The 111,173-nt window shown below is 67.5% G+C and carries 114 protein-coding genes, 1 tRNA gene and 1 pseudogene (1 of these 116 only partly in view); 52 read left to right on the forward strand and 64 right to left on the reverse strand.

Annotated elements, in window-relative coordinates; all coding sequences use genetic code 11:
* On the reverse strand, positions 1-456 hold the 5' portion of the coding sequence (locus E6N53_RS00290; protein ID WP_142855978.1) for a DoxX family protein. 78 nt of this gene lie to the left of the window's left edge; only the first 456 of its 534 coding nucleotides appear in the window; the start codon lies at positions 454-456; the stop codon falls past the left edge of the window.
* A gap of 306 nt (positions 457-762) precedes the next feature.
* On the opposite strand from E6N53_RS00290, the gene E6N53_RS00295 reads away from it, so the two are divergent.
* Entirely contained in the window at positions 763-1,545 is a 783-nt protein-coding gene (locus E6N53_RS00295) for a DUF7388 family protein (RefSeq protein ID WP_142855980.1), read from the forward strand.
* Between the two features lie 100 nt (positions 1,546-1,645).
* Here the strand turns inward: E6N53_RS00295 and E6N53_RS00300 are convergent, their stop codons facing one another.
* Positions 1,646-2,080, reverse strand: a complete 435-nt coding sequence (locus E6N53_RS00300; protein WP_136588471.1) for an Hsp20 family protein — start codon at positions 2,078-2,080, stop codon at positions 1,646-1,648.
* A gap of 79 nt (positions 2,081-2,159) precedes the next feature.
* Positions 2,160-2,318, reverse strand: a complete 159-nt coding sequence (locus E6N53_RS20880) for a DUF7559 family protein (RefSeq protein ID WP_201740091.1) — start codon at positions 2,316-2,318, stop codon at positions 2,160-2,162.
* Between the two features lie 136 nt (positions 2,319-2,454).
* Here E6N53_RS20880 and E6N53_RS00305 point away from each other — a divergent pair, with 136 nt between their 5' ends.
* Both E6N53_RS00305 and E6N53_RS00310 read left to right on the forward strand, forming a co-directional pair.
* Positions 2,455-3,333, forward strand: a complete 879-nt coding sequence (locus tag E6N53_RS00305; protein WP_142855982.1) for a DUF429 domain-containing protein — start codon at positions 2,455-2,457, stop codon at positions 3,331-3,333.
* A gap of 108 nt (positions 3,334-3,441) precedes the next feature.
* Positions 3,442-5,193: a radical SAM protein gene (locus tag E6N53_RS00310; protein ID WP_142855984.1), complete on the forward strand. Its 1,752-nt coding sequence runs from the start codon at positions 3,442-3,444 to the stop codon at positions 5,191-5,193.
* Between the two features lie 57 nt (positions 5,194-5,250).
* On the opposite strand, the gene E6N53_RS00315 is transcribed toward E6N53_RS00310, so the two are convergent.
* The 4 genes from E6N53_RS00315 to E6N53_RS00330 all read right to left on the reverse strand — a co-directional run bounded on the left by E6N53_RS00315 (position 5,251) and on the right by E6N53_RS00330 (position 7,661).
* Positions 5,251-5,649, reverse strand: a complete 399-nt coding sequence (locus E6N53_RS00315; RefSeq protein WP_136588474.1) for a TRAM domain-containing protein — start codon at positions 5,647-5,649, stop codon at positions 5,251-5,253.
* Positions 5,650-5,766: 117 nt separating this feature from the next.
* Complete coding sequence (locus E6N53_RS00320; protein WP_142855987.1) at positions 5,767-6,504, reverse strand: YkgJ family cysteine cluster protein; 738 nt, start codon at positions 6,502-6,504, stop codon at positions 5,767-5,769.
* A gap of 23 nt (positions 6,505-6,527) precedes the next feature.
* The gene (locus E6N53_RS00325; protein WP_142855989.1) at positions 6,528-7,334 is read right to left on the reverse strand and encodes an MBL fold metallo-hydrolase; all 807 of its coding nucleotides are present in this window, start codon (positions 7,332-7,334) and stop codon (positions 6,528-6,530) included.
* Positions 7,335-7,388: 54 nt separating this feature from the next.
* A complete protein-coding gene (locus E6N53_RS00330) occupies positions 7,389-7,661 on the reverse strand; it encodes a MarR family transcriptional regulator (RefSeq protein ID WP_136588478.1) in 273 nt (90 codons plus the stop codon).
* A 234-nt stretch (positions 7,662-7,895) separates the two neighbouring features.
* Between E6N53_RS00330 and E6N53_RS00335 the strand changes: the two genes are divergently transcribed.
* On the forward strand, positions 7,896-8,645 hold the full coding sequence (locus E6N53_RS00335) for a class I SAM-dependent methyltransferase (RefSeq protein ID WP_136588479.1): 750 nt from the start codon (positions 7,896-7,898) through the stop codon (positions 8,643-8,645).
* Positions 8,646-8,691: 46 nt separating this feature from the next.
* A complete protein-coding gene (locus E6N53_RS00340; protein WP_142855991.1) occupies positions 8,692-9,612 on the forward strand; it encodes a glycosyltransferase family 2 protein in 921 nt (306 codons plus the stop codon).
* 7 nt (positions 9,613-9,619) lie between these two features.
* Here E6N53_RS00340 and E6N53_RS00345 read toward each other — a convergent pair whose 3' ends face one another.
* Positions 9,620-10,444, reverse strand: coding sequence for an amidohydrolase family protein (locus E6N53_RS00345; RefSeq protein WP_142855993.1), 825 nt, complete (start codon positions 10,442-10,444; stop codon positions 9,620-9,622).
* Between the two features lie 188 nt (positions 10,445-10,632).
* Between E6N53_RS00345 and thsA the strand changes: the two genes are divergently transcribed.
* Both thsA and E6N53_RS00355 read left to right on the forward strand, forming a co-directional pair.
* Complete coding sequence (gene thsA / locus E6N53_RS00350) at positions 10,633-12,210, forward strand: thermosome subunit alpha (RefSeq protein WP_142857212.1); 1,578 nt, start codon at positions 10,633-10,635, stop codon at positions 12,208-12,210.
* 174 nt (positions 12,211-12,384) lie between these two features.
* A complete protein-coding gene (locus E6N53_RS00355; protein WP_201741048.1) occupies positions 12,385-12,705 on the forward strand; it encodes a hypothetical protein in 321 nt (106 codons plus the stop codon).
* A gap of 132 nt (positions 12,706-12,837) precedes the next feature.
* On the opposite strand, the gene E6N53_RS00360 is transcribed toward E6N53_RS00355, so the two are convergent.
* From E6N53_RS00360 to E6N53_RS00375, 4 genes are all read right to left on the reverse strand, one after another.
* Positions 12,838-13,446, reverse strand: coding sequence for a LysE family transporter (locus tag E6N53_RS00360; RefSeq protein WP_142855997.1), 609 nt, complete (start codon positions 13,444-13,446; stop codon positions 12,838-12,840).
* A 203-nt stretch (positions 13,447-13,649) separates the two neighbouring features.
* Positions 13,650-14,264, reverse strand: a complete 615-nt coding sequence (locus tag E6N53_RS00365; protein ID WP_142855999.1) for a trimeric intracellular cation channel family protein — start codon at positions 14,262-14,264, stop codon at positions 13,650-13,652.
* Positions 14,261-15,037 carry an SAM hydrolase/SAM-dependent halogenase family protein gene (locus tag E6N53_RS00370; RefSeq protein WP_142856001.1) on the reverse strand — a complete coding sequence of 259 codons (777 nt, stop codon included), beginning with the start codon at positions 15,035-15,037 and terminating at the stop codon, positions 14,261-14,263. The genes E6N53_RS00365 and E6N53_RS00370 overlap by 4 nt, the downstream gene beginning before the upstream one ends.
* A 1-nt stretch (position 15,038) precedes the next feature.
* Positions 15,039-15,578 (reverse strand): nicotinamide-nucleotide adenylyltransferase, encoded by a 540-nt coding sequence (locus E6N53_RS00375; RefSeq protein ID WP_136602063.1) that lies wholly within the window; start codon positions 15,576-15,578, stop codon positions 15,039-15,041.
* Between the two features lie 166 nt (positions 15,579-15,744).
* Between E6N53_RS00375 and lonB the strand changes: the two genes are divergently transcribed.
* Both lonB and E6N53_RS00385 read left to right on the forward strand, forming a co-directional pair.
* On the forward strand, positions 15,745-17,898 hold the full coding sequence (gene lonB, locus E6N53_RS00380) for an ATP-dependent protease LonB (RefSeq protein ID WP_142856003.1): 2,154 nt from the start codon (positions 15,745-15,747) through the stop codon (positions 17,896-17,898).
* A complete protein-coding gene (locus E6N53_RS00385; RefSeq protein ID WP_142856005.1) occupies positions 17,899-18,720 on the forward strand; it encodes a CPBP family intramembrane glutamic endopeptidase in 822 nt (273 codons plus the stop codon).
* Positions 18,721-18,832: 112 nt separating this feature from the next.
* Here E6N53_RS00385 and E6N53_RS00390 read toward each other — a convergent pair whose 3' ends face one another.
* Positions 18,833-19,294 carry a methylated-DNA--[protein]-cysteine S-methyltransferase gene (locus E6N53_RS00390; protein ID WP_142856007.1) on the reverse strand — a complete coding sequence of 154 codons (462 nt, stop codon included), beginning with the start codon at positions 19,292-19,294 and terminating at the stop codon, positions 18,833-18,835.
* 122 nt (positions 19,295-19,416) lie between these two features.
* On the opposite strand from E6N53_RS00390, the gene trpC reads away from it, so the two are divergent.
* The 6 genes from trpC to E6N53_RS00420 all read left to right on the forward strand — a co-directional run bounded on the left by trpC (position 19,417) and on the right by E6N53_RS00420 (position 25,313).
* Positions 19,417-20,220 (forward strand): indole-3-glycerol phosphate synthase, encoded by an 804-nt coding sequence (gene trpC / locus E6N53_RS00395; RefSeq protein ID WP_142856009.1) that lies wholly within the window; start codon positions 19,417-19,419, stop codon positions 20,218-20,220.
* Positions 20,217-21,461 (forward strand): tryptophan synthase subunit beta, encoded by a 1,245-nt coding sequence (gene trpB / locus E6N53_RS00400; protein ID WP_136588494.1) that lies wholly within the window; start codon positions 20,217-20,219, stop codon positions 21,459-21,461. The genes trpC and trpB overlap by 4 nt, the downstream gene beginning before the upstream one ends.
* Positions 21,461-22,360 carry a tryptophan synthase subunit alpha gene (gene trpA / locus E6N53_RS00405; protein WP_142856011.1) on the forward strand — a complete coding sequence of 300 codons (900 nt, stop codon included), beginning with the start codon at positions 21,461-21,463 and terminating at the stop codon, positions 22,358-22,360. The genes trpB and trpA overlap by 1 nt, the downstream gene beginning before the upstream one ends.
* 33 nt (positions 22,361-22,393) lie before the next feature.
* Positions 22,394-23,212 carry a 2-amino-3,7-dideoxy-D-threo-hept-6-ulosonate synthase gene (locus E6N53_RS00410; protein ID WP_136602070.1) on the forward strand — a complete coding sequence of 273 codons (819 nt, stop codon included), beginning with the start codon at positions 22,394-22,396 and terminating at the stop codon, positions 23,210-23,212.
* A gap of 63 nt (positions 23,213-23,275) precedes the next feature.
* Entirely contained in the window at positions 23,276-24,061 is a 786-nt protein-coding gene (locus E6N53_RS00415) for an SDR family NAD(P)-dependent oxidoreductase (protein ID WP_142856013.1), read from the forward strand.
* Positions 24,062-24,125: 64 nt separating this feature from the next.
* Positions 24,126-25,313, forward strand: coding sequence for a 3-dehydroquinate synthase II (locus E6N53_RS00420; protein ID WP_136588498.1), 1,188 nt, complete (start codon positions 24,126-24,128; stop codon positions 25,311-25,313).
* 14 nt (positions 25,314-25,327) lie between these two features.
* Here the strand turns inward: E6N53_RS00420 and E6N53_RS00425 are convergent, their stop codons facing one another.
* The 4 genes from E6N53_RS00425 to E6N53_RS00440 form a co-directional block, all read right to left on the reverse strand.
* Complete coding sequence (locus E6N53_RS00425; protein ID WP_236642288.1) at positions 25,328-25,819, reverse strand: DUF7575 domain-containing protein; 492 nt, start codon at positions 25,817-25,819, stop codon at positions 25,328-25,330.
* 97 nt (positions 25,820-25,916) lie between these two features.
* A complete protein-coding gene (locus E6N53_RS00430; RefSeq protein WP_142856015.1) occupies positions 25,917-26,609 on the reverse strand; it encodes a type I 3-dehydroquinate dehydratase in 693 nt (230 codons plus the stop codon).
* 43 nt (positions 26,610-26,652) lie between these two features.
* The gene (locus E6N53_RS00435) at positions 26,653-27,681 is read right to left on the reverse strand and encodes a DNA-methyltransferase (protein WP_142856017.1); all 1,029 of its coding nucleotides are present in this window, start codon (positions 27,679-27,681) and stop codon (positions 26,653-26,655) included.
* Positions 27,682-27,832: 151 nt separating this feature from the next.
* A complete protein-coding gene (locus E6N53_RS00440) occupies positions 27,833-28,825 on the reverse strand; it encodes a transcription initiation factor IIB (protein ID WP_142856019.1) in 993 nt (330 codons plus the stop codon).
* A 265-nt stretch (positions 28,826-29,090) separates the two neighbouring features.
* Between E6N53_RS00440 and yjjX the strand changes: the two genes are divergently transcribed.
* Positions 29,091-29,627, forward strand: coding sequence for an inosine/xanthosine triphosphatase (gene yjjX / locus E6N53_RS00445; RefSeq protein WP_142856021.1), 537 nt, complete (start codon positions 29,091-29,093; stop codon positions 29,625-29,627).
* Between the two features lie 8 nt (positions 29,628-29,635).
* Here the strand turns inward: yjjX and E6N53_RS00450 are convergent, their stop codons facing one another.
* Positions 29,636-31,450 carry a flippase-like domain-containing protein gene (locus tag E6N53_RS00450; RefSeq protein WP_142856023.1) on the reverse strand — a complete coding sequence of 605 codons (1,815 nt, stop codon included), beginning with the start codon at positions 31,448-31,450 and terminating at the stop codon, positions 29,636-29,638.
* Between the two features lie 268 nt (positions 31,451-31,718).
* Between E6N53_RS00450 and E6N53_RS00455 the strand changes: the two genes are divergently transcribed.
* A complete protein-coding gene (locus E6N53_RS00455; protein WP_136588503.1) occupies positions 31,719-31,955 on the forward strand; it encodes a DUF7123 family protein in 237 nt (78 codons plus the stop codon).
* Positions 31,956-32,093: 138 nt separating this feature from the next.
* Here E6N53_RS00455 and E6N53_RS00460 read toward each other — a convergent pair whose 3' ends face one another.
* Together E6N53_RS00460 and E6N53_RS00465 are read right to left on the reverse strand one after the other, a co-directional pair.
* Complete coding sequence (locus tag E6N53_RS00460; protein WP_142856025.1) at positions 32,094-32,717, reverse strand: winged helix-turn-helix transcriptional regulator; 624 nt, start codon at positions 32,715-32,717, stop codon at positions 32,094-32,096.
* A 118-nt stretch (positions 32,718-32,835) separates the two neighbouring features.
* A complete protein-coding gene (locus tag E6N53_RS00465; protein ID WP_136588505.1) occupies positions 32,836-34,062 on the reverse strand; it encodes an SPFH domain-containing protein in 1,227 nt (408 codons plus the stop codon).
* A gap of 105 nt (positions 34,063-34,167) precedes the next feature.
* Between E6N53_RS00465 and E6N53_RS00470 the strand changes: the two genes are divergently transcribed.
* The gene (locus E6N53_RS00470) at positions 34,168-34,983 is read left to right on the forward strand and encodes an endonuclease III domain-containing protein (RefSeq protein WP_136602077.1); all 816 of its coding nucleotides are present in this window, start codon (positions 34,168-34,170) and stop codon (positions 34,981-34,983) included.
* A 142-nt stretch (positions 34,984-35,125) separates the two neighbouring features.
* Here E6N53_RS00470 and E6N53_RS00475 read toward each other — a convergent pair whose 3' ends face one another.
* From E6N53_RS00475 to E6N53_RS00485, 3 genes are all read right to left on the reverse strand, one after another.
* The gene (locus E6N53_RS00475; RefSeq protein ID WP_142856027.1) at positions 35,126-35,665 is read right to left on the reverse strand and encodes a DUF7332 family protein; all 540 of its coding nucleotides are present in this window, start codon (positions 35,663-35,665) and stop codon (positions 35,126-35,128) included.
* Between the two features lie 70 nt (positions 35,666-35,735).
* Complete coding sequence (locus E6N53_RS00480) at positions 35,736-36,104, reverse strand: methylglyoxal synthase (RefSeq protein WP_142856030.1); 369 nt, start codon at positions 36,102-36,104, stop codon at positions 35,736-35,738.
* 71 nt (positions 36,105-36,175) lie between these two features.
* Positions 36,176-38,101: a beta-CASP ribonuclease aCPSF1 gene (locus tag E6N53_RS00485; protein ID WP_136588509.1), complete on the reverse strand. Its 1,926-nt coding sequence runs from the start codon at positions 38,099-38,101 to the stop codon at positions 36,176-36,178.
* A gap of 278 nt (positions 38,102-38,379) precedes the next feature.
* Here E6N53_RS00485 and E6N53_RS00490 point away from each other — a divergent pair, with 278 nt between their 5' ends.
* The gene (locus tag E6N53_RS00490) at positions 38,380-38,874 is read left to right on the forward strand and encodes a DUF7984 family protein (RefSeq protein ID WP_142856032.1); all 495 of its coding nucleotides are present in this window, start codon (positions 38,380-38,382) and stop codon (positions 38,872-38,874) included.
* Between the two features lie 9 nt (positions 38,875-38,883).
* Here the strand turns inward: E6N53_RS00490 and E6N53_RS00495 are convergent, their stop codons facing one another.
* Positions 38,884-39,381 carry an HTH domain-containing protein gene (locus tag E6N53_RS00495; protein WP_142856034.1) on the reverse strand — a complete coding sequence of 166 codons (498 nt, stop codon included), beginning with the start codon at positions 39,379-39,381 and terminating at the stop codon, positions 38,884-38,886.
* Positions 39,382-39,547: 166 nt separating this feature from the next.
* Here E6N53_RS00495 and proS point away from each other — a divergent pair, with 166 nt between their 5' ends.
* The 3 genes from proS to E6N53_RS00510 all read left to right on the forward strand — a co-directional run bounded on the left by proS (position 39,548) and on the right by E6N53_RS00510 (position 47,051).
* Positions 39,548-41,023: a proline--tRNA ligase gene (proS, locus tag E6N53_RS00500; RefSeq protein WP_142856036.1), complete on the forward strand. Its 1,476-nt coding sequence runs from the start codon at positions 39,548-39,550 to the stop codon at positions 41,021-41,023.
* Positions 41,024-41,271: 248 nt separating this feature from the next.
* Positions 41,272-45,807: a glutamate synthase large subunit gene (gene gltB, locus E6N53_RS00505; protein ID WP_142856039.1), complete on the forward strand. Its 4,536-nt coding sequence runs from the start codon at positions 41,272-41,274 to the stop codon at positions 45,805-45,807.
* A 254-nt stretch (positions 45,808-46,061) separates the two neighbouring features.
* Positions 46,062-47,051, forward strand: coding sequence for an NAD-dependent epimerase/dehydratase family protein (locus E6N53_RS00510; protein WP_142856041.1), 990 nt, complete (start codon positions 46,062-46,064; stop codon positions 47,049-47,051).
* Positions 47,052-47,067: 16 nt separating this feature from the next.
* Here the strand turns inward: E6N53_RS00510 and E6N53_RS00515 are convergent, their stop codons facing one another.
* Positions 47,068-47,757 carry an HD domain-containing protein gene (locus E6N53_RS00515; RefSeq protein ID WP_142856043.1) on the reverse strand — a complete coding sequence of 230 codons (690 nt, stop codon included), beginning with the start codon at positions 47,755-47,757 and terminating at the stop codon, positions 47,068-47,070.
* A gap of 149 nt (positions 47,758-47,906) precedes the next feature.
* On the opposite strand from E6N53_RS00515, the gene E6N53_RS00520 reads away from it, so the two are divergent.
* From E6N53_RS00520 to E6N53_RS00530, 3 genes are all read left to right on the forward strand, one after another.
* Positions 47,907-48,632: an alanyl-tRNA editing protein gene (locus E6N53_RS00520; RefSeq protein ID WP_142856045.1), complete on the forward strand. Its 726-nt coding sequence runs from the start codon at positions 47,907-47,909 to the stop codon at positions 48,630-48,632.
* 122 nt (positions 48,633-48,754) lie between these two features.
* On the forward strand, positions 48,755-49,066 hold the full coding sequence (locus E6N53_RS00525; RefSeq protein ID WP_136588517.1) for a non-histone chromosomal MC1 family protein: 312 nt from the start codon (positions 48,755-48,757) through the stop codon (positions 49,064-49,066).
* A 192-nt stretch (positions 49,067-49,258) separates the two neighbouring features.
* Positions 49,259-50,284, forward strand: coding sequence for a DHH family phosphoesterase (locus E6N53_RS00530; protein ID WP_142856048.1), 1,026 nt, complete (start codon positions 49,259-49,261; stop codon positions 50,282-50,284).
* 41 nt (positions 50,285-50,325) lie between these two features.
* Here E6N53_RS00530 and E6N53_RS00535 read toward each other — a convergent pair whose 3' ends face one another.
* Positions 50,326-50,748, reverse strand: a complete 423-nt coding sequence (locus E6N53_RS00535; protein WP_161596494.1) for a universal stress protein — start codon at positions 50,746-50,748, stop codon at positions 50,326-50,328.
* A gap of 83 nt (positions 50,749-50,831) precedes the next feature.
* On the opposite strand from E6N53_RS00535, the gene E6N53_RS00540 reads away from it, so the two are divergent.
* Complete coding sequence (locus E6N53_RS00540; RefSeq protein ID WP_142856053.1) at positions 50,832-52,442, forward strand: Na+/H+ antiporter NhaC family protein; 1,611 nt, start codon at positions 50,832-50,834, stop codon at positions 52,440-52,442.
* Between the two features lie 145 nt (positions 52,443-52,587).
* On the opposite strand, the gene E6N53_RS00545 is transcribed toward E6N53_RS00540, so the two are convergent.
* The 4 genes from E6N53_RS00545 to E6N53_RS00560 form a co-directional block, all read right to left on the reverse strand.
* Positions 52,588-52,693, reverse strand: a tRNA-Gln gene (locus tag E6N53_RS00545).
* Positions 52,694-52,810: 117 nt separating this feature from the next.
* On the reverse strand, positions 52,811-53,143 hold the full coding sequence (locus E6N53_RS21200; RefSeq protein ID WP_236642289.1) for an HNH endonuclease: 333 nt from the start codon (positions 53,141-53,143) through the stop codon (positions 52,811-52,813).
* A gap of 470 nt (positions 53,144-53,613) precedes the next feature.
* Positions 53,614-54,048 (reverse strand): metal-dependent transcriptional regulator, encoded by a 435-nt coding sequence (locus E6N53_RS00555; RefSeq protein WP_136588522.1) that lies wholly within the window; start codon positions 54,046-54,048, stop codon positions 53,614-53,616.
* 73 nt (positions 54,049-54,121) lie between these two features.
* A complete protein-coding gene (locus E6N53_RS00560; RefSeq protein WP_142856055.1) occupies positions 54,122-54,607 on the reverse strand; it encodes a ferritin-like domain-containing protein in 486 nt (161 codons plus the stop codon).
* Between the two features lie 184 nt (positions 54,608-54,791).
* On the opposite strand from E6N53_RS00560, the gene E6N53_RS00565 reads away from it, so the two are divergent.
* The 4 genes from E6N53_RS00565 to E6N53_RS00580 all read left to right on the forward strand — a co-directional run bounded on the left by E6N53_RS00565 (position 54,792) and on the right by E6N53_RS00580 (position 58,770).
* Complete coding sequence (locus E6N53_RS00565) at positions 54,792-56,219, forward strand: lamin tail domain-containing protein (RefSeq protein WP_142856057.1); 1,428 nt, start codon at positions 54,792-54,794, stop codon at positions 56,217-56,219.
* Positions 56,216-56,506, forward strand: coding sequence for a DUF3006 domain-containing protein (locus E6N53_RS00570; RefSeq protein WP_142856059.1), 291 nt, complete (start codon positions 56,216-56,218; stop codon positions 56,504-56,506). The genes E6N53_RS00565 and E6N53_RS00570 overlap by 4 nt, the downstream gene beginning before the upstream one ends.
* Before the next feature lie 62 nt (positions 56,507-56,568).
* A complete protein-coding gene (locus E6N53_RS00575) occupies positions 56,569-58,242 on the forward strand; it encodes an alpha-amylase family protein (RefSeq protein ID WP_142856061.1) in 1,674 nt (557 codons plus the stop codon).
* Positions 58,243-58,386: 144 nt separating this feature from the next.
* Positions 58,387-58,770 carry a DUF7344 domain-containing protein gene (locus E6N53_RS00580; protein WP_136588527.1) on the forward strand — a complete coding sequence of 128 codons (384 nt, stop codon included), beginning with the start codon at positions 58,387-58,389 and terminating at the stop codon, positions 58,768-58,770.
* 47 nt (positions 58,771-58,817) lie between these two features.
* Here the strand turns inward: E6N53_RS00580 and sufD are convergent, their stop codons facing one another.
* From sufD to E6N53_RS00600, 4 genes are all read right to left on the reverse strand, one after another.
* Positions 58,818-60,032: a Fe-S cluster assembly protein SufD gene (gene sufD / locus E6N53_RS00585; protein WP_136588528.1), complete on the reverse strand. Its 1,215-nt coding sequence runs from the start codon at positions 60,030-60,032 to the stop codon at positions 58,818-58,820.
* The gene (gene sufB, locus E6N53_RS00590) at positions 60,033-61,463 is read right to left on the reverse strand and encodes a Fe-S cluster assembly protein SufB (protein ID WP_142856063.1); all 1,431 of its coding nucleotides are present in this window, start codon (positions 61,461-61,463) and stop codon (positions 60,033-60,035) included. It abuts the gene before it with no gap.
* Positions 61,464-61,487: 24 nt separating this feature from the next.
* Positions 61,488-62,393 (reverse strand): ABC transporter ATP-binding protein, encoded by a 906-nt coding sequence (locus E6N53_RS00595; RefSeq protein WP_142856065.1) that lies wholly within the window; start codon positions 62,391-62,393, stop codon positions 61,488-61,490.
* Between the two features lie 216 nt (positions 62,394-62,609).
* Positions 62,610-65,336, reverse strand: a complete 2,727-nt coding sequence (locus E6N53_RS00600) for a DNA-directed DNA polymerase (protein ID WP_142856067.1) — start codon at positions 65,334-65,336, stop codon at positions 62,610-62,612.
* A gap of 131 nt (positions 65,337-65,467) precedes the next feature.
* Between E6N53_RS00600 and E6N53_RS20885 the strand changes: the two genes are divergently transcribed.
* Positions 65,468-65,635, forward strand: coding sequence for a DUF7331 family protein (locus E6N53_RS20885; RefSeq protein ID WP_201740092.1), 168 nt, complete (start codon positions 65,468-65,470; stop codon positions 65,633-65,635).
* A 153-nt stretch (positions 65,636-65,788) separates the two neighbouring features.
* Complete coding sequence (locus tag E6N53_RS00605) at positions 65,789-66,211, forward strand: DUF7346 family protein (RefSeq protein WP_142856069.1); 423 nt, start codon at positions 65,789-65,791, stop codon at positions 66,209-66,211.
* On the opposite strand, the gene rad50 is transcribed toward E6N53_RS00605, so the two are convergent.
* The 4 genes from rad50 to E6N53_RS00625 form a co-directional block, all read right to left on the reverse strand.
* Positions 66,208-68,883: a DNA double-strand break repair ATPase Rad50 gene (gene rad50, locus E6N53_RS00610; protein WP_142856071.1), complete on the reverse strand. Its 2,676-nt coding sequence runs from the start codon at positions 68,881-68,883 to the stop codon at positions 66,208-66,210. The genes E6N53_RS00605 and rad50 overlap by 4 nt on opposite strands.
* Entirely contained in the window at positions 68,880-70,298 is a 1,419-nt protein-coding gene (mre11, locus tag E6N53_RS00615; protein WP_142856073.1) for a DNA double-strand break repair protein Mre11, read from the reverse strand. Before mre11 ends, rad50 begins: the two co-directional genes overlap by 4 nt.
* A gap of 87 nt (positions 70,299-70,385) precedes the next feature.
* The gene (locus E6N53_RS00620; protein WP_142856075.1) at positions 70,386-70,688 is read right to left on the reverse strand and encodes a DUF7966 family protein; all 303 of its coding nucleotides are present in this window, start codon (positions 70,686-70,688) and stop codon (positions 70,386-70,388) included.
* An 88-nt stretch (positions 70,689-70,776) separates the two neighbouring features.
* A complete protein-coding gene (locus tag E6N53_RS00625; protein ID WP_142856078.1) occupies positions 70,777-71,040 on the reverse strand; it encodes a winged helix-turn-helix domain-containing protein in 264 nt (87 codons plus the stop codon).
* Positions 71,041-71,239: 199 nt separating this feature from the next.
* Here E6N53_RS00625 and pan1 point away from each other — a divergent pair, with 199 nt between their 5' ends.
* A complete protein-coding gene (gene pan1 / locus E6N53_RS00630; protein ID WP_136588537.1) occupies positions 71,240-72,457 on the forward strand; it encodes a proteasome-activating nucleotidase Pan1 in 1,218 nt (405 codons plus the stop codon).
* A 198-nt stretch (positions 72,458-72,655) separates the two neighbouring features.
* Here pan1 and E6N53_RS00635 read toward each other — a convergent pair whose 3' ends face one another.
* Positions 72,656-73,417: an HpcH/HpaI aldolase family protein gene (locus tag E6N53_RS00635; protein ID WP_142856080.1), complete on the reverse strand. Its 762-nt coding sequence runs from the start codon at positions 73,415-73,417 to the stop codon at positions 72,656-72,658.
* A 101-nt stretch (positions 73,418-73,518) separates the two neighbouring features.
* Positions 73,519-73,668, reverse strand: a complete 150-nt coding sequence (locus E6N53_RS20890) for a hypothetical protein (protein ID WP_201740093.1) — start codon at positions 73,666-73,668, stop codon at positions 73,519-73,521.
* 101 nt (positions 73,669-73,769) lie between these two features.
* Here E6N53_RS20890 and nth point away from each other — a divergent pair, with 101 nt between their 5' ends.
* Positions 73,770-74,453 carry an endonuclease III gene (gene nth, locus E6N53_RS00640; RefSeq protein ID WP_142856082.1) on the forward strand — a complete coding sequence of 228 codons (684 nt, stop codon included), beginning with the start codon at positions 73,770-73,772 and terminating at the stop codon, positions 74,451-74,453.
* A 405-nt stretch (positions 74,454-74,858) separates the two neighbouring features.
* Here nth and E6N53_RS00645 read toward each other — a convergent pair whose 3' ends face one another.
* From E6N53_RS00645 to E6N53_RS00655, 3 genes are all read right to left on the reverse strand, one after another.
* Positions 74,859-75,350, reverse strand: a complete 492-nt coding sequence (locus E6N53_RS00645) for a DUF7321 family protein (RefSeq protein WP_142856085.1) — start codon at positions 75,348-75,350, stop codon at positions 74,859-74,861.
* Between the two features lie 83 nt (positions 75,351-75,433).
* The gene (locus tag E6N53_RS00650; RefSeq protein ID WP_142856087.1) at positions 75,434-75,775 is read right to left on the reverse strand and encodes a DUF7979 domain-containing protein; all 342 of its coding nucleotides are present in this window, start codon (positions 75,773-75,775) and stop codon (positions 75,434-75,436) included.
* Positions 75,776-75,866: 91 nt separating this feature from the next.
* Positions 75,867-76,427 carry a cysteine hydrolase family protein gene (locus tag E6N53_RS00655; RefSeq protein ID WP_142856090.1) on the reverse strand — a complete coding sequence of 187 codons (561 nt, stop codon included), beginning with the start codon at positions 76,425-76,427 and terminating at the stop codon, positions 75,867-75,869.
* A gap of 125 nt (positions 76,428-76,552) precedes the next feature.
* On the opposite strand from E6N53_RS00655, the gene E6N53_RS00660 reads away from it, so the two are divergent.
* The 7 genes from E6N53_RS00660 (at position 76,553) to E6N53_RS00690 (ending at position 80,984) form a co-directional block, all read left to right on the forward strand.
* Positions 76,553-77,518, forward strand: a complete 966-nt coding sequence (locus tag E6N53_RS00660; RefSeq protein WP_236642290.1) for a DUF7319 domain-containing protein — start codon at positions 76,553-76,555, stop codon at positions 77,516-77,518.
* Between the two features lie 73 nt (positions 77,519-77,591).
* On the forward strand, positions 77,592-78,242 hold the full coding sequence (locus E6N53_RS00665; protein WP_142856092.1) for a halocyanin domain-containing protein: 651 nt from the start codon (positions 77,592-77,594) through the stop codon (positions 78,240-78,242).
* Entirely contained in the window at positions 78,242-78,628 is a 387-nt protein-coding gene (locus E6N53_RS00670; protein WP_136588544.1) for a DUF7318 family protein, read from the forward strand. The genes E6N53_RS00665 and E6N53_RS00670 overlap by 1 nt, the downstream gene beginning before the upstream one ends.
* Positions 78,629-78,630: 2 nt before the next feature.
* Complete coding sequence (locus tag E6N53_RS00675) at positions 78,631-79,428, forward strand: cytochrome b (protein WP_136588545.1); 798 nt, start codon at positions 78,631-78,633, stop codon at positions 79,426-79,428.
* Positions 79,429-79,432: 4 nt separating this feature from the next.
* Positions 79,433-80,218, forward strand: a complete 786-nt coding sequence (locus E6N53_RS00680) for a cytochrome b family protein (protein WP_142856094.1) — start codon at positions 79,433-79,435, stop codon at positions 80,216-80,218.
* A 66-nt stretch (positions 80,219-80,284) separates the two neighbouring features.
* Positions 80,285-80,716 carry a DUF7315 family membrane protein gene (locus E6N53_RS00685; protein WP_142856096.1) on the forward strand — a complete coding sequence of 144 codons (432 nt, stop codon included), beginning with the start codon at positions 80,285-80,287 and terminating at the stop codon, positions 80,714-80,716.
* Positions 80,709-80,984, forward strand: a complete 276-nt coding sequence (locus E6N53_RS00690) for a DUF7314 family protein (RefSeq protein WP_142856099.1) — start codon at positions 80,709-80,711, stop codon at positions 80,982-80,984. Before E6N53_RS00685 ends, E6N53_RS00690 begins: the two co-directional genes overlap by 8 nt.
* 403 nt (positions 80,985-81,387) lie before the next feature.
* On the opposite strand, the gene E6N53_RS00695 is transcribed toward E6N53_RS00690, so the two are convergent.
* The 3 genes from E6N53_RS00695 to E6N53_RS00705 form a co-directional block, all read right to left on the reverse strand.
* The gene (locus tag E6N53_RS00695; RefSeq protein WP_142856101.1) at positions 81,388-81,831 is read right to left on the reverse strand and encodes a DUF7313 family protein; all 444 of its coding nucleotides are present in this window, start codon (positions 81,829-81,831) and stop codon (positions 81,388-81,390) included.
* A 24-nt stretch (positions 81,832-81,855) separates the two neighbouring features.
* Entirely contained in the window at positions 81,856-82,587 is a 732-nt protein-coding gene (locus E6N53_RS00700; protein WP_161596495.1) for an NAD(+)/NADH kinase, read from the reverse strand.
* A 95-nt stretch (positions 82,588-82,682) separates the two neighbouring features.
* Positions 82,683-83,978, reverse strand: coding sequence for a M28 family peptidase (locus tag E6N53_RS00705; protein ID WP_142856105.1), 1,296 nt, complete (start codon positions 83,976-83,978; stop codon positions 82,683-82,685).
* A 279-nt stretch (positions 83,979-84,257) separates the two neighbouring features.
* On the opposite strand from E6N53_RS00705, the gene E6N53_RS00710 reads away from it, so the two are divergent.
* Both E6N53_RS00710 and E6N53_RS00715 read left to right on the forward strand, forming a co-directional pair.
* Positions 84,258-85,424: a thiolase C-terminal domain-containing protein gene (locus E6N53_RS00710; RefSeq protein WP_142856107.1), complete on the forward strand. Its 1,167-nt coding sequence runs from the start codon at positions 84,258-84,260 to the stop codon at positions 85,422-85,424.
* Complete coding sequence (locus E6N53_RS00715) at positions 85,421-85,804, forward strand: Zn-ribbon domain-containing OB-fold protein (RefSeq protein ID WP_142856109.1); 384 nt, start codon at positions 85,421-85,423, stop codon at positions 85,802-85,804. Before E6N53_RS00710 ends, E6N53_RS00715 begins: the two co-directional genes overlap by 4 nt.
* Before the next feature lie 43 nt (positions 85,805-85,847).
* Here E6N53_RS00715 and E6N53_RS00720 read toward each other — a convergent pair whose 3' ends face one another.
* The 5 genes from E6N53_RS00720 to E6N53_RS00740 are packed head-to-tail and all read right to left on the reverse strand — an operon-like array spanning position 85,848 to position 91,057.
* Entirely contained in the window at positions 85,848-86,798 is a 951-nt protein-coding gene (locus tag E6N53_RS00720) for an alpha/beta fold hydrolase (protein ID WP_142856111.1), read from the reverse strand.
* Between the two features lie 48 nt (positions 86,799-86,846).
* Entirely contained in the window at positions 86,847-87,530 is a 684-nt protein-coding gene (locus E6N53_RS00725; RefSeq protein ID WP_142856113.1) for a DUF7546 family protein, read from the reverse strand.
* The gene (locus tag E6N53_RS00730; RefSeq protein ID WP_142856116.1) at positions 87,527-90,037 is read right to left on the reverse strand and encodes a heavy metal translocating P-type ATPase; all 2,511 of its coding nucleotides are present in this window, start codon (positions 90,035-90,037) and stop codon (positions 87,527-87,529) included. The genes E6N53_RS00725 and E6N53_RS00730 overlap by 4 nt, the downstream gene beginning before the upstream one ends.
* Positions 90,038-90,046: 9 nt before the next feature.
* Complete coding sequence (locus E6N53_RS00735; RefSeq protein ID WP_394344739.1) at positions 90,047-90,853, reverse strand: sulfite exporter TauE/SafE family protein; 807 nt, start codon at positions 90,851-90,853, stop codon at positions 90,047-90,049.
* A 6-nt stretch (positions 90,854-90,859) separates the two neighbouring features.
* Positions 90,860-91,057, reverse strand: coding sequence for a DUF8131 family protein (locus tag E6N53_RS00740; protein ID WP_136588557.1), 198 nt, complete (start codon positions 91,055-91,057; stop codon positions 90,860-90,862).
* A 223-nt stretch (positions 91,058-91,280) separates the two neighbouring features.
* On the opposite strand from E6N53_RS00740, the pseudogene E6N53_RS00745 reads away from it, so the two are divergent.
* From E6N53_RS00745 to E6N53_RS00760, 4 genes and pseudogenes are all read left to right on the forward strand, one after another.
* Positions 91,281-92,246, forward strand: a pseudogene (locus tag E6N53_RS00745) (halocyanin domain-containing protein); the annotation flags it as partial.
* A gap of 226 nt (positions 92,247-92,472) precedes the next feature.
* Positions 92,473-93,045 (forward strand): cytochrome c oxidase subunit II, encoded by a 573-nt coding sequence (locus tag E6N53_RS00750; RefSeq protein ID WP_142856121.1) that lies wholly within the window; start codon positions 92,473-92,475, stop codon positions 93,043-93,045.
* Complete coding sequence (locus E6N53_RS00755; RefSeq protein WP_136588560.1) at positions 93,045-94,772, forward strand: b(o/a)3-type cytochrome-c oxidase subunit 1; 1,728 nt, start codon at positions 93,045-93,047, stop codon at positions 94,770-94,772. The genes E6N53_RS00750 and E6N53_RS00755 overlap by 1 nt, the downstream gene beginning before the upstream one ends.
* 84 nt (positions 94,773-94,856) lie before the next feature.
* Positions 94,857-95,468 (forward strand): hypothetical protein, encoded by a 612-nt coding sequence (locus E6N53_RS00760; protein ID WP_142856124.1) that lies wholly within the window; start codon positions 94,857-94,859, stop codon positions 95,466-95,468.
* 3 nt (positions 95,469-95,471) lie between these two features.
* Here the strand turns inward: E6N53_RS00760 and meaB are convergent, their stop codons facing one another.
* Both meaB and E6N53_RS00770 read right to left on the reverse strand, forming a co-directional pair.
* Positions 95,472-96,533, reverse strand: coding sequence for a methylmalonyl Co-A mutase-associated GTPase MeaB (gene meaB, locus E6N53_RS00765; protein ID WP_142856126.1), 1,062 nt, complete (start codon positions 96,531-96,533; stop codon positions 95,472-95,474).
* Entirely contained in the window at positions 96,530-96,946 is a 417-nt protein-coding gene (locus E6N53_RS00770; protein ID WP_136588563.1) for a cobalamin B12-binding domain-containing protein, read from the reverse strand. The genes meaB and E6N53_RS00770 overlap by 4 nt, the downstream gene beginning before the upstream one ends.
* Positions 96,947-97,116: 170 nt before the next feature.
* Between E6N53_RS00770 and E6N53_RS00775 the strand changes: the two genes are divergently transcribed.
* Positions 97,117-97,821: a DUF4013 domain-containing protein gene (locus E6N53_RS00775; protein WP_142856129.1), complete on the forward strand. Its 705-nt coding sequence runs from the start codon at positions 97,117-97,119 to the stop codon at positions 97,819-97,821.
* A gap of 92 nt (positions 97,822-97,913) precedes the next feature.
* On the opposite strand, the gene E6N53_RS00780 is transcribed toward E6N53_RS00775, so the two are convergent.
* From E6N53_RS00780 to E6N53_RS00795, 4 genes are all read right to left on the reverse strand, one after another.
* On the reverse strand, positions 97,914-99,776 hold the full coding sequence (locus E6N53_RS00780; protein WP_136588565.1) for a S9 family peptidase: 1,863 nt from the start codon (positions 99,774-99,776) through the stop codon (positions 97,914-97,916).
* Positions 99,777-99,953: 177 nt separating this feature from the next.
* Positions 99,954-100,211, reverse strand: coding sequence for an MTH865 family protein (locus E6N53_RS00785; protein ID WP_136588566.1), 258 nt, complete (start codon positions 100,209-100,211; stop codon positions 99,954-99,956).
* Positions 100,212-100,263: 52 nt separating this feature from the next.
* The gene (locus tag E6N53_RS00790; protein ID WP_142856131.1) at positions 100,264-100,950 is read right to left on the reverse strand and encodes a DUF7504 family protein; all 687 of its coding nucleotides are present in this window, start codon (positions 100,948-100,950) and stop codon (positions 100,264-100,266) included.
* Complete coding sequence (locus tag E6N53_RS00795) at positions 100,947-101,837, reverse strand: GAF domain-containing protein (protein ID WP_142856133.1); 891 nt, start codon at positions 101,835-101,837, stop codon at positions 100,947-100,949. The genes E6N53_RS00790 and E6N53_RS00795 overlap by 4 nt, the downstream gene beginning before the upstream one ends.
* 228 nt (positions 101,838-102,065) lie before the next feature.
* On the opposite strand from E6N53_RS00795, the gene E6N53_RS00800 reads away from it, so the two are divergent.
* On the forward strand, positions 102,066-103,136 hold the full coding sequence (locus E6N53_RS00800) for a M42 family metallopeptidase (RefSeq protein ID WP_201741049.1): 1,071 nt from the start codon (positions 102,066-102,068) through the stop codon (positions 103,134-103,136).
* A 100-nt stretch (positions 103,137-103,236) separates the two neighbouring features.
* Positions 103,237-103,848, forward strand: coding sequence for a halocyanin domain-containing protein (locus E6N53_RS00805; protein WP_394344741.1), 612 nt, complete (start codon positions 103,237-103,239; stop codon positions 103,846-103,848).
* A gap of 21 nt (positions 103,849-103,869) precedes the next feature.
* On the opposite strand, the gene E6N53_RS00810 is transcribed toward E6N53_RS00805, so the two are convergent.
* Positions 103,870-104,937 (reverse strand): glycosyltransferase, encoded by a 1,068-nt coding sequence (locus E6N53_RS00810; RefSeq protein WP_142856137.1) that lies wholly within the window; start codon positions 104,935-104,937, stop codon positions 103,870-103,872.
* Between the two features lie 114 nt (positions 104,938-105,051).
* Between E6N53_RS00810 and E6N53_RS00815 the strand changes: the two genes are divergently transcribed.
* Positions 105,052-105,300: a hypothetical protein gene (locus tag E6N53_RS00815; RefSeq protein ID WP_142856139.1), complete on the forward strand. Its 249-nt coding sequence runs from the start codon at positions 105,052-105,054 to the stop codon at positions 105,298-105,300.
* A gap of 1 nt (position 105,301) precedes the next feature.
* Here E6N53_RS00815 and E6N53_RS00820 read toward each other — a convergent pair whose 3' ends face one another.
* The 6 genes from E6N53_RS00820 to E6N53_RS00845 form a co-directional block, all read right to left on the reverse strand.
* Positions 105,302-105,919 (reverse strand): DUF420 domain-containing protein, encoded by a 618-nt coding sequence (locus E6N53_RS00820; protein WP_136588572.1) that lies wholly within the window; start codon positions 105,917-105,919, stop codon positions 105,302-105,304.
* Positions 105,920-106,113: 194 nt separating this feature from the next.
* Positions 106,114-107,169: an NAD(P)-dependent glycerol-1-phosphate dehydrogenase gene (locus E6N53_RS00825; protein WP_142856141.1), complete on the reverse strand. Its 1,056-nt coding sequence runs from the start codon at positions 107,167-107,169 to the stop codon at positions 106,114-106,116.
* 91 nt (positions 107,170-107,260) lie between these two features.
* On the reverse strand, positions 107,261-107,917 hold the full coding sequence (locus tag E6N53_RS00830) for a LysE family translocator (protein WP_136602586.1): 657 nt from the start codon (positions 107,915-107,917) through the stop codon (positions 107,261-107,263).
* Between the two features lie 93 nt (positions 107,918-108,010).
* A complete protein-coding gene (locus E6N53_RS00835; protein WP_142856143.1) occupies positions 108,011-108,730 on the reverse strand; it encodes a TMEM165/GDT1 family protein in 720 nt (239 codons plus the stop codon).
* Positions 108,730-109,431 (reverse strand): metal-dependent transcriptional regulator, encoded by a 702-nt coding sequence (locus E6N53_RS00840; RefSeq protein ID WP_136589239.1) that lies wholly within the window; start codon positions 109,429-109,431, stop codon positions 108,730-108,732. Before E6N53_RS00840 ends, E6N53_RS00835 begins: the two co-directional genes overlap by 1 nt.
* Before the next feature lie 93 nt (positions 109,432-109,524).
* A complete protein-coding gene (locus tag E6N53_RS00845; protein ID WP_142856145.1) occupies positions 109,525-110,685 on the reverse strand; it encodes a threonine synthase in 1,161 nt (386 codons plus the stop codon).
* Positions 110,686-110,845: 160 nt separating this feature from the next.
* On the opposite strand from E6N53_RS00845, the gene E6N53_RS00850 reads away from it, so the two are divergent.
* A complete protein-coding gene (locus E6N53_RS00850; RefSeq protein WP_136588576.1) occupies positions 110,846-111,040 on the forward strand; it encodes a cold-shock protein in 195 nt (64 codons plus the stop codon).
* Positions 111,041-111,173: the final 133 nt, after the last annotated feature.

Below are 111,173 nucleotides of genomic sequence, written 5' to 3' on the forward strand. Positions count from 1 at the left end.
GCGTCCTGCGGCGAGGGTGCCGACGATGACGAACATCAAGAACCCGAACAGGTCCCCGTTGACGTAGCCGTGCGCCCAGTCGGCGTTGCCGAGGTAGAAGAACACCATCAGGAACGCGCCCCAGAAGGCGGCGAACCGGGTGAACGCCCCGAGGATGAGTGCGAGGCCGATGAGCGTCTGGCCGACGGGCATGGCGAGGTTCGTGAAGCTGAGCAGCCACGGCGTCTCCGCCGCGAAGAGGAAGAAGCCGTGAATCGGGCTGCCGGCCGTCCCGTTGGCGAGCCAGCCGGCCGCGTTGAACGCCTCACCCGAGACGAAGGCGTACTTGCTCACGCCGGCGTTGAGGAACCAGTAGCCGGTGACGAGCCGCACGATGACCGTTACGTATCCAGTGAGCGATTCCGCGTACGCGAACTCGATGGGCTTGCCAAGCCACTCGACGCTGTTGGTAGTCATGATCGTTCTCCACTTCCTCCTTCTCCGGTCGTGAGAGTATAACCGGTCTGTGGCTCTCACAACCCGAGAAACGGGTGATTCGAGGCTCCTCTCGCACGCGAACCGGCTCACCGTCCGTTAATCCGTCCGGTTCCGACCCGCTCTCGGTCGTTCCAGCGGGCTCCGACTACGTCTCGACAGAGGGCATCCCTCGGCGGAGAACGACAGCGTTTTGTCCCGAACGTCGGTACGACGGTCATGGTCGCACAGACGATTGATCGCGTTCCGCGACGACTGTGAGTTCTCCGCCGACAGAGGTGTCTCGAGATGTTGACCGGTGAGCGTGCCGTCTCGGAGACGGGCCTCGACGCCGTCGCACTGAAGCCCACCGAGTGCGACGTGCGCCGCGCGCTCGACGTACCGCTCTCGACCGTCGCAATCGACTACGAGGGTCCCGACTCGCTGCCGGACGGGGCGGTCCTCGAACGGCTGGCCGCCGAACGGACGGTCAGGCTCACGACTCCCGTCCGGGCCGACGGCTTCGACCCGCTCGGCGACGACTCGCGCTGGGCGTCGATTCCGGCCGGTGTCGACCAGGTGCTCGTGGCCGGGCACGGCGCGTATCTCACGGACGACGAAACACAGCGTGCCGTCGCCCCACGGCTCCGTGCGGCGCGCGAGCGGGCACCCGATGCGTGGGTCGGCACCGAGGGAATCGAACGCATCGCGCTCGCCGCCGGAGGGACGCAGTACGAACTGCTCTCGCGGTCGACGCGCCGCGACGTCCGCGCGCTCCGGGCGACAGGCTTCGACGGCGAAGTCGCCCTCTACGCGCCAACGGTGTTGACCGACGACGAGGACACGATGCTCGACGCGGTGGGCGCGTACGCGGCCCGCCGTCGCCCCGTCGCCCGCGCGCTCCCCGAGGGCGCTTCGACCGATGCGACCGCTTCGGGCCGGGCGCGCGACGTCCTCTCCGCGGCGGTCCGTGACTACGCGCTCGTCGGCACGCCCGAGGTGGTGTCCGAGCGGATTCGCGAACTGAAGGGGGCCGGCGTCGACCTCGTCGTCGGGTACCCCGCCCGGGGCGTCGACGAGTTCTGCGGCTGAGGCACGCTCTGTGACTGGTTCGCCGAACGGGAGTTCGCGTCACTGTCCTGCTCCCGGCGTCTCATCGCGCACGCTGCGCCGAGGCCGTCGGAGGGGTGGCTCAGGACTCGTCGGACACGTCGTCCGCTTCGTCTCGGACCTCGACGTCCGTCGCGCGGTCGTCCTTGGGGATGCGGATGCGGAGGGTGCCGTTGTCGGCGAGCGTCGCGGAGGCGCCGTCAGCGTCGACGGCCGCGTCGTCGGGGAGCGTCACCTCGCCGTCGAGCGAGAGGCCGCGGCCGGGGAAGCGCATCTCGAAGCCGTCGTAGAACTCTCGGAAGCGGTCGATGCGAATCTGTACCTGTCCATCGAGGAAACGGACCTGCACGTCGGAGCGCTGGACGCCCGGGCTGTCGAAGACGACCAGATACGCGTCCTCGCTCTCGAGGAGGTCGTGCGGGAGGGGTTTTCGTTCCTGCACCCGGCTCATCCCGCGACCGACCCGCTCTAGGACCGTGTTGGCCACCGACTCTCCGATCTCGCGAATGCCTGTCATCGTTCGTGTTCGAGGCTAGTGGCCCGCGGGAGAAAAGCGTTGTTCGACGTCGGCGTTGGTGGTGCTGCCGCCGCTTCCCTCAGAGTTCGATGCGTTCGAGCGTGTCGGTCTCCCCACAGTACGGACACTGCAGGTCCGTCACAGAGAGGTCTTCGGGGACGTCGTAGGTGTAGTGGTTCTCGAACATGTCCAACTCACAGTCCGGGTTGAGACATCTGATCTCCTCTGTTTTCGGCATGGCCCACGCTTGCGGCGAGAGGGGGATACGCTTTTCGGACCCCCCGCCGCCGACCCGACCACGCGGCACTGACGCCGGCGTTTCCGCCGGCCAGAGCCAGCACCGTTAAGTAGATGTGACGTATCAACCCTGAGAAATGTGTGGAGAGTTCACACCGCCGTCTGTCGTCTACGGCGTCGTCTACGGCAGGAATCGCCGCGGGGTCGCGGACCAGGGCGTGAGTGAGACGTGGGTCTGTCGGGCCGTCGTCACCGACGACACGCTCACCGTCGACCGGTGTGCCCCCGTCGAGGACTGGTTCGACGACCCGGAGTCCCCCGACACGACAGCGTCGTCCTCCTCGGACGCGCCCGACGGCAGACTGCCGCTCACGACGTTCCTCGCGGACCTCCCACCAACGGCCGCCGCCGGCATCGATTTTCCCTTCGGACTCCCCGAGCGCGTCGTCGCCGAGGACACCTGGACGGAGTTTCTCCGCACGCTCCCCACGTGGTGTACCAGTCCGGCCGACCTCCGCTGGCGGTGTGAACGCCGGGTTCGACTGGTCGACGGGTCGTCCGACATCCGCGTCCGGGCGACGGACGCGCCGCTGAGTGCGCTGTCACCGTTCGACGACCGTATCGTGGCGTCGACGTTCTTCGGCCTCCGCGATGTGCTTCGCCCGCTCGTCCTGACTGACCGGGTTCGCGTGCCGCCGATGACCGCTCCGCAGTCGGACCGGCCGTTCGTCATCGAGGTGTACCCCGCGGGCACGCTCGTCGACCTCGAACTGTTCTCCGACGACTCGGACGAGGCGTCGGACCCGGTGCGTCGCGAGGCGACGGTCGACGGCCTCGCGGAGGCGGCCGACTGCGTCCTCGACGTCGACCGTACGGCGCACGAACGAATCGTCGGCGACGACGCGGCGCTCGAGAGTCTCGTCGCGGCCTACGCCGTCTACCGGAACACCCGCACGGCCGCGTCGCTGCGCGTCTCCGACCCTCGGCGACACATCGAGGGGCAGGTCTTCGTCTGAGTGCCGAAGGCCTCACCGTCGTCCGGAGCGCGGGCGACGCGTCGACCCGCCCACCGAGACCGAGGGCGGACCGTGCGGTTTACCCACGCCGGGAGCGAACGCCGGGCCATGACAGAGGCACCAGCATCGACGCCGGCCGGAGGGACACACGACCCGGCGTCGCTTCACGTCGTCATCGTCGACGGCTACGTCGACGAGCCTGCGCACTTCGGGGTGCCGCCGTACGTCTCCACGTATCCGCGCTACACCGCCGGTGCGCTCGTCGACGCCGGCGTGCCGCCCCAGCAGATCACCTACCACACGATCGACGAACTCCGCGACGAGCGACGGAAGTGGCGGGCCGTCGCCGACGCCGACCTGATGGTGTACGTCGGGGGGATGACGGTCCCCGGGAAGTACGTCGGCGGGACGCCCGCCGAACCCGACGAGGTGAAGGAACTGGCGTGGACCGCCGACGGGACGACGCTGATGGGCGGTCCCGTGAAGTTCGGTGTCGGCGAGAAGAACGAGGGCGCCTCCGACATGGAGCGCAAGGACCTCGACTACGACTTCGTCGCGAAGGGTGACGTCGAGGCCGCCGCGTACGACCTCGTCTCCTCGGGACTCGAGGGGTTCGGCGACCGCATGCGTGGCTACGACGAAGTGGAACGCTGGGCCTCGAAAGGGGCGTTCGTCGTCGAACAGCACCCCAACCACCCCGACTACCTCATCGCCGAACTGGAGACGTCTCGCGGCTGTGCGTACCGGTGTTCGTTCTGCACCGAACCGCTCTACGGCGACCCGAACTTTCGAACGCCGGCGTCCGTCGTCAGAGAGGTCGACCGCCTCTCCGACGCCGGCGTTCGGCACTTCCGTCTCGGCCGCCAGGCGGACATCCTCGCCTTCGGCGGTGACGGCGAGGCGCCCAACCCCGACGCGCTCCGCGAGTTGTACGCCGGTATCCGTGAGGTGGTGCCCGACCTCGGCACCTTGCACCTGGACAACATGAACCCGGTGACCATCGTCGACTACCCCGAGCAGTCGCGCGAGGCCATCCGAGTCATCGCCGAGCACAACACGCCGGGCGACACGGCGGCGTTCGGCCTCGAATCCGCCGACCCCGTCGTTCAGGAGGAGAACAACCTCCTCGTCTCGGCGGAGGAGTGTCTCGAAGCCGTCCGCGTCGTCAACGAGGAGGGCGGGTGGCGTCCCGGCGACGAGGAGCAGCGCGGCCCGAGTCTCGAGGGTGACCGCCTCCCGAAACTGCTCCCCGGCATCAACCTCGTCCACGGCCTCATGGGCGAGCGGCCCGAGACGTACGAGCACAACAAGCGCTTCCTGAAACGAGTGTACGACGAGGGGCTGATGCTCCGCCGCATCAACATCCGGCAGGTGATGGCGTTCGCGGGCACGGAGATGTCCGAAACCGGTGCGGACATCGCGAAGGAGCACAAACAGCAGTTCAAACCCTACAAACGGGAGATTCGCGAGGAGGTCGACCGACCGATGCTGCGGCGGGTCCTCCCCCCGGGGACGGTCCTCGAGGGCGTCCACCTCGAGTACCACCAGGACGGGAAGACGTTCGGCCGCCAACTGGGGACGTACTCCCTGCTCGTGGCGATTCCCGGCGAACGCCCCCTGGGTGAGACGCTCGACGTCGCCATCGTCGACTACGGTTATCGGTCGGTCACCGGGGTGCCGTACCCGCTCGACCTGAACGCGGCGTCGCTCGACGAACTCACGTCGATTCCGGGAATCGGCTCGCGTACCGCCGGCGACATCGTCGTCGGACGACCCTACGCCGCCGTCGAAGAGGCCCCCGCGAGCGCCGACGTCGACCTCTCGCGGTTCGTGACTGTCTCGGCCGCCCGGGGCGACTGACACCGCCGCGCGGTCCCCCAGCACCCACGCTGTGCCCGCGGAACCGCCGCGACGCGTTCAGAAGTCCTCTTCGATGATCTCGCCGACGGCGAAGTTCGATTTGACCTCCGTCACCTCGACCTTCACCCGTTCGCCGACCTCCGCGCCGGGGACGATGATGACGTAGCCGCGCTCGACGCGGGCGATGCCGTCCCCCTGCTTGCCGATGTCCTCGATTTCGACGTAGCGGAGTTCGCCGACCTCGACCGGCGGCTGTGGCTCCGACGTGTCGGTCTGCTTTCGCTCCGAGCGGGACTCCGTTGCCTCCCGACGAGAGATGAGGGCGACGCGATAGATCTCGCCCGGGTCGACGCTTCCCGTCTCGACCTCCCGACGGGGGATTTCGACGACGTACCTGTCGTCTTCGGACCGAACCTCGGCGTTGAACAAACACATGAGCTTATCTGAGATTTCCATAGTGAGAGCTCCACCACTACGCACACCGGCTGTCATCAAAGATGTACCGACCATCGCGGGCGCTTCGGCGGGGGCAGACACGGGCGCTCGGTCGGTTCGTCTGTCGGCCCGTGGCGACTAGTCGACGTCCAGTGGCCGTCCGTCGGGCCGCTTCTGGCCCTCGGAGTCGTGGACGACCACGCCCTCCACGTTCGTCGGCTCGTAGGTGTCGCGCACGCCGATTGCTTCCTCCAGTTCGCGCACCGCCCGCTGTTTCAACGCCGCCGCCAACTCCTCCGCGTCCGCCCGTGAGATGTCGCGGCCCAGTCCCTCACACTCGTGGGCGCGGACCATCCCCTCTTCGTCGACCGCCTCGCCCATCGGCTGGCTCGTCCCGCCGAGCGCGACGCTGAAGGGGTACGTCCGACAGACGAGCGGTCGGGCGTCGTGGACCGCACACGCCCCCTGCCCGTCCACCTCGCGGTAGAAGGTGCAGTCACCGCAGCCGGTCGTCTGCAGCGCCCATTCGAAGGTCTCGCCTTCGAGTCCGTCCGCGCCCTCGCTGAGTCCGTACGGCATCGGCCGGGCGACGTCGCGCCAGTCGTACGCTGTCCGCTCCCCGGCCGTCCCCATCAGGCGTCGAACCTCGTCGGGGAACACCGTCGCCGTGTGCGGCTCCCGTTCGCCCGCTCGTTCCCCCTCGCTTTCGTCTCCGCCACCCTCGCTGCCGCACGTCTCGTACCCCTTACAGCACGCGCCACAGCGCGTACACTCGAAGCCGATGGACTCGACGGCGTCGGCGAGTGCGGCGACGTCGAGGGCGCGGGCACGGGCGAGTTCCTCCTCCAGCGACGGCGGGGACGACTCCGTGGACACATCCGTTCTCGTGGCGGTGTGGACTAAACCCCGTCGCTCGCGCCGTCCTCGTCGCTGCCGATGGGTCGGGTCGCCGAGGGGTTCCACTGGACCACCCCTTCGACGGCGAGCTTCTCGAGGTGTGCGCGGACCGTCGCGACGGCGAGGTCCCGCACCGCCGACACGTCCTTGTCGTAGGCCGCATCGACCACGTCGTCGAGGTCACGAACTCCCTCGTCGACGACCGCACGCCGCACGCGTTCCTCCCGGTCGAGGCGGTGGTCGACGAGTCGGTCGAGCGTCGCGCGCGGGTCGTCTGCGGGCGGACCGTGTCCCGGAAAGAGCCGGGCGGGCCTCCGCGCCCGCAGGCGACGGAGGCTCGTCAGGTACGCTCGCATGTCTCCCTCCGGTGCCCCGACGACGACACTCCCCTCGGCGACGGCGAGGTCGCCACAGACGACGCGTCCCTCGACCTCGAACGCGACGTGGTCGGGCGCGTGTCCGGGCGTGTCGAGGACCGTCACCCGCCCGCCGTCGGTGTCGAGCACGGTCCCTTCGCGCATCGTCCGGTCGGGGGTGACGCCCGTGGCGGCCTCGAACTCCCGCTCCCGGCCGCGGCGCGCCCACACCGTCGCGCCCGTCTCCGCCGCGTAGTGGGCGACGCCGCCGACGTGGTCCGGGTGGGTGTGGGTCACCGCGAGGTGGTCGACGTCGTGCTGTTCGACGAGCGCATCGAGGGCAGGATGTCGCGTCGGCGGGTCGACGAGCAGTGCGCCGTCGGACCCGAGGAGGTAGGCGTTGGTGGCACCCGTCGGAACGGCACGGGTGACTGGGACGGCGATTCGCTGCACGGGAAGAGGGTGGTGCTTGGTCAGTCGTGCGTGCGGTTCGTCGGCGTCCCCGGCTCAGGTGTTGAGGTAGTACACCTGCTTCCGAGCGTCCTTGAAGCTGTACCGCGAGGAGACGAGTTCGGACTCCTCGAGACGGTTGAGTGCGTACCGGACGGTCCGGTCGGGCAGGAGCGACTCCTCGGCGAGCTGTCCCTGTGAGAGCGGTGCGTCCATCTGCAGGACCTTGGCGACGAGCTTCGCGCTCGGCGGAAGCTCGCGGAGCCGCTCGCGGAACTCGGTCTCGGATAACAGCTCTTCGGCTTCCCGCTCTGCGGTACTGGTGCTCATACCGATGGGTGGCCGTGGCGTATGGTAAAGGTTAGCTACATGTGTGACAAAACAATCCGTACACCTTAAACACATAATATGTCTCACCGGGGCCAGCGCCGGTCGACCCGATTCTCGGCCACAGGAGCCGGTGACACGAGCCGGAAACGCACGGCGGCACCCCGAGCGGTGGGTCGGCGCGTGTCAGTCCGTTCCAGTACGTTCATAGTGGAGGCGCGCACAGAGCCGGTACGAGTGAAAGGAAAAGAGTGGTACAAGGCGGACGACGTCGCCGAAGAGTACGACTCGAAACGCTTCTCCCGCGGCGGTCGGCTCATCGACCGCCGGGAGAAGGGCGCCGTCCTCACGGCGCTCTCGCCAGTCGAGGGGAAGCGTGTCCTCGAGATCGCCTGCGGCACCGGCCGGTTCACCGTCATGCTCGCCGAGCGCGGCGCGGACGTCGTCGGGCTGGACATCTCGCGGGCGATGCTCGCGCAGGGCCGCGAGAAGGCCCGCGAGGCGGGCGTCGCCGAGCGTATCTCGTTCCTGCTCGGCGACGCCGCCCGGTTGCCCTTCCCCGACAACCACTTCGACGCCGTCTTCGCGATGCGATTCTTCCACCTCGCGGACACACCCGCGCGGTTCCTCGCGGAGATGGCCCGTGTCTCCAAGGGGCAGGTCTTCTTCGACACGTTCAACGACTTCTCGACCCGGGTCGTCTACAACTGGCTCCTTCCGATGGGTTCGCACCTGTACTCCCGCGACGACGTCGAACAGCTCGTCGCCGATGCCGGTCTCTCGCTCGCGTCGGAGTCGCACGACTTCGTCGTCCCGTACGGGTTGTACCGGAAGATACCCAACACCATCGCCTCCGACATCCGTTCCGTCGACACCGCCGTCGGTGACACGAGCGTCGGCGAGCGACTCGCCTCGGTGTCGTACTGGAACGCGTCGGTTCCCGGCGCGGACGGCGACGCGGCACGCCGGGCCAGCGAGGCCGAGTGAGGACGAGAGCGACCGGATTTAAGTGTTCGCTCGCCGACCTCCGGGTATGGACCTCTCGGTAGTCGTCCCGACGCTCAACGGGCGCGACAGGCTGGCCACCAGTCTCGACTCGCTGGCCACCCACGCTCCCGACGCCGAGGTCGTCGTGGTCAACGGCCCCTCGGCGGACGGGACGACCGGGATGGTGCGCGACCGCGACGACGTTGACGTCCTCGTCGAACTCTCCGCGCGAACGCTGAACGTCGCGCGGAACGCCGGCATCCAGGCCGCCACCGGCGACGCCGTCGCCTTTCTCGGCTACGACTTCGCCGTCGGGCCCGAGTGGGCCGAGGGCGTCCGGACACGACTGGTCGAAGACGCCGTCGTGACCGGTCCGACCCGACGCCGTGTCTACGGCGGGCAGACCGCCGACGCGCCCGAACGCCGGCGCGTCTGTAAACGCGACATCACGTACTTCGACGGCGGGAACGTCGCCTTCCGAACCGGGGTCCTCGACGACCTCGACGGCTTCGACGAGTACCTCCAGACCGGCGGCGCTCGCGACGCGGCCCACCGCCTCGCCGGCCTCGGCTACAGCGTCGTCTGGGAGCCGACGATGCAGGTGTCGCTCGAACACGAGACGGACGGCGGCGTCGAGACCCGCGACTGGGAGTGGAAGTACCGCGCCCTCGCGTACCGCCTCGTCAAGAACTACGGCCTCCGACCGGAGGTCGCCCGCCGGACCCTCCGTCACGCCGGGTCGGACGCCGTGTCGACGGCGAAAGAAGTCCTCAGGGGTGAGTCGGTGCCGACGTCGTGGTTTGGGACGAGTCGGGCGGTGACCGTCGGCATCGCGACGGGGTTCAGTGACGGGTTAGTCGCCCGCGCTCGAGACCGGACGCCGACGCGTAACCCTCGCGGCGTCTCGACCCGGACCGACCGCGCCGTCGCTCAGTACGACTGGCGCTCTTCGTCCTCCTCGGCGTAACTCCGCGTCACGCAGACGACGCGAGCGCCGGGAAGACCCGCATCGCGTTCTTCTCGAACGCCCGGCGCATGAGGTCCTCACTCACGTCGAGCGTGAGCAGTTCCATCACGCTCACGTTCGGATGCGTCGCGGGCGCGCCCGACCCGAAGAGCACGCGGTCGGGGTGTTCGAGCAGCCCCCGCTCGAGCACGTCGCGATAGCGGACGAAGCTCGTCTCGACGTAGAGGTCGTCGTGGCGGTCGAGGAGGTCGACCGCCGCGTGCATCCGCTCGCGGTCGAACGGGAAGCCGCCGAAGCGTTCGAGCACCACCGGGAACGAGTACCGAAGCAGCGTCTCCTCCACCGCTGGGAGGGAGAAGTCAGCCCCGACCCGGACCAGCGCGGGGTGCCCGACGCTGTCGAGCCGTTCGAGCGTCTCCTCGTCGGGGAGGCCGTCGCGTGCGGGGTCGAGCGTGAACCCGTGGAACCGGTCGCCGTATCCGTACTGCTCGACGTCGTCCGGGGTGGTGTGGTGGTCCGCGCGCGAAGCAGTGAGGTTCCGGAGGCGAGCGGCCGGGCGGTCGCTGGGGTCGCGAGGCCCGTTGAGACGTGCGAGTGGGACGAACGGCCGGTCGACGCTCAGCCGCGCCACGGCGTTGTTCACGCGGAGATACCCCTCTCGGTCCGGCCGTGGCCCCGGTGCGACGACGGCGCGGACGACCCCCGCCTGGTGGAGTTCACGCTCGAGGCGTTCGGGGCCGACGTCGCGACCGAATCGCGCGCTCTCGTCCCCGTTGGGGTCGAGCCGTGCACGGACGTCGACCACGCGGAAGCCGTGTTCCAGTTCCAACATCCTCTCGCCCGTCCAGTCGCCGGCGCGGCACATAAGCCAGCGGGGTCGGACGGGAGCGACGACCCCCGTCCGCGGCTCTCGTGTGTGCTCCATGCACACGTGGCTCTTGCTACGCTGTCCTGCGGTTTTGGGACACATCCCGACAAAACGCTTATATAGAACTGCAAACCATCATACTGGTGATTACTATGTCATCCCGCATGCAGCAAGGTCAGCCGTTGTTTATTCTCGCCGAAGGCAGCCAGCGAACGCGCGGCCAGAGCGCGCAGGACTCGAACATCCGCGCCGGTCGGGCAGTCGCCTCCGCCGTACGCACCACACTCGGCCCCCGTGGGATGGACAAGATGCTCGTCGACTCCTCGGGCGAGGTCGTCATCACCAACGACGGGGCGACCATCCTCAACGAGATGGACATCGAACACCCCGCCGCACAGATGATCGTCGAGGTCGCCGAGACCCAGGAGGACGAAGTCGGTGACGGCACCACGACCGCCGCCGTGCTCACGGGCGAACTCCTCGCGAAGGCAGAGAACCTCCTCGACGACGACATCCACCCGACGGTCATCGTCGAAGGGTACACCGAAGCCGCCCGCCTCGCACAGGACGCCATCGACGCGCAGGTGCTCGACGTCGACCTCGACGACGACCTCCTCGTGAAGGTCGCCGAGTCCTCCATGACCGGCAAGGGCACCGGCGACGTCACCGCCGACGTCCTCGCCGGGCACGTCGTCCGCGCGGTCCGGATGGTCCACGACGACGCCGAGCGGTTCGACCGCGACGACATCAACGTCCACACCCGTACGGGTGCCTCCTCGTCGGCGACCGAACTCGTCGAGGGCGTCATCATCGACAAAGAGCCGGTCAACGACGAGATGCCCCGCTCCGTCGAGGACGCCACCGTCGCCGTCGTCGACGTGAAACTCGACGTCCGCAAGGCCGAGGCCGACACCGAGTACAACATCTCCTCCGTGGAGCAGCTCACGGCGGCGCTCGACGCCGAGGAGTCCGAACTCCGCTCGTACGCCACCTCGCTGAAGGAGGCGGGTGTGGACGTCGTGTTCTGCACGAAGTCCATCTCCGACCGCGTCGCGAGCTACCTCGCCAAGGAGGGCATCCTCGCGTTCAAGAGCGTCAAGAAGTCCGACGCCCGCCGCATCGCTCACGCGACGGGCGCGAAGCGCCTCGGCTCGGTGACCGACATCGACGCCGACGACTTCGGCCACGCCGAGCGCGTCGCCATCGAGAAGTACGGCGACGACGAACTCACGTTCGTCGAGGGCGGTGCGGCCTCGCGCTCCGTCACTCTCTTGCTCCGGGGCGGCACCGAACACGTCGTCGACGAACTGGAGCGTGCCATCAACGACGCCATCGACGTGACGGTCGCCGCCATCGACAAGGGCGGCGTCGTCCCCGGTGCGGGCTGCACCGAGGTCGCCATCGCCGACCACCTCCGCTCGGAGGCGGCGGGCATCGAGGGGCGCAAGCAACTCGCTGTCGAGGCCTTCGCGGACGCCGTCGAGGCGCTCCCCCGCACGCTCGCGGAGAACGTCGGGATGGACCCCATCGACGCGCTGGTCGACCTGCGCTCGGCGTACGAGAGCGAGGGCCGCGCGGGCGTCATCGCCACCGGTCGCTTCGGTGAGATCGGTGACCCCGTCGAACACGGCGTCCTCGACCCCGCCGCGGTGAAGCGCGAGGCCGTCGAGAGCGCCACCGAGGCCGCGACGATGATCCTCCGCATCGACGACGTCATCGCTGCCGAGTAACTCTCGGTTCGCGCCGCTCACTTCGGTCGGTTCTCTTGTTCGGCTCTGGGATTGTTGTAACCCTCTGAGAATGACGGGCGTGGCGTGCTGAATAGAGAGGGTGTGTTCAGCAACCCTCGGTTAACCAGCAGGATGGTAGCAAATTTCGCTCAGTAGTATGTTCTGCTAAACGGTATGGCCACGTCGGTGAAGATGGACGACGATACCAAGTCCCGTTTCGAACGGTTACAGGCCGAAATTCGGCTAAAGACCGGGAGGCGAGTGACACAACGAGACATCTTGGCACGGCTCGTCGAGCAGGCCATCGAGTCCAAGCCGGACCTCATCGACTCGTTTCGCGAGAAACGTGTCCCTCTTGCGGAATCCGAGCGCGAGAAGTTCCACGAGGGGATGGTCTCGTCCGGAGTCACGACGACCGAAGAAGACATCGACGACGTGCTGAGCTTCGACACGGATTTCGATGGACTCGTTGACCGCATCGAACCAGGATTCTAAGGGGTGTCCTACTCGGAGTGCCCAATTCAAATCATACAGAAGGTGTCAGAAGGTACGTGCTGAAGTTAGAGGGTGTATGCAGCAGTTGAATCACCGTCTCGGCCCCTCTGAGTCGAAACCGGGTGGCTACGGCTACACCGCTCCCCAGAGAGCCAGTATTCCGAACCCGACGATGATGAGACCAGCCAGTTGACTCACCCGCCGCATCACAGTCTGGGTGAATCGTGTCCGGAACAGACTCACACCGACGCTCAGCGTTAGCCACCAGAGAGCCGAACCAAGGAAGACACCACCGACCAGTGCGGCGGCGTCGGCGTACGCACCTGAAGTCCCGATTCCGAGCCCAGCGAAGATGCCAACGAAGGCGAGAATCGTCACTGGGTTGGTGATCGTCAGCAGAAACGTCGAGCCGTAGTCTCTGGTGAGTTCACTCGTGTTGGTGGCTGCGGTCGAGTCGTTTGTCGGCTCGGTACGGAAGGACTGGACGCCAAGGTACAACAGCAGTGCCCCACCGATTATCCGAATCGTCGTCTGGTGCTCCAACAGGAGCGACGAGACGAGTGTGATACCGAAGCCCGCGATAGCACCATACACGGCGTCCGCAGACGCGGCTCCGAGGCCACTCACGAACCCCGAGAATCTCCCTTTAGAAACCGTTCGCTGGATACACAGGACGCCAATCGGGCCAACCGGTGCGGCGATGGAGAACCCGAGGACGATGCCCTGTAGCAGAATGTTGATTGTCGCTGTCGTTAATACGCATCACCTCACAGTCGCCTGAACACCGGGGCTGGATAAGTACGTTCTGAATGTCTGCTCTCCCGACAATCGAATCGTTGAGGACTCTCGTCTGACTGCTGGATACGCACTCTGTATTCAGCACGGCCCTGAAACCCATCAGACATCGAGTACTTCAACAGAACCTCGGTTCTCACGTTCCGTTCTCACACCGTCGGGAGTTGCCAGTCGTACGTGAGCGCCAGCCCTCTGAGTGCGAGCACGCTCACGGTGCACACGAGGGTCGACAGACCGGCGGAGGCACCGACCTCTGAGAGTATCCAGAACGACACACCACCGACGAGTGCCGGCGTCGCGTAGAAGTCCTCTCTGAGCACTACTGGTACTCGCCCGAGGAGGATGTCCGCGATGCTTCCGCCGCCGACAGCCGTGACTGTCGCGAGCGCGACGACGCCGAACGGTGAGAGGCCCACGCCGGTCCCGACGAGTGCACCCGTCGACGCGAACGCTGCCAGGCCGAGCGCGTCCGAGAGCAAAAAGAGTGGATTATCTCGCAGTCGAGGGCCGTCGCCGGCGACGACGATGACAGCGATGGCGACGCCGACGAGTGCGACGGTGACGTCGCCGACGCTGGCAAGCGAGGTCGGTGTCCGCCCGACGAGTACGTCCCGTGTCGTCCCCCCACCGAGCGCGGTGACGACGCCGAGGACGACGACGCCGAAGAGGTCGAGGTCCGCGTCCGCGGCCTTCAGTGCACCCGCGATCGCGAACGCGAGGAGGCCGACGACGTTGGCGACGGCGAAGGGGTCCCCGAGTCTCATTCGATTCGTTCGATTCTGACCGTATCCCCGGTAGAGAGGCCGAACGCCTCGTCTCCGCGTCCACGGTTCACGTCACACTCGACGTTGCCATGACTCCCGACGGTGACGAGTCGCTCTCCTTCTGCGACCGCCGCGAACGAGTCGCCGACGGGCACGCGCTCGCCGTTCACTCGAACCCGCGCTGCGCCATCGATGAACGGCCCTGGGACGCTCGTGATGGCGTTGCCGAAGTCGTCGACGACGAGGACTTCGCCGTGAGCGACCGCTTCCTCGCCCGCTCCCTCGACGGTCGCCTCGGGAAGCGTCAGGTCGACGTACTCGTCGGCGGGCGAGACGGCGTCGAGGTCCTCGACGTTCGCGACGCCAGCCTCGTGGACGGCCGCGGCGGCGGGGGCGAAGACGTCGCGGCCGTGGAAGGTGTTCGAGGCCGGGTCGTCGTGGGCGTACGCGAACACCTCGACCGACGAATCGCCGACGAGCGCCCGTGCCGCCGGGAGGGCGACGCCGTTGTCCGGGGCGACGAGCGCGTGGTCGCCGGCGCGGACGACGAGGGCGGCGCGGCCGGTGCCGACGCCGGGGTCGACGACGAGGAGGTGGACCGCGGGGGGGAACTCCGGGAGGACGAACTGGGTCCAGAAGGCAGCGGCGCGGACGTCCTGGCGGGGGAGGTCGTGGGCGACGTCGACCAGCCGTATCTGGGGGTCGGCAGAGAGGAGCACGCCGCGCATCGCTGCGGGGTACGGCGAGCCGAAGTCCGAACTGAGCGTGATCATCTCACTCGGGGTCGCTCGTCGCGTCTCGCGGACCGTTGGAGTCGGTTTCGGAGACGCGCTGGATGCGTTCGATCCCGTCGATTTCCTCGATGACCTCGACGACGGATGCGGGGACGAGCGAACGCCAGTCGCCGTTCGAGAGCATGCGCTCTCTGAGTTCGGTCCCCTCGAGGACGTCGCGGTTGAACATCGGCGACTGGCGAACCTCGACGCCCGCTTCCCGAAACAGTTGGATGACGAGTGGGTTGTTCGAGTACGCCACGTCGAACGTCGGGGACATCGACTGGACGTGGCTCACCCACACCGAGTTCCGGTCGAGGTCCTCGATGGGGACCGCGTAGCTGACGATGTCGAAGTCGCTCACCGACTTCGAGACCATCATGACCCGCTCGCCGGCGGTGAACGGGTTCCGCGGCGAGTGGGAGTCGCCCGCGGAGCCGATGCCGAGGACGAGTTCGTCGACCTCTCCCGCGATCTCCTCGACCATCCTGTGGTGGCCGTTGTGATACGGCTGAAACCGTCCGATGTAGAACCCCCGCATGACCAGTTGATTCACCTGCACCTTTTATAAAGCCCACGAGTCGGCGCAGACGCCGGATTCAGCTTGTAGCACCGGCGTACGCGAGGGTTTGGGTCGTGCGTTCCAGCCGCTGTGGGGGAGAAAGTATATCAGTCGCGCGACCCTGTTTCAGTATAGTAACGCTTCTATGAGCAACGACATGGAATCTGACGAAACTCCCCCGGAACGAGGGAGTGAAGACCACCCCGACTCGCCCTCGTCCGAGGGGACTCCACGCGAGTCTCCCGACCGGGAGGAGCCGACGGACCACGACGGTGCGGACGCTCCGCGGCGCGAGCACGGGAACGGGTCCAACGGGAGAGAGACACAGACCATCGACGACCTCGACGACCTCGGGAGCGCCGTCGACGTCGAGGTCGACGGTGAAGCCACCATCGAGGAGAACCCGTCGGAAGACGACCTTCTCGGTGGCCTCCGCATCGACTCGACGCAGGAGATCGAGGTACCGGACCGACTCGTCGACCAGGTCATCGGACAGGAGCACGCCCGCGACGTCATCCTGAAGGCCGCGAAGCAGCGCCGTCACGTGATGATGATCGGCTCGCCTGGGACCGGGAAGTCTATGCTGGCGAAGGCGATGTCCGAACTCCTCCCGAAGGAGGAGCTACAGGACGTCCTCGTCTACCACAACCCCGACGACGGCAACAAGCCGAAGGTCCGCACCGTCCCCTCGGGGAAGGGCGACCAAATCGTCGAGGCGCACAAGGAAGAAGCGCGCAAGCGGAACCAGATGCGCTCCTTCCTGATGTGGATCATCATCGCCATCGTCCTCGGCTACTCGCTCATCATCGCCGGGCAGATCCTGCTCGGTATCCTGGCGGCGGGTATCATCTACCTCGCGTTCCGCTACGGTTCGCGCAGCGGCGACGCGATGATTCCGAACCTCATCGTCAACAACGCCGACCAGACCACCGCGCCGTTCGAGGACGCCACGGGTGCCCACGCTGGTGCGCTGCTCGGCGACGTCCGCCACGACCCGTTCCAGTCCGGTGGGATGGAGACGCCGAGTCACGACCGTGTCGAACCCGGTGCCATCCACAAGGCGAACAAGGGTGTGCTGTTCGTCGACGAGATAAACACCCTCGACATCCGCTCCCAGCAGCACCTCATGACGGCCATCCAGGAGGGCGAGTTCGGTATCACGGGCCAGTCCGAGCGGTCCTCGGGCGCGATGGTCCAGACCGAGCCCGTCCCGACGGACTTCGTCATGGTCGCCGCCGGGAACCTCGACGCGATGGAGAACATGCACCCCGCCCTGCGCTCGCGTATCAAGGGCTACGGGTACGAGGTGTACATGGACGACACCATCGAGGACTCCCCCGAGATGCGGCGCAAGTACGCGCGGTTCGTCGCCCAGGAGGTCGCCAAAGACGGCCGTCTGCCCCACTTTACGGCCAACGCCGTCGAGGAGGTCATCCTCGAGGCTCGCCGCCGTGCGGGTCGGAAGGGTCACCTCACCCTCGAGTTCCGGAACCTCGGGGGATTGGTCCGCGTCGCGGGCGACATCGCCCGCTCCGAGGACGCCGAGAACACGACGCGCGATCACGTCCTCCAGGCGAAGGGTCGCGCCCGCTCCATCGAGCAGCAGATCGCCGACGAGTACATCCAGCGGCGTAAGGACTACGAGCTCTCGGTCAACGAGGGCTTCGTCACCGGCCGCGTCAACGGCCTCGCCGTCATGGGACAGGACTCCGGAATCATGCTGCCCGTCATGGCCGAGGTCACTCCCTCGCAGGGTCCTGGCCAGGTCATCGCCACTGGGCAGCTGAAGGAGATGGCCGAAGAGTCGGTCCAGAACGTCTCCGCCATCATCAAGAAGTTCTCCGACCAGGACCTCTCCGAGATGGACGTCCACGTCCAGTTCGTCCAGACCGGACAGCAGGGTGTCGACGGCGACTCCGCCTCCATCACCGTGGCGACGGCGGTCATCTCGGCGCTGGAAGACATCCCCGTCGACCAGGGCCTCGCGATGACTGGGTCGCTCTCGGTCCGCGGCGACGTCCTCCCCGTGGGAGGCGTCACCCACAAGATCGAGGCCGCCGCGAAGGCTGGCTGTAAGCGGGTCATCATCCCCGCCGCGAACGAGCAGGACGTGATGATCGAAGACGAGTACAAGGACATGATCGAGATCATCCCCGTCTCGCACATCAGCGAGGTCCTCGACGTCGCCCTCGAGGGCGAACCCGAGAAGGACTCGCTCGTCGACCGGCTGAAGACCATCACGGGGTCGGCACTCCCGAAGAAGGGCGTCCGCGGCCCCTCGAGCCCTAGCCCGCAGTAGATGCCCGACTGGGCGACGTTCGCCGGCTTCGCGGGCGTCGTCCTCGTCTTACTTCTCCTCCTCGCGCACGCGTCGAAATCCGCCGTGAGCGGTGGCACCCCGATTCGAGGGGGCGTCGACCGGCCACAGCCCGGCTCGGTCGACCCCGCCGTCGCCGAGGTTCACGCGTCGCTCACGAACCGCGTACGCGCTACCGGACGTGGGACCGACCCGACACACGCGACGCAACCGCAGCTCTCGACGCTGGCGCTGCTCGCGAACGTCGCCGTCTCCCAGGGGGCGTTCGGGCTCTTGCTCCTCGCCGGAGGGTGGTTCACCGAGATTCCGCCCTCCGCGTTCGGCGTCACCGCACCCGTCCTCTCGGCGTCGACGCTGGGTGTCGGCGTGGTGCTCGGCGGGGTGCTCTACGCCGCCAACGAGGTCGGCGCTTCGGTCGGTGAGCGGCTCGGCATCGGCGCGGACGAGGGGCTTCGCGAGGCGCTCGCGCCGGACTCGCCAGCCGGGTGGGCCGTCCTCCTATTCCTCGTGCTCCCCATCATCGCCGGGTTCGAGGAACTCCTCTTTCGAGGGGTGCTCATCGGCGTGTTCGCTGCCGGCTTCGGCGTGTCGCCGTGGCTCCTCGCTGTCGGCTCGTCGCTCGCGTTCGCCCTCGGACACGGGGCGCAGGGTCCCGCCGGCGTCGTCGTCACCGGCGTTCTCGGATTCGTGCTCGCGGCGGCGTTCGTGCTCACGGGGAGCCTCTTCGTCGTCGTGGTCGCGCACTATCTGGTGAACGCGCTGGAGTTCGTCGTCCACGAAGGGATGGACGTCGACTGGGGCTGACGGACGGCACACACTCCTCCGAGGCGAGGTGCCGTCGCGTCGCGGACCGCCCCGGAGCCGCGCTCACATAGCGCGGGGTGGCCACGGTCTGCGATAAGAAGTCTCGCCTCGCCTACGACGACTCGACGGCACGGAGCAGGCGAGCGACGGTCGGTGGCGTCGCGCCCGGCCCTTCGACCCGGTGGTCCGGGACGAACAACGGGACCGGATTCTCACGCAGCGCCGTCTCGACCGTTCTCCGGTCGTCGTCGTCCTCGGGGTCGAGACCGGCGAGACGAGCGAGGCGTTCGACCGAGACCGTCTCGCCGTACGGGACGTTCCGCGTCGCTTCGAGTACCGACCGCTGAGCCGTCGGGATGGTAAGCGCCACCTGCACGTCGTCGAAGTGGTCCTCCTCGCCATCGAGGTACGCCGCCACCCGGTCGAGAAGCGCGTGGTCGGTCGCGGCGTCGTCGGGCACCGCGTCGGGGAAGGAGACGCCGACGACGCGGCCGCTCGCGACGCCGATCTCGACCACGAAGTCGTCGAACGAGCGGGCAAAGATGCCCGCGTCCGTCGCCGAATCGAGAGTCATACCCCAGGGTCGACGCCGGAGCGTCTTCAACCCCGTCCTCGTCCGCCTTGTTCGCCTCGCTCCCCTCGCACCTGCCGCATCCCGCAAGCCTTATGAACAAATCAGTCCATCAGTGTACACTGATGAACGATACTGGCGAGGAGATGGCTCCCGCGGTGCGCTCCATTCTGGACGCCGCCCGGGAGCGTTCTGGGGGTGACACCCGCGTCTCTGTGGACGCGCGGTCGTTCCCCGACGCAGTTGCGGCTGCCGAGGCCGACGGGCGGGCCCCGGTCGTCGCGGAGGTGAAGCCGACGAGTCCGACCACGGACGGGGTCGTCGATAGCGATCCGGTGGAGCTGGCACGGGAGATGGTCGCCGGTGGTGCGACCGCACTGTCGGTGCTGACCGAACCGGCGCACTTCGGCGGTTCGGCCGACTCGTTGCGCCGAATTCGCGATGCCGTCGACGTGCCCGTGCTTCGCAAAGACTTCATCCTGCACGAGGCGCAACTGGACGTCGTCGAGGCAGACCTCGTGTTGCTCATCGCCCGGTTCTTGACGGACGACCTCTCGTCGATGGTGGACGCGGCGCGCGAGCGAGGGTTCCAGCCGCTCGTGGAGGTCCACTCCGGCGCGGAGCTTCGGCACGCGCTCGACGCGGGCGCAGCGGTCGTCGGCGTGAACAACCGCGACCTCACGCGGCTCGAGGTCGACCTGGCGACGTTCGAACGGGTCGCGCCCGACGTCCCCGACGACGTGACGCTCCTCGCGGAGAGCGGCGTCACGACGCCTGCCGACGCTCGGCGGATGCGCCGGGCCGGTGCGGACGCGCTCCTCATCGGCAGCGCCATCATGGACGGCGATGTACGTGCCAACACGGAACGGTTCGTCCGCAGCGAACGAGCGACAGAGACCGACGAGACGGACACGGAGACCACACAATGAGTACGGACACGAACGGGAAGTTCGGCGACTACGGTGGACAGTACGTGCCGGAGGCGTTGATGCCGGCGATCGAAGAGCTCACGGATGCGTACGAGCGGTACGTCCTCGAGAACGAGGACGGCTTCATGGACGAGTTCCGTTCTCGGCTGCGTGACTTCGGCGGGCGACCGACGCCGCTGCAGCGCGCGGACCGCCTCTCCGACCGCTACGACACGGAGGTGTACCTCAAGCGTGAGGACCTCCTCCACGGCGGCGCGCACAAGCTCAACAACGCCCTCGGACAGGTGCTCTTGGCGAAGTACATGGGCAAAGAGCGAATCATCGCCGAGACGGGTGCCGGCCAGCACGGGACGGCGACGGCGATGGCCGCCGCCCATCTCGACATGCCCTGTGAGATATACATGGGCACGCGCGACATCAACCGACAGCGACCCAACGTCTTCCGGATGCGGATCAACGGTGCCGAACTCAACCCGGTCACCGTGGGCCGCGGCACCCTGAAGGAGGCCATCTCCGAGACGATGCGCGACTGGGCCACCACCGTGGAGACGACTCACTACGTCATCGGCTCCGTGGTCGGGCCGCACCCGTTCCCCTCGATGGTCCGCGACTTCCAGGCGGTCATCAGCGAGGAGGCGCGGCGACAGGTCCGAGACCAGGCCGGGCGACTGCCCGACTCCGTCCTCGCCTGTGCGGGTGGCGGTTCGAACACGATGGGCACGTTCGCACACTTCGTCGACGACTCCGAGGTCGAACTGTTCGCCATCGAGGCCGGCGGGTCGTCGCTCGCCGTCGACGAAGCGGCAGGCGTCGCGCCCAACTCGGCGTCGCTGTCGACGGGGAACGAGGGAATCCTCCACGGTGCCCGGACGAAGCTCCTGCAGGACTCCAGCGGGCAGATCATGGAGTCGCACTCGGTCTCGTCGGGACTCGACTACGCCGGCGTGGGCCCGGAACTCGCCCACCTCGTCGACACCGACCGCGTCACGCCCGTGAACGTCGACGACGACACCGCGCTCGAGGGGTTTCACCGACTGTCGCAGATGGAAGGCATCATCCCGGCGCTGGAGACCGCCCACGCCTTCGGCTTCCTCGAAGCGCACACCGACCAGGTCGGCGACCTCACCGTGGTGAACGTCTCGGGGAGGGGGGACAAGGACCTGGAGACGGTCATCGAGGAGACCGCGGACCGAGACATCGCGAACGCGCCCGACATGGACATGTTCGCTGGAGGGCTGTGATGTCGGGTATCGCCGAGGCGTTCGCCGACGGCCCCGCGTTCGTCCCGTATCTCGCGGCGGGCGACCCCGACTACGAGCAGTCTCTCGAGTACGTCGAGGCGCTCGCACGCGGCGGCGCGGACATCATCGAACTCGGTCTCCCCTTCTCGGAACCGATCGCCGAGGGGCCGACCATCCAGCAGGCCATCGTCCGCTCGCTCGAAGGAGGGATGACGCCCACGCGCTTTTTCGAGTTCGTCCAGGACCTCGACGTGGACGTCCCCCTCGTCTGTATGACCTACTACAACCTCATCTACCAGTACGGGAGGAGCGAGGCGCGTCGCGCCTCGGAGACGGCGAGCGGCGACGCCGCGAGCGAGGCCGGCACACCCGGCCCCGAGGCGTTCGTCGCGCGTGCGGCCGAGGTCGGTATCGAGGGCTTCGTGGTGCCCGACCTCCCGGCCGAGGAGGCCGACGACCTCCGGGAGGCCTGTGACGAGTACGGACTCGACCTCGTCTTCATCGTCGCGCCGACGACGAAGGGCGACAGGCTGCGCCGCATCATGGAGCAGGTGTCGGGCTACGTCTACGTCCAGGCGCGCCTCGGGGTGACGGGCGCGCGCGACGACGTCTCCTCGCAGACGGACGAGTCGCTCGCGCGGCTCACGGAGTGGGACGTCCCGAAGGCCGTCGGCTTCGGCATCAAGACCGGCGAACACGCAGAACGCGTCGTTCGGGCCGGTGCCGACGGCGTCATCGTCGGCTCGGCGCTCGTCGACATCGTCGCCGAGGGGGCCGAACACGATGCGCCGACTGCGGACACGGCGAGCCGCCTCGAAGCGAAGGCTCGAGAGTTGAAACAGGGCGCCCTCAGCGGCAGCGAGACGGCGCAATCGACACCGCAAACGGAACGCACATAACCACCGATTGATACAGATTCTCACACTACAACCATGGACGCCGGAATCTCAGCACGACTCGACCGCATCTCGACACGCGGCAAGTACCTCATCGTCCCGATGGACCACGGCATCACGCTGGGGGCCATCAAGGGGCTGAAAGACATCGAATCGACCATCGACGGCATCACGCGCGGTGGCGCCGACGCCGTCCTGACGCAGAAAGGCATCGCCCCGCGCGTCCACGCGAACAAGAACGGCGCGGGCTACATCGTACACCTCAACGCCTCGACCAGCGTCGGCCCGGACTCGAACGACAAACGCCACACCGGGACGGTGAAAGAGGCGATTCGGGCGGGCGCAGACGCCGTCTCTTTCCACATCAACGTCGGCTCGAACTACGAACCCGACCAGATCTCCGAACTCGCGCGTGTCACCGAACAGGCGAGTGACTACGGCATCCCGGTCCTCGCGATGGCGTACGCCCGCGGGGCCAACCTCGAAGGTGAGGACCCCGAGCACGACGCGGAGTACCTCGGCCACGCCGTCCGCCTCGCGGAGGAACTCGGTGCGGACGTGGTCAAGACGGCCTACAGCGGCGACGCCGACTCCTTCCAGCACGTCGTCGAGTCCACCCGTCTCCCGGTCGTCATCGCTGGCGGGGCGAAGGGGACCGACAGACAGACGGTCCAGAACGTCCGCGGGGCGATGGACGGCGGTGCCGCCGGCGTCTCGATGGGTCGCTCTATCTTCCAGCACGACGACCCCGAGGCGATTACGCGCGCCGTCTCGGCCATCATCCACGACGACGCCTCCGCCGACGAGGCGCTCGACGTCGCGGGCCTCTCCGAAGAGGCCGGCGCTCAGGCCTGACGGCGGCGTCGCTCACCGGGCCGCGACCCGCGCTGTTTTCACCGTCCCCATCGAACCGCGGCTGTGAACGTTACATACGACTACGCTGACACGACGGTCGTCGTCACCGGTGCGTCCTCGGGTATCGGTCGCGCCGTCGCCCAGCGGTTCGGTTCGGCAGGTGCGACAGTCATCAACGCGGACGTCAGACCCGACCCGAAAGACACCGACGAGACGCGCCCGACGCACGAACTCGTCGCCGAGGCTGGCGGCGTCGGTCGATACGTCGAGACCGACGTCTCGAACGTCGACGACATCGAGACCGTCGTCGAAACCGCCCGCGAGTTCGGCGGCGTCGACGTCATGGTGAACAACGCGGGTATCTTCCGCCCGGGGAACATCCTCGACCTCGACCCCGCGGACTTCGACCGGCTCCACGCGGTGAACGCGAAGGGCGTCTTCTACGGCACGCAGGTCGCGGCGAAGGACATGATCGACCGCGGGGCCGGCGGCAGCATCATCAACACGGCCTCTATCAGCGCCGAACTCGCGCAGTTCGACCACGTCCAGTACGACTCGACCAAGGGCGGCGTGAAGATGATTACCCGCGGCGCGGCGCTCGAACTCGCCGACCACGGCATCCGCGTCAACGCTGTCGCGCCCGGCCACGTCGCCACCGAGATCAGCGAGGGCTGGTCGGAGAGTGCCCCACAGGAGGTCCGCGCGGGCGAGGTCATCAAGCACGTCCCGCTCGGCCGCGCGGCCGACCCCAAGGACGTCGCGGGCGCGTACCTCTTCCTCGCGAGCGACGACGCCGGCTACGTCACCGGCGAGACCGTGTGGGTCGACGGCGGCCTCCAGGTGTTCTGAGGGCACCGCCGCGCTGGATGTCGGATTCGCCACGTTCAAGCCCGCCCATCGAGTGGATTCGCCCATGACACGAAGCGTCTGGCTCAAGGCCGACGACAGCGTCGGCGACTGGGAGGCGAGGAAACGACGCATCACCGCCGGCCTGGAGTCCGGTGTCGACTGGGTACTCGTCGACGAGGGCGACGTCGACCGCGTGCGCGACCTCGGGAGCGTGAAGATTGCCGCGTTCAGGACGGACGCGGACGTCCACGTGATGGACGCCGAAGGCGGTGACGACCCCGACGCGGAGGCCGACGCGTACTTCGTCGGCAAGGAGTCGGAGGGCGACGGCACCGTCGACCTCCCCAGCGACTTCTCGGGGTCGGCGGACCTCTCGTCGCTGCGCCGCAGTGACGACCACGCACAGGGCGCGTACGTCCGCATCCTCTCGAAGGAGTACGAGACCTTCGCCGAGGAGGCCGCCCGCGAGGCCGACCACACCATCGTCGTCGGCGAGGACTGGACCATCATCCCGCTGGAGAACCTCATCGCCCGCATCGGCGAGGAGACCGAACTCATCGCGGGCGTCACCACCGCAGCGGAGGCCAAGACGGCGTTCGAGACGCTCGAACAGGGGGCGGACTCGGTGCTCCTCGACAGCGACGACCCAGACGAGATCCGCCGGACGTGTGAGGTTCGCGATGCCGCCGAGCGCGAACACCTCGACCTGCAGTGGGCCGAGGTGACGACCATCGAACCGACCGGCATGGCCGACCGCGTCTGCGTCGACACCGGGTCACTCATGGAACACGACGAGGGGATGCTCGTCGGCTCGATGAGCCGCGGCCTGTTCTTCGTCCACGCCGAGACCGCGGAGTCACCCTACGTGGCCTCACGGCCCTTCCGGGTGAACGCCGGGGCCGTTCACGCGTACGTCCGCGCACCCGACGGCGGAACGCGCTACCTCGCCGAGTTACAGAGCGGCGACGAGGTGCAGGTCGTCGACAGCGGCGGCAACACGCGCGAGGCCATCGTCGGGCGCTGCAAGATCGAGAAACGCCCCATGTTCCGGGTCCAGGCCCGACTCGAGACCGACGACGGAGAGGACCGCATCGAGACGCTCTTACAGAACGCCGAGACCATCAAGGTCCACACTCGCGAGGGACGCAAGGCCGTGACCGACCTCGAGGCGGGTGACGAGGTACTGGTGTACTACGAGGACACCGCTCGGCACTTCGGCGAGGCCGTCGAAGAGTCCATCATCGAGAAGTAACGCCGCCGCGACCGCTACTGCCGCGAGCCGTGGTCGTGGCTCGCCGGGCGCGGTTCCGTGGTCTCCGTCTCTTCCGGTGCCGTCTCGAACCGGCCGGTACACCACTGACAGAAGTCGAGTTCGGGGTCGACCGCCTGCCCGCAGTACGGGCACGACGGCCCGGCGTCCTCGCCGGCCTCGCCACCCATCAGCCCGAGTCGATACGCGTCGACGGTGCTCAACACGAGCAGGACGAGTAGCGGCCCGGTGACCGTCGACGGCAGGGTCGAAGCCGTCGACATGAGGTTCGAGAGCGTCGTCGGCATCGACGACCCGGACCCGACGACAGCCGCGGGGTCGGCGAACACCGAGAGCAACACCAGTTCTGCGCCGAGGACGAAGGTGAACCACGCGACTGCGCGTCGCCACTCGCGCAGGTACGCGTGGCCGACCCCGGCGATTCCGATGGTCGCGCCGAGGACACCGACGAGAGCCGCGACCAGCGCGCGGCGACGTGTGTTCGACATTGCGCTCTCTCAGAGAGAGGACGCTCCGCCCGCTTAAGTGTCCGGATACGGCGTCAGCCACCCGTCGGCTCGCCGTCAGCCCGACGACTGCCGTCGATTAGCGCCCGACCAGCCCGTCGACGAGCGCCCGGAGCGTGGCGAGGTCGTACTGTCCGGGCGCTGTCGCCTGCGCGGGGGTGAGGGGCGCGTAGCCGATTTTCGAACCGTACACCGGGGCGACCGCACGGGTGTGACTCCCGGCCGCCCCCATCGCCATCGTCGCGACGGGGTCGCCCCACGCCGTCGCGGCGTGAGTCGCCTCGAGGAGTCGGAGCGCGTCGGCCCCCGTCTCGGCGGTGACGGCGACCTTCCCGACGTCGCCCAGCGAGGCCGCCTCGTGGAGGAGTCGTCGCAGCGCCGACGACGCCGGGGTGCCCTCGAAGTCGTGGACCGAGGCCACGACGGCCGCGCCGCGCTCGCGAACGGCGTCGGCCGTCTCCACGCCCTGTTCGGTCCTGAGCGTCTCGAGTTCGAGGTCGACAGCGCCGACGGCGTCGTGGTCAGCCGCCGCGACGAGGCCGTCGAGCCGGGAGGCTTCCGCGCCCGCGAACGCGCCGCCCTCCCACTCGGGACGGTACGTGACGAGAAGTGGAAGCCCGTCGCTCGGATAGTCGTCGAGCGCCGCGAGGGGGTCGTCGGCGAGGTCCAGCCGGAACTCGACGGCGTCGGCGTGTTCGCGCGCCGTCTCGGTCTCCGCGTCTGCGAGGTCCCCCGTCGATGCACAGAGGACGAACGCGTCGAAGTCGAGCATACCAGCACCACCGAGTCGAAGGACAAAACGCCTCCGGACGCTGCTATCGCGGCTCGTACGACACCGAATACTGGCGCGGCCCCTCTCCATCGGCGGCTTCGGCGTCGGTCACGTCGTAGAAGCGGACGTGTCGCTCCTGTTTGGTCACGACCGGGAAGTCGTAGTGGACGGCGTCGTACTCGAGCGGTTCGTCGCGCTCGCGGACGAACGTGCGGTGTCTGTCGAGGCGCGCGTCGAGGCGCTGTCTGGCGCGCTCGGGGAGCCCGTCCAGGCGGTCGTCGAAGGCGCTCAGGAGGTCAGGTTCGAGTTCCGTCCCGACGGAGTCTCGGCCGGCGAGCATGGCCGCAAGCGTCGTCGTCCCCGTCCCGGCGAACGGGTCGTACACGCGGTCCCCGTAGGTCGAGTACATCCGGACGAGCCTGAGCGGGAGAGCGAGCGGGAACGACCCGCTCCGGTCGCGGCCGTCGCCCTCACGGGCCTGCGACGCGCCGTGGAGCTCCCAGAGGTCGGAGAACCAGCGGTTGCGCTCCTCCCAGAAGAACGCGCTCTCGTACCGCGACTCGTCGTGGGGCGGGAACTGTCTCCGCGGGCCCTTCCGGAAGACGAGCACGTGCTCGTGTTCGAGCGTGACGTAGGCGTTCGTCGGCAGCATCCCCGAGCCCATGAACTTCGTTAGCCGATTCGTCGGCTTCCGCCAGAGGACCGTCGGCAGGGGTGAGAAGCCCCGCTCGCGGAACGCCTGCGTCACCCGCGCGTGGTTGGGGAAACACTGGAACTCGCCGTCCAGCGAGCGGGTGGCGTCGCCGACGTTGACGCAGGCGATGCCGCTCGGCCGAAGCACGCGGTCGACCTCGCCCCACACCGCGTCGAGGAGTTCGTGCATCGCGTCGAACGCGTCGTCCCCGCGCCCCTCGCCGAGTGCTCGGCCCACCGCGGGCGAGAGGGCGGCGAACTGCTCGTCCCACATCTCGATCATCGGGTACGGCGGCGAGGTGACGACGAGGTCGACGCTCTCGTCGGCCACGTCCGACTCCCGACTGTCCCCGACGTGGAGGACGTGCTCGGTCCGCATCGGCCGATGGACGACGGCAGGGCTAGTAGGCTTTGGGGTCGCGTCGATGGTCGGGTGCGTGCAGGCGCGGCCGTCGCGGTGAGGACGCGCGACCGCAGCGAAACGAGACGAGGTGATGGTTCCGGGGCTCCCGCGGCCCGAATCCAGCGACTCAGGCCAGGCCGATCTGCTCTTCGGCTTCCAGCAGTTCGTGGTAGCGGTTCCGGATGGTCACTTCCGAGATGTCGGCGACCTCGCTCACGGCGGCCTGCGTCGTCTTCTCGTTGGTGAGGAGGGAGGCGGCGTACACCGCGGCGGCGGCGAGGCCGACGGGAGACTTCCCCGAGTGGACGCCCTGTTCCTTCGCGTTCTGCAGGAGCTGTCGGGCGCGCATCTTCGACTCGTCGGAGAGGCCGAGTTCGCTCGCAAAGCGCGGGACGTACTGCTCGGGGTCGGCGGGCTTCACCTCGAGCGAGAGTTCGCGAGAGACGTAGCGGTAGGTGCGGGCGACCTCGCTCTTCTCGACGCGAGAGACCTCGGCGATCTCGTCGAGCGAGCGTGGGACGCCGGCCATCCGCGCGGCGGCGTAGGTGCAGGAGGTGGAGACGCCCTCGATGCTTCTTCCAGGTAGGAGGTCCTCCGAGAGCGCGCGGCGGTAGATGACCGACGCGGTCTCGCGGACGTTGTCCGGGAGACCAAGGGCAGAAGCCATCCGGTCGATCTCGCCGAGCGCCTGCTTGAGGTTGCGCTCCTTGGAGTCGCGGGTGCGGAACCGCTCGTTCCACTTGCGGAGCCGCTGCATCTTCTGGCGCTGGCGCGCGCCCAGCGAGTTGCCGTAGGCGTCCTTGTCGCGCCAGTCGATGTTGGTCGACAGCCCCTTGTCGTGCATCGTGTTCGTCGTCGGGGCCCCGACGCGCGACTTCTGGTCCTTCTCGCGGGCGTCGAACGCGCGCCACTCCGGGCCGCGGTCGACGGAGTCGGTGGTGATGACGAGCCCGCAGTCTTCACACACGGTCTCGCCGTGCTCGTCGTCGGTGACGACGTTCCCCGAACACTCGGGGCAGGTCAGTTCGTCACCGGTCGTCTCGCTCTCGGTCGTCCGCTCGTCACTTCGTTCGCGCGGTGCGTCTCGTAGTCGTGTGCGTCCGTATGATTTCTCGCTCATGGATACGACGGCAGGTGCTCCCGGCATCCGTGGCGTCCGCGAAAAGGCCGGTGCAGTCTGTTGCGTTGACGACGGAGTGGTAGTATATATACTTGACGCATTCTGGTGGTATATGTCCGTGAATCGCCTCGATTCGGCGAATCACGACACGTGTTACCGTATATTTATATACGATTGTTTGACACCCCGGCGGGCGGTCGTGTCCCTCTCGCCACGTCGGGACGGGAACGGGCCGGTTTTAGCCTTCGCCGCCACACCCTCTGCCATGCGCATCGCGGTCGGCAGCGGGAACCCGGTGAAGCGTGACGCGACGGCGCGGGTGTTCGACGCGGCGGCGGTCGAGGCCGTCGTCGTCGACTCCGGCGTGAGCGAACAGCCGTTCGGCCGCGCCGAGACACGGCACGGGGCGGTCACCCGGGCGCGACGGGCGTTCGCCGAGGCGGCGGCCGCCGACCTCGCTGTGGGTATCGAGGGCGGGGTGGCAGCCGTCGACTCTGCCGACTGCGGACCGCTTGCCCCCGTCGGTGACGACCTCTCGCTCGTCATGTGGGCGGCGGTTACGGACGGTGACAGGCTCTCCTGTGGCGGCGGGCCCACGCTCCCGCTCCCCGACCGTATCGCCGCCCGACTGCGCGCGGGCGAGGAACTCGGGCCGGTGATGGACGACGTCCTCGGCACGGACGACGTGGCGAAGAAACAGGGGGCGGCCGGGGCGTTCACTGCGGGGACGCTGACGCGGACCGACGCGCTCGAATCGGCGGTGGCCGCGGCCGCCGGGCCGTTCCTGAGCGACCACTACTGAACTCGCGCTCAGTCGTCCTGTACGACGTCCACCTCGACGTCGCCACCGTCGGGACCCTGGTCGACGGCGGTGGTCAACGAGACGTTGAGCGCGAGCATCGACGCCACGCCGCCGATGACCGTGACGATGTTCTTCACCGCGTGGTCGAGGACGGCCGCCCCGAGCGCGAGCGGGTAGCCGACACCGGTGAGTCCCACTACGAGCAGCGTGAACGCGCCCTCGTACAGGCCGACGCCGCCAGGCGAGAGCGGCAGGACCTTCGCGAGGTTGCCGACGCTGACGGCGAAGAAGCCGACGGAGACGAGTGTCACGAGCCCCATCCCCGGTTCGAACGCCCGGAGGACGAACACGGCGGTCACGACGTCGAGCGTCCAGATGAGGACGCTGGTGAGGCCGATTCGGCTGAAGCCAGCCCGCGTCCCGGCGACGCGCTGGACGTCACCGACGAACTGTTCGAGCACCTCGATGACGCGCTCGGCGTACGAGTCGGTCGAGAAGCGATAGACCGCGCCCCGGACGAACCGCGTCCCCGACCGCGCCGAGGCGATGATCGCGGCGACGGCGACGACGGCGCCGATGCCGACGGCCGTGGCGACGGCGACGGCCACCCGTCCGGCACCCTCCGCGCCCGTCACGGCCCGGGCGAGTTCCGCCGTCTGGCCCGTCACGGTGTATCCGATGAGCACGATGCCCGCGAGGAGCGTGATGGTCAGGAGGTCGAACACCCGCTCGACGGCGAGCGAAGCGAAGCCCGACGGGTAGGGAATGCCCCGACGCATCTTGACGACGTACGCCCGGACGGCGTCGCCGGCCCGGGCGGGGAAGACGAGGTTCCCCGTCTGTGAGATGAACACCGCACCGGTGAGGAAGCCGACACTGGTCCGATACCCCTGTTCGGCGAGGATGTCGCGGTATCGGAGACCGCGCAGTGGCCACGAGAGGACGTAGATGAGTGCGCCACCGATGACCAACGCGGGGTCGGCCTGCCGCATCTCGGTCACGACGGCGCCGAAGTCGATGTACTGCGTCATCAACACGAGCGCGAGCAGCGTGAGCACCCCCCCAGCGGTGAGCGTCACGCGCCGAGTGACGCGCGGCTGGACCGAGAGTTGCCACCAGGTGCGGAGGACCTGCGAGCCCATCCCGAACACGTCGCGGACCAGGTCGACCTTCGTGTCACCCTTCGGCGTCCAGTCGACGGGGAACTCGGCCACGCGGAACCCCTCCCGCTGGGCGCGGACGAGCATCTCCGTGTCCCAGAACCAGTGGGCGTCTTCGACCTGTGTGGAGAGGTGGTCGAACGCGTCCCGCGAGAAGGCCTTGAATCCGCACTGGTGGTCGCGAAGCTCGGAGTGCAACAAGAGGCGGACGAGCGAGTTGTACCCCCGAGAGGGGACGCCGCGTTTCGCGGGTCTGTCCGCGACCCGACCGGGGAGCCACCGTGACCCGGTGGCGACGTCGTACTCGCCCGACCGGATTCGCTCGACCAGCTCCTCGAGGTGTTTCAGGTCTGTCGCCAGGTCGGTGTCGAAGTAGACGAGCACGTCCCCGTGAGCCGCCTCGAAGGCGCGCTCGAGCGCGCCACCCCGCCCGAGGCGCTCGTCGCTGTGGACGTGCCGAATCCGCGAGTCCTCGGCGGCGAGTCGGGTCGCGATGTCGGGGGTGTCGTCGTCACAGCCGTCCTCGGCGACGATGACCTCGTACCCCCCCGTGAGAAAGCCGTCCAGTGCCGTCAGTGTCCGCTGGACCGTCTCCTCGATGCTGTCCTCCTCGTTGTACGCCGGGAGGACGACGCTCACCTCGACCGACGCCGCAGGCCCCATTTGGCCTCAGTCGCCGCCGCGCGGACAAGAACTTTCTGACTCGGGAACGCCCGCGTCGGCCGGCGACTCGTCGCCCGACTGGTCTCTCGTGCGGTGTGGACTGTCTACGCCGCCTGACCCTCGACCTGTCGTGGCAGTTAGGCGACTGTACCCACACCCCCGTATCTGGGTGGGCTCTCCGGCTCCCGGTCGCCGAAAAACGCACGACTGCGCGGTGTTAACCGCGTGTACCAAACCCCCTATGAGTGCTGGTATCGATGCATGAGCCATGAGCACGACACAGGCCACGACCGACCTCTCGACGAAGCAGCGCCGCATCCTCCAGTACCTCCGCACGAACGCCGGCGAGCAGACCTACTTCAAATCCCGGCTCATCGCGAAGGACCTCGGCCTCTCGGCGAAGGAGGTCGGCGCGAACATGCGGGCCATCCTCGACGGCGACTTCGACGTGACAGTCGAGAAGTGGGGCTACTCGTCGGGGACGACGTGGAAAGTGACCCGGTAGTCGATCGCCCGCTCGAACCGACCCGCGGCTCCCCCCAGCCGGCGGTCCGCAGTCGGTCGCCTCGTGTCTCTCCTGTGCGGTCGTGCTCCGTCTGTGAGGGCCAGCTTTCGTCTCCGTCCCGCGCCAGGAAGACCCCGCTCAGCTCTGCGGCTCGAACCGGATGAAATCAGCGGCCTCGGAGGCGAACGCGACGGCGTCCTCGCCGAAGGAGTCCGCGAACCGGACCAGCAGCGTCAGCACCGTCTCGGGGTTCCGAACCGCGTAGCCGTCGGCCCGCGAGAGCAGTCCCACGGCGTCGAGTTCCTTCGCGGTCGTGCTGACCGTCGCTCGGGAGACGTCGAGCGCCCGTGCGATGTCGCTCCCCGTCGCCGTCGGGTCCCTGATGAGCGCGAGCAAGACGCCGCGGGCGGTCTCACGGCGGAGGTAGCCGAGTGCGACCTGTTCGAAGTCGGAGAACTGCCCAGCCGTGAAGTAGCGACGGTAGTCGCCGTCCTTCCGGGTCTCGACGGCCCCGGCCTCCACCAGGCGGCGGAGGTGGTGCTGGGTCTCGCCGGTGCCGAGTTTGAGGTCGTCGCGTATCTTCGAGAAGTGTGCACCGGGCGTCGTCGCGAGGTAGCCGCGGATGGCCGCGCGCGTCTCGCTGTTTCCGGTGTCGGTATCGTTCCGGCTGCCGAGGCCGACAAGCGGCGTCGCCGTCCCGAGTGCGGCGAACCGACGGAGCGTCGTCCGTTTCTCCTCGTCGACGCTCGGCTGCTCGGACATGTTACAGGTCTGAGTAGGCGAGTTACCGATGAAAAGGCTTCGGGCTCGGGTCTCAACGATGAGATTCCCGTCCCCACGTTGTCATGACTCTCCGGAGCGAGAGACAGTCAGGCCCGACTCAGGACTCGAGGTTCGCGTCGAACTCCATCTCCTCGTCGTCTTCTTCGTCGGGCGCGCCGCCGTCGGTGTCGACTTCGGTGACGACCTCCTCTTCGCTCATCGCCGACCCCTCGTCGGCCTCGGCGACGACCTCGTCGGCGCTCTTGATGTCGGCGTCGACGTTGCCGGCCTTGATCGCCTCTGCTTCCTTCTCCATCTGCTCGACGTCCATCTCGGCGGCCTCGTCGATCTGACCGAGTATCTCGTCGATGTCGTCGAGGCCGAGCATCTGTCGCGTCTCGGCGTCGAAGTCGAGGCTGTTGAGTCCCGCCGACTGCTGGACGTCGCTGTCGGTCAGCTGCTTGCCGTACCGACCGAGGAGCGAGGTGAGTTCCTGCGGCAGGACGAACGTCGTCGACTCGCCCTGACCGATGCGCTCTAGGGTCTCCATCCCCTTGTCGATGATTGCACGCTCGCCCATCGACTCGGCGGACTTGGCGCGGAGCACGGTCGAGATGGCGTCACCCTGCGCTTCGAGGATCTGCGACTGCTTCTTCCCCTGGGCGCGGATGATGTTCGACTGCTTCTCACCCTCCGCCGTCTCGACGGCGGAGCGGCGTTCACCCTGCGCTTCGAGGATCATGGCGCGGCGGCGGCGCTCGGCGGAGGTCTGCTGCTCCATCGCCTGCTGGACGTCGGGGCTCGGGTTGACCTCTCTCACTTCCACGGACTCGACCCGAACACCCCACTCGTCGGTGGGTTCGTCCAGTTCCTTGCGGATGCGAGCGTTGATCTCCTGGCGCTTGTTGAGCGTGTCGTCGAGTTCCATGTCCCCCAAGACGGCGCGCAGGGTCGTCTGGGCGAGGTTCGAGACGGCCTTCTTGTAGTCGTCGACCTCGAGGAAGGCCTTCTTCGCGTCCATCACCTTGATGTAGACGACGGCGTCGGCCGTGACGGGCGAGTTGTCGCGGGTGATGGCCTCCTGTCGAGGCACGTCGAGCGTCTGCGTCCGCATGTCGAACGCGTACGTCCGCGAGACGAACGGCGGGATGAAGTTGATACCCGGCTCGAGGAGTTTGCGGTACTCGCCGAACACCGTGAGCGCCTTCTTCTCGTAGGCGTCGACGATCTCGACCATCGACCACACCGTGGCGATGGCGAGGACGAGGACGAGGAAGCCGATGGCGGCGACTCCGAGTCCCAGTCCCAGTTGGAGGGGGACCACTGTGAATGATTCGAGGGCCATACGAGCGCTTGGGGCGGTCCGGGCAAAAGGGTTCTCCCGACGGGGAGGTCGGACGTGCCGCGAGAGTCGTCACGCTTCTTACGGTCGCGTCCGTCCCCTCCACCGATGACCGACCAGCGAGACGAACCCGCCGAGAACATCAGCGGCGGGGCGGGCGGCGGTGGCGCGTTCACGACGTTCGACGCCGAGGGAACGTCGGGTACGCGCGCGGAGGCCGTCGTCGACGAACTCGGCGCGAGGTACTGGCAGAAGGCCTACGGCGGGCAGGACGGCTTCGAGTGTCTCGTGCGAACGATTCTGAGTCAGAACACCTCGGACAAGGCGAGCCAACCCGCACACGACAGCCTGATGACCCGGTACGGCCCCGCCGACGAACTCGCGGAGACGCTCGCGGAGGCTCCGCAGGACGAACTCGCCGAGACCATCGCCTCCGCGGGGCTGTACAACCAGAAGTCCGAGGTCATCGTCCGAACCGCTCGGTGGGTGCTCGACGAGTACGGGTCGACGCGGGAGTTCGACCGGTTCGTCCGCGAGGACGACCCGAGCGAGGTCCGCGACACGCTCCTCTCGGTGAAGGGGGTCGGCCCGAAGACCGCCGACTGCGTGCTGCTCTTCGCCGGCGGTCGCGGCGGCGTCTTCCCCGTCGACACCCACGTCCACCGGATCGCCCGGCGGATGGGGCTCGCGCCCGCCGACGCCGACCACGAGGCCGTGAGGGCGCATCTCGAACGCGACGTTCCCGCGGAGAAGTGCGGCTTCGGCCACACCGCGATGATCCAGTTCGGGCGCGACTACTGCTCGGCGCGCAAACCGGCGTGTCTCGACGGCCCCGAAGCCTGTCCGCTGTACGATTCGTGTGACAGGGTGGGAATCGACGAACTCGACGGCGAGGTACGCGACCCGGCGGACGTCGCCGACTGAGCTTTTACGGCCGCTCGCGTACCGTGGGGTGTGACACGCTCCGACTCACCGACCCCGACGGGAGTGAGGCCCGCGTCCGTCCGGCGTCCTGACCACCTCCCGGTGGCTCCGAATCCGACAGCCGATACGACCCCTTCGGCGGTCAGCGCGAACAGGCCGCTTCCTCGACCGGACCTTCGACCGGGGCGTCGCTGACGCGGTAGTCCGAGTCGGCCGTCGTCCCCTCGAACGCGGGGATGGTGAGCCGGTAGTCGAACACGAAGGCGAACGGGGCGAAGGGGTTCGACACGAACGCGGTGGCGTTCTCGACGCCCTCGAACAGCACGCCGGACTGTAGCGAGACGATCTGGTCCGTCCCGGTCGTCGCGACGGCCTCGATGCCGAACGCGCCGGCGGCGTACGGGGCGCTCCGGTTCGCGAGCGTCGTGTTCGTCGACGTCACGTTGGTCGGGTCGTCACCCGCGACGACCGCCGGCAGCAGTGACAGGTGCAGGACGAATCGAATCTGTGGGCCCTCGGTTCCGACGACGAACTCCCAGCCGTCGGGGGGGAAACAGCGGTCCGCGGTGGTCTTCGAACCGGGCGTCGCGGCGGCGGCCGGGCTGACCGCACTGCAGACGACCAGGACGGCGGCGAGGAGCGCCATCCGGCCCGAGAGCGGGGACGACCCGCGAGGAACCATAGCGGGGATGCGCGCCCGAAGGACAAAAACATCACGTATCTGGACAGTCTTCTGAGAAGTACTGTCGGGTTCAGGCGCTCGTCATCACCTCGACGATGGCGTCGGCGCTCGCGCGGTTCGTCGCGAGCGGGACGTCGTGGACGTCACAGATGCGCATGAGGGCGGAGACGTCGGGCTCGTGAGGTTGAGCGGTGAGGGGGTCGCGGAAGAAGACGATGCCGTGGCACGACCCTTCCGCGACCTCGGCCCCGATCTGGAGGTCCCCACCCAGGGGGCCGGACTTCTTCGGCTCGACCGCCAGCTCCGTCTCCTCGCGGAGCCGTTTTCCCGTCGTCCCCGTGGCGATGAGTTCACAGGTCGCGAGGAGTTCCTGGTGTTCCTGCGCGAATTCGATGAGGTCGGGCTTCTTCTCGTCGTGAGCGATCAGCGCGAGACGCATACGAGAGAGTGTGGAAGGCCGCGGCTTGAACCTAGCGACGGCGGTGAGACTCGGTCCCGGCGTGTCCGCGCTTACTTGAACCGGAACGTCTCGAGGTTCTTCGGGGCGAAGGTCCGCATGTTGTAGTTGTGATACAGCGCCGAGGAGAGGTCCTGCACGGAGCGTTCGTCGCCGTGGACGCAGAGCACCTTCTCGGGGCGGGGGTTCATCGTCTTGACGAAGTTCTCCAGCCCCTGCCTGTCGGCGTGGCCGGAGAACCCGTCGACGGTCTTGACGCCCATCTTGAGCGTGAGGGTCGACGACCGACCCATGTCGTTGCGGTCGTTCACCGGAATCTCGTCCCAGCCGTTCTGGATTCGCCGCCCGAGGGTCCCCTGCGCCTGGTAGCCGACGAAGACGAGGTTCGAGTCCGGGTCCGGTCCCAGATGGCGGAGCCACGACATGATGGGGCCCCCCGTGATCATCCCCGAGGTGGAGAGGATGATGGCGGGGCCGCCGTCTGTCACTTCCTGGCGTTCGTCTTCGCCGCCGTCGATGTGGTTGAACTCCTCGGCGAGGAAGGGGTTGGCGTCCTCGTGGAAGATCCGGTCGCGGAGGTCGTCGCGGAGGTACTCGGGATAGGTGGTGTGGATGGCCGTCGCCTCCCAGATCATCCCGTCGAGGTGGACGGGCATGCTCGGAATCTTGTCGTTGCGCATCGCCTCCTCGAGGACGAGCATGATCTCCTGCGAGCGGCCGACGGCGAAGGCGGGGATGACGACCTTCCCACCCTGCTCGTGCGTCTCGTTGATGATGTCGAGGAGCTTCCGCTCGGAGTCCTCCTGGTCGGTCTGGTAATCGTTTCTCCCGCCGTAGGTGGATTCGAGGACGAGCGTCTCGACGCGCGGGAAGTCGTTGACCGCGCCGTTGAACAGCCGGGTGTCCTTGTAGTGGATGTCGCCGGAGAAGGCGACGTTGTAGAGGCCGTCGCCGATGTGGAAGTGCGTCACCGCCGAGCCCAGAATGTGGCCCGCGTTGTGGAAGGTGAGCTTCACGTCCGGCGCGATGTCGGTCACGTCGCCGTACTCGAGTGGGATACAGTGCTTGATTGCCTCCCGAACCATCTCCGACTCGTAGGGCGGGGTTCGGCCCTCCTTGGAGGCGACGTCGAGGTAGTCGAGCGTGAGGAGGCCCATCAGGTCGCGCGTGGGCTCGGTACAGTAGATGGGGCCGTCGTAGCCGTACTTGAACAGGAGGGGGATGAGCGCGGAGTGGTCGAGGTGAGCGTGCGTGAGGACGACCGCATCGAGCGTGTTCGCGCCCGCGCCGAGCGCCTCAGGGACCTGCAGATACGGGACTTCGCCCTCGGCACCGGGCTTGTCGCCACAGTCGATGAGGACGCGCGTCTCGGGTGTCGAGAGGATAAAGGAGGCGCGACCAACCTCGCGGCAACAGCCGAGGGTGGTGATGCGGACCCACTCGTCGTTCGAGAGCTCCTTGCGGTGGATCTGTCGGCCGACGCGCTCGAGGATGGAACGGCGCTCCTCGCGTTCCTGCTTGAGGAAGTTGCGGACGTTCGACACCGTCGCGCTCTCGATTGGCGGCGTTCGAACCACCTCGGGGGTCCAGCCGACCTCCTGGGTGATCTTTCGAAGCGTCGAGCCGTGGCGACCGATGACCATCCCGGGCTTTTCGGCCTCGATGACGATCTCGCCGGTGTCCTCGTGGAAATCCAGTGAGGTGACGCCGGCCTCCTCGGGGATGACGTCGAGCACCTGCGCTTCGGCCTCTCTGGACGGCGTGAGCACGTCGGGGTCCGGCCGGACCGTGATGCGCTTTCGGAGCTTGGAGGCCAGTTTCCGGATGAGGTCACCGTTCTGCGCGAACTCCTTCGGGTGCCGCGTGTACACCACCAGTTCTGGCCCCTCGTACTTCACGTCCGAGACGGAGATGTCTGTCGGAAGTTCGGATTCGATCTCTGCTTGTAACTCATCGAGTTGCTTGTCTACGGAACTCATAGCTGAGAGCAGTCGCCCATCCTGTGGACGGCTGAAGTTCGGGCCCGACCGCCTCTTCCCGAGCCGCGGTCGTCCGTCTCGCCCGCGGTGGCAGGCGCTCTGTCCAGCGCGTGCCGACGAGGGGAGACCCGAGAGAGTGCATTATCGACTATGTCAGTAGTGCAGTGTCGTGACTGCGGTGCGGGAAGAGGCAGTGAAAACCCGCTTAATCGGGTCTATCACCGCCGAGTTATAAAAGCCTTCGCAAACCCGAAGTGCCCCCCTCACCTCGACCCACCATGCGACTCACCGCCGACCGGGTCGAACACGAGTACGAGTGGACACGAGAACGGGCCCCGCGAGTGGTGGTCGTCATCAACGAGACGCGCGCACGACTCGGCGAGGTGTTCGGCGTCACCGTCGACCCCGTCACGGAGACACAGTACCGCGCGGAGGTCGACACCGTGTTCGCCGACGGTGAGCGAGCGGTCAACGTCGCCGCCTACATCGGCATCCTCCGCGACCTAGACGTCGAGGACGACTACCCGGGGTTCGTGGTCGACGAGATTCTCGGCCGGGAGCTCGCGGCGACCATCGCCGGTGGACAGCCGCTCGCGCTGCTCGCGCAGGCGACGTTCCACTTCGCGGACGTCTTCACGCACACCGACGGTAGCGCCGGTGCCGACGACCTCGATGCGGCCCTCGCCGCGGGGTTTCAGACGCGGCTCCCCGGGTGGTCCTGGCGCGAGACGGACCCGTTCTCGGTGTCCGTCCCGGGCGAAGACGGCGAGTGACGCGGCGCGTCAACCGAGCAGTTGCGAGCGCGAGGACTGCTCGCGCTCGGCTTCGAGCCCTGCCAGCCGTTCGGAGATACACCGCGCCCGACGGTCACAGGGCGTGACGTTCACCAGCACGCCGTGTTGATACTCTGCGAGCAGGACGCGCGGGACGCGCTGGGTGACGTACTCGGGTCCCATCCGACCGCGACCGGCGCGGCGGCGCTCGCCGAATCCGGAGAGTTCAGAGCCGTGTTGCCACGCCCATCGTTTGAACGCCTGGAGCGCGACCCGCGCCTCCTGCTCGCGGTGGCTGTGCAGGCGTGACGAGAGGTCCTGATGGGCGTCCCACTCACGGACTTCGACCGCCTCGACGCACCCCTCGGACTCGAGTGCCCGCGCCCGTCTCACGAGCCGACTGGCCTCGTCCTCGCGAGCCCCCGGCTGTATCCAGAGTTCGAGTCGTCTCCCCGTCGTCTGTCCCGGGCGGGAGTACCGCTCGGGACTGTTTGTCGACGCTGACATCCCCGTTCGACATACGTCGATTGCTAACAAGTAACTATCCCCTGGATGACTGGAACGTACACGACCGTCCGACGGGGTCGGCGGCGTCGGGCGGTCCGGTCGGTGGTCGACGCCCGGATTGAACGGTTCGGGGTCTTTAAGACGGCGCTGACGCAACGCACCGCCAATGACTGACGACCAGGAACTCGGCATCACCGAGTCGAAATCACACCGAACCGGCGAGTGGTACGCCGAAGTGGTCCAGAAGGCGGGACTGGCGAACTACGCCCCCGAGGGGATGAGCGGCTTCATCATCACCCGTCCACGGGGCTATGCCCTCTGGGAGCGCCTCCAGCGTCACCTCGACGCGAAGTTCAAGGCGACGGGTGTCCAGAACGCCTACTTCCCGCTCTTCATCCCCGAGTCGTATCTCGAACGCGAGAAGGACATCGTCGAGGGGTTCGACCCCGAGGTGGCGTGGGTCACCCACGGCGGGCACGAGGAGTTAGAGGAACGACTCGCCGTCCGCCCCACGAGCGAGTCCATCATCGCACCGTACATGAGCCAGTGGGTCCGGAGCCACCGCGACCTTCCCCTGCGCGTGAACCAGTGGGCCTCCGTCGTGCGGTGGGAGGCGACGGAGACCAAGCCGTTCTTCCGGACGAAGGAGTTCCTCTGGCAGGAGGGCCACACCGCCCACGCCACACACGACGGGGCGTGGGAGGAGACCATCCTCCGCCTCGACCAGTACCAGTCCATCTACGAGGACGTCCTCGCCATCCCCGTCCTCCGCGGACAGAAGCCAGACCACGACAAGTTCCCCGGCGCACACACCACCACGACGGTGGAGGCGCTGATGCCCGACGGCAAGACCGTACAGGGGGCGACGAGCCACCACCTCGGGAGTTCGTTCGCCGAGGCGTTCGACATCCACTACACGGACGAGAACGAGGACGAACAGGTCGCCCACACCACCTCGTGGGGGCTCTCGTGGCGCGCGCTCGGCGCGCTCATCATGACGCACTCCGACGAGCAAGGACTCGTCCTTCCCCCCACGATCGCCCCCGAACAGGTCGTCGTCGTCCCCATCTGGCAGTCGGACACCAAAGAGCAGGTGCTCGACTACGCCGAGAGCGTCACCGCGGACCTCGAAGAGGCAGGGTTCAGGGTCGAACTCGACGACCGCGACGAGCGTAACCCCGGCTTCAAGTTCAACGAGTGGGAGCTGAAGGGCGTCCCGCTCCGCATCGAAATCGGCCCGAACGAGGTCGACGACGGTGCGCTCACGCTCGCACACCGTCCCGACGGCGAGAAACACGAGGTCCCGAGAGCACACGTCGCCGACACCGTCGAAGACCACCTCGACGAGGTGTTCGCCAAGCTGTACGCCGCCGCCGAGGAGACCCTCGACGGTGCCGTTCGCGAGGCCGACTCGCGAGCCGATGTCCTCGGAACGCTCGGGCGTCACGGCGGCTACGTGAAGGCCCCGTGGTGCGGCGACGAGGCGTGTGAGACCGAAATCAAAGACCAGATCGCCGCCGAGATTGTCATGGTGCCGCTGTACGGCGACGACGAATCCGGTGAGCCCATCCACGAGGGCGAAGCGTGTGCCATCTGTGACGAGGCTGCCGTCGAGACGGCGTACTTCGCGAAGTCGTACTGATTCGTCGCTCGACGCACACCCGCGCCGCCGCCGACACGCGCCGGTTCGTCGACGCTCCGTGGGTCCCTTCCCGGCTGGCCGAGCCGTGCGTACGGGCAGCCCGAGACCTACACGGTCGTTCGTCCCGTTCGGCGACCGTCGATGGTGTCCGCGCCGGATACGGGATTGATATTATTACCTTATATGTGATTAACACACCCTTATCCCTTCATGAGTAGCCTGATAAGTGCGAGGTCCAACAAGGGGGTATGACCAAGCCACACAGAGACACCCACGCCGCGTCGGCGGGGCTCGCAGACCCCACGGACGAACGGTCGAACTGCGGCGTCGGGGCTGTCATCGACCTCGACGGCGGGTCTTCGCACGACGTCGTCGCGGACGGTCTCGAACTCTTAGCGAACCTCGAACACCGAGGCACCACCGGTGCCGAGGAGGACACCGGCGACGGCGCGGGTATCCTCATCCAGCGCCCCGACGAGTTCTTTGCGGCAGTCGTCGACATCGACCTCCCCGAGACGTACGCGGTCGGTTCGGTCTTCATGCCACAGAACGGCGACGACCGTCGGGCGCTCGAAGCGGTCGTCGAGTCGACGCTCGAAGACCACGGCGTCGAGGTGCTCGACTGGCGCGACGTCCCGACCGAGAACGGCGACCTTGGCAAGACGGCACTCGAATCCGAACCCGACGTTCGACAGGTGTTCGTCGCACCCGCCGCGGACCAGTCGACGGCGGCGTTCGACCGCGCGCTGTACGTCGGCCGCCGCGCCGTCGAGAAGGCGGTCGAGACGTCCACCGTCGCCGGGGCCGAGCGTTTCTACGTCTGTTCGCTCGACCGAAAGACGCTGGTGTACAAGGGCCTCCTAAAGGGTGAGCAGGTCGCGGACTACTACCCGGACCTCGGTGACGAGCGCGTGAAGACGACGCTCGCACTCGTGCACGCGCGCTTCTCGACGAACACGCTCGGCGCGTGGCACCTCGCTCACCCGTACCGGAAGGTCATCCACAACGGCGAGATAAACACCATCCAGGGGAACATCAACTGGATGCGCGCGCGGGAGACCGACCTCGCCGACCCCGCCTTCGGGGGCGACCTGGAGACGTTGAAACCCGTCATCAACGACCCGGGCCAGTCCGACACCGCCTCCGTCGACAACGCCATCGAACTCCTCCTCAACACCGGACGAGAGCTCCCGCACGTCCTCCGGATGCTCATCCCCGAGGCGTTCGAGGGTGACGACGAGATGGCCCAGGAACGGAAAGACTGGTACGACTTCCACGCCTCGCTCATCGAGCCGTGGGACGGCCCCGCGCTCGTCGCGGCGACCGACGGCGACCGGGTCGCCGCGGTACTCGACCGGAACGGTCTCCGGCCGTGCCGCTACGACATCACCACCGACAACACGCTCGTCATGGCCTCCGAGGTGGGTGCGCTCGACACCGACCCGAGTGAGATTCGCGAACGCGGCCGGCTCCAACCGGGTCAACTGTTCATGGCCGACCCCGCGGAGGGGCGAGTCATCCCCGACGAGGAGGTGTTCGACCAGCTCACCGACGAGAAGTACGGCGAGTGGGTCAGTGAACACCAGGTCGAACTCGCCGACGTCGTCGACGACGGCGACATGCTCCCCCACGCCCGGGTCGACCATCTCCGCGCACAGCAGGCGGCGTTCGGCTACACGCACGACCAGCTCAGTCATCTCATCGAGCCGATGGCCCAGTCGGGGAAAGACCCCGTCGGGTCGATGGGCGACGACACCCCCCTGTCGGTCCTCTCGGACTTCAACCGCCCGCTGTTCACCTACTTCAAGCAGCTGTTCGCACAGGTGACGAACCCGCCGCTCGACTACATCCGCGAGGAGCTCGTCACCTCGCTCGAATCGAGGCTCGGATACCAGCGGAACCTCCTCGACGAGAGCCCCGAACACGCCCAGCAGCTCGTCCTCGACTCGCCCGTCCTCACGGACGCCCAGTTAGCGGGTATCAGGGGGCTCGACGGCGACGTCTCCTCGGCCGTCGTCGACATCACTTACGAGAAGGGCGTCGCGTTGACGGACGCCATCGAACGTATCCGCGACGACGCGAAGGCGGCCATCGACGCGGGCGCAACGGTCGTCGTGCTCTCCGACCGGACCATCGGCGAGGACCGGGTCGCGGCACCCAGTCTGCTGGTCACCGGCGCGGTCCACCACGCCCTCGTCCGAAACGGGCTTCGAAACCATGCCGGACTCGTCCTCGAGTCGGGTGACCCCCGCGAGGTCCACCACATCGCGACCCTCGTCGGCTACGGTGCCGACGCGGTCAACCCCTACCTCGCGTACCAGACCATCTGCGACATCGTCGCCGGTCCCGACGGTGCGGACGAGGCCGAGGCCATCGCGGCGTACAAGAAGGCGCTGGAGGACGGCCTCCTGAAGACGATGGCGAAGATGGGTATCTCGACCGTCGAGTCGTACCAGGGCGCGCAGATATTCGAGGCGGTCGGTCTCGACTCCGACTTCGTCGAGGAGTACTTCGAGGGGACCGAGATTCGCACGGAGGGTATCGGCCTCCCGCAGATCGAAGAGGACCTCCTCACGCGCCACGCGGTCGGCTTCGGTGCCGACCCCGAACTCGACCGATCCGGCGAGTACGAGAACCGTTCGAGCGGACTGCACCACCGCTGGAACCCCCAGACCGTCGGGACGCTCCAGCAAGCCGCCCGGTCGGGCAGCTACGAGAAGTACGGCGAGTTCGCCGAACTCGTGAACGACCAGACCCAGGAACTGCAGACGCTCCGTGGCCTCCTGGAGTTCGACTCCGACCGCGACCCCGTTCCCTTAGCGGAGGTCGAACCGGTCGAAGACATCGTCACGCGCTTCTCGACGGCGGCCATGTCGCTCGGGTCGCTCTCTCCCGAGGCCCACGAGAACAACTCCATCGCGATGAACCGTCTCGGGGGCAAGTCGAACTCCGGCGAGGGCGGCGAACCGCCCGAGCGGTTCAACACGGAGAAGGAGTGTACCGTCAAGCAGGTCGCCTCCGGCCGCTTCGGCGTCACCTCCGAGTATCTGACGAACGCCGAGGAGATCCAGATCAAGATGGCCCAGGGGTCGAAGCCCGGCGAGGGCGGGCACCTCCCCGGAAAGAAGGTCAACGAGATGATCGCACACGTCCGCTTTTCGACGCCGGGCGTCGGCCTCATCTCGCCGCCACCGCTGCACGACATCTACTCCATCGAGGACCTCAAGCAGCTTATCCACGACCTCAAGGTCGCCAACCCCGACGCCGACATCAACGTCAAACTCGTCTCCGAGGCGGGCATCGGCACCATCGCGGCCGGTGTCGCCAAAGCGAACGCCGACGTGGTCCACATCTCGGGCGACTCCGGTGGGACGGGTGCCTCCCCGAAGACCTCTATCAAGAACGCGGGTCTCCCGTGGGAACTCGGCCTCGCCGAGGCGAACCAGATGCTGCGGGCGACGAACCTCCGCTCGCGTATCAAGGTCTCGACCGACGGTGGCCTGATGACCGGCCGCGACGTCGCCGTCGCGGCGCTCCTCGGAGCCGAGGAGTACATCTTCGGGACGGCCGCACTCGTCACGGGTGGCTGTGTGATGGCCCGCCAGTGCCACGAGAACACCTGTCCGGTCGGGGTGGCGACCCAGAACGAAAAGCTGAGAGAACGGTTCCCCGGTAAGCCCCAGCACGTCATCAACTACATGACGTTCATGGCCCAGGAGCTTCGAGAGATCATGGCCGAACTCGGCTTCCGGACGGTCGACGAGATGGTCGGTCGCCCCTCGCTGCTCCGCCAGCGCGAGACCGACCACCCGAAGGCCAAGCATCTCGACCTCTCGGCAGTCATCGCCGAGCCCGCGCCGGGACCGCGGTACAAGACCGAAGCGCAGCGTCACGCCGACCTCGCGACACAACTCGACCACGACCTCATCGAACAGGCCCAACCCGCACTCAACGAGGGGCGCGGCGTCCGCATCCAGTCCGACATCTCGAACGTCGACCGGGCCGTCGGGGCGATGCTCTCGAACCGCATCTCGAAAGCGTACGGCGGCACCGGCCTGCCCGACGACACCATCAGCATCGACTTCGAGGGCGTCGCGGGCCAGTCGTTCGGCGCGTTCCTCGCCAGCGGCGTGACGATGCGGCTCGAAGGTGCCTGCAACGACTACGTCGGCAAGGGGCTCTCCGGCGGGAAGCTCATCGTCCGGACGCCCGAGACGGCCGCATACGTCGCCGACGAGAACGTCCTCATCGGCAACGTCGCGCTGTACGGGGCGACGCAGGGCGAGGCGTACATCAACGGGGTCGCAGGCGAGCGCTTCGCCGTTCGGAACTCCGGGGTCAAGGCGGTCGTCGAAGGCGTCGGCGACCACGGCTGTGAGTACATGACCGGCGGCGTCGTCGCGGTGCTCGGTGACACGGGCAAGAACTTCGCAGCGGGGATGTCTGGCGGGGTCGCGTACGTCTACGACCCCGACGACACGTTCGCCCGCACGGCCAACACCGGCATGGTCTCGCTCGAAGACACGCTCGACGAAGCGGACGAGGCGATGCTCCGCCGACTGGTCGAGAACCACGCCGAGTACACCGGCTCCGACCGCGCCGCGTGGATGCTCGACGAGTGGGCCGACGTGAGCCAGGCGTTCGTGAAGGTGATGCCCGACGCGTACGCCGAGGTCATCGCCGAGCGGGCGCGAGACGACGTTCGTACCGACCTCCCAGAAGAGGCGAGCGCCTCCGCAGTCGACACCGAATCGGGCAGCGTCGCGACGACGAGCGACGACTGACGCGTCCGACTCGTTCCGACTCGACTTCTCAACGCTCGTCTCGACCGAACGTTTATCTCCGATACCGAGACCATCAGGCCGTGTGCGCCAGAACGAGGCCACGGAACGTCTGCGGTCGTGTGGTGTGTCCGTTCCGTGCAGCGCCTGAACGCTGAGACGCGCCACCTGTCCGCACTCTTTGCCGGAGCGATGCTACTTCCCTCCGCTCGCCTCAGGAGTGACACGCTTTACTGCCCGCGTTCGCAGGGGGTGGTATGGACTCCGTACTCGTCATCGGTGGCACGCGCTTCATCGGCCGCCATCTCGTCGAGCACCTCCTCGACCACGACTATCACGTCACACTGTTCACCCGCGGGACCCACGAGAACCCCTTCGCCGCCCACGAGTACGTCGACCACGTCCAGGGCGACAGAGGGGTCAAAACCGACCTCCAGGCGGCGGCGATGACTGTCGACTACGACGCGGTGTTCGACCTCGTCGCGTACCATCCCGGAGACGTCGAGACGGCGGTCGACGTGTTCGCCGACGCCGAGGCGTACGTCTACGTCTCCAGCGGGGCGGCGTACGGCGACGAGGTGATTCCGAAACGCGAGGGCGAGACGGGGTTGAAGCCCTGTACGCCGGCGCAGGCGACCGACGAGTCTCCGGACTCGTACGGTGCGCGGAAGGCCGCGGGCGACCGCGTGGTGTTCGAGGCCGCCGAACAGGGCGTCCGCGCGATGTCGGTCCGCCCCTGTGTCGTCTACGGCCCGCACGACTACACGGAGCGAACGGATTACTGGCTCGCGCGCGTCCACGACCACGACCGCGTGCTCGTCCCCGGCGACGGGACGAACGTCTGGCACCGCGTCTACGCTCCCGACGTCGCCGAGGCGATGCGACTCGTCGCGGAAGAAGGAACCGCAGGCGAGGCGTACAACGTCGGGGACCGTCGCCTCACCACCCTGCGCGAGTACGTCGATCTCGCGGCGGACGCCATGGGGACCGACGTCGAAGTCGTGACCGCCGGCGAGCGGGAACTCGCTGCGGGGGGACTCGCGCCGACCGACTTCCCGCTCTATCGGTCGTATCCGCACGTCATGTCGACGGCGAAGCTCACGCGACTCGGCTGGGAGTCGACGCCGCTCTCGTCGGCGATGCTCGCGACAGCGGCCGACCACCGCGAGAGCGACCGTGACGGGAGCGACGTCGGCCCCAGTCGGGAGAACGAGGCCCGCGTCCTCGGCGTGCTCGATACGCTCTGAGGGCTCGTCGCCCGCGCTACTCGCCGAAGCCCTCGTGGTCCATGTTCGGGACCTCCTCCTCGAGCCACTCTTGGAACCACTTCACCCGGGTGAGCCGCTGGTGGACGAGGCTCTCGGCGGTGTCGGACTCGACCCGTCGGGACGCGTCCTTGCCGCGTTCGAGGACCCGCTGGACCATCTCGGCAGCGTCCATGTGGGTCCGCGCCTCGTAGCCCATCCGCAGGAGCATCAACGCGGTGCCGTTGGCACCGACCTTGTCGATGATGTCGGCCTCGATGAGACAGCGCGTCTCCAGTGAGACGTCCGAGAGCGGCCCCTGATAGGAGTGTTCGGAGACGACCTGACACACCTGTTCGATGAGCGACTGTGTGAAGTCTCCGTGTGTCGTGAGGTACTCGCGGGCGACACGCGCACCCTCCTCGGCGTGGACCTCCTGGTCGGCTTCGAGTTTGGCGATGTCGTGAAACAGCGCGGCGATGGTGACCACGTCCACGTCAGCGCCCTCGCGTTCGGCGATGTGCACGGCGAGGTCGACCACGTTGAGGATGTGGTTGTAGCGGTACTCCGCACTGTGCCAGGGGTACCACCGCATGCGCCCGCCGTCGTCCTCGTTCTCGACGCTCGCGTCGAGGTAGTCGTACACGAACGCCTTCATCTCCTCGAACGCGTTCTCCGAGACGGGCGACTCTTGGATCTCAACGCCCACGGCAACACCTCCCGCTCCGGAATCGTCTCTGATAGTTCATTACATCGCAAAACGGTTCTTCCGCTCTTAGGCGTTACGACGGTTTCGACGCAGCGTGTCGCGGAGATATGAGCGACGTGGGTAAGTCCGTGCCCCCCGTCCGTCCCGGTATGACCGACGCGTTGTACCTGGCCGAGACGCGACAGCGGACGTTCGAGGCACACGTCGAACGCGCACTCGACGACCGGGTCGTGCTCGACCGGACCTGCTTCTACCCGACTGGCGGCGGCCAGCCGTCTGACACCGGTGTCCTCCGAGACCCCGTCACGGAGACCACCTGGCGGGTCACTGGCGTCGAGAAACGCGACACGATTCACCACATGGTCGACGGGAACCCGCCCACGGCCGGGACGTCGCTCGTGGGCGAACTCGACTGGGAGCGTCGGTACGCACACATGCGCTATCACACGGCTCAACACCTCCTCTCGGCGGTGTTGCTCGAAGCGTTCGACGCCGAGACGACCGGTAACCAGCTGTACGCCGACCACGCCCACCTCGACTGTGCGTACCCGCGGTTCTCGGCCACCGACCTCGCGGACATCGAGGCGCGGCTGAACGACCTCGTCGCCGCGGACCTCCCTGTCGAATGGTACGTCCTCGACCGCGGCGAAGCCGAGCGACGGCTCGACCCGGAGCGGACGCGCCTGCACCTGCTCCCCGACTCCATCACCGAGGTCCGCATCGTCGAGGTCGTCGGGCCGGACGGAACGGCGTACGACCGGACCGCGTGTGCGGGGACTCACGTCGCGTCGACGGGTGCAATCGGGTCCGTCGAGGTCGTCGGCCGGGAGACGAAGGGTACCGGCGAAGAGCGCATCGAGTTCGTCCTCTCGTAGCACCGCCGCCCGGTTTCCCGTCAAAACGTCATCTCGTACTGTCAGATAGAAACCGCACGACTGCGCAGTGGAGGTCCGTTCCGTCTGGTGGTTTTATTAACCTTGGCAGTGTGAGGGGTGGTATGGTCCGTGAAGACGGCAAGCGGAACTTCGTGCTCCGCGAAGAGGACGGTACCGAAGACAGCGTGTTCAGCGGTCGAACGCCCCGACAGGCGGCACTCAAAGCGGCCCGCCGACTCCATCCCGCGCCGAGCGAGGACGAGGTCGACGACAAGGCCGTCTTGCGACTTCGCGAGCGCGGGACCGACAAGGTCCACATCTACCACGGCTGGGCCTGGAAGGAGGAGGCGCCCGACGACGCGCCCGACTGGATGCCCGAAGTCATCACCAAGGCGAACGTCTCCAAGCAGGGTATCGAACACCTCGACGAGTGAGACTCGCCCGCTGACGCGTCCGCTCGGCGTCCGTGGACTGTCGGGTGTCGGCCTCGCGACGTCGCTCGTCGGACGGAAGCGAACGCTCACGCGCGCTCCCGCTTGCTCGTCTTCTCTCGGTCTCGTCCAGTCCGTTCGTTCGCGGCGTCTCGCGCCCACAGAGCCTTGACCCTCTCGGCCCAACCGACCCGTATGCCCAGTGGACCTGCCCTCGCCGAGTTCCTCGCGGGCCACGACTCGCTTGCGGTCGTCTGTCACAACAACCCCGACCCCGACAGCCTCGCCAGCGCCATGGCGCTCGAGGTAATCGCTCACGACGCGGGACTCACGGACGTCGACGTGCTGTACAGCGGTTCGATCTCCCACCAGCAGAACCGGGCGTTCGTGAACCTCCTCGACCTCGACCTGACGCGCTTCGCCGTCGGCGACCTCGATACAGCCGACCTCGTCGCGTTCGTCGACCACTCTCGCCCCGGAGCGAACAACGAGGTGCCCCAGGAGACGTCGGTGGACATCGTCATCGACCACCACACAGCCGACGGTGTCGACGCGTCCTACGTCGACCACCGGGAGGCCATCGGTGCGACGGCGACCATCATGACGGAGTATCTCTCGGAACTCGACCTCCTGACGTCGGAGGCGCTCGCGACGGCGCTCATGTTCGCCATCCGGCGCGAGACGCTGACGTTCCTCCGGGGGGCGACGAGCGCCGAGTTCGCGGCCGCGGAACGGCTCCACGGCCACCTCGATACCGAACTGTTGCGCCGACTCGCCCACCCCGCGGTCAGCGAGTCGACGGTCGACGCCATCAGCGACGCCATCGACAACCGGACGGTCCGCGGGTCGACGCTCCTCAGCCACACCGGGTGGACGACAGAGCGCGACGCCATCCCGCAGGCCGCAGACTACCTCTCGGAGGTCGAGGGCGTTCAGACCTGCATCGTCTTCGGCCTCATCGACGACAGCGTCGAACTCAGCGCCCGTTCGACCGACTCGCGCGTCCACGTCGGCAACGTCCTCGACGAGGCGTTCTCCGACGTGGGAAGCGCCGGCGGCCACCGCCAGATGGCCGGCGGGCACGTCCCGCTCGGTCTGTTCGCCGACCTCGCCAGCGACGGTGGCGACGAGGAGTTGGTCGAGATGGTCGAGCGAATCGTCTCCCGGCGACTCAGCAGACGGCTCAACCTCTCCTCGCGAGAGGAAGCGGACACAGAGTAGCCACGGACGACGCCGCGCGTGTCACGTGTCGGCCGGACTGCTCACCGGATGAGGGTCACTGGGACGGGAATCCGGTCGACGACCCGTTCGGCGACGCTGCCGACGAAGAACCGCTCGAGGAAGTCTCGGCTGTGACTCCCGAGGACGACGTGGTCGATGTCGTGGTCGTCGACGTACTCGAGAATCTCCTGCCAGGGTCGACCCCGCTCGACGACCGTCGTCAACGGGGCGTCGAACTCGGCAGCGATCGACTCGGCCTCCTCGAGCAGGTCCTCGCCCTCCTTTTCACGTTGCTCGTAGATCTCGCCGAGCTTCACGCCCACGTACCGCTCCGGCTGGTACGTGACGCTCGTGTCGACGACGAACAGCGCCGTCACCTCCGCTTCCGGAAAGCGCTCGTAGGCGAACCGGAGCGCTTCGACCGCGAGCTTCGAACCGTCGAACGGAACCAGAACGCCCGTCATGCAGAGTATCTCACTCCCCATGCCATTAAACATCGGCTCGATTTCGGCAGGGTTTTATGTACTATCTTGTGGTGTGTGTACATATGTCAGAGTTTGGTGCACTATCACTCGTCCCGCCGCTGTTGGCTATCGTGCTCGCGATCGTCACGAGGAAAGCAGTCCTGTCGCTGTTCGTCGGCATCTGGGCCGGGGGTATCATCCTCACCGGTGGGGTCGGCCTCGGACAGACCTTCGACTGGATCGCAGCGGCGATCGGTGAGAGCGTGTTTCACGCGCAGATAATCGTCTTCACGCTGCTGCTCGGCTCGTCGGTCGCGATGATCTGGCGGTTGGGAGGGTCACACGCCGTTCGGGACTTCGCCATCGAACGAATCGACACCAAGCGCAAGGCTGGTGCCGCGGCGTGGATACTCGGTGTGGTCCTGTTCTTCGACGATTACGCGAACACCGCGGTCGTCGGGAGTACGATGAAAGACGTCTCGGACCACCTGAACATCTCCCGCGAGAAGCTCTCGTACCTGGTCGACTCGACCGCCGCGCCGGTCGCGACGCTGGCGATCTCCTCGTGGGTGGCCTTCCAGCTGTCGATGATCGAGTCGGGCTACGCAGCGACCGACCTGGCCGAGAGCGAGATTCCGGACTCGTTCGGGGTCTTCCTGCAGTCGATCCCCTACAACATGTACGCGATTCTGGCCATCGCCATGGTCGGCATCATCGTGCTCAGTCAGCGAGACTACGGCGAGATGCTCACCGCCGAACACCGCGCCGCCGAAACCGGCAAGGTGACTCGTGACGACGCCCGGCCGATGCAGGACGTCGAGGCCGAACTCGGGAAGCCGAACATCGACGACCCGCGACTGGTGTCGTTCTTCCTGCCCATCGTGGTGCTCATCTCGGTCACGATCGGCTCGGCGCTGTACACCGGGTACGAACCGGGCGCGTCGCTGTACGACGTCGTCACCGGTGCCGACTACGCGGTGGCGCTCATCTTCGGCTCGTTCGCGATGGTCGTCTCGACGTACGCACTCGGCTACGTCTACAACATCCTCTCGCTGAGCGAGAGCGTCGACACGACCATCGACGGCTTCGGCATCATGCTGACCGCGGTGACGATTCTCGTCCTCGCGTGGAGCATCGGCAACGTCGTCGCGCCCGTCGAAGACGGGGGACTCGGCACGGGCGCGTACATCGCAACGCTGGTCGAGCAGTTCCTGTCTCCCGAGATTCTGCCGGTCGCTGTGTTGTTCACCGCCGCGTTCATCGCCTTCTCGACCGGGAGTTCCTGGGGTACGATGGCGATCGTGACCCCGATCGCCGTTCCGGTGGCGTGGAACCTCACCGGCAGCCACACCATGGTCGCGGCCATCGTCGGCATGGTGTTTTCGGGTGCCATCTTCGGCGACCACTCCTCGCCCATCTCCGACACGACGGTGCTGTCGTCGACTTTCACCGGCGCCGACCTCATCGACCACGTCCGCACGCAGTTTTACTACGCGACGACAGTCGCCATCGTGGCGCTCGTGTTGATGCTCGTGTGGGGGTACACCCGTATCACGCCGTTCGCCCTGCTCGCGGTCGGCGTCGTGTCGCTGGTCGGACTCGTCTACGGCCTCTCGGAGTTCGACGCGAACCGGCGTGGCATCGACCCGAAGTCCACCACCGAACCACCCGAGGCCGCACCGGCCGACGACTGACCGGGAAGTCGTCGGTTGCCCGCACGGACATAGCGTCGACTCGGACGAGGGGACGGAGACTCGATCTCGTGGCGTGACCGTTCGCTCGTCGTCTGGACTCGACTCCGGGACGGATACCTCTCGCTCACGTACCTTCGGGAGAAGATAGTCCCGGGCGGATTCGAACCGCCGTCAATGGCTGGCTTCCACGCCTGGTCAACTCCAGTAGCGTGTCCAAAGGCCATTATGATTGGCCACTACACCACGGGACTGCACTCACTCTTTGCGATAGACACCGACGGTCATATGCTCTACGATGTACGGCACCGTCACCGCCTGTTCCGGATGCGAGTGTGCGATTGAACGGTACTCTCGCTTATACAATAGACTTACCCTTTGAAACGAGTGACGCTGCTAGTATCACTCTCAACGAGGCAGTGACAACTTCGACAGAGTGAGACGAGGTTTGTAAGTGTGTGTGCCTCCTCGGGGTTCTCAAACTCACGGACTGGTTTGATGTGGTGGACATCGGGGTTCTGTTCTAACTCGTCGGCCGTCTTCTCACAACGAACACAGCGATAGTCGTCACGTTCTAGGGCTTCGCGGCGTGCCTTCCACCAGCCAGTGCCGTAATCGAGAGAACCACCCTTCGACTGGTGATGATTCTCTCCGACGATGTTTTCCGACAACCACTGCCCGTAACAGGCCGACGAACAGAACACTCCGTAGGAATTCCTCGCTCTCCTCCATTCCTGAATACGGAGGACGGAGCCACACTGCTCGCAGTTGGTGGTTATCCGCGCTGGACGTGCTGGGTTTTAGCCAAGAGGCCGACTGCCTGCTTGACACATCTCGAACAGTAGACCCCCCGTTTGTTCGAGGGGTAGTAGTCGAACCGGGTTTCACAGATTCGACACACTGCTGTTTCTCTACTATCCCTCCAGTTTCCGTTGTTTTTTCCAGCGTTCGGGTTGCAGTTATCGCAGTACTTTCGCTGTGACTTGGGATCGTAGAACTCCACACCGCAGTCAGCACAGGTACGGTTTGGGAGCGACTCACCGTGTACTTTCGAGTGATGTTGACGTAGCCCGCTTTCGGTGCGAACCGATCTACTGCACGTCGGGCAGTCCATAACAGCGTAACAAACCACGCTCTCTTGAATCTCTGGTCTGTGTGTAACGGTCCGTCCCGTTCAATCCGCCGGGTTCTCCGACGGAATCTCGAGATACCGACAGGCGTCGGTCTCGGGGTCGAAGCAGTCGGGACACTCCGCGTTGCGTTCGATGATGGTGTCGAGTCGTTCTGCCACCGTCTCGTCGATGACGGGTTCCAGTTCGCGCGCCTCGGCGCGGAACTCCTCGACGTCGAGGACGTTCGCGAGGAAGCGCTCGATGATGCAGTACGTCTGCAGCGCCTCCCGAGCGTTGATGATACCCTCGTCGGTGAGGCGGACGCCCTTGTACTTCTCGTGCTCGGCGAGGCCTCTCCCTTCGAGTTTGCCGATCATCTCGTTGGCGCTCGCGGGGCTCACGTTGAGCATGTCCGCGAGCGCACCGGTCGACGCGGGGCCGTCTTCCATCTCCTGGAGCAGGTAGATCGCCTTGACGTACTGGTCTGCGGTGTTCATGTGGTCTCCTCCTGCGGGCGGGTCGTCTCGTTCGGGGCGCCGTCGTCACGGTCGTCGAACGACGCGTCCGGGTTCATTCGCGACGCTCCATGATCTTCGTCACCGCTTCGACGCCGTCTGCTTCCTCCTCGCGGATGGCGACGAGCGTCTCGAGCAACCGGTCGCGGTCGATGCTGAACGGGACGTCACTGGCGCGGATTGCACCGATGAGGTCGTCGTAGAACTTGTACGCCGTCTCCTCGTTGCAGAGCTGGTCGTACAGCACGCCGTCGAAGTCCTCTGGTTTCGTCTGGCCGTACTGGGCCTCGACGAGCGCGTTCACCTCCTCGAACGGGATGGTGTCGACGTCGAGTTCGTCGACGATGGCCTCGAGTCGTTCGCGGTGGAGCGCCGACTCCTCGGCCGCCTCGACGAGCAACGCCTCGATCTCGTCGTCGGGCTCTTCGAGCGTTCCCGTGTGGTGTTGCGCGCGGGCCTCGACGACCTCCTCCAAGACGATGCCGATCTGAAGGAGCCGTGCCAGTTGGTGGTCCGAGGTCACGCGGTTCCCGACGCTCACGGGAGCCGACCCTCCACGATGCGTCCCCTGACGGTCATACTCGGGGGGTAGTGTGTGACCGACTTAAGCGGTTCCCTCGCTGACCGGTCCTGTCTCGACGAGTCCCCGGTGTCGACGCTCTCACCAGCCGACCCGCGCCGGGAGGTGCCACAGTCTCAAGTCCCCTCGCCGCCTCTCTCCGGAGATGCGCTCTCGTGCTCACCCCCTCTCGGTCCTCGTGGTCGTCGGGTTGCTCGTCCTCGCCGGCTGTACTGCCGGCACCGGCTCGCCGTCTTCCGCCCCGGAGGTCACAGCGACTGCCACACCCGACGGGGAGGGACAGCCATCGGACGGGACGGCCGCCGCGGCGAACGTCTCCGGCACCTTGTCGGTCCACTTCATCAACGTCGGTCAGGGGGACAGCACGCTCATCGTCGGGCCGGCGGGTGAGACGGTTCTGGTCGACACGGGCGACTTCCGTGACGACGGCGCGCACGTCATCGACTACCTCGACTCGCAGGGGGTCGACCGCATCGACGCGCTCGTCTCGACCCACGCCGACGCCGACCACATCGGTGGACACGCGGCCGTCATCGAGTACTACGAGACCGAGAAACGAGGTGTTGGGGCGGTCTACGACCCGGGCGTCGCCGCGTCGACGGCGACGTACGACCGCTACCTCGACACCGTCGAGCAGTACGACGTCCCGCTGTACAGAACGCTCGCGGGTGACCGCATCCCGCTCGACGGCGCGCGAGTGACGGTGCTCGGCCCCCCACAGCCGTACCTCGCCGATGGCGAGCGCAACGACAACAGTATCGTCCTTCGCGTCGCCTTCGGGCGGACGAGCGTGCTCCTCACGGGTGACGCTGGACCCGCCGAGGAGCCGTACCTGGTCGAGAATCACGAGGCAGCGCTCGACGTCACCCTGCTGAAAGTGGGCCACCACGGCAGCAGTTCGAGCACCAGTGCGGCGCTGCTCAACGCCGCGACGCCGAACGCCGCCGTCGTCTCCGCTGCTTACGACTCCCGGTACGGTCACCCTCACGAGGAGGTGTTGGGACGACTCGCCGCCCGGTCGGTGCCGACCTACTGGACGGGGACGCACGGCACCATCGTCGCCACCAGTGACGGCGCGGTGTTCGAGGTCGCCACGCAGGCGGCAGCGACCACTCGCCCACGTGACCTCCGCGTGGACGCGCCCGTCTCGCCCGACACTCGGGGTCCCGTCGTCGTCCGCGCCGCCTACCGCGACACGGAAAGCGGTGGAGCGACGAGCGCGGCGACGACATCACCCGAGACGCGCGTCGAGATTTCGACGATTCACGCCGACGCCGCCGGGGACGACCGCGAGAACCTCACGGACGAGTACGTCGTGGTGACGAACCGCGGTTCCGAGCGGGTCGACCTCTCGGGGTGGGTCCTCACCGACGAGAGCGGCGCGCGGTACACGTTCTCACAGGGGACGGCTCTCGACCCCGGCGAGTCGGTGACCGTCCGGACGGGCGACGGGACCGACACGGCGACGGACCGCTACTGGGACGCCGGCCGCCCGGTGTGGAACAACGACGGCGACACGGTTACCTTGCTTCGGACAGACGGTGGAGTCGTGACGGAGCGCAGCTACTCGTGATCGACCCAGGCACCTACACGGCGACGCTGGACCGGTTCGAAGACGCTCCCGGGACGGAAGTGGCAGTGCTCGTCGTCGAACGCGACGACGAGGCCGTCTCGCAACTGGACCTCCCGGTCGAGGCGATCCCCGACGCGGGTCGACGAGTCGACGCGGTGTTCGACCTCGTGGTCGGCGAGCGCCGCTTCGAACTCACCTACCGCGACGACGAGACGGCCCGCCGCGCCGCGGACGCCCAGTCGCGCTTCGACCGCCTCGCACAGCGCCCGCCCTCTGTCGACGAGTGACCGTGCTCACGCTGGCCGTGTGAATCCACGTGAATTAATTGTGCGCCACCAGTGAGGTCGCTATGGCACGCACACGGCACGGCGACCCCGACTGGTACCGAGACGCCGTCGTCTACTCGCTCGACGTCAAGACGTTCAACGACGCCGACAGGGACGGCTGGGGGGACTTCCAGGGCCTCACAGAGCGCCTCGGCTACCTCGACACCCTGGGCGTCGACTGTCTCTGGTTGCGTCCATTCTTCCCCAGCCCCCTCGAGGACAACGGCTACGACGTCGCCGACTACTACGGCGTCGACTCCCGCGTGGGAACCCTCGGCGACTTCGTCGACTTCGTCGAGGCCGCCCACAGTCGGGGCATCCGCGTCCTCTGCGACATGGTGTTCAACCACACCTCCGACCAGCACCGCTGGTTCCAGCGCGCTCGCGAGGACGCCGGCTCGAAGTACCACGACTACTACCTCTGGACGAGCCACCTCGAGTCGGCGCACAAACGTGGGAACATCTTCCCCGAGTACGAAGACGGCGTCTGGTCGTACGACGACCGCGCGGGCAAACACTACTTCCACCAGTTCTACGGCTTCCAGCCGGACCTGAACGTCTCCAACCCCGCGGTCCAACAGGAGATTCGGAACGTCCTCGAGTTCTGGCTCGACCTCGGCGTCGACGGCTTCCGGATCGACGCCGCCCACCCGATGATGATGCCGAAGGGGCACAACGCGACCACCCTCGACGAGGGCATCGGCTTCTTCCAGCGGATGCGCTCGTGGGTCGACGAGGCGAAATCCGACGCGATACTCATCGCCGAGGCCGACGAGGAACCCGAACATCTCGACCGCTACTTCGGTGAGGGTGAGGGGTTCGACCTCATGTTCAACTTCGTCCTGAACGCCCACCTGACCTACGCCGTGGGTGTCAAGGACACCTGGCCGCTGTACCGCTCGTTCGAGGTGCTCCCCGACGTCTCCGACGTGGGCCAGTGGGCGAACTTCCTGCGGAACCACGACGAGTGGAACCTCCTCAAACTCCCCTGGGACGCGTTCTCGCACGCCCGCGAGTTCTTCGGCGACGACGACGGCGACTCGTGGATATTCGGCCGGGGTCACCGACTCCGCCTCGCCGACCTCTACATCGGCGACCACGACCGCATCGCCTGCGCGCACAGCCTCATGTTCGCGCTGCCGGGCACGCCGGTCGTCCTCTCGGGCGACGAGATCGGGATGGGTGCGGACCTCGACCTCCCCGAGCGCGAGTCGGTCCGCACGCCGATGCAGTGGTCGAACAACGAACACGGCGGCTTCTCCACGGCGAGCGAGGCCGACCTCTACCACCCCGTCATCGACGAGGGACAGTACGGGTATCAAGAGATCAACGTCGCCGACCAGCGTCCCGACCCGGATTCGCTCCTCAACCGCATCAGCCGCCTTATCGACGCCCGGACGCTGTGTACGGAACTCTCGACGGGCGAGTTCTCCATCGTCGACGTCGAGCCGAAGGAGGTGTGGGTCCACCGCATCGACCAGGGCCGGACGGCGCTGTTGACCGCACACAACCTCGCGGCCGAACCACGGACCGTGACCGTCGACTTCGACGCGCCGGCCGATGCGACCACGAGGGTCGTCGGTGGCGGCGATTTCACCATCGAGGACGGCCGCGTGACGTTCGAGATGGATGCCACCGACTACGTGTGGCTCCGTGGCGACACCCGCGGCGAGCGCGTGCCGCTGGGCTCGCCCTGACTGGCGCGTCCCGCTCGACACCGTCGCCAGCGCCCCGAATCGGTCGGAACCGACGACTGTCCCGTCTCCCCGACTATTTTGTGTACCCTCCCAGAAAGCAAAAAACATATTTCGCGTAGCCGCAACCGCCGACACGACCCCCGCATGACAGCGCACGACCCTGCGGACGTCAGCCCCTCACTCGGCCCCGAGTCGCTGACGCGAGCGTTCGCCGTCCTCGCCGACACGCGGCGACGCGCGGCGGTTCGCTACCTCCACCGACACCCGTCGCTCAGCCTCCCCACGCTCGCCGACGGGGTGGCAGAGCGTGAGGCGAACGCCCCGTTACGGGACATCGACCCGGACGAGGTGCGGGAGGTGTACCTCTCGCTGTACCACACGCACGTCCCGGCGCTGGAGGACGCGTCGGTCGTCACGTACGACCAAGAGTGCGACTGGGTGACTCGCCGTGACACCTGCCAGTGCGAACTGGTGTACGCCGTCCTCGAGTCCGCGCCGTCGCCGCCGGACGACGTGCGCTTCGGCTGACCGGGGCGGTTCGACCCGAAAAAAGAACGAACGCGCGGTCGGGAGCGCTACCGCAGGCGGGCCGCGATGGCTTCCTGGAGGTCCTCGCGGAGTTCGTCGACCTCGATCTCCTCGAGGACGGGCACGAAGAAGCCCTCGACGAGCATGTTGCGGGCCTGTCGCTCCGGGATGGTGCGCGACATCATGTAGAACAGGTCCTCCTTGTCGACCTGTCCGACCGTCGCCGAGTGTGACGCCTCGGTGTCGTGGTTGTGGATGATGAGCTTTGGCGAGGCGTCGGCTTCGGAGTCGTCCGAGAGCATCAGCGTGTTCTCGCGCTGGTACGACGAGGTGTCCCACGCGTCGCGGCCGACGTCCTGGACGCCCTCGTACACCGAGCGGGCCTCCTCGTCGAGGACGCCGCGGGTGACGAGGTCGGCCGTCGTATGCTCGCCCTTGTGCCAGACGCGGGCGTTGACGTCGAAGTGCTGGTCGTCGTGACCGAAGAACGCGCCGACGATCTTCGTCTCCGAGGAGTCGCCGTTGAGTTCGGTCTCGATGTCCGAGCGGGTGAGCCGCGAGCCGATGTTCCCCTCGATGAAGTTGACCGAGGAGTACGTGTCGGCGTCGCCGCGCTTCAGCGTGTAGTTGTACGTCTCCTCGTCTAGGTCCTGTAAGGAGCCGTACTGGACGTAGGAGTTCTCGCCGGCGTCGACCTCGACGAGGCCGCTGTAGTAACGCATCCCCTCGCCGTCGTAGGGCTCGGAGGACTGCCGCTCCAGAATCGTCACGGACGCGGACTCCTCGGTGACGACGAGCGTGTGGTTGAACAGCGACCGACCCTCCATCCGGGTCCGGATCTTCACGTCCTCGGCGTCGACGCCTTCGGGGACGTACACGAGCGTCCCCGAGGAGAACAGCGCCACCGAGAGCGCGGTCAGGTAGTCCCGCTCGGGGTCGATGACCGACCCGAAGGAGTCGCGGACGACCTCCTCGTACTCGTCGAGCGCGTCGACGAACGAGAGGACCTCAACGTCCGAATCGGGGACGACGAGGTCGCGCTCTTCGGTCTGTGCGAGCGGGTCGACGAGTTCCTCGAAGTCGAACTGCTCGAGGTTCGTCCACCGGCGGCCGGGCGTCTGGATGACGTCCGGCAGCTCGACGTCGGGGAGCGCCGCCAGAGCGCTCAGGCGTGTCTCGAGGAGCCACTCGGGCTCGCCGCGCTCCTCGGAGAGCTTCCGTACCGTCTCTTCGGAGATGTTGGCTGGCAGTGTCGCGGACATCTATCCGAGGCTTCCCTCCATCTCGAGCTCGACCAGACGGTTCAGCTCGACCGCGTACTCGATGGGCAGCTCCTCCGTGATGGGCTCGATGAAGCCCGAGACGATCATCTGCTTGGCGTCGTCGTCGTCCAGTCCACGGGACTGGAGGTAGAAGACGTCCTCGTCGCCGATCTTGCCGACCGTGGCCTCGTGGGCGACGTCGACGGTCGACTCGTTGATCTCCATGTACGGCATCGTGTCCGACGTGGACTCGTTGTCGAACATCAGCGCGTCACACTCGACTGCCGTCGAGGAGTCGTGTGCGCCGTCCGCGATGTGGACCAGTCCGCGGTAGTTCGTGCGGCCGCCGTCCTTGGAGATAGACTTCGACTCGATGGTCGACTTCGTCTCCGGAGCGTTGTGGTACACCTTCGCGCCCGTGTCGATGTTCTGACCCTTGCCGGCGAACGCGATGGTGATGTGGTTGTCCGACGCACCGCGGCCCTTGAGGATCGAGGCGGGGTACAGCATGGTGGCCTTCGAGCCCATCGAGCCCGAAATCCACTCCATGCGGCCGTTCTTCTCGACGATGGCGCGCTTGGTGTTGAGGTTGTAGGTGTTCTTCGACCAGTTCTGCACCGTCGAGTACTGGACGTGAGCGTCCTCGCCGACGAAGACCTCGACTCCGCCGGAGTGGAGGTTGAACGCCGAGTACTTCGGCGCGCTGCAGCCTTCGATGTAGTGGACCTCGCTGCCCTCCTCGGCGACGATGAGCGTGTGCTCGAACTGGCCCATCCCCTCCGAGTTCATCCGGAAGTACGCCTGGACGGGCATGTCGACCGTCACGTCTTCGGGGACGTAGACGAACGACCCGCCGGACCAGATGGCCCCGTGGAGCGCGGCGAACTTGTTGTCCGATGGGGGCACGCACTTCGTCATGAAGTACTCGCGGACGATGTCCTCGTGCTCCTGGACGGCCTTGTCCATGTTGCAGAAGACGACCCCCTTCTCCTCCCAGCGTTCCTGCATGTTCTGGTAGACGACCTCGGACTCGTACTGGGCACCCACGCCGGAGAGGGCGTTCTTCTCGGCTTCCGGGATACCCAGCTTGTCGAAGGTGTCCTTGATGTCGTCGGGGAGGTCGGTCCAGTCGTCGACGCCGCCACGGACTTCGACGTCGGGCCGGATGTACGGGACGATCTGGTCGACGTCGACCTCCGAGAGGTCCGGCTGGCCGGGCCAGTCGGTCGGCATCGGCATCTTCTGGAACTGCTTCAGCGCGCGAAGGCGACGCTCCAGCATCCACTCGGGCTCGTCTTTGTCCTCGGAGATGACGCGAATCGTCTCCTCGGTGAGACCCTTTTCGGCCTGGAAGGACGACTTCTGGTCCTTCTTGAACTCGAAGCGGGCTTCGGTGTCTGTCTCTTTGAGGTGGTCTTGTTCGGAACTCATGATGTGTGTGTGATGTGTGTCCGCTTACGCTGCCTCGTACACTTCCTCGCGAACCCAGTCGTAGCCACGGTCTTCGAGCTCTTCGGCGAGGGAGGCGTCGCCGCTCTTGACGACGCGACCGTCGAGCATGATGTGGACGTGGTCGGGTTCGACGTAGTCGAGGATACGCTGGTAGTGGGTGATCTGGAGGATGCCCGTCCCCTGCTCGTCACGGAGCGCGTTGATGCCCTTCGAGACGTCCTGCAGGCGGTCGATGTCCAGTCCGGAGTCGATTTCGTCGAGAACGGCGATCGAGGGCTCGAGGATGGCCGCCTGCAGCACCTCGTTCTGCTTCTTCTCGCCGCCGGAGAAGCCGGCGTTGAGGTACCGCTGGGCGAACTTCGAGTCCATGTCGAGCAGTTCCATCTTCTCCTTGAGGAGCTGCTGGAACTCCGCGACACCGATCTCGCCGTCGTCGGCCGGCCCCTCCATCGGCGAGGTGTCGTAGCCGGCTTCTTCTTCCTCTTCGTCCTCGCCCTCGTCGCCCTCGAAGAGCTCCTCTCGCTCTTCGAGCTTGGCGTTGAGCGCCTGCCGGAGGAAGTTCGTCATCGTGACGCCCTCGATCTCCGCGGGGTACTGGAAGCCGAGGAAGATACCGAGCGCGGCGCGCTCGTTCGGCTCCAGTTCGAGAAGGTCCCACGTCTTCATGTCTTCGGGGATCTCCTCGCCGAACTCGTCGTCGTCGAGGTGGAGCAGGATCTCGCCGTCGGTCACCTCGTAGGCGGGGTGGCCAGCGATGACCTTCGCGGTCGTCGATTTACCCGACCCGTTCGGGCCCATCAGTGCGTGAATCTCGCCGGAGCGTACTTCCAGGTCGACGCCGCGGAGGATCGTTTCGCCGTCTTCTTCCGCGACCTCGGCGTGGAGGTCCTTGATTTCGAGTGTCGCCATTGTTACTGGTGTTCCTCTTTCGGAAGTGGGGGAGTTGGCTCCATAATGCTTACGGATTTACTATCCTCGGCTTCGTAGTGGAGAAATATATTTTGGGAATCCCGAAACACCGCGGGTGAGTCGACAACTGTCCGGGTTTCGGCCGCCCGAAGTCACGGGTGGACCGTGTGGGGGGCGTTCGTGGTCGATTCGGCGATTCGGGCGGCCGTCAGTCGCTTACACGAACGAGCCGAGGCCGGTCTGTTCCTGGCCGCTTTTGACTTCGTCCCAGGTCATCCCGAGCGCCTCGATGACACGAGCGATGGGCCCTTTCAGCGTCTTGTCGAGCATCTTGTCCCAGTCGACGGCGAACGCTTCGGGGACCTGGTCGGCGTACTCGAAGCAGATGACGTCGGGGTCGCGCTTGAACTCCATGTAGAGCGGGTCTTCGGTGATGTCGGGCCGTTCCGACTCGATACGCTGCCAGAAGTCGGGGTGGACCTTCTCGAGGTAGACGTGTTTGGGCTTCGAGCCGCGACCGAAGTTCGTCCCCAAGAGGAGGTTCGCGTACCGCGCCCCCCGGACGTGCGCAGAGGCGTTCTCGTACGTCGACAGGCGCTTGCCGATACCGCCGGGGACGCCGATGTCGTCGAGCGAGAGGTGCCCGTCCGCGAACTCCTCGATGATGTCGTGGAGGTACGTCTTGATGTCGTCCGTGGCCTCGCCGGTGACGATCATCTCGATGACTTTCTGCTGGACCTCCTTTGTCACGGGCGCGATGTCCGAGCGCTTGTACTCGAACCCCGTGATGTCGATGTCGTCGACGTCCTTCCCTTCTTTCCAGACGATGTGGCCGGCGTAGCGCTTCTTCCGCCCGGCCTGGAAGAACCGCCGATACAGTTTCTCGAACTCGATCTGGAAGCGGTGTTCCTCCGCACCCAACTCCTCGAGTGCGAAGTCGTCGTACGCGGCGTTGATGTTCTCCTCTAACTCGAACGACTGCTCGATGGCCTCCTCCTTCGAGACGTCGGGCCCGAGTTCGAGCATGACGGAGTCGGTGTCTCCATACGCGACTTGGTAGTTCAGTCCGCTTGCCACCTCTTCGGTGAACTGGATGACCTCTCTCCCTGTCGCCGTGATGGCCGCACCCATCTCCTTGTCGTAGAGGCGGAACCGGTCCCACCCCAGCACGCCGTACAGCGAGTTCATGATGACCTTCACCGCCGCCTGCTGGCGGTCGAACTGCTCGTACGCCTCGGAGTCGGCGGGGTGGTCGTTCCGCAGCGCCTTCTTCTGCTCGCGCTCGTCGAGCAGTTCGTCGACCATCTCCCGGATGATGCCGTCCGGTTCCCTCCTGAAGTGGGTCCCGTTGGGCGCGCGATAGGTGTTCGCCTCGAACGCCTCTTCGGAGTCGTAGTCGGCCGGCGTGACCTTCGTCTCCGGCGAGGCGTTGATGGTCACCATACACATCGGGTACAGCGACTTCAGGTCGAGGACGGTGACGTTCTCCTTGACGCCGACGATGGGTTCGAACACCGCGCCGCCCTCGTACTCCTCGCTCTCGACCGTGCCCTTCGAGGGGAGGGCGAACTCACCGTGGACCTTGTGCAGGACGTAGATGTCGACGGTGTCGCCGGGAGTGGGCGCGTCCTCGAGTTTACAGCCGACGAACGACCGCACCTCGTCCCAGAAGGCGATTACCTCCTGCTTTCGGTCGATTTCGACGCACAGTTCCACGTCGCGGAGGTTGTACTCCAGGAGGCGCTCGGGGTCGTCCTCCCAGAGGTCGCCGATGTCTCCGGAGTACCGCTCTTTTCCCACGTCGAGTTCGAGTTCACCGACGGCGTCGAGTCGGTACGATTCGAGTTCGGTGAACTGCGTCCGCTTGTACGCGTAGAGGAGGTCGAACACCACGCGCCCCTTCACGTCGGGGCCACCCCACCCGCCGCGCCACACCTCGTTCACGCGGGAGAGGCGCTCGACGGCGAGGTCCGCCTCGCAGGAGGGGTTCAGCACGTCGAGGCGGTCCAACAGATAGGGCGCGTCGAAGTCCTCGAAGTTCCAGCCGGTCAGGACGTCGGGGTCGGTCTCTTCGAGATGCGAGAGGAACGCGTCGAGCATGGCCGCCTCGTCGTCGAACGACCGGACCCGGACGTTCGTCTCCTCCTGGAGCGGTTCGTATCCTGGCAGGGAGTCGACCGACTCGCCGTTCCCCTCGGGGGCGACGGCGTGCCAGACGACGTACTCGTCGTCGTACGAGTCGTGGCTGGTGAGACAGACGATGGGCTCTTCGCCGTCTTCGGGGAAGCCGTTGCGGTCGTCGACCTCGATGTCGAAGGTGTTCACGCGGAGGTCGGCGTCGACGTCCGTCCCGTGAACCTCCTCGTGTGGGATCTGAATCGTCCCCGACTCCAGGCGTCGTTCGGGCACCCGGACCCCGTTGCCGACGTCCTTGTCGATGAGCAGGCGGTTGGGGAAGAGGATGTCCGCCTCGTAGTGGTCGAACTCGTCTCGAATCTGGCCGACGTCGCGCGGCGTCCGGGTACAGATTTTGGTCAGCGCCTCGCCCCGGATGCTCTCGAACCCCTCCTCGGTGCGGGTGATGACGTCGCGGTCGAGGTCCGCGTCGGAGAGCGTCTCCGTCGGCGCGTAGAAGTACGGCTCGAAGCCGAGGACGCGGACGTGTTCGGCCGTGTTATCGGGGGTGCGTCCGAACACGTGGAGGACGGGGTACTCCTCGCGCCCCTGCCCCTCGATGGTGTAGTCCACCTGCGTGATCATCAGTTCGACGACGCCGTCGGCGTCTGGATACCCCGCGTGGTCGTCCGCGACCACCTCCGTCACCTGCGGCCCGCCGTTTCCGGCGATGGCCTCGGCAATCGCTGCCTCGTCTACCGACTCGCCCCCACCCTCGTCGGGGTCGTCGGCCGGCGAAGAGAAGTCCGCGAGTCCCGTCTGCGTCATGGCCATCTCTTCTGCGCTGTGGCGTAAAAACCCCGTCTTTCTCGCGGTCCGGTTCGGCACGACCGCTGTTTGAGACAATTTCCGTCACGAAAGAAAGACCTATGGTATGCTACGTCATACCGTGTCGATACATGTCCGACTCCACTCGAGCCGACGGACGGGATCGCGCTTCTGATTACGACCCCGCAGTCGACGTCGAGACATACGAGGTCGACGGTGGCGTCGTCTTCTTCGACGCCGAGAACCCGCTCGCGTGGGTGGAGGCGGCGACGACGGTGCGGCTCACCGACGTGGCCTGACGCCGTTCGCTGTCGGTGACGGCCCGTGCGACCGATACCGACCGGGTGGGCTCGGCTCCGTACCGAATCTCCCTCTCGTGGCGGGAGCACCCACCGGTTGTGCCGACGCCGGCGAGCGGAACGGCTAAACGCGACGCCGGGCTCTCCTCTCTCATGCGAACGGTGCGCGACACAGATGGGGCGCGATATCTCCTCGTGAAGCGGTCGAGTGATGCGACGCTCGTTCGCGACCCCGAGACCGGAGCCGAGCAGTACCTCCCGAACGACGAACTCACCGAGGCGGAGGGCGTGTCCGCCCTCACCGTCGCGGCGAGTGGCGTCCCCGAGTCGGTTCGACGGGTCGTCACCGCTGCCCACACCGAGGACGCACTCGGCCTGCTCGTCGAGCTGGTCGACCGTGGCCCCCTCCCGGTGCGGGACCTCCTCTCGGCGTACGACCTCTGTGAGTCCGACCTGCACGGGCTGCTCGCGGAGTTCCGTGCGGCCGGCCTCATCCGCGAGCGGGACGCGGCCGGCGAACGGGGGTACGAAGCCACCGAGACGACTCGTGAGGCCGTCGCCGCGCTCCGCGGCTAGTCCTGCGCGACCGCCGCGAGGGTCGGGTCCTCGACGCGCTCGACCGTCGAGCGGTTAGTCGTGGGGTCTTTCTCGACCCGGACGAGGTCGTCGGCGGCACCGACGAGTTCGTCGTCGTGGCTCACGATGACGATCTGACGGACGCCGAGCGAGCGCATCTCGTCGACGAGGTCGACCAGCCGTGACACGTGTCCCGAGTCGAGGAACACCGTCGGCTCGTCGAGGATGAGCGGCGGCATCGGTGCGGCCCCGTCGATTCCCTCTGCGAGCAGTCGGTAGATGGCACATCGCAGCGAGAGGTTGAACAGGGCGCGCTCGCCGCCCGAGAGCTGGTCCGGGGCGAGCGCCGTCCCGTCCTTCTGGAACACGGTGAGTTCGTACTCGCCGTCGAGCCGGATGTGCGAGTACGCGTCGTTCCCGTAGACGAGGTCGAACGTCTCGTTCAGCATCCGCCCGAGCGTCTCGACGTTCTGCTGTCGGAGCTCCGCGCGGAGGTCGCCGTACATCGCCTCCAGCGACTCGGTCTCGTCGTGGAGCGACGCCAGCGCACCGACCTCCGTCTCGAGTGCGTCGCGTCTCTCTCGGAGGCGTTCGAGCTGCTCGATGTCGCCCTCGACACTCCCGATACGGCTCTGGACGTCGTCACGCTCCGTTCGTAACTCCTCGAGCGCGTCGTCGACCTGTTCGAGGTAGTTCTGGGCGCGCGCTCTGTCTGCACGCGCGCTTTCGACCCGCTCTTCGTCGACGGCGTCGGCCAGTTCGCGCCGTCGCTCGCGCTTCTCGGTCAGCCGCTCGTTCCGCTCGGCGTTCAGGTCGGCGAGTCGCTCACGCCGCTCGCGGAGCTGTTCCACGGCGTCCTCGGCATCGGCACGTGCGTCGAGTCGCTCGCCGAGCGCGGCCAGTCCGTCGAGACGTCGTTCGAGCGCCTCGATCTCCTCGTTCGCCGTCGACACCTCCTCACGGACCGTCGACGCCCGCTCCGCCTGCGTCTCCGCGGCCTCGCGGGCCGACTCGACCTGCTCGTCGAGTTCGTCCGCCTCCGCTCTGAGCCGGTCGGCGCGATCATGTGTCTCCTCGACACTCTCGGCGCGGTCCTCGACTAGCTGGGTGAGCGACGCGAGTCGGTCCTCGATGGACTCGACGCGGTTCTCGCGCTCGACGAGCGTCTCCGCGTCGTCGATGGCGGCCTCGCACTCGTCGCGCTCGTCCTCGAGTTCGGTCAGTTCGCGTTCGAGTTCCGCGACCGTCTCACGGTCGTCTGCCAGCCGCTCGACGTGCGGCGAGCCCTCGACGGGTTGCCCGCACTCGGGACACTTCCCCTCCTCGCGGAGGCGCTCGGCCTCCTCGACGCGGCGTCGGGCCGCCTCGAGCGCCCCGGCCACCTCGCCGTGACGGTCCCGAACCGCGTCGAGGCGTTCCCGGAGCGCCTCCAGGTGGTCGGCGGCCTCGCCGAACTCGACGGGGGCCTCCTCGAATCCCGCCCGGAGGTCCTCGGCCTCCGCTTCGAGTTCCTCGACGCGCTCGCGTCGGTCTTCGAGGTCCTCCATCGCCGACTCGGCCTTCGCTTCGAGCTCCGACGCCTGCTCGCGCTTCTCGGCGGCGCGTGACGAGAGGTCCTCGGCTTTCGTCCGGAGGTTCTCCGCCTGTGTCTCCAGCGCCTTCGCGCTGGTCCGCTCGTCCGCAGCCGCCTCTCGTTTCTCCTCGACGCGCGCGGAGAGCGTCTCCGCTCTGTCTGCGACCGCTTCGGCCGTCGCCTCGTCGAGGTCTGTCTCGGCCAAGCGTGTCTGTATCTCCTCGTCGAGTGTTTCGACCCGGTCCCGCTCGTCGCCGAGCTTCCGCCTGAGTTCGTCACGCTCGGTCTCGGTCTCGCGCACCTTCGACTCGAGTGCCTCGATTTCGGTGTCGAGCCGCTGCAGTTCCTCACGGGTCTCTTCGTACTCTTCGAGGACGGCTCTCGCCCCGTCGAGCGTCTCCCGCGCGCGCTCGCGCTGGTCCTCGTACCGTTCGAGCTTCGCGTCGAGTTCCTCCCGCTCGGTCGTGAGCGCGTTCAGTGTCTCGTGGAGGTCGCGCGACTCGTACTCCTCGATGGTGGTCTCGAGTTGGTCGAGCGCGCCGCGCTTCTCGCTCCGGACGTCCTCGACGCCGAGGCGCGCCTGCCCGGCCCGCTCGCGGTACTCCTCGAGCGTCCCGAGCTGGAGGAGGTCGTCGAGCATCGTCTGTCGCTCCTTCGGGGTGGCGTTGATGAGCTTGTTCACCTCCCCCTGCCGGACGTACGCGCAGTTGACGAACGCCTCGGCGTCCATGCGGAGCATCCGGGTGACGCGGTCGCGCACGTCGCGTGCCCCGTCGTACGTCGCGTCGGGTCCCTCCAGCGTGCAGTCGGCGGTCTGGATTCGCTCGCCCGACCGGCGGAGCCGTCGGTGGACGTGGTAGGCGGTGTCGTCGTGGGTGAACCACAGGTCGATTTCGGCCTCGTCCTCGCCGGTCGTCACGAGGTCGTCGAGCGTCTCGTCGAGCGCCCGCGCCCCGTAGAGCGCGAAGAAACACGCGTCGAGCAGCGAGGACTTCCCGCTCCCGTTCAACCCGTGAATGACGGTCACGCCGTCGTCGAGGTCGAGGTCGGCGTCGGCGTACGGCTTGAAGTTCGCCAGTCGGACGCGGTCGAACCTCACAGGTAGTCCTCCATCGAGACCTGCCCGTCACCGTTCGCGCCGGCGGACTCCGCTCGACTCGGCTTCTCGTCCGTCCCGTTATCTGCTTCGTCCTCAGCGCCGTCCGACGTTTCGGCCGTCTCGGGCGTCTCGGCTGTCTCAGCCCCGTCAGTCGGTTCCGTCGGGCCCGCCGGGTCCGCCGGGTCCTCCGGCTCCGCCGTCACCGTCTCGTCACGCTCGTGTTCGTCTCCGTCGCCGGTCGCGCGCGTCGTCGTCGCCCTGTCGCGCTCGCCTCCGGCTCCGTCCACCGCGTCGCCGTCGGCGGGCTCGAACCTCGAGACGCCCTCGTCGAGTCGCGCTCTGACCCGTCGCTTGACCGTCTCGCGGACGTTCGCGTCCGCGACTTCTCCCCTGACCGCGTCGTCGACGTCGAGCGCCGCCGGTGAGAGCCCGAGGTCACCCACCCGCTCGCGCACGGCGGCGTCGGGGTCGGCGAAGTCGACAGCCGTCTCCGACTCACCCGGGGATTCGAACTCCCGGCGGTCGGTGACGCGCGCGACGAGTGCGCCGTTCTCGGTCGCCAGCGTCTCGATGCTCGCCGGGGTGACCGGGTCGCCCTCGCCGGTGACCTCGACGACCACGACGGCGTCCTCCACGTCGTACTGGCGGACCTGCTCGCGGACCCGCTCTCCGCCCTCCCCCTCGGCGAGGGTGACCTCGACGAAGACGAACGGCCGCGTCTCGACCGCGCGTCGGCGGATGTCCACCGTCCCGTCCTCGAAGGAGACGAGGTTGTAGCCGCGGCCATCACGTTCTGCGGCCGAGACGCGCTCCGTCGACCCGCAGTAGGTCACCGGCGTGTCGGCGACGCGTTCGGTCCCCGGGGCGTGGTTGTCGCCCAGGAGGACGGCGTCGAAGTCGACCGTCGCCTCGTCCAACACGGTCTCGGTCTCCCAGTCGGCGTGGGCGAAGGGTGTGAAGAGGCCGTGCGCGACGAGTGCCGCGAAGTCGGCGTCGTGTGGCTCGAAGGCGTAGTCGAGGGCTGCGCGTTTCGACGTGGGCACGTGGTCCAGCCCGTAGAACGCGACGTCGTCGACGACGACGGGTGCCGAACCGAGGCGCGTGGCGAGTCCCAACTGCTCGAAGAGGTCGAGCCACTGGCCGCCCCGGGTCGACTCGTGGTTCCCAACGACCGCGAGGAACGGCACCCCAGCGCTCGCGAGCCGTCGGAGGGCCGAAATCGTTCCGAGGAGGTCGGGCAGCGCCGGCCGTCGGTCGTGGAAGAGGTCGCCGGCGTGGACGACGGCGCTCACCCCGTCCTCGATGGCGTCGTCGACGACGCGCTCGAAGGCGTCGAGGAAGTCCTGCCGACGCGTCGGCGAGTGATACTGCTGGTACCCGAGGTGCGTGTCGCCTGTGTGGATGACTCGGGTCATCTGTCACCTCGTCTCATCTGCACCCACGTTTGCCACGGCCGCCTAAAACCGTTCCGCGAGCGGGGTGGAAGTGGAACGCTCGCGGGCTCACTCGTCGGACCACGACCCCTCTCTCCCGGCGGCTTCGCCCGCGAGCGCCGCCGTCAACTCCCGGAGCGTCTCCAGCGTCTCCCGCCCACGGTCGACGGCCTCCCAGTCGTCGTCGCGGACGGCGCGGACGACCGCCTCGGCCAGCCGACGCTCGCCGTCGTCCGCGAGGAACCGGGCGGCCGTCCCGACGGAGTCGAGCGAGGCCGTCGCCTCGTCGATGACCTGCTCGGCGGACTCCTGCGGTCCCGCCACGAACGCGGACAGTGCGTCCTTCGTCTCCCGAGTCGACTGGGTGTCCATGCACCGCGATGGCTGCGGCTTCGTATTTGAACGCCGGGGGGACCTCACCCTCGACGTGCGAGCCCTGCGCCCCGCCGGTGTTCGAGGCTCAGACGGTCAGCCGGTAGAGGCGCTTGCGCGCGTCGGAGAAGGAAAAGCGGGACTCGACGACGCCCTCGTCCTCGAGTCGCGTCAGCGCGTACCGGACGGTTCGCGCCGGGAGGAGCGTCTCCTCGGCGATCTGCGACTGGGAGAGGGTGTCCTCGTAGTCGAGAATCTTCGCGACCAGCTTCGCACTCGGTGGGAGGTCTCGAACTGCTGCCCAGCGGTCCGCGTCTGCGCCCTGCTTCGTGACGGCCTTCGACGTACTCATGCGTATCTACTCGTAGTGGGATACAGAGTGATAATATTTGTTAATCTGTTTTATGACCAAGAATAATATTACGTGGCGGGACGGATTGGGCGATTCCCCCCGAGCAGACGCGCGCGATACCGGTCGTATCGGCCGTCTGCCGGGTTAGCACATGTATCCGACCCGAAGCCTCTTAACGCCTTGCGCCTTATGCCGTGTGATGACCGATACGGTCGACGACGTCGACCTCCCGTACGACGAGGAGGCTGCGTCGCAGCAGGAGATGATCGAGGCGCTCGAAGAACGCCTCGAAGTTCTTGAACGGCAGAACGAGGAGATGCGGGACAAGCTCCTCGACGCGAACGCGGAGAACAACAAGTACCAGCAGAAGCTCGAGCGACTCACGCACGAGAACAAGAAGCTGAAGCAGTCCCCGCTCTTCGTCGCCACCGTTCAGGAGATCAACGACGACGGTGTCGTGATCAAACAGCACGGGAACAACCAGGAGGCGCTGACGGAGGTCACCGAGGAGATGCGGGAGGAGCTCGAACCCGACGCCCGCGTCGCCGTCAACAACTCGCTGTCTATCGTCAAGCGGCTCGACAACGAGACGGACGTTCGCGCCCGCGTGATGCAGGTCGAACACAGCCCGGACGTCACCTACGAGGACATCGGCGGCCTCGACTCCCAGCTCCAGGAGGTCCGCGAGACCGTCGAGATGCCCCTCGAACGTCCCGAGATGTTCCGGGAAGTGGGCATCGACCCGCCCTCGGGCGTCCTCCTCTACGGTCCGCCGGGGACGGGGAAGACGATGCTCGCGAAGGCCGTCGCCAACCAGACCGACGCGACGTTCATCAAGATGGCCGGCTCCGAACTCGTCCACAAGTTCATCGGCGAGGGGGCCAAACTGGTGCGCGACCTCTTCGAGGTCGCCCGCGAGAACGAGCCCGCCGTCCTCTTCATCGACGAGATCGACGCCATCGCCTCGAAGCGCACCGATTCGAAGACGTCGGGTGACGCCGAGGTCCAGCGGACGATGATGCAGCTTCTGTCCGAAATGGACGGCTTCGACGAGCGCGGCGAAATCAGGATCATCGCCGCCACCAACCGCTTCGACATGCTCGACTCCGCGATACTGCGTCCGGGCCGGTTCGACCGCCTCATCGAGGTGCCGAAACCCGACGTCGAGGGTCGTGAGCTCATCTTCCAGATCCACACCCGCAACATGAACGTCTCCGACGACGTCGACTTCGCGAAACTCGCCGAACTCTCGGAGAACGCCTCCGGGGCGGACATCAAGGCCGTCTGCACCGAGGCCGGTATGTTCGCTATCCGTGACGACCGCACGGAAATCTACATGGAGGACCTCATCGGTGCCTGGGAGAAGGTCCAGGCCGAAGCCGACGAGGACGGCGACGTCTCCCGCGCGTTCGCGTAACTCGATCTTTCCGTTTTGCTCGGGGACGGCGAAGCCGTCTCTGCATCCCGAAACACCCGATTTTCGGAGGCCTCGGGTGCGCTTCGCTCGCGCACCACTCGTCGTAAAACGCTCGCTCCGTGAGCGGAGCGAGTGGAGGCTCGAAAACCCCCACTTCGCTCGTCGTCCGGTGGGCCGAGATCCCGTCTCGTCGGCCGGTCACTCTCTTGCCGTCTCGTGCGCCGCCAGTGCCGCGTCCGTCCCCCGAATCAGGTCGAGGGTGTCGACGCCGCAGATGACGTAGTCGAAGCCCCACGCGACCCACCGCTCGACGTCGTCGGTACTCGTCGCGAGCGTCCCGACGGGGACGCCCGCCTCGTCTCCGACGTCGAGCACCCGGGAGACCGCCTCCTCGAACGCCTCGTCGTCGTCCCCGAACGACCCGAGCGCCGCCGAGAGATCGGCGGGACCGACGAAGAGCGCGTCGAGGCCGTCGACGGCGGCGATGTCGGCGACGTTCTCGACACCCGCTCGGGTCTCTATCTGTGCGATGCGGACGAGGTCGGCGTCGTCGCGGTCGACCTGTCCCGCGACGTCTCGCCCGTACCGGGCCGAACGGCCGACGCCGATGCCGCGTCTCCCCTCCGGCGGATAGCGCGTCGCGGCGACGAAGTCGGTCGCCTCCTCCGGTGTGGAGACCATCGGCGCCATCACCCCCGCGGGGGCGAGGTCGAGGACACGCTTGATACGGACGTGGTCGTTCCACGGCACGCGGACGACACCGGCGCTCTCACTCGAGACGGCTCTGAGGGAGTTCGCGACGGTCTCCAGGCTCGACGGGGTGTGTTCGGTGTCGACGACGACGAAGTCGAACCCCGTCTCGGCGACGAGTTCCGCGACGGCGGGGTCGGCGAGGGTGGTCCAGTAACCGGTGACGGGGTCGCCGGCTTCGAGACGGCGTTTCAGGCTCGGATGGGACATGCCGTCGCCATCTCGTCCCGGGGATAGTTAACTCTGCGTCCCGGTCACGAGTTGGACGTGGACGCGGATGCGCATACGAACACGGACGCGAGCGTGGGTCGTCAGAGGGCGAGGAAGACGAGGAACGGGAGGACGAACAGGGCGACGAACATCGCGAGGAGCACGACACCGTACCCTACGCCGGCACCGGCGAGCGTCCGCCACGCCTCGTGGTCGAGGTCGAATCCACCCTCGGTCTCTGTCTCGGGCATACCCGACGGTCGGTCGCGGGCGAGAAAACCGTTTCTCCACTCGCTCACAGCCGCCGCCCCCGAACCACACCACTCATGTCTCCACCGCGGAACTCCCGGGTATGGGAACCCCACGCGACACTCGCGAGGACCAGGCGCAGGAGGTCATCGACCGGCTCTACGAGGAGTACCCCGACACGACCATCTCGCTGGACTTCTCCAACCGACTGGAGTTGCTCGTCGCTGTCGTCCTCTCCGCGCAGTGTACCGACGAGCGGGTCAACGAGGTCACCGAGGAACTGTTCGACAAGTACCGCACGGCCGATGACTACGCGAACGCCGACGAGGCGGAACTCGCAGCCGACATCTACGGCATCACCTTCCACAACAACAAGGCGGGCTATCTCAAATCCACCGGGCAGAGACTCGTCGCCGAGCACGGCGGCGAGGTGCCCGACACCATGTCCGCGCTGACCGACCTCTCGGGCGTCGGCCGGAAGACGGCGAACGTCGTCCTCCAGCACGGCCACGACGTCGTCGAGGGCATCGTCGTCGACACGCACGTCAGACGGCTCTCGCGCCGCCTCGGCCTCACCACGGAGGAGACGCCCGAGCGCATCGAGCAGGACCTCATGGGCGTCGTCCCGGAAGACGACTGGCAGCAGTTCACGCACCTGTTCATCAGCCACGGCCGGGCCGTCTGCGACGCGCGGAACCCCTCTTGCGACGAGTGCGTGCTCGAAGACGTCTGTCCCTCCTCGAAACTCGACCACGACGTCGACCTCGCAAGCGGCGAGGCGTGGTGACCTGAGAACGAGAAGACCGCGGAGTCGCCAGGGCGGTGTACTCCTCAAGCCACCTCAGCCGGGTACTCGCGCACTGAGGCGCGAGTACAGCCCCACTGGGGCGACGGGGTCGCACCAAGCCATTCGTTCGACAAGGCTCACGAAGACCTCGCGCGTTCGCTCGCTGCACTCGTTTTCGCGCGCCGGCCGCCACCAGAATGCGGCGGTGGCGCGTGACGGTCGCGGCTCCGTCCGCGACGACACGCGCGAGGGATAAGCGACGGAACGAACGGAGTGAGTGAGGGAGCGAATCGGCTGGGGAGGGTGTGGCCTCACCGCGTCCGTGCACCGCGTGGTCGTCGTTGTGCTGGTCGTCTCCGCAACGGAACAGCGAACCACGCCGTCAACGTGCTCGAGGTATCCTCCTCAGAGCCCCGGCCCGAACACGTACCCCGTCGCGAACCGGTACAGGCCCAGCAGCCACGCGCCGAACCAGAACAGCACGTAGCCGAAGACGCCGACTCGCAGTCTGCCGCGCCACGCCCCCATGTTCTCGTGGAGTTCGTCCAGGTCGACGTCGGGGTCGGGGTCGCGGTAGAGGTTCGCCTGGTGTTTGGCCTGGAAGATGCGGACGATGCCAGTGAGCGCGAAGACGAGCATCGCGTACGCCTGTAGGCCGAGGATGGCGTGCAGCGCGGAGAGGCCGTTCAACTGCTGGAGCAGTCGGGGCATCATCCACGTCACGACCGGAATGGTGTTGAGCACCAGGCCGGGGACGATAAACTTCAGATGGTGGACGAGGACGTTCCACGTCACCGTCTCGGCGTCGATCATGATCTTCGCCCCGTAGAGGTAAAAGGGCAGGCTCGTCGTGACGAGGAGCGCGGCGATCGTGGCGTACGTCGTCTCGCTTGCCATTGCTATCGGACAGGCTAGGGCGGGTGGGGGTGTAAAGGGTCCGACTCGGTGGCGGCGCTGCAGAGCGTGGCGGGTGAGCGGAGTCAGTTGACAGAGAGCACGTAGACCTCGTAGAGGTCGCCCCGATAGCTGACCGCGCGGTGGTCGGTCCAGACCTCGGTGCTGACCTCTGTCACCTCCTCTCGGTTCTCCTCGTCGGCGAGGGCGGCCTCGAACGCGCGCTGCTGTGCCGGGGTCAGCGCGTCGAATTCGACGACCTCCTCGCGGGGGTAGATGATGTCCGTCTCCTCGACGCTGAGGTACGTCGCGCTGTGCGTCGTGAGTGAGAGGTACGCGAACGCGCCGCCCACACAGAGCAGGACGACGCCGATACCGAGACCGACCAGAGCGAGGTCGCGCTGGTAGGGCTCTTCGAACTCGAACATGGGGACCGTTCGGCGTGCGTCGCGCCAGTCGCATATGTCTGTTCGTCGGCCTCCCCTGCTCACACGCCGGTCGCGCCGCCTGGCCTCCCAATTAGCTCACGGTGTCGCCGTCTGTCCACCCGTCGACGAGCGCTGCGGCGCTGGTCCGTTCGGCGTGGTAGACGTACTCGAGATACTCCAGTCCCTGTTCGTGCTCCGCTTCGGTGAAGGCGTCCGCACAGTCCTCGGGAACGGCGACGTCGTAGCCGTTGAAGAACGCGCTGGCCGCGGTGTGTCGGACACACATGTTCGTGTGCAGGCCCGTGATGACGACGCGGTCGACCCCGAGACTCCGGAGGTGCTGGTCGAGCCCGGTCTCGTAGAAGGCGTCGTAGAACCGCTTCTCGAACACGTCGTCTTCGGGAGCCGGGGTCAGTTCGGGAATCACGGCGGCCCCGTCGGTCCCCTGCATCGCGTGTTCGCCCCAGATCTTCAACTCGAAGTCCTCCGGCCGGTGGGCGTCGTTGACGTAGACGACCCGCACGCCGTGTTCGCGGGCGGCGGGGAGGAGGTCGTCACGCAGTGTGGGGATGATGCGCTCGGCGCGCTCGGCGGCGATTTCGCCGGTCACGAAGTCGTTCAACATGTCGAGGACGAGGACTGCATCCGTCATGCGGGACGTACGCTCCACGAGCAATCAACGGTTTCGCCCCGCGGGGTGAGCCGTGGTCGAGCCGCTCACGGGAACACCCACGGTGGAGCGAACCGCTTAACGGGGCCGAGACCCAATCTGAGACGATGACCGACGCCTCGGACGAGCAGGTGGGTGAGGAGCCTCCCGGAGCCACGGCGACGCCGGACGACGTGGCTCCGGACGGCGACACCGACGACGCGGCCGCGGCTACGACCGAGCCCGAGCCTTCCAGCGGGACCGAGGAGGACACGGACGCCGACGCGGACGCGGAACTCGAAGCCCTCAGGCGCGAGGTCGAAGCGAAGTACGACTTCGACAACTTCGGCCCGAAGGACATGGCGCAGATGACGGTCGACGAGTGGGAGGCCGCGTTCGACCCCGACTCGTGGATCGTCGGTCCAGAGCTCCTCGACCGGGTCGAAAAGGAGCTGTACAACCGCATCGCCATGCGGGAGGTGTTCGCCATCGTCGAGCGGTACACCGCCGAGGGCGAGCCGCGGCTCGTCGCCTACTCGGACGAGGGGTACGCCATCGTCTACGCGGACGGGAGCGTCGAGGGGGAGGGGACGGTCCTCCGCGACGTCACGCCGACCGTCGCGCTCTGTTCGATGGACGATTTCGAGGTCGCCGACCCGCCCGAAAACGTGAGTCTGCCCTCTCCCGACGAGGTCCCGGAGGGGTCCGGCGAGTTCGGCAACCTGATGCTGCAGGTCGTCGCGTTCGTCCAGGTCCTCGGCGGACTGGCGCTCCTCGGGGCGTGGGTCGCGACCGACCTGAACACCATCGTCGCGCCCGTCGCCGCGCTGTTCTTCTTACTTATCGGCTTCTTCCTCTTCTTCGTCGTCGCCAACGCCCGGCTCTCCGACCGGTTCCGCTCGGAAGAGTACCGCAACCGGCTCCGGGCGGTCGGCATCGAGGACGGCCAGCGACCGGACTTCCTCCCGCCGCTCGACGAGGACGCGGAGCGCCCGGGAGTCGAGGGGGCCGCCACGGGCGCGCTCGACGCGGCCGAGACGACGACCGACCCCGGGAACGAAGACCCCGGAGAGGCGGGCGCACAGGGCGTCTGAACGGGGACGAAATCCTGCCACGGGGCGGGTGAGTCGGTGGGTTTAAGCGCGTTCCATCCTGAGCCCAATCTGTATGAACAGGCGGGACTTTCTCCGGACGGCCGGGGGTGCGTCCGTCGCCGCGACAGCCGCTGCGGGCACCGCCGCCGCACAGGAAGAAGGTGGTGGTGGCAACGTCCAGCCCGACTGGGGTGGATATCTCGACGGCATCGACGGTGGCTACCAGGACCTCCGCGGCACCAGCGAAGTGACCGTGGAGGTCGGTGCCAGCGGTAACGGCGGCGCACTCGCGTTCGCACCGGCAGGAATCTGGATCGACCCTGGAACGACCGTGATCTGGGAGTGGACCGGCGAGGGCGGTGGCCACAACGTCGTCGCCAGCGAGGGACCGGCGTCGCTCGACAGCGGCGCGCCCGTGGCCGAGGCCGGGACGACCTTCGAACACACCTTCTCCGAGGAGGAGGCCGGTATCACGAAGTACTACTGCTCCCCGCACGAGGCGCTCGGGATGCTCGGTGCCGTCGCCGTCGGTGGCGATGTTCCGACGGTTTCGGTCGGCGGTGGCGGTGGCGAGAAGGAACTCGAGGAACTCGGCGTCGCGATTCAGGCCCACTGGGTCGGCTCGGCGACCATCCTCGGCATCATCGTCACCATCATCTACACCTTCTACATCCTGAAGTACGGCGAGTCGCCGAACACGGGCAACACGGGGGGTGGTGAGTGATGTCCTCGTCAGGCAGTACGTACGGTGACATCCACCGCTACGAGTCGGCGCGGGAGTCGACCTCCGCCGCCATCGGCATCGTCCTCCTCACGGTCATCGAGGTGGTGTTCGTGTTCCTCTTCACGTACGGACTGGTCTCCGGGTGGGGCCTGACCGACTTGGGGAACATGTTCCTCGGCGGCGTCCTCGCCGTCATCTTCGTCGACCTGGCGTTCATCCTCGCGCTCTACCGCAAGGAGTTCCTCCCGGACGTGATGATCGTCAAGAAGCGTCGGCGCAAGTGGGAGGACCTCTACATCCGTGAGGAAGACGTCGACGGTGAGACCCTCGGCGACGGTGCCTGGGACACGGTGAAGCGCGCGGTCTACCCATACTACAAGCGATAACCATGAGTCTAGAAAAGAAAGACGAGTACGACCACAAAGCCTGGTTGAAGTCCAAGGAGGACCTCACGAAGGTCGAGCAGTTCTTCCTGCTCGGGCTCATCTACGTCGACAAGCGGCTTCGCGTCGTCGACTACCTGGAGCTGATGGAGACCCTCTACTACCGGGTCAACCTCCAGATGCCGAAGAGCCACACCGAACAGTACAACCTCGACAACAAGTTCTGGTACTGGTACCCGCTGTACACGCTGGGACTGTTCTCGACGCTCGCGTACGTCGTCGCGGCCATCTCGGGTGCCCTGCTGGGCTTCTACTACAGCCCCGCCACCACGGGCGACCCCTCGACCGCGTACAACAGCATCGCGTTCATCATGCGTGACCTGCAGTTCGGGTTCATGCTCCGCTCCATCCACCGGTGGTCCGCACAGGTGATGGTCGCGGCCGTGTTCCTCCACATGCTCCGCGTGTACTTCACCGGGGCGTACAAGGAACCGCGTGAACTCAACTGGATCCTCGGCATCGTCCTCATCAGCCTGACGATGGTGTTCGGGTACACCGGCTACCTGCTCCCGTGGGACCAGCTGGCGTTCTGGGCCGGCCAGATCGGCGTCGAGATGTCGCTGTCGATACCGCTCGCCGGTGAGTGGGTCGCCCAGCTCCTGTTCGGCGGCTTCACGCTGAGCCAGGCCACGCTCCAGCGCATGTACATCCTCCACGTGTTCCTGTTACCCTTCGTGGTGACGACCCTCATCGCCATCCACATCGGCATCGTCTGGGTGCAGGGCATCGCGGAGCCACACTAAGACAATGAGCAACGAAGACACCGACCCCGAGAACGAGAACGCACAGGAAGCGATGACCGACGGCTCGGGCAGTCTCGCCGTCCCGCCGGACGACGAGACGCCCTCGTGGGGCGAGCGCAAGGCCCGCAAGACGGGTCTCTCTCGGCTCACCTACGAGTACTTCGAGCGTGCTCGCCGCGAGGACCAGGACCTCCGCCAGGAGTCGACGTACGTCGAACGCGACGTGCTCGGCTTCCCGACGTGGCCCCACGAGGTCATCCGAAACCTCTCTATCGCCTCGTTCTTCGTCGGGATGATCCTGTTCCTCTCGGCGACGATGCCGCCACACATCGGTGCGCCGGCCAACCCGTCGTCGACCCCGGCAATCATCCTCCCCGACTGGTACCTCTACTGGTCGTTCGGGCTGCTCAAGCTGAACCCGCTGAACCCCGAACTCGCCATCCTCGGCGGGCAGAAGATCATGGCCGACCGCACGTACGGCGTCCTCGCGAACATGGTCGTCGTCGGCTTCGTCGCCATCGTCCCCTTCCTGAACAAGGGGTCGGCGCGACGGCCCGTCGAGCAGCCGTTCTGGGCCGCCGTGGGCGTGCTCGGCATCGTGTTCGCCTTCACCATCTCGATCCTGGCCGTACAGAACCTCGTGCCGATGAACCTCAACCTGCTGTTCGACCTGACGTTCCTCCTGCCCATCGTCGCCGGCGTCGTCACCTACGCCGTGTTGAAGACGATGCGTGAGGGGTACATGTACGACCTCAACCGTCGGTACTACCGACTCCGCCCGCCGAAGTAACAGACGCCCGGAATCGACATCCAGCACGACTTACGACCGTTCACCCGTTCTCGCCGGTACCCCACGATGACGACAGACACAGACACCACACACGCGTCCAGTGACACGACCACGACGACCGCGTCGGCCCGGTCCGCCACGTCCACGTCCGAGTCGGGGACCAGTCGCCGCGGCCGCCGCGACGTCGAGGTGCCGATGCGGCTGTACAAGACCGTCACGGTGTTCTCGACGCTCATCGCCGTCGTCACTGTCGTCGCGGGCTTCTTCCTCCTCGACGCCGCGACGCTTCAGGTGAGCTTTCTCAGAGCCATCATCATCGCGATACTCGGTGCGGTGGGGCTGTCGGTCCCGACAGGCGTGTTGAGCACCGTCCTCGCCGTGGTCGGCCTGCTCGTCATCGCCTTCGGAGCCGGTGTCTACACGGTGTCGACCCGCTTCCGCGCGGAAGGGATGGGAAAGTCTCAAGAGGACGCCGGCGAAGGTGAAAACAATGGCTGACGAATTCATCAAAGGGCTCGGCATCTTCACCGGTGGTGGACTCGCCTGGCTGACCCTCGCGAGCTGGTATCGGACCCCCGGCTTCGAGAGCACCCGGCAGCTCATCGCACCGGTGACCGTCTCCGGGGACAACATCTTCAACGCGCTCGGCATCGTGCTGATGGACGTCTTCCTCTGGTTCACCCTCATCGGCACGCTGGCGTTCTGGGTCCTCATCCCCGCCGCTCGCGAGCTTCGGAAGGCGGTCGAGAACCGCCGCGCCGAGTAGCGATAACGAACGCCTGCACGGTCTTCTACTGCTTGCCGTTATTCGCTTCGCACAGCGCGGACGACGCACACCGCGTCGTGTCTCGGCTCCCGAGTACAGTCTCCCGGGCAACCCGGCTCGCTCGCGCTCGACCGCACCGGTGTCGGTGGGACGCCCGACAGCCCGAGCCGCCCCCGACACACGTGCCTCGATGCTCGGTGCGCGAACGACGGCCCTCCCGGGGAGTGTCCGACGAGCGCGCACTCCTCGGGTGATGGGTCGCGGTGTCGCCGTCGCGAACACGCGCGTCGTCTCGGCAGGGCCGCGTGTGCGACGCGCCACTGAGCTCGCGCGCCGAGAGACTCTCCGGTCGCTCGTGGCTACTGCGTCGGACAACCGCGAGAAGGAGGTCGAGCCGTCCGTCTCAGACGATAGACGTCCAGATGGGCTCGACGATGAAGAAGAGGGTCTGGTAACCGGCGTACAGCAGCGCGACGAGGGACGCCGTGACCGCCGCCTTTGGCCGTTCCATCGTCATCTCGTTTCGGGCTTCGACCTTGCGCGACTCGAACTCGAAGAAGTCCGCGAGGAACACCCCGAGCACGAGGACGGCCATGACCATGCCGCCGTGCGGTGCGACGATGAGGAAGGCGAACGACGCCAGGATGAGAAGCACCGTCGTGATCGAGTGTGGCATCCACCGCGAGAGCTCGGCGTCGTCGCTGGCTTTCGCCTGCTCGACGTGTTTGCTGTGTGCGACGAGACGCGTCACCATGTTCGCCAGTAGCAGCGCGAGCACGACGAACGGGACCACCGACTCCGCCGCGACCAGCGGGTCGAGCGGGACGAGGAACTGAAGCGGTTGCATACCCGACGTTCGGGCAGGTACTCATTAGAGTTTTTCCAATCGACGCGCACCATCGGCGGGCAGTGGCGGGCGGAGCAGGTCGACCGTCCGGTCGACAGTGAGCCGAACCGGTTCGTCGACGGTCACCTGCCGTCTCGCGCGTCCGTCGACGACGAGCGAGACGGGTGACTCGTCGCGTTCGACGTCGAGCGTGACGGGGTCGTCGACCACCCAGGTGCGCGGTTTCGTCGTGTACGGCGACACGGGCACGACGGCGAGGCCCGTGTCGGCCGCGAGGAGCGGGCCGCCGGTCGCGTGGCTGTAGCCCGCGCTCCCAGCAGGTGTGGCGACGACGACGCCGTCGGCTCGGAACGACCCCAGCACCCCCGACGCGTCCGCGACGGTGTACTCGGAGATGTGGGCGGGTTCGCTCGTCACGAGCGCCACATCCAAGAGCCCTCGCGCCTCGTCACCCGCGACGTCGGCGGACAGGACCGGGTGGGGGACGACCCGCCCGTCGAGCGCGGCCGGGGCGAGGCCGCCGAGGACGTCGCCGACCGCCTCACGCGCGACGCCGTGCCGGCCGACGCTCGTCGCGACGGGGAGCGCCGGCACCGGAGCCGGGTCGTCGGCCAGCGAGCAGAGTGCGACGTCGCCGACAGCGAGCACGAGGTCGGCCGCCGTCTCGCGGTCGGCCAGCACGACGCCGCTGTCGTGGAGCACCTCCTCGAACGAGTCGCCGGTCTCCGTGCCGCGAACGGCGACCGTCACCGACATCGGCGTGCCTCCGTGCGCGTCGCACACATCACGGTCCTCGCTTCGCCTGCACGGATAAAAGTCTCCGCGGTTCTGCGGTCTCGGCGGCGAGCCGGTCAGAACGGCCAGTCGCCGGTCAGGCGCATCCCCTCGGCTTCGCCCTGTCTCTCGAGTGCCGCCGCGACCTGTTCGCCGGGGAGTGCTTCGAGGTCGGCGTCCGCGCGCGCGAGTTCGACGACGACCTCGGCGAGGAGGACCGCCTGTTCGCGGAACGTGCGCGCTTCGAGTTTGTCGAGCGTGTCCGCCTCGGTGTGGCCCCACCCACGCCCCCGGTCGCCGGTCTCGGCGGAGACCATACATCCCGGCAGCCCGCGGGCGACGAACGGCCAGTGGTCCGAGTGCGGGAGGTGTTCGGGGACCACGGTCACGGGGTGGTCGTACCGTCGGCCGACGCGCTCGAAGGCCTCCCCGACCCCGTCGAACCCGCCTACGTGCGCCTTGAGCGTGCGACCCGCGCACACGCCGTCGAGGTTGCAGACCGCGCGGACGTCGTCGGCCGTCGCCGCGTCGTGACCGGACCCGACGAGCCCGACCTCCTCGCTGCCGAAACACGCCAGATGCACGCGGGTGTCGAGGTCGTCCGCCCGCTCTGTGAGGACGCGGGCGACTTCGACCACCATCGCCGTCCCGGCACCGTTGTCCAGCGCACCTTCGGCGATGTCGTGGGCATCGACGTGACTCGTCAGGTAGACGGCAGCGTCGGTGTCGGGACCGACGTCGGCGTGGACGTTTCCGCTCTCGGCCTCGGGCACCTCACAGTCGACCCGGACGGTCACCGCGGTGTCCGCGTCCCGGCGGGCCAACTGCGCGCCGACCTCCTTCGAGACGCCCACCGCGGGGATGTCGCCGATGGGTGCGTCTTCCGTGCCGACGCTCCCCGTCGGCGGGAGTTGGCCCGGGACGTGGTTGCGGAAGACGAACGCCGCGGCCCCGGCCTCGACCGCCCGGTAGTACTTCTCGCGGCGGTGGATGAACCGGTCGACGTGGTCGGGGACGGTCGAGGAGACGAGGACGACGTCGCCCGAGAGGTCCCGGTCGAAGTCCGCGGGGAGGCCGTCGCCCAGGTCGACGAGCCGCCCCGTGGCGCTCGCGCTCGGGCTTCGCGGCAGGGCAATCGAGGGGAGTGTGCGGTCGCCAGCGACGACCGCGCTGTCGCCGCGGACCCAGCCTTGAACCGGGAACGAGTCGACCCGCGCGTCGCGCGCGCCGACGTCCGCGAGCGCCTCGCGTGTCGCTTCCAGCGCCCTGTGTTCCCCCTTCGAGCCGGCCATCCGGTCGCCGATGTCGACCAGTCGTTCGAGGTGTGACCATCCGACGTCGCTCGTGAACGTGTCGCCGATCCACTCGGTCATGCGCGGACGTCGCAGGGCCGCCCGGAAACCGTTTCGGTCACTCGCCGCGTCCGGTCGTGTCATGCGCGTCATGAATCTGAGGACACACCACTGAGCGGGGCTCTGTGGGTGAGAACCCCGCCGAGCGCCGGTGCTGCCGCACGCGCTATACTTCGCTCTTCGAACCATTGAAACCGACCACGAGAATCCATTCCGATACGTATGATGGTTCAGAGCACCGTCACGTGGGGATTTCTGCCATCGACAGCGTTTTATTCACAACCACATGTATATTCGTGCATGACAAACGTTCGCATCGCGGGAGCAACACTGACTCACTTCGGGAGTCACCCCACCCGGACGGGACGGGACCTGTTCGCCGAGGCCGCCCTGGGCGCCCGTCAACAGGCCGACGTCCCGCGGGACGACGTCGACGAAGTCACCTACGGGAACTTCATGGGCGAACTCTCCGAGCGCCAGGGCCATCAAGGCCCCATCATGGCCGAGGCGGCGGGGCTGAACTGTCCCGCGACCCGGTACGAGGACGCCTGCGCCTCCGCCGGTGTCGCGGTACGGGCGGGCATCTCCGCCATCCGGTCCGGCCGTGCCGACGTCGTCCTCGCCGGCGGGATGGAGCGGATGACGAACCAGGAGACGGAGAACACGACCGAGTTCCTCGCCATCGCCGCCGACGAGCTGTACGAGGTCCGCGCCGGCATGACGTTCCCGGGCGCCTACGCCCTGATGCAGCGCGCCTACATGAACGAGTTCGGCGGTGAGCGGGAGGACTTCGCCCACGTCGCGGTCAAGAACCACGACCACGCCCTCCCGAACGAGTACGCCCAGTACCGGAGCGCCATCACCGTCGACGACCACCTCGACGCGCCGATGATCTCCGACCCCGTCGGACTGTACGACTCCTGTCCCATCACCGACGGAGCCGCGGCCGTGATTCTCGTCTCGGAGGAGTACGCCGAGGCCAACGGGTTGGACGCTCCGGTCGCCATCACGGGGACCGGTCAGGGCGGGGACAACATCGCGCTCCAGGACCGCGAACACCTCAACCGGACGCCCGCGACGGCGCGCGCCGCCGAGGAGGCGTACGCCGACGCCGGTATCTCCACGGACGACGTGGCCGCGGTCGAGGTTCACGACTGCTTCACCATCGCCGAGGTACTCGCGCTCGAAGGGCTCGGCTTCTACGAGCCCGGGGAGGCGGTCTCGGCCGCCCGCGACGGCGAGACGACGAAGCACGGGTCGCTCCCGGTGAACCTCTCGGGCGGGTTGAAGGCGAAGGGGCACCCCGTCGGCGCGACGGGCGCCTCGCAGGTCGTCGAGATGTTCCGCCTCCTCACGGGGACGCACCCCAACAGCGAGTACGTCGACGGGCGCGTCGGCGTGACACACAACGCGGGTGGCACCGTCGCGAGCGCGGTCGTCCACGTCCTAGAGGAGGTGGACGTATGAAATCGAAAGCCCGCGACGATGGCTACGACGACCTCCTCGACGCCGTCGAGGAGGGTGAGCCGTACTACCTCGCGTGTGCGAACGGTCACGGCTCGCTCCCCCCGCGACGGACGTGCCCACACTGTGGTGGGGTCGACCTGTCGGAGGAACCGCTCCCCGAGTCGGGGACCGTCGAGACGTTCACCACGACCCAGGTCGCCGCGCCATCGTTCTCGTCGAAGGCGCCGTACACGACCGCCGTCGTCGACTTCGGCCCGGTCCGCGTGACGGGCATCGTCCGCGCCGACGCCGAGGACATCGAGGTCGGGATGCGCGTCGGCCTCGCGGTCGGGCGGAACACGATGACGGGTAACCGGATGCTGACGTTCCACCCGCGATAGTCGGCTCGTCGCCGTCACACGCCGGTGCGGACGCAGTCGGCGCTCACGCCGGTGCCGCCAGCGCCTCTCGCACCGTGTCGAGGAACGCCGCCGGGTGTTCGACGTGTGGGAGCAGTTTCGCGTCGTCGATGACGACCAGCCGCGCGTCGGCCTCGTCGGCGAGGTCACGTCCGTCCGCGAGCGGCGTGATGTCGGCCTCCCGCCCCCAGACGAACGTGACGGGGACGTCGAGACCCGAGAGCGCCGCGCCGAGGTCGGCCTCCGAGTTCAGGAAGCCGGAGATGAACGACGCGGGCGCGAAGCGAGCGTTGGGCTGGTGGGCGGTCTCCCACTCGTACGCCATCCACTCGTCGGACACGCTGTCCATATCGTAGTAGCCGTGGTCGGCGTTGAAGTACCGAATCGAGGCTTTCGAGGCGAGCAGGTTGAACAGTGCCGTCCCCACCAGCGGCGCGCGGACGAGTTCGCGCAGCCACGTCAGCCGGTCGGGGCCGGCGATGGCGGTGGGACAGACGGCGACGAGTCGCGAGACGGAGACGTCGGCGTAGGGGTCCGAGAGCGCGCTGGCGACGTACGCCGTAGTGAGCGAGGAGACGAGCACCGACGGGGAGTCGTACTCCGCGAGGAAGTCGGCGACGAAGTCCTCGTACAGTGCGGCGGAGTACTGGAGCGGGGGACGGTCCGAACGGCCGAACCCGGGAAGGTCGGGCGCGACGACGTGGTAGTCGGTCGCGAGGTCGTCGAACACCGTCCGGAACTCGCCGGACGAGCCCGCGGCGTTGATGCCGTGGAGGAGGACGACCGTCGGGGCGTCCTCGGGCCCCGCTTCGGTGTACGCGACGTCCATCCCGCGCCAGCGGTACGTCCGCTGCACGCCGGCGAGCGGGGGTTCGAGCGAGTCGGCGGGCTGGGTGAGAAGGCGGTTGAGGGCCGCGAGGCTCCCGGCGGCGGCGACGCCGACACCGGCGGCCTTCGCGAGGCTTCGAGCGTCCATACCTGCCCCTGTGCGCGCGAACGACTTGACCCACACGGCCGGTGGTGCTCACTCCCGCCCGCGTGCGAACGTCGCGAACGACGGCCGCCACGCCAGCAGCCCCACCGAAACGACGTACGCCAGGGTCGAGAGGTCGTACGACCAGGTCCCGGTCGCCGTTCCGACCGCTCCTACCGTCCCGCCGACGAGACCCGAGACTACGGCGGCGGCGACGGGGAGCGTGCACGACACACACGAGAAGAGCCCGACGGCTCCCCCGACGAGGCCGGACGGCCCCGTGAGTTCGGTCACGAGGCCGTAGACCAGGTACGCGAGGACGGCGTAGCCGACGGTCTTGAACGGGAACAGCACCACGCGTACGGCGTCGTCGTACAGGAGCGCCGGCCCCCACCCGGGCGGGAGCGAGAGCACGCGGAGCGTTCCCGCACCCGTGCCCACGCCGAGCGTTCCGTCGAGCCACGCCAGCAGCGCGAAGTAGCCGACGGCGACGCCGAGTGAGAGCAGTCGGCGTCGCCCCGTCGCGCGCGGCCGCTCCACGACCAGCAGTGCGAGGACGGCGACGTTCAGCCAGACGAACGGGTAGAGGACGTACCGCGGGGACAACACGCGGTACGACGAGAACGAGAAGTACACGCCGAGGACGAGGAACTCACACGCGATGAGCGCGCCGGCGACGAGCACCAGCGTCCGGGCGTCGCGGCCGCGGCCGAACGAGGGAACGGCGGTGGTCACGCGGACGTCCCCCCGTCTCGTGGGTCGCCTGCCTCGCACGCTTGGTCGGTCTCGTCTGGCTCGTCAGTCTCGTCCGTTCCGCCCCGCCGCGAGAGCGCGTAGGAGCGCCGGGAGTTCAGGACGACGATGATACTGCTCGCGGCCATCGCGACGGCGGCGAAGAGGGGGTTCAGGAGGCCGATCGCCGCGAGCGGGACGGCGACGACGTTGTAGAGGAACGCCCAGCCGAGGTTCTGTCTGATCCGCGACCGAGTGGCTCGCGTCACGTCGAAGACGGTCTCGACGGTGCGGAGGTCGTCGGTCGTGACGACGGCGTCGGCGGCGTCGACGGCGAGCGGCGTGCCGGACTCGAGAGCGATTCCGAGGTCGGCCGCGGCGAGCGCCGGCGCGTCGTTGCTCCCGTCGCCGACGAACACCACTCTCCCGCCCTCGCGCAGGCGGTCGACCAGCGCGACCTTGGCCTCCGGGCGTGTGTCGGTGAACACCTCGTCGACGCCCTCGTGTGCGGCGAAACGGGCCGCCGCCGCCTCGCCGTCGCCCGTGATGACGACGACGCGGCGCTCGTCGGCGAGCGAGTCGACGACCGTCTCCCACTCCGGCCGCGGGTCGTCGCCGGCGACCACGAGTCCCCGCGCGCGCCCCGCCCAGCCGACGAGCGCCGGCACGGCCCCCGACTCGCGGGCGTCCGTCGCCCGCCGACGGAGTTCCGCGGGGAGCGCCCACCCCCGCGCGGCGAAGAGGTCGGCGCTCCCGACGAGCGCCTCACGGCCCCCGACCGTCCCCGAGACACCCCGGCCGGGGTGGGCCTCCACGTCCGTAATCTCCCGGCCGCCGTCGGGAGCCGTCAGCCGACCGTCGGCGGGGTCAGTGCCGGGCGGCAGCGCGCTCTCGTCCGTGCGTTCCGCCGCAGCGACGATGGCGTCTGCGACCGGATGGTCGGCGAACTGCTCGAGCGCCCCCGCGACGGCGAGCGTCTCCGGGTCGCCCTCGACCGCCTGGACCGCCATCCGCCCCGTCGTCAGCGTCCCCGTCTTGTCGAAGGCGACGACGTCCGTCTCCGTGGCCCGTTCGAACAGTTCGCCCGAACGGACGACGACACCCCGCGAGAGGGCCTCGCTCACGCCGCTGGCGACGGCCATCGGCGTCGCGAGTCCGAGGGCGCAGGGACAGGAGACGACGAGGACCGTGAGCCCGGTCAAGAGCGCGGTGGTGGGCGTGGCACCGAGTGTGAGGTGCGCCACTGTCGCGACGGCGGCGAGCGCGAAGACGACCGGGACGAACACGCCCGCGAGGCGGTCGGCGAGCCGTTGTGCGCCCGACGTCGTCCGGAGGCTCCACTGCAGTTCGACGAGTCGGTCGAGCGTCCGCGTCGCCTCGGCGTCCGCGGTGACGACCAGCCCTCCCTCGCGCAGGAGCGACCCGCCGAGGACGTCGTCGCCCGCCTCGCGGCGGACGGGTCGGGACTCCCCCGTGAGGAGCGACTCGTCGACCGCGCCCGACCCGTCGGCGACGACGCCGTCGACGGGGACTGGCTCGCCCGCCCGGACGACCACCTCGTCGCCTCCCTGCACCTCGTCGAGCGACACCGTCTCGGTCCCCGTTTCGGTCCGCACGCGCGCCTCGGAGACCCGGCGCTCGGAGAGGTCTTTCAGGTCGCCGGCCGCCGTCTCGCGCAGCCGTTCCTCGTAGTAGCCGCCGATAGAGACGGCGAGGACGACCACGACGGTGATGTCGAAGTAGAGCTCGTTGGCCCCCGTGAGCACGAGAAGCGTCGAGTAGACGTACGCCGTCGTCGCCGCGGTGGCGACGAGGAGGTCCATGTTCGGCTCGCGCGCCCTGAGGCTGACGTACGCCCCCCGGAGGATGGGAAAGCCCGTGTAGCCGAGGACGACGGTCGTCATCACCCAGATGTTGGCGACGAGGTAGACGCCCGCGGCCGAGGAGACGTCGAACAGCAAGAGCGAGGCGTCGACGCCCACGTAGGTCGGATAGAGGAAGAGGACGTACCACAGCATGGTCATCATGCCGAAGAAGCCGCCGACGAGGAGCCGACCGACCTGGTCGGACGCGTCGCGCTCGCCCTCGCTGTCGACGTCGCGCGCGCGGTAGCCGAGTCCGTCGATGCGCGTGGCGAGGTCCGCCGTCTCGAGCCCGGGGGCGTGGCTCACCTTCACCAGCCCCGAGGCGTAGCTGGCGTCGGCGTCGTACACCGCCCCGTCGCGGAGCCGCGACTCGACGAACGACTCGCAGGTCGCACAGTGCATGCCGTCCACGGCGAGGTACGACTCGACGGCGTCCTCGGGGAGGGGCTCGTCGGCGTCGGGACTGTCCGTCCCCTCGTCGAGTGCCGCGTCGACCTCGTCGGGGCTCAGTTCGGTCGACGCGGCGTCGTCGAGTGTCCGGGCCACGACGAGACAGCCCTGACAGCAGAACACCCCGTCGACGTCCTCGGCCGTGACCGGCGGGTCGGGCGTCGGGAGGTCACAGAGCGTGCAGCGGTCGGTCATCCCTCGAGGTCACCCCAGTGGCTGGTAGACGGGGATGTGGACGTGCGGGAGCAGGTCGACTCCGAGCAGCATCAGTCCGTGTGCGAGCGGGATGTACCCCAACAGGAGGAAGGCGACACCGAGGACGCGGTGGAGCCGCACCCGGTTCGTCGGCGCGATGCCGTCGAGCGCGCCGACGGCGAGCCCCGACGCGAACAACGTCGGGAACGTGCCGAGGCCGACCAGCGCGAGCGAGACCGCGCCGGCGACGGGCGAGCCGCGGGCGAGCGCGTAGAGGTAGACGGGGTAGAGGATGGGACACGGCAAGAGCGCGTGGACCATCCCCAGTCCGACGATGCGCGGGCCGCCGACCCAGCGGTCGACGCGTGCGGTCAGCGCGCCCGACACGCGGGCGAACGCGCCACCGAGCCCGGGAATCGAGGCGCCGTGACCGCTGCTCCCGGCGGCGTAGGTCGCGCCGGTGACGAGGATGAACGCGCCCGCGGCGACGCCGGCGACCCCCCGGACGGGCGTGGCGATGCGCGCGAACGAGGCGGCGTCGAAGACGACCGCGCCGAGGCCGCCGAGGAGGAGGCCAGCGAGCGCGTAGCCCGCCGTCCGTCCGAGGTTGAACAGCGCGTGCTGGCGGACCGCTCGGCCCCGTCCCGCTGACGACGACATCCGGTCGGCGTACAGCCCGACGAGCGGGCCACACATCCCGAGACAGTGTGCGCCCCCCAGCAGGCCGATGACGAGGAAGACGAGCAGTTCCGGGGTGGCGACGCCGACCGCCTCAGTGACAGCCACGGCCGCGACGGCCCACCCGAGGACGACCACCGGCTGTCACCCCCGTGACGGGCGGACGGTGTCCTCCGACGGCGAGAACATCAAAAAGAGCGCGAGGCCGATGATGAGCACGCTCACGAGCGAGAGTGCGACGATGAAGGTGTCGTTGAGGAGGATGAAGACGGCGACGGGCAACAGTGCGAGCAGTGCGAGCACGACCGCAGTGCGAAGGTCCCAGTTCGTCGGTAGACTCATACCCGCCGATAAGCGAACAAGAGTACATAAATCACACTCCGATTACCACCGGTCTGGAGACGGTGGAGTCGAACACCAGTGCGATTACACGGTTAAGTCGTCTCCTGGTCCTCGCCAACCGGGACCGACACGAACCTTTTAGAAGGTGGTCTACTCAACGGCACCGTATGGGACGGTTATCCACCAGCAATCGTGCGCGTGAGGGCCGCGGAGGGATCGGTTAATGTCGGGACAGACGCGTCGCGACGTGCTCCGTGGCGGCGCTGTCGCGGGGGCGGCGGCGCTCGGGGCCGGCGCCGCCGCAACGCCTGCGGCCGCACAGAGCGACGACTACGACGGGTGGCTCTCCGACGTCGACAACTACGACGGGACGACGGAGGACCTCACGGGACAGGACGCCGTCGAGATCGAGGTCGGCGCGCAGGGCAACGGCGGGACGTTCGCGTACGCCCCGCCCGCGGTCCGGGTGAGTCCGGGGACGACGGTGACGTTCAACTGGACGTCGAACACCCACAACGTCCTCCTCGAAGAACAGCCGTCGGAGTCGGACTGGGAGGGCTACTCGCCCATCGAGAACACCGGCTTCACGCTCGAACACACGTTCGAGGTCGAAGGCGTCTACAAGTACTACTGCGAGCCACACCTCTCGCTCGGCATGAAGGGGGTCGTCGTCGTCGAACAGAGCGCCGACGGCCCGGTCGTCGAGGCCGAGTACGGTGACTGGTTCTCTGACGTCGACAACTTCGACGGGACGACGGAGAACCTGACCGGCCAGGACACGGTCGAGGTCGAGGTCGGCGCGCAGGGCAACGGCGGGACGTTCGCGTACGCCCCGCCCGCGGTCCGGGTGAGTCCGGGGACGACGGTGACGTTCAACTGGACGTCGAACACTCACAACGTCCTCATCGAAGACCAACCGGAGGACGGCGGGTGGGAGGGCCACTCGCCCATCGAGAACACCGGCTTCACCTACGAGCACACGTTCGAGACGCCCGGCGTCTACCTGTACTACTGTGAGCCGCACCTCTCGCTCGGGATGAAAGGTGCCATCGTCGTCGGCGGCGCACCCGGTGGCGGCGGCGCAGAGGGTGGGGGCGAGCCCTCGGCCGGGGCCATCCGCCTGCTGCAGGTCACACAGGGCGTCCTGGGCGTGGTCTTCCTCGCCATCCTCGGCCTCGCCGCGTACGTCGCTGTCAATCGACAGCAGTATCCGGCCGCAGAGCCCGACGTCGTCGAGCGAGAACCGACCGCAGAGGCCGCGTTCGAAGAACCGAACGTCGAGATCGAACACGACGACTTCGACCCCGTCGGGACGTTCACGGTCATCCTCGGCTACTTCGCCATCCTCGTCTTGATGTGGGTGTTCATGTACTTCGTGGAGTTCCTCGGTAACGGTCCAACGGTGGTGGGATAAGATGGAGATACACCGCTTCGAGAAGCTCTGGGTCGCACTGGCACTCTTGCTCATCGTCGGGTTCATCGGCACCGTCACGTACGGTGCCGTCGGGGCCGGCGTGAAGATGGTCGACGACAGCGGCGGAACCGTCGACCCCAACGCGTTGAACGACCACCCGCGATTCGGCGAGCCCGGGACGTACCAGACGGGCGAGAACGAGTACGACGTGTACGTCATCTCCCGGCAGTTCCTCTTCGAACCCGGGACGAACCAGCCCATCCGTGTCCCCGCAGGGTCGACCGTGACGTTCCACATCACGTCGAGCGACGTCATCCACGGCTTCGAGGTCGCCGGCACGAACGTCAACACGATGGCGATTCCCGGCCAGGTGGCACGGGTCACCGTCCAGTTCGAGGAGGCACGCAACTACGGTATCATCTGCCACGAGTACTGTGGAGCGGCCCACCACACGATGGAGGGGCAACTCCAGGTCGTGCCGCAGTCGGAGTTCTCGAGCGCGGACCTCCAGAACCCTGCTGTCGCCGACCGTGACGAGCCCGTGAGCGACGTCGACGAGGAGGAGACCGAATAATGGCATTCGCAGACGAATACAGAGAGCAAGCAACCGACGCGGTTCCGATAGACAGAGAGGCGTTCGTCGACCAGTTCCCCCACGACGCGTTCATCGTCCGGCTGAACCTCGCCGTGGCGTTCGGCGCGCTCGGCGTCGGGGGGCTGTTCGGGGCCATCCAGGCGCTCCACCGGACGGGCATCTACCGGGGCTTCGTCTCCTCGGCGGACTACTACACGCTCCTCACCGGGCACGGCGTCCTTCTGGCGCTGGTGTTCACGACGTTCTTCATCACGGGAATCTTCTCGTGGGCCGTCGTCGCGAGCCTCGACGAGAAGTTGAACGAACGGTTGTCGAAAGCCTGGTTCGGGACGATGTTCGTCGGGACGCTGCTCGCGGCGCTCGCCATCCTCGGTGGCCTGACGGGCGGTCCCGTGAGCGCGGACGTGCTCTACACGTTCTACGCACCGATGGCGGCCAGTCCCATCTTCTATCTCGGTGCCGTGTTGCTCATCGTGGGCTCGTGGCTCGCCGGTGCGGACTGGTTCCTCGCGTACCGGCGCTGGCGGGCCGACCACCCGAACGACCGCATCCCGCTGCGGACGTTCATGGTGATGGCGACGATGCTCATGTGGTACATCTCGACCCTCGGGGTCGCCGTCTCGGTGCTGTTCTTCCTCCTGCCGTGGTCGCTCGGGCTCATCCCGGCGGTCGACCCGCTGCTCACGAGAACGCTCTTCTGGTACTTCGGCCACCCGGTCGTGTACTTCTGGCTGATGCCCGCGTACCTCGTGTGGTACGCCATCCTGCCGAAGCTCTCGGGCGGGCGGCTCTTCTCGGACCCGCTCGCACGCGTCGTCTTCATCCTCTTCGTCATCCTCTCGACGCCCGTCGGCTTCCATCACCAGTACGTCGACCCCGGTATCGCGGAGGGCTTCAAGTTCATCGCGATGACGAACACGATGTTCCTCTTGCTGCCCTCGCTCCTGACAGCCTTCACCGTCGTCGCGTCGATGGAACACGGCGCGCGCCAGCGCGGGGGCACCGGCCGACTAGGCTGGCTCCGCGCGCTGCCGTGGGACAACCCCGCCTTCTCTGGCTGTGCGCTCGCCGGCCTGATGTTCGCCGCCGGCGGCTTCTCCGGCATGATCAACGCCGGGATGAACATCAACTACCTCGTCCACAACACGCTGTGGGTGCCCGGCCACTTCCACCTGACCGTGGGGACGGCCGCGGCGTTGACCTTCATGGCCATCACCTACTGGCTCCTGCCGCAGGTGACGGGGAAGAACCTCAAGCTGAAGACCGTCGCGATGGTCCAGCCGTTCACCTGGTTCATCGGCATGACGCTCATGTCGAACGCGATGCACCGCGCGGGCCTGGCTGGCGTCCCCCGACGTACGGCCGAACCGCAGTACGCCAACGTCGAGTTCGAGAACGTCATCGGCGGCATCGCTGAGATGCGTCTCCAGATCGCCGTCGGAGGCGTCATCCTCTTCATCGCCCTCGTGATGTTCCTCGCCGTCGTCGTCGCGACGTGGCTCAGCGACCGGGACCAGAAACTCGAGGTCAACAGCGAACTCCCGAAGCCGCTGTCGGGCGCCGAACACAGCCCGAAAGTCCTCGACGACATGCGTATCTGGGCGCTCATCGCCATCGTCCTCATCGCCATCGCCTACGGGCCGCCGCTGTGGTCGATGGTCGCGGACGGCCTCTTCGCACCCGGGAGCCCGCCGATTCCGGTCTAACCCCGGTGCGGTGACGTGGCGGGGCCCGCCCGTCGCGACGTATCGCTTCTCGACTACGTCGGAACGAACACTGTTCACGAACCCGTGTCAGACGACAGCACCCCAGAGACGACAGACGCCGAAGCCGAAGCCGACGCCGAGGCGGCCGAGGCCCGCAGGCGACGGACCATCATCCGGCTCCTCGTCGGATTCGGTATCGGAATCCCCGTCCTCATCGAGTTAGCGACGTTCGTCGGCCTCATCGAGCAGTCGCTGCTCGGCGGCGACGAGGACGACGGGGGTGGTGAGACGACGCCGACGCCGACCGGCGACGGCCAGGACCAGCCCCAGGGTGTCGGCGCTGGCGACGAACTCCTCCCCGAGACGGCACCGCGCGAGACGCTGACCGTCGTGTCGTTCCGCGCCGGCGACGACCAGTGGGTGTTCACGCTCGCTGCCGAGGTAGAAAACACCGGCTCGAGGCCCTACACGGTCCAGTTCGGGTCGGTGGTGACGCAGGCGGGCGAGCGCGTCGAGGGACAGAACCGACCAGTGACGGTCGAACCGGGCGAGACCGGCCAGGCCACCGGCACCTGGCAGCTCAGCCCGGGGGCCCGACCGGACACCGTCGTCGTCCTCACCACGACGGGCGACGAATCGCCGACCGACCACGAGGTCGACCTCGGTCGCGTCCCGCTCGAGGGGACCAGGCCGTAGCCCTCACGTTCGTTCGTCGTCGAAGCACTCACGCACCGGTGTGATGACGTCGTCGGCGACGGTGTACGGGTCCGTCTCGCGGTCGACGACGGCCGCGGCGAGCGCATCGACACCACCGCGGGCGTCGAGTTCGCGCCCCACGAGGTCCGAGAGGTCCGACTGGATGAGCCGGCGAATCTCCTCGGCGTATCTGGTCTGTGCCTTCTCGCGGAGGCGTCCCGACTCCTCCATGAACCGACGGTGAGCCGCGAGCGCCTCGACGAGGTCGTCGACACCGTCTCCGGCAGTCGCGACCGTCTCGACGACCTCGGGCGTCCACGACTCGTGTTCGTCGTCCGACTCCGGTTCGCCGTTCGCGGCGGTCGGCTCGGTCGCGTCGAACCCGTGGTGGCCGGTGTCGAGGTTCTTCATCGGGTCGCCCCGGAGGTGGATCATCTCCTCCAGTTCGGCGACCGTCCGAGCGGTCCCGTCCATGTCGGCCTTGTTGACCACGAAGACGTCGCCGATCTCGAGGATGCCCGCCTTGAGCATCTGGACGTCGTCGCCGGAAGCCGGCTGGACCAACACGACGACCGAATCGGCGGTGCGGACGATGTCGATTTCGTTTTGGCCCGCCCCGACGGTCTCGATGACGATCCGGTCCTTGCCGAACGCGTCCAGGGCCGTCACCGCATCGGAGGTCGCCGTCGAGAGCCCGCCGAGTCGGCCCCGGGCGGACATCGAGCGGAAGAACACGTCCATGTCGCCGACGTTCGACGCCATGCGGATGCGGTCGCCGAGGACGGCCCCGCCCGTGTACGGTGAGGAGGGGTCGACGGCGATGACGCCGACGGTCTCCCCGCGGTCGCGGTACTGCTTGACGACCTTGTCGACGAGCGTCGACTTCCCGGCGCCGGGGCTGCCGGTGACCCCGATGACCTCCGCGGTCCCGGCGTGGTCGTGGAGCGCCGAGACGATGTCGCGGTAGCCCGGCGAGCGGTTCTCGATCTTCGTGATGACCCGTGCCAGCGCGCGATGTGAGCCGCCGAGGAGATCCTCGACGAGGTCGCGTTCGACCTGGCTCATCGTTCGGGCGCGTTCGTGCGGACGAATTCGATGGTCTCCTCCATCGGGGTGCCCGGGCCGAACACCTCCGCGACGCCCATCTCCTTCAGCTTCTCACGGTCTTCGTCGGGGACGATGCCCCCCACGAGGATGAGGGTGTCCTCGAACGCGTCGTACTCTTTCAGGCCGTCGACGATCTTCGGAATGAGCGTGTTGTGCGCCCCCGACAGGATGGAGATGCCGATGACGTCGACGTCCTCCTGGACGGCGGCCTGGACGATTTCCTGTGGGGCACGGTGGAGCCCCGAGTAGATGACCTCGAACCCCGCGTCACGGAAGGCGCGCGCGATGACGTGTGCGCCGCGGTCGTGACCGTCGAGTCCGACCTTGGCGATGAGACACCGGATCGTCCGCTGCTCTGCGTCTGCACTCATACATGTCTGTTTGCCTGCGGGTCGTTTGACTCTAACGACTTTCACGGACGACCATGATATGCGGGCTGTTCGGCTTCATCGACCGATAAAGCGGTTCTCACGCCCGCTACTCCCCGTTCGCCCGAAATCTCGGTGATTTTATTATTGTCGGCCGTCATTCGCGGACGACCATGGCAATCGACATCGAGGCGACGGCGAAGTACCCACTCGCGTCGGACGACTGGATAAAGACCGTCGGCATCGGGGGCGTGTTGACCCTCTTTTCGTTCTTGCTCGTCCCGGTCCTCTTCGTCTACGGCTACCTCGTCCGTGTCCTCCGGGCGGGGATGCGGGACAGTCCCGAGCCGCCGACGTTCGACGACTGGGGGTCGCTCCTCCGCGAGGGCGTCGTGGCGTTCGTCGTAATCTTCGTCTACCAGTTGATCCCGCTCATCGTCTTCGCGGTGACCGTCGGCGGGTCGCTCGCCGCCGTGGCGACGGGGTCGCGGACCGGGGCGAGCCTCGGCCTCGTCGGCCTGCTCGGGGGCGTCACGGTGTCGAGCCTCCTCGCGCTCGTCTTCGGCTACTTCGGGCTCGTTGGACTCGCCAACTTCGCCCACGAGGGGACGCTCGGGTCGGCGTTCGACGTGGCCGTCATCAGGGACGTCGCCCTCAGCCGGGAGTACGCGATTCCCTGGCTCTACGGCGTCGGGTTCGTCTTCGTCGCGGGGGTCCTGACCAGCGTCCTCAACGTCGTGCCGATCGTGGGTGCGATCATCGGCGTGTTCGTCATCTTCTACGCCCAGATCTGTGCGTTCAAGCTCTGGGGCATGGGCTTTTCGGCCGCCACCGACGTCGGCAGCACGCCGGGGACGGGGACGACAGTGACCGCGTAAGGACCCCGCCACAGTGACCCATCGGGAGTCGCCGGCACGGCCCCCGGTAGCGCGACCGTGTCGGTTCCCGGAGACGCGCTCTCGTGGCGCAGTCAGACGTGTTCGTCGAGGAAGTCGACGATGGCTCGGTAGGCTTCGATTCGGTTGTCGAGCTTCGAGAAGCCGTGGCCCTCGTCCTCGAAGACGAGTTCACGGACGGGCACGCCCTGCTCGCGCGCCTCCTCGACGATCTGGTGGGCCTCGCTCACCGGGACCCGTGGGTCGTTCTCGCCGTGGAGAACGAACAGTGGCGCGGCGATGCGGTCGATGTTGTTGCTGGGCGAGATGGATTCGAGGAACTCCCTGTCGTCTTCGAGGGAGCCGTACTCCGCTTCTCTGAGCTTGCGGCGCCAGTCACCGGTGTTCTCGAGGAAGGTGACGAAGTTGGCGATGCCGACGATGTCGATGCCCGCGGCCCACCTGTCGGGGTACTCCGTGAGCGCCGCGAGGACCATGAACCCGCCGTACGAGCCTCCGAGCGCGACCACCCTGTCGGGGTCTACCGCGGGGTGGTCACAGAGCCAGTCGACGGCGCTCTCGATGTCCTTCACCGAGTCCATGCGTTTTTCGACGTCGTCGAGGTGCCCGTAGGCCTTCCCGTAGCCGGACGAGCCTCGGACGTTCGGCTCGAAGACGGCGTATCCGTGGTTGATGAAGTACTGCTTCGTCGCCGAGAACGACGGCCGGCGCTGTGACTCGGGACCACCGTGGATGTCGACGATGACCGGGACCTGCCCCGCCACGTCCGGCACCGAGAAGTACGCCGGAATCTCTCTCCCGTCGAACGTCGGGTAGTGGACGAGTTCGGGCGCGACGAAGGTGTCGCGGGGGATGCCCGCGGTCGCCGCCCTGGTCCAGCGCTCGGTCTCGCCCGTCTTGACGTCGACGACGGAGACGTTCGTGTTGGTTGCGGCCGCCGAGGCCGAGAGCGCGAACCGGTCGCCGTCGGCGTCGAAACTCACACCCCCTGCGGTCCCTCGGGGGAGGTCGGGCGTCGGGAGCGGGTCGAGGCGGCCCGGGGCGGTGAGTTCGCCGACCGTGAGTTCGGTGTAACCGTCGACGTTCCGCGAACACACCAGCCGACGCGAGTCGTGGTCGATGGCGACACCGTCGACCTCCCAGTCGCCGTCGGGCGAGTTGCGGTTCTCGGGGGTGTCGACGTCGCCCTCGACGGTGACCGGCGAGAGGGCTCCCGTCTCGACGTCGATGCGCGCGAGGTACAGCGTGTCGGCGTCGCCCGCATCGGTGACGAGGTAGACGTTCTCGCCGTCGGGGCCCCACGACGCGCTCAGATGGCGGACGGTCCCGTCGTGTGGCGTGAGGTGGCGACGCTCGCCGGAGTCGACGTCGAGGACGGAGACGTCCTGGTCGAAGTTCGAGTACGCCTCGTTGACGATGAGTCGCGTATCGTCGGGCGACCAGCCGCCGAGCGTGAGCCAGCCGTCGCCCTCACACACCAGTCGGGCGTCCGCTCCCCGCTCGTCGCGGCCCTGCACGTAGACGTCGAAGACCGACTCCTCCCGGCGGTTCGAGGTGAACGCTATCCGCTCACCGTCGTGGCTCCAGCCACCCCAGCGGTGCTTCGCGTCGGGCATCGCGGTCAAGCCGCGTATCTCGCCCGTTCCGGGGGTGAGCCGGAACAGCTGCTGGCGCTCGTTGCCGCCCTCGTCCATGCCGAAGACGAACTCCTCTCGCTCCGGGGACCACGAGACGAAGGTGACGCGCTCGTCGTAGAACGTGTGTTGGTCCGGCCACGCACCGGGGGACTCGAGCGTCCACACCTGCGGGACGCCCGTGGTGTCCATCAGGAACGCGAGGGTGCCGTTCGGGGAGAGCGAGGCACCGTAGGCGCTCCGGATGTTGAGGTACCGTTCGATGTCGAACGCGGGCGGCGCGTGTCCGTCGGGGTCGGTCATGACTCCCCGTTCACTCGGCGGGGGTATACCCCTTTCCTCGGGGGGTCCGCAGTCAGTCGCAGACGCGGAGACGCGGGGTGGTGAAGAGCGTCCCGGCTGTTCGCCGTTCGCGTTCGTCGCCGGCGAACCGAGACTGTCAGACCGTCGAGCGCGGGCGCGAGACGACGGGCGGGCCCGTCAGATGAGGCCCTCTTCTTTTATCGCGAGCATCACGTCGTCGACGAGGGCGTCGAGCGACTCGTAGGGGAACTCCTGGTGGCCGCTGAGCTTCGTCGCGAGTTCCATCGCCGAGAAGGAGACGTCACCGGCCTCGAACGTCGTGCCGGGGCCGTCGGGGAGTGCGGGGACGAGGTCCATCTGGTTCTCTACGGGGAAGTCGGCGGCGCCGAACGCGTCTTCGAACTGTGCGCGGAGTTCGGCTTCGACGTCGGTCATGGCTTGACACAGCCCGAAGACGTGCAAAAGCGTTCCGGAACCCGGGTCCGTCTCAGAGCGGCGCCCACGTCGGGGAGTGGTCGGCGACGCCGGTGACGCGGAGCTCCCGGTGTCCGTCCCCGTCGAGCCGCACGTCGACGGCGGCATCGAACGGTTGGGTGACGACGCTCGCGACCCGCTCGTCGTGCATCTCGGGGTTGAACACGAAGACGCCGAGCTGTCCGCTCGTTCGGATGCGGCCGGTGAACGTGTGGAGGAACCGGTAGACCGTCTGGACGTCGTCGCAGTACAGCTGCAGCGTCGAGACTGAGTCGAGGCCGACCCGGAGCCGACCGCGTGGCCCCTCGGTGAACGACCGTGCAATCTTCGCGTACTGGATGCCGATGCCGGTGAGGTCACTCGGCTGTGAGACACACCCCGACGCGCCGAGGTCGGCCGGTGGGTCGCGCCGGCCGCCCTCGCAACTGACGACGGCCAGCCGCGAGAGCGGGACGTCGGTCGACGCGGCCCACCGGGTGGCGATGCCACGCTGTGTGTCGTCCGTCTCGACGAGCAGTGCGCCACCCTGCCGTCGCGACACGGGCTCGAGGAGCCGCATCGCCACTGCACCCGGGCCGGCCGCTGCGTCCCCTCTGACGACGACCGACGTTCCGTGTGCCACCGGCGGGACCGGGAGGTCGGACGCGAACACGTACCGGTCACCGGGGGGCGCGGCGTCCGCGCCCGGCTCGACGCTCACGACGCCCCCTCCGCGGTTGCAACTCGCCGGCGGAGTTCGAGCTGTTCGCCCGCCTCCGCCGCGAACAGCCGCAGCGACTCGCGTTCGGCGTCGGTGTAGCGCCGCGGCTCGTCGTCGAGCACACAGAACATCCCCAGTGGCTCCCCGGTCGGTGCCGTGACCGGCGCTCCGGCGTACGACCGAATCTCGAGCGACGGGAGCACCTCGTTCGCGGCGAACCGCGGGTCCTCGGCGACGTCCTCGACGACCATCACGTCGTCTTCGAGGATGGCGTACGTGCAGACCGTGTCCTGCCGCGGGAGCGAGTCCCACTCGGCCCCGTAACAGGAGACGAACCGCTCTTCGTGAGCGTCGACGAGGCCGACGAACGCGAAGCGGACGTCGAACTGCCGAGACGCGAGTTCGGTCAGTCGGTCGAACGCCGCCGTCGCCGCCAGACCGGGGAGGTCGTACGCGGCGAGCGCGGCCAGTCGTGCCTCCTCGTCCGGTGGGAGCGGGTAGGCGGTGTGCGTCCGAGCGGTCGCCACGCGCTGGACGAGCGCCGGGAGGTACTCGTAATCCGCCTCCGTCTCCTTCGTGAGATGGTCGACGACCGCGTGCGGCGTCTCGCTCGTGTCGATGTCGGCGAACGGTGTGTCGGTGAAGAGGACACAGCCCATGTCCGGTTGTGTCTCCCGGGCGGCCGCGACCACGTCCAGCCCGGTCCCGTCCGGGAGTGTGTACTCGGTGACGAGGCAGTCGAACGCCGCCGCCGAGAGCCGCTGCTCGGCTGCGGCGACAGAGCCACACCCCGTCGACGTCACCCCCTCGGTGGCCGAGAGGGCCGCGCTCGTTCGCGCACGCTCTTGCTCGTCTGCGTCGACACAGAGGACGGTCGTCTCGGTCATGCCGCCGCCCCCCGTCTGTGGGCACCGTGTCCGCGGTCGTCGAGCAGTGGACCTCGTCGCCCGTCCAGCGACCACTCTCGCGCCTGTTGAGTCATCTACGAATCAGCCAACAGCGGTCGGGTGATTAAACGTTCGGGGCCAGCTATCACCGACGAGAGACACAGCGGGTCTCCGGCTCCGCGCCCGTGCGGAGGGGGAGTTATACACGGCGCGACCCTCCGGAGGGACATGACCGACGACAGCGTCATCGACGACGTGGCGTTCGACTTCGAACTCCTCCGCGAGCTCACCGAGACCGACGGCGTCCCCGGGTACGAGGAGGCAGTCCGTGCCGTGGTGAGGCGCGAACTGACGGCGGTGACGGACGAGGTGCGGACCGACGCGATGGGGAACGTCGTCGGCACCGTCGAGGGGGGTGACTACGAGGTGGTCGTCGCCGCCCACATGGACGAGGTCGGCTTCATGGTTCGACACGTCACCGACGAGGGGTTCCTCCAGCTGGACGCGCTCGGCGGGTGGGACCCCCGTATCTTACGCGCCCAGCGGGTCCGCGTTCACACGCGCGAGGGGCCGCTCACGGGCGTCATCGGCTCGGTCCCGCCGCACACCCTCACCGACGAACAGCGGGAGAAGAAACAGGAGGTGTCCGACGTGTACGTCGACCTCGGACTCCCCGAAGAGCGCGTTACGGCGCAGGTGTCCGTCGGCGACGTGGTGACGATGCAGCAGACGACGACCCGGATGGGCGACCTCGTCACGGGGAAGGCCCTCGACGACCGCGTCTGTCTGTTCGCGATGCTCGAAGCCGCCCGGCGGCTCTCCGACCCCGACGTGACCGTGCACTTCGTCGCGACGGTCCAAGAGGAGGTCGGCCTCCGCGGGGCCCAGGCCGTCGGCGTCGACCTCGACCCGGACCTCGCGCTGGCGCTCGACGTGACGGTCGCGAACGACGTCCCGGGGTTCGACGCCGCCGACCACGTCACCGAACTGGGTGCGGGCGTCGCGGTGAAGCTGAAGGATTCGAGCGTCATCACGACGCCGAAGGTGACCCGTCGCCTCCGCGACGTGGCCGACGCCGAGGCGCTCTCCCACCAGCTCGAGATCCTCCCCGCCGGCGGGACCGACACGGCGAACCTCCAGCGGGCGGGGGGTGCAGTGCCGGTGGGGGCGCTGTCGATTCCGACACGATATCTCCACACACCGACCGAGTGCGCACACGTCGCCGACGTGGCCGCGATGGTCGACCTCCTCGTGGCGTTCGTCGAGAGCGAAACCGGTGAGCACGACTACTCACTGTAGTCGCGGGGCGAGCGGCACCGCACAGCGGACGGGTCGGCCGAGACGAACCAAAGTATTCACTACAGGCGACCTCTTAGGCGCGAGCATGAGCGACACGCAGATGTCGCGGCGGGCGTTCCTGACAGCCGCAGGTGGGACGGCGGCCGTCGCGGCCGCGTCAGGGAACGCCGCGGCACAGACGACAGAGCCGGACTTCGGTGGCTACCTCGACGGTATCGACGGCGGGTACCAGGACCTCCGCGGCCAGAGCGAGGTGACCATCGACGTCGGCGCGGAGGGCAACGGCGGCTACCTCGCGTTCGGCCCGGCGGGTGTCTGGGTCGACCCCGGGACGACCGTGACGTGGGAGTGGACCGGCGAGGGCGGCGGTCACAACGTCATCACCGAGGAAGGGCCGGCGTCGCTCGACAGTGGCCCGGCCGTCGCCGAGGCCGGCACGACGTTCGAACACACCTTCTCCGAGGAAGAGGTCGGCATCACGAAGTACTACTGCGAGCCACACCAGGCGCTCGGGATGCTCGGTGCCGTCGCCGTCGGCGAAGACATCCCAACCGTCGAGGTCGGCGGGGGAAGCGAGGGGAGCAGCGGCCCACAGGTCCCAGAGAGCGCCAAGACGCTCGGCGTCGCCACCACGTTCGCGATGGTCGCCACCCTCGGCCTCGCGTTCTTCTTCATGAAGTACGGCGGCGACTACGAGACGCCCGACGAGTAACGTCGTCCGCCCGTCCGCCTCTCAGAACAGTCCGAGCGAGAAGCCGCGCGCGTCGATGGCGTCGCGATAGACGGCGAGGTACTGGTTGAGGACGGCGTCGTGGTCGTACGCCTCGTAGTTCTCGCTCCGGCTCCGATGCGGTTCGTCGGCGACGGCCGAGATGGCGGTCGCTAACTCCTGCGGCGAGGTGACGCGCCGGCCGCGCCCCGGTCCGGTGACGAGTTCGTGCGCGCTCGAGTCGGTCTGATACTCGACCAGGCCGATACAGCCGCAGGCGAGCGCCCAGAGGAGTTCCGTCGCGAACGGTTCGTGCTCGGCCGTCTGTGCGAACACCCGCGCACCCTTCAGGACCGGGACGAACTCCTCGGGCGGGAGGTCGCCGAGGAAGGCGACCCGGTCGTCGATGCGGAGGTCCGCCGCGGTCGCTTCGGCCGCCTCGCGGAGTGGCCCGTCACCGATGACGGCCGCGCGCCACGTCCGGGTCCGGAGTTCGGCGAGCGCGAGGAGGAACGATTCCACGTTGCACCCCTCCGTGAGGTCGTTCGCGTAGACGATGTCGGCCCGCCGGTCGACCGGCGCGTCGCGGACCAGGTCGACGTCGATACTCTCGGGCACCGTCTCGATTCGCTCCTCGGACGCCCCGTGCTCACGGACCTGCGTCCGAACGAGCTCCGAGGGGACGAGCACGCGCGTCGCCGCACTCGCCGCGCGTCTGTAGTCGACCCAGTCGTCGTCGGCGTCGTGCCACCAGTCGACGACGAGCGGGACGCGGAGGAGGCGAGCGGCGCGTTTCGCCGCCACGACGTGTCCTGGCGGGCTGTTGACCGCCTGGACGACGTCGGGCTTCGCCCGGAGGAGATGGAACGGAAGCTTCGAGCCGAACGACCCTACCGTGGGTTCGTCGGTGACCGCGCGGTAGGTGACGTCCTGCTGGTCGAACGCGGGGAGGTCCCCGCCCCACCAGCGCGCACAACAGATGGTCACCTCGTGCCCGCGGGCTGCGAGCGCCTCCGCGACCCGTCGGGTCCGTTCGGTCGCGCCAGTCTCGTGGTGTTGGGCCGTCCACATCGAGACGAACGCGACGTGCATGGTCGCGGAGGGTGCGGCTGTCGTAATAAATCCTACTGGAACCGAGTGTCGGCGGAGCCTGTCGGGACGGGAATCGGCCACACGTGTTATGTCGACCCGGTCGAAGGTGACGGCATGGACACCGAGGGGACGACATCGGGTGCGACCGACGGGGCCAGACAGCGGTTCGTCGCGTGGTACGGTGAGTGGTATCTGACGCTCTACGCCGTCCTCGCCATCGCCGTCGTCCTCGCCGCCGGTTACGGCTACGCGATCGGCGCACTCAGCTGGTGGAACGCGGGCGGGATGGTCGTCACGCTCGCCGCCCTCTCTGGGTTCATTCGGTGGCGCGCGGGCGTCGACCCCGCCTTCGAGAACGAGTGAGTCAGGGCGTGACGGGGAGGAGTAGCGCCTCGACGAACTCCCAGCTGTAGACGTGATTGAGCAGGAGATACGCCACCACGCCGAGCGAGAGCGAGAGGATCCACGCGGCGGCGGCGACCCGTCCGACCTTCCGGTGGGTCCCCATCGCGCGGAGTTCCTCGGGGGTGTGGGTGATGCCGAGGACCAGCGCGTGTAACACGACGGGCACCGAGACCACGGAGAGGATGATGTGGACGGCGAGCATCGCGAGGTAGCCGTAGTAAGGGAGCGTGGGCCCGACGAACTCCTTGGTGCCGCCCCCACCGATCTTCGTCAGGTAGAGCACGAGGAAGACGAGGATCAGCCCGAACGCGCCCACCATCGACGCGGCGTGCTTTCGAACCTCGTCGCGGCGGATGAACCGCCACCCCGCGACGAGGAGGAGCGTCGCCGCCGTGTTGATGATCGCGATCGCGTCGGCGAGGCGATTGACCTGCGAGAGGGTGAGTTCGGGAAACACCGATGCGGGAACGTACCCCAGGAACGTTCCGATGACGAGCGCGTACCCCACCACGGAGAGGACCGCCGTCACGATGGCCGGATGCTCTTTGAGCGGACCGCGCACGCTGGCTGTTGCCATGCCCACCCGTTAGGAGGGGGTAAATATCCGTGTTCGGGTTCGACATCGCCCGCCGCTGAGGAGTTCCGGCGAGCGTTCATATACGGAGAGGCGGCCACCGTCACCGCGATGCGCTGACGGTGACCACGCGGCGTCTCGCGGGAGTCCGGCACACCGCCGCGTGCCCCACGCGTGCCGGCTGTTCGCTCTCTCCGCTAGGCCTCGATGACGTCGGTGACGCGCGCGACCTCTCGCGCGGCGTCCACGTTCATCCCGTCACCCAGAATCGTGTAGCGGTCGCGGATGGTGTGCGCCGTCGTGAGCGCCTCGATGACGACGTCGTCGTCGACACCGAGTTCCCGGGCCGTCGTCGGCGCGTCGATGCGTTCGAGCGCGTCGCGGATGTTCCGCCACTGTCCTTTCTCGCCGCTGTGGAGGTACTCGGTCATGATGGAGCCGACACCGACCTGGTGGCCGTGCAGCGCCGTGTTCGGGACCAGCCGGTCGAGTTGGTGTGAGAAGAGGTGTTCGGCTCCCGACGCGGGCCGCGAGGAACCGGCGATGCTCATCGCCACGCCCGAGGAGACGAGTGCCTTGACGACGATCCACGCGGCCTCTTCGAGGCCCGGCTTGATGGAGTCGGCGCTGTCGACGAGCATCTCCGCCGTCATCTCCGAGAGTGCCCCGGCGTACTCGGAGTACTCGACGTTCTTCAGGCGGTGGGCGAGCTGCCAGTCCTTGACGGCGGTGTAGTTGGAGATGATGTCCGCACAGCCGGCCGTGGTGAGTTCCCACGGTGCTTGTGCGAGGAGTTCGGTGTCGGCGACCACCGCGAGCGGTGGGTCTGCCGCGACGGAGTGGCGCGTGTCGCCCTCGGGAATCGAGGAGCGACCCGAGACGATGCCGTCGTGGCTCGCAACGGTGGGGACGGAGACGAAGCCGCAGTCGACCCGCTCGGCGGCCATCTTCGCGATGTCGATCGCCTTCCCGCCGCCGAGGGCGATGATGTAGTCCGTCTCCTCGGCCAGTGCGGTCTCTGCGACCGCCTCGACGGACGCGAAGCTCGCCTTCTCGACGGTCACCGTGTGCGGTTCGACGTCGAACTGCGCGCGGAGGCGGTCGCCTGCCAGCCGTTCGGGCGTCGGACTCGTCACCAGTAGCGGCTGTCCCGAGAGGTAGAGGTCGTCGACTGCCGCCCCGACCTGGTCGAGGACGCCGTGACCGATGACGACGTTCCGCGGGAGTTTGATCCACGTCGACTTGTCGAACATGTCCCGGTATCGACGGTGAGAGGTCATATGGCTTCTCACTGTGCGGTCGGACGCCGCGACTGTGTCGCGGTTTCGACACCCCGTCACCGCCTCAGACGAACGCGCCGGCGGCGTCGGCGAGGAACAGCAGACCGAATCCGGCGAGCACGAGCGCCGAGAGTGCCGTCACGACGGGCGTAAACGCCTCTACCCGCCGCTCGGCCGTGACGAGCGCCGCCGGGAAGCCGGTGACCCACACGAGAATGCCGCCGAAGAAGCCGACGATGAGCGCCGGGCTTCCCTTCTCGACGACGAGGAGCCCCGCGAGGTCACCGCCGACGTAGGGCGTCTGTGCGAGCACGTCGAACTGTCCGGATTCGAGCAGCGCGACGCCGATGGTGAGCCAGAAGAGAATCTGGTAGGGGTTGGCGATGGCGAGGACGAACGCCTTCCGGAAACCCGCACCCGTCTCGCCGCCGTCGGCGGCCGCCTCCTCCGTCGGGGTGAGCGACTCGCCGATCTCGCGGGCGGTGCCGTACGCGAAGTACAGCATGAGCAGGCCACCAACGCCGACCATCACCGCGCGTACCGTCGGGAAGCGTTCGACGAACGTGACGACACCGAGAAGCGAGAGGACGAAGAACGTCGCGTCGGCCGTCATCGCCCCGAGGCCGGTCCGGAACCCGGCCGTCCAGCCACGGAGGACGCTCTCCTCCGCGATGACCGCGTTCATCGGGCCGGGCGGGGCGGCGAGCGCGAGTCCGAACACCACGCCGGCGCCGAGTGAGACGAACACGTCCTGCATCGCTCCCTCCTAACGGGACCGGCAATAAAAACGCTCTCTTGCCGACGCGACCCCGGGTTAGACGAGGGCGACGACCGCGTTCGCGACCGCCGAGACGGCCGTCTCCCACACCGAGAAGCCGGTGGCGAGTGCGAGAACCGTATCGGCAGCGAAGAACGCGAACAGCGCCGCGCCGGCGAGGTGCGCCTTCCGAACGTCGAACCGGTGGGAGAAGCGATGGAAGACGTAGGCGTTCGCGATGCTCACCGGCACGATTGCGAGCATCTCGCCGACCCATATCCCCGGATTCGCCCCGTACTGGACGGCGAGGCCGATGGTCACGAGCTGGGTCTTGTCGCCGAACTCACCGGCGGCCATCATCGCGAAGATGGGGAGGAAGCTCCCGAGACCGTCGGTGTCGAGGTCCCGCCCGAACAGCGTCGGGACGTCGACGTCGAGTGTCGGCCCGCCGTCCGTCTGTACCGAATCGCTCCCGTCCGGTCCGACGCTCGTTCCCCCGCGCTCGGGAGCGGCGCGAACGAGCAACACGGCGAAGAGCCCGAACAGCACGGCTGTGATGCCGTCGAGGACGGCCGGCGGGAGCATACCCTTCACCGCCGCGCCGAACCAGATTTCGAGCGCCGTCCACCCGGCGAACGCCGTCCCCGCGGCGGCGACGACGACCTTCGGGTCGTATCGCGTCGAGAGGCCGGCGATGATGAACTGGACCTTCTCTCCGGGGAGGACGGCGAGCTGGGCGACGAACGCCACCGTGGCGACTTCGAGTAGCCCGACCATCAGCCCTCGACCTCCGGCCCGTACTGGGGGTCTCCGTCGGTGGCAGGGACGACACGGATGGAGCGGGCGACGGCCTCCGGGAGCGACTGCTCGCGGCCTCCCTCGCCCACACGGACGGTCACCATCCCGAACGGTGCCACGTCGACGACCTCCAGGCGGGTCCCGGGTGTGATGCCCGCGTCGGCGAGATACTGCAGTTCCTCCTCGTCGCGGTCGGAGACACGTGTGACGGTGACGCGGTCGCCGACGGGATGTTCGTCCAGCCGCGTCGAGTCGTCCGTGCCGAGCGGCGTGAGGTCGGCGCTCGGAATCGGGTCGCCGTGGGGGTCGACCTCGGGGTCGCCCAGCGCCTCGGCGACCCGGCGCTCGAACTCCTCGGAGATGTGATGTTCGAGGGCGTCGGCCTCGTCGTGGACCTCGCTCCAGTCGTAGTCGAGGTGCTCTGCGAGGTACGCCTCCAGGAGTCGGTGGTGGCGGATGACCTCCAGGGCGACCGTCTCGCCCTCGCGCGTCAGCTCTGCTCCCTTGTACTTCTCGCGCGCGACGAGCCCGCGTTCTTCGAGCTTTCCGAGCATACTCGTCACCGTCGGTGGGGTCTTCGAGAGCGCGTCGGCGATGGCCGACGTCGCCACCGGCGGGCCGTCTTCGGTCTGCAGCGTGTAGATGGCCTTCAGGTAGTCTTCCATCACGTCGCTGAGCACGTCGGACTTCGCCATCTCACCCGGAGATACCAGTCCGACGAGAAAGAAGTTTGGGATGTCTAAACTCTACTGTACCCCCTTCGAAACGACGGCTCAAATCCCCTGACCCATCAGGTGCGACCGGAGGATGTCCGCCGTCTTCACACCCGCCTCGGTGTTGACGACCACGAGCGTCGCGTCCTCGTCGAACTCGTCGGCTAGCGCGTCGGCGGCCGCCGCCGCGGCACCGCCGGCAGAGCCGACGTCGACGGCGGTGGTCTGTGCGGCGGCGACGGCGCTTCCGAGGATCGCGTCGTCGTCGACGGTCACGACGCGTCCTCCGGTCGCGTCGACCGCGTCGACCACGAGGTCACCGCCCGTCGGGTCGGGAATCTCCAGTTCGCCGACGATGGTGTCCGGCTGGTTCCACGCCTCCACCTCGCGGCCGGAGTCGAACGCCGCCGCGATGGGGGCACAGCCGGTCGGCTGGGCGGCGACCACCCGCGGCAAGTCGTCGACGAGCCCGAGTTCGTCGAGCTCGCGGAATCCCTTCACGAGGCCGTAGACGACCTCGCCCGTGCTCGCCGGGACGAACACCGCGTCGGGGACACACCCCTCGCCGACGAGTTCGTAGGCGATGGTCTTGTAGCCCTCGTGGCGAACGGGGTTGTCGAACTCCTGGAGCGTGAACCAGTCGGACTTCAACTGCGTCTGTAGCGCCTCGACGGCGTCGGGGTAGCGGCCGCCGGCGACGCGCATGTCGCCGCCGTGGACGTTGGTCATCGCCTTGTTCGGGAACGGCGCGCGCGAGGGGACGAACGCGTACGACCGGAGGCTCGCCCGTCCCGCGTAGGCCGCCCCGGACTGTCCACTGTTGCCGGCCGACGCGTGTGCGACGAGGTCGGCCCCGGCGTCGACGGCGGCCGTGACCGCGAGCGAGAGCCCACGGTCGAGTACCGTCCCGGTCGGGTTCCGCCCCTCGTCCTTGACGAACAGGGAGTCGACACCGAGTTCGTCGGCGAGCGCCGGCGCGTCGACGAGCGGCGTCCCGCCCTCGGCCGCGCTCACGCCGGATTCGAACGGCAGGAGGTCGGCGAAGTCCCACACCGAGCGGGCGTCCGCGAGGAACGCGTGGTCCCAGTCGACGGCGTCGACGTCGTAGACGGGGTCGACCGGCGCCCCGGCCTCGCTCGGGCCGGTCCGCGTGGGGTCCGCAGCGAGTTCCTCACCAGTCGCGGTACAGCGGAGCGCCCGGAACGCGTCGCTCTGATCCATATCCGAGGGTACGACGCGACGGGGGAATCCCTTCCGGTCCACCGTCGGCCGCCGTGTGACCGTCCGTCGTGCCGGTCGGCCCCACCCGTCTCACTCCGGTCGTCGTGGTATCACGTCTCGGACAACGCTTATCAGTCGGTGTCGTCTGTGTCCAAGAGCAATGGCGAAAGGGAAGGTCGACTTCTTCAACGATACGGGCGGTTACGGTTTCATCAACACTGACGACGCTGACGACGACGTCTTCTTCCACATGGAGGACGTCGGTGGTCCTGACCTCGAAGAGGGGCAGGAGGTCGAGTTCGAGATTCAGGACTCACCCAAGGGTCCGCGCGCGGCGAACCTCGTCCGCCTCTAAGGCGACTCAGTTCTGCAGCAATTTCTCACGCCGGTGAGCAACGGCCGTGCCGTTCCCGGCATGCATCGGTCTGTCGGTGGGATTCCACTCGGGTCGCCACGGCGAACGCACAGTCTCTTTGTAACCGCCCCCC

The organism is Salinigranum halophilum (assembly GCF_007004735.1).
GTDB lineage: Archaea > Halobacteriota > Halobacteria > Halobacteriales > Haloferacaceae > Salinigranum > Salinigranum halophilum.

Coding starts and splice junctions, on each gene's coding strand:
- E6N53_RS00440 (WP_142856019.1), bottom strand. CDS start 28,825: ATGAGCGAGAAATCATACGGACGCACACGACTACGAGACGCACCGCGC.
- E6N53_RS00425 (WP_236642288.1), bottom strand. CDS start 25,819: ATGTCGAACACACGTCGCCGCGCGCTGGTCGCGGCTCTCGTCGGTGTC.
- E6N53_RS00535 (WP_161596494.1), bottom strand. CDS start 50,748: ATGACGGGCGTTCTGGTTCCGTTCGACGGTTCGAAGCTCGCGGTCGAA.
- pan1 (WP_136588537.1), top strand. CDS start 71,240: ATGACCGATACGGTCGACGACGTCGACCTCCCGTACGACGAGGAGGCT.
- E6N53_RS00420 (WP_136588498.1), top strand. CDS start 24,126: ATGACACGAAGCGTCTGGCTCAAGGCCGACGACAGCGTCGGCGACTGG.
- E6N53_RS00455 (WP_136588503.1), top strand. CDS start 31,719: ATGAGCACGACACAGGCCACGACCGACCTCTCGACGAAGCAGCGCCGC.
- mre11 (WP_142856073.1), bottom strand. CDS start 70,298: ATGACCCGAGTCATCCACACAGGCGACACGCACCTCGGGTACCAGCAG.
- E6N53_RS00410 (WP_136602070.1), top strand. CDS start 22,394: ATGGACGCCGGAATCTCAGCACGACTCGACCGCATCTCGACACGCGGC.
- E6N53_RS00485 (WP_136588509.1), bottom strand. CDS start 38,101: ATGAGTTCCGTAGACAAGCAACTCGATGAGTTACAAGCAGAGATCGAA.
- E6N53_RS00665 (WP_142856092.1), top strand. CDS start 77,592: ATGAACAGGCGGGACTTTCTCCGGACGGCCGGGGGTGCGTCCGTCGCC.
- E6N53_RS00520 (WP_142856045.1), top strand. CDS start 47,907: ATGACCGACGCGTTGTACCTGGCCGAGACGCGACAGCGGACGTTCGAG.
- E6N53_RS00775 (WP_142856129.1), top strand. CDS start 97,117: ATGGCAATCGACATCGAGGCGACGGCGAAGTACCCACTCGCGTCGGAC.
- E6N53_RS00575 (WP_142856061.1), top strand. CDS start 56,569: ATGGCACGCACACGGCACGGCGACCCCGACTGGTACCGAGACGCCGTC.
- E6N53_RS00635 (WP_142856080.1), bottom strand. CDS start 73,417: ATGTCCCATCCGAGCCTGAAACGCCGTCTCGAAGCCGGCGACCCCGTC.
- trpA (WP_142856011.1), top strand. CDS start 21,461: ATGTCGGGTATCGCCGAGGCGTTCGCCGACGGCCCCGCGTTCGTCCCG.
- E6N53_RS00620 (WP_142856075.1), bottom strand. CDS start 70,688: ATGGACACCCAGTCGACTCGGGAGACGAAGGACGCACTGTCCGCGTTC.
- E6N53_RS00490 (WP_142856032.1), top strand. CDS start 38,380: ATGCGACTCACCGCCGACCGGGTCGAACACGAGTACGAGTGGACACGA.
- E6N53_RS00435 (WP_142856017.1), bottom strand. CDS start 27,681: ATGCGGACCGAGCACGTCCTCCACGTCGGGGACAGTCGGGAGTCGGAC.
- E6N53_RS00355 (WP_201741048.1), top strand. CDS start 12,385: ATGGCCACGTCGGTGAAGATGGACGACGATACCAAGTCCCGTTTCGAA.
- E6N53_RS00390 (WP_142856007.1), bottom strand. CDS start 19,294: ATGACTCTCGATTCGGCGACGGACGCGGGCATCTTTGCCCGCTCGTTC.
- E6N53_RS00845 (WP_142856145.1), bottom strand. CDS start 110,685: ATGGATCAGAGCGACGCGTTCCGGGCGCTCCGCTGTACCGCGACTGGT.
- E6N53_RS00795 (WP_142856133.1), bottom strand. CDS start 101,837: ATGACCGAGACGACCGTCCTCTGTGTCGACGCAGACGAGCAAGAGCGT.
- E6N53_RS20885 (WP_201740092.1), top strand. CDS start 65,468: ATGTCCGACTCCACTCGAGCCGACGGACGGGATCGCGCTTCTGATTAC.
- E6N53_RS00300 (WP_136588471.1), bottom strand. CDS start 2,080: ATGACAGGCATTCGCGAGATCGGAGAGTCGGTGGCCAACACGGTCCTA.
- E6N53_RS00785 (WP_136588566.1), bottom strand. CDS start 100,211: ATGACCGACGTCGAAGCCGAACTCCGCGCACAGTTCGAAGACGCGTTC.
- trpC (WP_142856009.1), top strand. CDS start 19,417: ATGAACGATACTGGCGAGGAGATGGCTCCCGCGGTGCGCTCCATTCTG.
- trpB (WP_136588494.1), top strand. CDS start 20,217: ATGAGTACGGACACGAACGGGAAGTTCGGCGACTACGGTGGACAGTAC.
- E6N53_RS00700 (WP_161596495.1), bottom strand. CDS start 82,587: ATGTCGGTGACGGTCGCCGTTCGCGGCACGGAGACCGGCGACTCGTTC.
- E6N53_RS00580 (WP_136588527.1), top strand. CDS start 58,387: ATGACAGCGCACGACCCTGCGGACGTCAGCCCCTCACTCGGCCCCGAG.
- E6N53_RS00495 (WP_142856034.1), bottom strand. CDS start 39,381: ATGTCAGCGTCGACAAACAGTCCCGAGCGGTACTCCCGCCCGGGACAG.
- E6N53_RS00460 (WP_142856025.1), bottom strand. CDS start 32,717: ATGTCCGAGCAGCCGAGCGTCGACGAGGAGAAACGGACGACGCTCCGT.
- meaB (WP_142856126.1), bottom strand. CDS start 96,533: ATGAGCCAGGTCGAACGCGACCTCGTCGAGGATCTCCTCGGCGGCTCA.
- E6N53_RS00655 (WP_142856090.1), bottom strand. CDS start 76,427: ATGACGGATGCAGTCCTCGTCCTCGACATGTTGAACGACTTCGTGACC.
- E6N53_RS00800 (WP_201741049.1), top strand. CDS start 102,066: ATGACCGACGACAGCGTCATCGACGACGTGGCGTTCGACTTCGAACTC.
- E6N53_RS00715 (WP_142856109.1), top strand. CDS start 85,421: ATGAAATCGAAAGCCCGCGACGATGGCTACGACGACCTCCTCGACGCC.
- E6N53_RS00755 (WP_136588560.1), top strand. CDS start 93,045: ATGGCATTCGCAGACGAATACAGAGAGCAAGCAACCGACGCGGTTCCG.
- E6N53_RS00315 (WP_136588474.1), bottom strand. CDS start 5,649: ATGGAAATCTCAGATAAGCTCATGTGTTTGTTCAACGCCGAGGTTCGG.
- E6N53_RS00295 (WP_142855980.1), top strand. CDS start 763: ATGTTGACCGGTGAGCGTGCCGTCTCGGAGACGGGCCTCGACGCCGTC.
- E6N53_RS00710 (WP_142856107.1), top strand. CDS start 84,258: ATGACAAACGTTCGCATCGCGGGAGCAACACTGACTCACTTCGGGAGT.
- E6N53_RS00825 (WP_142856141.1), bottom strand. CDS start 107,169: ATGTTCGACAAGTCGACGTGGATCAAACTCCCGCGGAACGTCGTCATC.
- E6N53_RS00690 (WP_142856099.1), top strand. CDS start 80,709: ATGGCTGACGAATTCATCAAAGGGCTCGGCATCTTCACCGGTGGTGGA.
- E6N53_RS00470 (WP_136602077.1), top strand. CDS start 34,168: ATGACCGACCAGCGAGACGAACCCGCCGAGAACATCAGCGGCGGGGCG.
- E6N53_RS00750 (WP_142856121.1), top strand. CDS start 92,473: ATGGAGATACACCGCTTCGAGAAGCTCTGGGTCGCACTGGCACTCTTG.
- E6N53_RS20890 (WP_201740093.1), bottom strand. CDS start 73,668: ATGCCCGAGACAGAGACCGAGGGTGGATTCGACCTCGACCACGAGGCG.
- E6N53_RS00740 (WP_136588557.1), bottom strand. CDS start 91,057: ATGAGTCTACCGACGAACTGGGACCTTCGCACTGCGGTCGTGCTCGCA.
- sufB (WP_142856063.1), bottom strand. CDS start 61,463: ATGAGTTCCGAACAAGACCACCTCAAAGAGACAGACACCGAAGCCCGC.
- E6N53_RS00820 (WP_136588572.1), bottom strand. CDS start 105,919: ATGGCAACAGCCAGCGTGCGCGGTCCGCTCAAAGAGCATCCGGCCATC.
- E6N53_RS00365 (WP_142855999.1), bottom strand. CDS start 14,264: ATGAGACTCGGGGACCCCTTCGCCGTCGCCAACGTCGTCGGCCTCCTC.
- E6N53_RS00480 (WP_142856030.1), bottom strand. CDS start 36,104: ATGCGTCTCGCGCTGATCGCTCACGACGAGAAGAAGCCCGACCTCATC.
- E6N53_RS00310 (WP_142855984.1), top strand. CDS start 3,442: ATGACAGAGGCACCAGCATCGACGCCGGCCGGAGGGACACACGACCCG.
- E6N53_RS00815 (WP_142856139.1), top strand. CDS start 105,052: ATGGACACCGAGGGGACGACATCGGGTGCGACCGACGGGGCCAGACAG.
- E6N53_RS00645 (WP_142856085.1), bottom strand. CDS start 75,350: ATGGCAAGCGAGACGACGTACGCCACGATCGCCGCGCTCCTCGTCACG.
- E6N53_RS00450 (WP_142856023.1), bottom strand. CDS start 31,450: ATGGGGCCTGCGGCGTCGGTCGAGGTGAGCGTCGTCCTCCCGGCGTAC.
- E6N53_RS00835 (WP_142856143.1), bottom strand. CDS start 108,730: ATGGTCGGGCTACTCGAAGTCGCCACGGTGGCGTTCGTCGCCCAGCTC.
- E6N53_RS00600 (WP_142856067.1), bottom strand. CDS start 65,336: ATGACGCAGACGGGACTCGCGGACTTCTCTTCGCCGGCCGACGACCCC.
- E6N53_RS00565 (WP_142856057.1), top strand. CDS start 54,792: ATGCGCTCTCGTGCTCACCCCCTCTCGGTCCTCGTGGTCGTCGGGTTG.
- E6N53_RS00770 (WP_136588563.1), bottom strand. CDS start 96,946: ATGAGTGCAGACGCAGAGCAGCGGACGATCCGGTGTCTCATCGCCAAG.
- E6N53_RS00650 (WP_142856087.1), bottom strand. CDS start 75,775: ATGTTCGAGTTCGAAGAGCCCTACCAGCGCGACCTCGCTCTGGTCGGT.
- E6N53_RS00850 (WP_136588576.1), top strand. CDS start 110,846: ATGGCGAAAGGGAAGGTCGACTTCTTCAACGATACGGGCGGTTACGGT.
- E6N53_RS00385 (WP_142856005.1), top strand. CDS start 17,899: ATGCCCGACTGGGCGACGTTCGCCGGCTTCGCGGGCGTCGTCCTCGTC.
- sufD (WP_136588528.1), bottom strand. CDS start 60,032: ATGTCCGCGACACTGCCAGCCAACATCTCCGAAGAGACGGTACGGAAG.
- E6N53_RS00330 (WP_136588478.1), bottom strand. CDS start 7,661: ATGAGCACCAGTACCGCAGAGCGGGAAGCCGAAGAGCTGTTATCCGAG.
- E6N53_RS00305 (WP_142855982.1), top strand. CDS start 2,455: ATGTGTGGAGAGTTCACACCGCCGTCTGTCGTCTACGGCGTCGTCTAC.
- E6N53_RS00780 (WP_136588565.1), bottom strand. CDS start 99,776: ATGACCGACCCCGACGGACACGCGCCGCCCGCGTTCGACATCGAACGG.
- E6N53_RS00510 (WP_142856041.1), top strand. CDS start 46,062: ATGGACTCCGTACTCGTCATCGGTGGCACGCGCTTCATCGGCCGCCAT.
- E6N53_RS00340 (WP_142855991.1), top strand. CDS start 8,692: ATGGACCTCTCGGTAGTCGTCCCGACGCTCAACGGGCGCGACAGGCTG.
- E6N53_RS00670 (WP_136588544.1), top strand. CDS start 78,242: ATGTCCTCGTCAGGCAGTACGTACGGTGACATCCACCGCTACGAGTCG.
- E6N53_RS00530 (WP_142856048.1), top strand. CDS start 49,259: ATGCCCAGTGGACCTGCCCTCGCCGAGTTCCTCGCGGGCCACGACTCG.
- E6N53_RS00555 (WP_136588522.1), bottom strand. CDS start 54,048: ATGAACACCGCAGACCAGTACGTCAAGGCGATCTACCTGCTCCAGGAG.
- E6N53_RS00705 (WP_142856105.1), bottom strand. CDS start 83,978: ATGACCGAGTGGATCGGCGACACGTTCACGAGCGACGTCGGATGGTCA.
- E6N53_RS00695 (WP_142856101.1), bottom strand. CDS start 81,831: ATGCAACCGCTTCAGTTCCTCGTCCCGCTCGACCCGCTGGTCGCGGCG.
- E6N53_RS00675 (WP_136588545.1), top strand. CDS start 78,631: ATGAGTCTAGAAAAGAAAGACGAGTACGACCACAAAGCCTGGTTGAAG.
- E6N53_RS00345 (WP_142855993.1), bottom strand. CDS start 10,444: ATGTTGGAACTGGAACACGGCTTCCGCGTGGTCGACGTCCGTGCACGG.
- nth (WP_142856082.1), top strand. CDS start 73,770: ATGGGAACCCCACGCGACACTCGCGAGGACCAGGCGCAGGAGGTCATC.
- E6N53_RS20880 (WP_201740091.1), bottom strand. CDS start 2,318: ATGCCGAAAACAGAGGAGATCAGATGTCTCAACCCGGACTGTGAGTTG.
- E6N53_RS00660 (WP_236642290.1), top strand. CDS start 76,553: ATGACCGACGCCTCGGACGAGCAGGTGGGTGAGGAGCCTCCCGGAGCC.
- E6N53_RS00680 (WP_142856094.1), top strand. CDS start 79,433: ATGAGCAACGAAGACACCGACCCCGAGAACGAGAACGCACAGGAAGCG.
- E6N53_RS00465 (WP_136588505.1), bottom strand. CDS start 34,062: ATGGCCCTCGAATCATTCACAGTGGTCCCCCTCCAACTGGGACTGGGA.
- thsA (WP_142857212.1), top strand. CDS start 10,633: ATGTCATCCCGCATGCAGCAAGGTCAGCCGTTGTTTATTCTCGCCGAA.
- E6N53_RS00805 (WP_394344741.1), top strand. CDS start 103,237: ATGTCGCGGCGGGCGTTCCTGACAGCCGCAGGTGGGACGGCGGCCGTC.
- E6N53_RS00605 (WP_142856069.1), top strand. CDS start 65,789: ATGCGAACGGTGCGCGACACAGATGGGGCGCGATATCTCCTCGTGAAG.
- E6N53_RS00375 (WP_136602063.1), bottom strand. CDS start 15,578: ATGCGGGGGTTCTACATCGGACGGTTTCAGCCGTATCACAACGGCCAC.
- E6N53_RS00525 (WP_136588517.1), top strand. CDS start 48,755: ATGGTCCGTGAAGACGGCAAGCGGAACTTCGTGCTCCGCGAAGAGGAC.
- E6N53_RS00685 (WP_142856096.1), top strand. CDS start 80,285: ATGACGACAGACACAGACACCACACACGCGTCCAGTGACACGACCACG.
- E6N53_RS00475 (WP_142856027.1), bottom strand. CDS start 35,665: ATGGTTCCTCGCGGGTCGTCCCCGCTCTCGGGCCGGATGGCGCTCCTC.
- E6N53_RS00370 (WP_142856001.1), bottom strand. CDS start 15,037: ATGATCACGCTCAGTTCGGACTTCGGCTCGCCGTACCCCGCAGCGATG.
- E6N53_RS00730 (WP_142856116.1), bottom strand. CDS start 90,037: ATGACCGACCGCTGCACGCTCTGTGACCTCCCGACGCCCGACCCGCCG.
- E6N53_RS00540 (WP_142856053.1), top strand. CDS start 50,832: ATGTCAGAGTTTGGTGCACTATCACTCGTCCCGCCGCTGTTGGCTATC.
- E6N53_RS00625 (WP_142856078.1), bottom strand. CDS start 71,040: ATGAGTACGTCGAAGGCCGTCACGAAGCAGGGCGCAGACGCGGACCGC.
- E6N53_RS00720 (WP_142856111.1), bottom strand. CDS start 86,798: ATGGACGCTCGAAGCCTCGCGAAGGCCGCCGGTGTCGGCGTCGCCGCC.
- yjjX (WP_142856021.1), top strand. CDS start 29,091: ATGCGCATCGCGGTCGGCAGCGGGAACCCGGTGAAGCGTGACGCGACG.
- proS (WP_142856036.1), top strand. CDS start 39,548: ATGACTGACGACCAGGAACTCGGCATCACCGAGTCGAAATCACACCGA.
- E6N53_RS00595 (WP_142856065.1), bottom strand. CDS start 62,393: ATGGCGACACTCGAAATCAAGGACCTCCACGCCGAGGTCGCGGAAGAA.
- E6N53_RS00810 (WP_142856137.1), bottom strand. CDS start 104,937: ATGCACGTCGCGTTCGTCTCGATGTGGACGGCCCAACACCACGAGACT.
- gltB (WP_142856039.1), top strand. CDS start 41,272: ATGACCAAGCCACACAGAGACACCCACGCCGCGTCGGCGGGGCTCGCA.
- E6N53_RS00430 (WP_142856015.1), bottom strand. CDS start 26,609: ATGCTCGACTTCGACGCGTTCGTCCTCTGTGCATCGACGGGGGACCTC.
- lonB (WP_142856003.1), top strand. CDS start 15,745: ATGAGCAACGACATGGAATCTGACGAAACTCCCCCGGAACGAGGGAGT.